Source organism: Bacillus sp. FJAT-27225 (assembly GCF_001685025.1).
Classification (GTDB): Bacteria; Bacillota; Bacilli; order Bacillales; family Cytobacillaceae; genus Bacillus_D.
The window spans coordinates 57,672-173,014 of sequence record NZ_MAYU01000001.1 but is presented as its reverse complement, the minus strand read 5'-3'; the positions used below and the strand labels follow the sequence as shown (position 1 = coordinate 173,014).

The window sequence follows — 115,343 nt, the reverse complement described above, 5'->3', positions numbered from 1 at the left end:
GTGCTAACCTGCCCCTTTAGCCCCATAAGGATATAACCAAAAGTAAAAGAAATGCTGTACTACAATGAATAACATCATTCTTCCTCTTTAATTAAAACGGCAATAGCATATGTGGCAAAAGTAAAATATCCTATAACAGTAAAAATAAAAGATATAAAACTATCTCCAAAAATAAGTTTCATTACTAAACAAATACATATAATGGTCCAGCATACTTTAATGACCGTTTTTTTCATTGTGGTCCCCCTTTTTTCTCAGTTCCTAGAACTGAGAAATATCACTATTTAAAAGTTTAACTGCATATTTTTATTTTCATTCTTAAGCTAACCTGCCCCGTTACTTCAATAAAAAAAATGCGTCTCCACTTATTGTAGAAACGCACCCGTTAACGGAACTAAAACGGCAGGCTTTGAAAAAGCGAAATGGTTATAACAAATGCCGATAAAGTTCCCGCAAAGATTAAGGTTATCATTTTTCGCCAATTTATCTCTTTTGAAGGTTTTACAGCTTCTCTGGAAACCGCAATCCATACTGCAAAAGAAACTATGGCGACTATGGCAATAACTTCTTTAGACATATTTAACACCCCTTGATTTATATTTTGTTTAAATCTTAAAAAGTATTATTCGTTAAATGCCCTTTAGCACAATCACTTTAACCAAATAATAACACAAGAACTAAAACTTTAATTTTAAATTTCTGATTTTAATAACAAAAGAAACAGAACATCAATTGATATTCTTATTCAACTCTTCTGCCCTTTTGCTGAATAACAAAAGTGCTGCCCTATATTGGCAGCACGTTGAGCTGGGTTTACCCCTAGTATTGGTAATTAATATTGAAACTTTGTTTTAAAAAATGAGTCCCGTATATAAACGGTATAAGCTAACACAATGATTGACCATATAAAGTTCCCTAAGTATGGTTGTTGTTGTTGGTTAGTAAAAAGTAAGGAACTCAATAATCCAAAAATCACTGAGTAGAGGTCCATTAGCCAAAAGCCCCATTTTTTCAATCTAAAATAGCCGTAAACCATTCCCAATGAGAATAAGGCAACAATTACTCTTACCAGTTGTTCTGGTAATGCAGAAAGCCCAAACCTTTCAGCTATACCAATAACGTTTGAATTAGGATTATAAAATATAGTGGTAACCAATAAAATAAATGCACCAAAGATATAAAAAAAACTAATCAATGAAACACCTAAAGGTCTTCTCATTTTTGCCTCCCAGGTTATTTATTCGGTTATACTATACCAAGAATTACAAATTTTAGGCAATTTTGCTTATTCAAATAACCTGCCACGTTTGCTTAATAAGGGATTCAACAAGGCACTAATCCTTCCTGGATCAACTCACACGTTAGTTGAAGTAGGGAGCTAAAAGTAGCATTATTACGGAGAAAAAAATCAAAGAAAGGCTAAATTTTTTCGAGAGTTTTACCTTACCTGCTCCATTGTAAAATCCAGAAAATTGAAGTTTATTTCTATACAAAACAAAAAGTAAAATCAGGGTTGATATTCCAACTAACCGAGCACCATTGGTATTATCTAAATTTATTCCAAAACTCGCATATATTAACTTTAAGAACGCTCCCATTAAAACACCCAAAATGAGAAGTATTACTATAACTCGAATAAGTTCCAAGATTACTCTCAATTGCGTTCATTCCCTTCCGAAATACAAAAATAATTTCTCGAAAGTCAAAATTGTACTTCCTCATTCCTAACTGTTCTTTAAATTCTTGTTGAACTAATGCTGCCCCGTTAGTTAAACAAGAAGGGTATTCAGCCCTACCCTTTAACTTCATTCTCTCAACTTCAAAATTCGTTATAAAGTAGCCATCAATCGAAAATGGTCGGTAGTACAATATCTCGTTGTTCGGCGCGCTTAAGGTAAAACCATAAAAACGAAAGATTACCAAAAAAGAATAGTATTTACCTGAGATTTTACCGGGTTTACCTATATTTATTAACAAAATAAAGCCGCCCGAGGGTGGCTATATGATATTAAAAACCCATTACTGTTTGACGCTATATGAAGAAATTGTCCCATCCGGTCGTAAGGTATATGATATATGCTTGCTATCGAAAACCCGGATTAATTCCTGGTTTTGTGAGACTTTATTGTTGTTCAGATCAAAAATCAGTTGATTTATTGTATCCGTATTTTTTATGCCGCTTTGTTTGTTCAATCTGTACTGGTGCAAAATCAGACTAATATCAAGAAGGGTATGAGTTGCTAACTGATGGTATTGTTCGAATCCTTTTGGTACCTTCATTTTCGATAAATCGTTGGAAAGACTTTGTTGAAAAGAAGCATCTTTCTGGTCTAAATCCTGCAGAAATGAATTAGTTTCTTGAAGGGTATAATTCCGCTGAACTTCGTTTAAGGATGTGTATGCCTGGTTTTGCAGAGTGAAAATTTTATTGAGATATCCAGTGACATCAGCGGCGGAAACATCATTCAACCCAAATTTTAAAACAAAAAAAATGATAGCAATGGCGACTATTATTCCGCTGCCTAATCCACTAGCTATTGTTTTTCCTTTTGATATTGGTTTAAGGGTTGATTGGCGCTGATAATGATTCGTTTTGGGAGAAGATATGTCTTTTAAATCCCAATCTCCCTGTCCATAATCAAAATTCATGCTTTCTAAACCAGTAAGTTTTCTTTTTTTCAATTTTTAGCCTCTCTTCCCAATCAAGAATGGTGAAGCCTCAAACTTAATCTATGCCGGTTGTCAAAGACTTTTCCTTCAGACTCTCCATTTTGTGCTTCACAGCTTCCGGATGGGTTGTAAAAAAGTATGTAGCCCCATTCCCAGCGTATGGTTCATCGAACTATATCCCATTGTTTATTGCTGACCAATTGAACCGTTTTGCGTTTGTTTCTTTTTTAAAGAACCTTGCCGCATCCTGGATGCTTTTGCATTCATCAATCAAATCCTCGCCCTTATAGATGTTAACCGGAATTTCCAATTTATTTTGTAATGTTGGTCTCTTTCTTTTCATACGATTCCCACTCCTTTTCTTTATTTTACCAAATGAGGGAATCACCTTGTTGAATTCGAAAATTATTTTTATGCTAGCGAGAGGTGGTTTCTTTAACTAAACTGCACCTTTAGCTCGATAAGGAATTCAACAAAAAGATGCCTTAATCCTTCTTGGATCAAAGCACCCGTTACTTTAAGTACAAATGTTCACAAAGTTGCATTCGTAATTTTATAATTTTTATGATTGACTATGGTTGTAATAGGTTCATCTTTTTCTTTGTTGTATCCGTACTCAACAATAACAGAATTTTCTCTTACAACCGTAACAGTTCCTTCATACCTTTCCCCATCACGCTTAAATAAAATATTGTCCCCGATTTTAGCAGTTGCCATTTTATCACCCCCGAACTTATTATTTTCAGCAAAGATAATAAAATACAGGAACAATTAAGATACAAGCTTTATTTATTGCTTAAAGGAAAGCACCCTTTAGCCATCCATGAATCGCAAAAACGGCGATTCACCACAGAGAATGTAACAACCTTCATTCATTTTTGTAGTAATCTTCTTAAGGCATTTTTTCTAAACTTCCATTTTCTCGCTTTACGATAATTACCTTACTATCTTCGTTAGAAGAGTATATCTCTCCGCCTACTTCTAAAAAGTTTACAGATAAATTCTCATTAGGCTTAACCTCCAAATTGAGATGCTGGATCAAAAGGTGGCGGCAAGAGTCAGTTCCCACCAAGAAGATATAGAGCGCCTGGATTCCATTCCTGGTTTAGCCACCGGAATGGCCGAGCAAATCTTATCCGAAATTGGGACCCATGTTAAGAATCGTTTCCTTCTGCAGCCCACATGTGTTCATGGGCTGGCCTTGTTCCTGGACAAAACGAAAGTGCAGGGAAAAGAAAATCGGCCAAAACAAAAAACAGGAAACAAGTATTTGAGATCAGCATTAACGGAGGCAGCTTATTCTGTAAGAGGATCCAAAAACTATCTAGGAGCACTGTATAGACGTACAGCTTCTCGAAAAGGCAAGAAACGTGCAGGAATTGTAGGTGCTCATGCCATGTTGCGCATCGCTTATTATCTCTTAACCCCGGAAAGAAATGTATGTAGACTTAGGTGAAGACTACTTTGATAAACAACGGCCACATTCGATTGTTCGGCATTCCCTTAGACGACTCGAAAGCTTAGGATACACTGTAACATTAGAAGAACCTAAAGCATCTTAATATAAATTTGTATGTTAAAATGATGGGGTACAACAGCCATTGTACTCTTAAAAATTGGGGTGCATTTTCGCAGACAAATTTTATTGAATTTTCTGCTTAAATCGCTTTATATCAATAAAAAATGAGTGACAAATTAGCATACAATTTGTCACTCATTTTACTATACATTTTCTTATGTTTGCGATAGGAAACGGAACCCGTTTCTAGTCGCTGACTTCTTCTTTAATTGGGAACAAGGTAAAGTCTTAACCCTCCTGCTGGGCTATTTGAATAAGGTTTCCACATGTATCGTCGAAAACAGCTATTGTGACTTCCCCCATTTTTGTCGGTTCCATGGTGAACTTTACTCCGGATTCTACCAATCGATTGTACTCTGTACGTATATCTGCAACGCCAAACATTGTTGCTGGGATGCCATCGCCAAATATCTTCTTTTGATATTCCTTTGCAGCAGGATGCACATTCGGTTCGAGCAAAAGCTCGGTACCGTCCTGAGCATCAGGAGAAACAAGCGTGATCCACCTGAATTCCCCCATAGGTACGTCATGCTTTTTTACAAAGCCTAGCTTTTCTGTATAGAATTCCAATGCTTTGTCTTGGTCTTCTACAAATAGGCTGGTAACAATGATTTTCATAGTATTTTGCCTCCATTGATGTCAGTGTTCTACAAAAGGTTGCTCCAAATAGAAAAATCTTTAATTCGGTAAGGATATGATATCACAACATTTTCTCTTTAGTGTAATCCCCACTCTTCTTTTAAATTCCTCTTCCTAAGAACCATACAGTTCTTTTAATAAAATCATTTATGCGCGCTGGAAAGTAAAAGATTCACTTAGCACAATAAAGAGGTTTCTTGATCACGCATGGCCAAAAGATAGCCGCCTCGTTTGTCCAATCAGAAATTTTGAAAATAATCTGATGAGCCTTTCCGAATCAACAAACCATTATGGCATTGAAGTAACAGCCCAGTATATTAACCCAGTTACTATAAGTAAAAACACCATAAAGGAAGTTGAATACAACATAAGTTTTCTTATATTGTTTTGATCACTTATTTGTTTATAAACGATAACCCCTAAGACTATGGAAATATACCATATAATTAAACCCCATATTGAAAATAAATAGGGTGAATTGCCTATCCAAAATACAGTAACAAGTAAATAAAAAGACAACAAAGTGCAAGCTATTCCTTTCATAACTCTCTCCCATTTCAATAAAGTAATTAATTTAATTTTTCCACATTGCATAGCTATGTTATGTATATAGAATTTCTATGTATAAATAAATGATAATAGTATAACTGTAAAAAATCAACTTTTACTTAGCCCGCCTCCATATGTTCCATAAGGATTTCTATAAAAAAGCATGTAATTACTCTGTAATGAAACCATCATTAGCCACTTATGCAGAGCAAAATCGTTGCTGAGAAATAGATAATGAATAAGCATGCAATTTACGAATAAGAATTCATTATGGAAAAACAGTATAATTTAATTTATCACCTCTCTACAGAACACCTGTTTTGGTGTAAAATAGAATTTGTTGTTTTTCTACGATAAATTTTTTGAGGAGAAATGAATATGAATGGCACATCGCACGCAGCAATAGGATCAGCAACAGGGTTTGTTGTTGCCAATTCATTTGCAGCCTCTCCATCCGCAACTCTGTTGCTTGTTGGATTAGGTTGTATTTCAGGGCTGCTTCCGGATCTAGATATTGATGGGAAGCTCCGAGGCAAAATCACATTATCGCATAAGGTGATCAGTTTATCTGCCCAAGCAATTGGAATGCTCATGATTTTGTACAGCTTTATTGAGAAAACAGAGAATGAAAGGTGGCTGGGACTCGGAATCGGTGCAATGATTATGGTGGTAGCATCGTTGATTAAGCAAAAACATATGCTTACGATTACCGGAGTTGCAGTTATTGCCGGAGGTTTGTCTTTGGACGAGCAATGGTTAATTCTTCTGGGAGTCTATATTATAATCGCGTCATTTTCAGCGCACCGCAGTTACACCCATTCGCTCCTGGGGGTTGTTTTTTTCGGGCTTATTGCTTTAAAGTTAGAGGCCTCCCTCGGAATCCAGGGTGTCTTCTATGCTTGTTTAGGGGGCTATATCAGTCATCTTATAGCGGATTTAAAAATCATGCCAATGAATAAACGGGGAATTAAGCTTTTCCTGCCAGTGTCATCGAAGGAACTATAATTCTTTATATATCCCTAGTCCGAAAAGAAAAATAAAAGTGTAAAGTAAATGCCTATCAATTTGCACCGTATTTTTGCGGTGCTTTTTGTTTATCGAAAATAAAATAGACCTAGCTCCGTTAGGAACTAAGCTTTTTCTTGAATTTAATTAAAGTGTTTAACCGGCCAATAGTTTAAGATGGTTGATTTTCTATAATCCTGATTATTTTTACTTTGGTTGACCAACCTTAAAAAAGGGTGAAACGAAAACGACATCCTGTCTGCCTTCACCATCTAATTCATTATAATCAATCACCTTATAGCCAAGACCTTTATATTCTTTTGTTCCTCCATCCTTATACATAGCAGTCGTAATAACAAAAAGTGGAGGTTTGTTTACTTTGGCAAGATTTAAATCTACGGCAAAAAATAATCCTGGTAGTAATAATAAAATAATATAAGATACTTTTCTTTTCATACCGATCCCCTTTCTTCCAAAAAAAGACAAAAAACTAGTTGAATATTAACAAGCCTTGTAAATTGTGGGGGTACAACAGCCATTGTACACCTACAAATTGTGGTGCATTTTCCTATACAAGTTGGAAATGGTTAAACCTGACTTCCCTGTCAGCACGTTTTGAGTTGATCCTCCATACACACCCCAACCTTTGATTGAAAGTAGTCCAATTAATTTAAATATGCCTTAATGATTAGGAATTGAGGTTTTTTCATAAGACTTTCATATTTATCCGGTGCTCGTTTTTTGAATGCCATTGTGGGTTTGGGCTCAATGATTTTTTCAATCGAAAAATAGGTAATTGTTTCATTTAAAATTTTGTGAAGGGGCCTGCGGTAAAATGGGACCTCAAAGTATTTACCTTCTTTATACCACTTGTCCAAAATCAATTCAGTAGAGAAATAGTTGGCATCTTTGAGTAGATGAATATCGGTAAAAGGATGGTGAATCGAAAACAAAAAGACACCATTTGGCTTTAATATTCGTTGGAATTCACTAAATGTATCGTTCCAGTCCCTTATATAATGAAGGGTTAATGAACTTATGATCAAATCAAATGAGTTCTCTTCGAAAGGCAGTTTTCCTTCTAAATCCAAACAAAGAACATCCGCCTTGTCTCCGACGCGCCTTCTGGTTGAGCTAACCATTTCAGGACTAATATCAGTTGCAACTACATTGGCTCCTCGGTTGACTAATTGGAGTGTATACCATCCAGCCGCACAGCCAGCATCAAGGACCTTCATAGTTTTTAAGTCTTGCGGTAACTGCTCTAACATTGAAGGCCTTTCGTATTCAGTATTATACAAACTCGTTGTATCGACTGTATTCTCGTAAATCCTAGCAAGTTGATTAAAGGTATCCTTAACTTTGTCCTTCATATTTCACCTCTTTCTAATCCATGTTTTTTACAAATCCAATACTTCTTTCCTCATAACCTCTATTTTTATAAAATGTATGTGCGCTTTTTCTTTCAGCCCGGTTTCCGCTATTTAAAGTGATTCCCGAAGCTCCAATTTTTCTTGCCCAGCTCTCTGCTTCTTCTATCAATTTGTTTCCAATACCTTTGTTGCGAAAATTCGGGTCTACAACGAGAGCCGCAATTCGTATATAGACTCCATCCCTCTCAAAATAATGCACTTTCATTAGTCCAATCATTCCAACTACTCTACCTTCATAAGAAGCTACTAAAGTTTTATAATCTGGATGGGTTTTAATTTTGCTAAATCGGATTTTCATATTTTCAACTGTGGTGGGATAACCAAGATGGACCATTAAGGAAGTTAATTCGTTAGCATCATTAAGATGAGCTTCTCTGATTTCCATTTTAGAATTCTCCTTATCTTTCCTTTGCTGACATTTCATTTATCTCTTTCGAGGTGGAAATGGCTTTATAGATCTTTTACTATAAAATATAGTATATTTATTATTTCTTCTGTTGTTTATTCTGCATTATCGAACCTGTGAATGCAGTAATTATAAAGTTAATAGCGTATTCATAACTATAAGGGCTTAATACATATTTCTATATCTCCTGTACAAAATAAATGGTATCCAAGTAATAGGAGGAGGATAATGATGAAGCAGAATCAACAGCAAAAAACCAACACCAACAAAACAGCCGGTACCAGTCCACAAAAAGTAAAACAGGATATTCAAAGAGATGTAAACGCAGGACAAGGAGCGATGACTTCCCGGGAAGCTGGCGCAATGAGGGATTAGAGCATTTTTAGACCTTTTGAAAAAAATAAATAATCACTTCAGACTAAGGATTAAATAGAAATACTATTTAGTCCTTTTAGTTTGAATCGGCCATACGCGATTTTATGTAAACTTTCTTTAAAAACGTGATTGAAAGCTATCTGACTGTCTATTTCTACTGTCAGCATGCTTTTATATGAAGTTAAGAAATATATCCATAATCCTCTTCATACATTTCCGGAAATCACTATCTCGAATACCATTACACCCTCCCCTTTCAAATCCTTAGTAATAATCCGATTCGTTAGTTTGTTAAGGAATTCGATAAGAATATGCAGCAATCCTCTTTTTAACGAACTTCGGTATAGACATTTATGCTGAAATAAAAACGGCAGCGTATGGTGCTGCCGATTCTAATCCGTTTAATTATGACAATTGTTTCTTGCAATACTGACCCGCTTGCCAATATGGCATCCATCAGAGTTCTCTTTTAATAGTAAAAATACGTACTTTCAGGCAGTCTGTGATGTTGTTGTTCCGCGGCCATCGCATCCGCTTTTGTTTGATGGACAGTTCCGAATGGATGCTGCGGAGGCGCATAAATGGAATATAGCTTTATCGGCACCCTTCCAGTATTGGTCACATTATGCCACGTTCCAGCCGGTATAAAGATTGCTGAATCATCTTCAACATTGCGGACAAAATTTAAATTATTTTGGCTTCTTCCCATCCGGACGACTCCCTGGCCTTGTTCAACACGTAGGAATTGATCAAGGTTCGGATGAATTTCCAAGCCGATATCTTCGCCAACCTTTATACTCATTAAGGTTACCTGTAAATGAGTTCCTGTCCAAAGCGCTGTACGGAATGTATTGTTTTGCCGTGCTGCTTCATTAATATTTATTACAAATGGAGATGGGCCATAGTCCTTTATTGTTTGACCGGTAGGCATCCTGTAACCTTGGCTATGGTTTGCCCAATAACCTGGCTGATTTGCATAATAGTAGTTGGGGCTAACTGAATAATACGGATTTTGATAAGGAAATCCGTTTGGAGAATTGTACATCTTTTATCCCCTCCACAGATGTTTGGGTTATCTTATGCAAAAATATGGAAGAAGGTACATCTGCCTAGATGCCTGGAGGGCAGAATTTAAATTGCTGGCTGACGAGGGGGATTTTAAAGAGCTCAGCTGTAGAGCTCTTGTGTTTAAGGCTTATTTATTTTTTCATAAAATTATCTCCTTTAAGTTTCTACAACCCGTGTCCCTAACCACTTATCAGTTAGAGTTTCTGATCCCCCACTTCTCTTTAACACCAATAAATCAACCATCGTATAAATCACATAAGGACCAAATATGAAAAAGAAAAACTCCCCAACAAAACTGGCAAATATCCACCACGTTGTTATTCCAATTGGAATATATCCATATCGTATAATCCACCGTATAGTCAATTGTGTCTTCGTTCCGATTGCTTTCAAGTTTTGTTTCTTTTGCCCGGTTGTTTGGTCAAATCTTGCAGGTATTCCCAGTGTCCCTTTAACGGACACTGTTACCATTAGTATGCCTAATATAAATCCCAGTAGTGCTCCCGCCGTATTTCCACTGTTGACTCCCCAACCAGATTGTACAAATAATATTATGAAACCAATGATCGCATACCCGCCAATTGCAAGTATTAGTGTGTTTCCTAACGTAAATCCTACATCTCGGATATAAGAATGAACTCGCTTTTTTATCATTTCTGGCACTCCATTTCCCCTTAAAACTGGGCTTTATATCCGGAAAGAACCTCCTAGGCTATAAAAAACTGCCCTTGAGGAAGATTAAGAAGTGGTTCCGTATGTACGTAACCACTATAAGTTCCTATATAAAAATTCTTTCGGAGAAAGCTCACCTGTTATCTAATCAGTAAGTATGTTAACTTACAGAAAAACAGCCTTATTCCAATATGTTCTGTGTAGTTGGCGGCTGATCTTAAAAAATCAGTTTCCCCTACTCCTCTCAATCCCCACAGGCAGCAATTGCTCATTTTTATGTATGTTATTTTTTATAAGCCACTTGTCAGGCTAACTAACGAGAATCTTGTAATATTGAATTCTCATTGAGAAATAAACTTATCTTTAAAACTTGGGCTTAATTCACTCCAAACGTCGAATTTGTTGCCGTCTGGGTCATGGAATACAAAGTTCCTTCCAGAGTGTCCTCTGTCCTCAATTTCGCCAACTTTCATTTTTTTGTTGACGAAATCATCATGTATCGATTCCAACGCAGGTAATCCATTCACTTCAAATGTCATCGAGAATCGTTCCTGGCCATAACAGTCATAAAAATTTGCCGTTTGTCCCTTATTCGATTTAACGAGAAAAAAGCTTTGGTTTGCCAGGTTAATAATGGCCTTATCTTCATCCTTATAACTTACCTCTGCATCTAAATTTAATACATACCATTCCGTCGAAACCTCAACATTGGTAACTGGGATATACGTTGTTCCTACCCTTACTAGTTTTTCTCTCACATTCTTTCCCCCTTAAAGTTAGCATAGTAAGGAATTCAACAAAAACGCGATGAATCCTTCCTGGATAACCGCGTATTTTTTAGAGCATCTTTATGTTAAATGTCAAAAAGCTGTTCATTCTGATGGTGGATGGAAGCAGTTTGCTTTTTATCCTTCATACTTACAAGCCTATATGCAAAACTGTAATTATAAATAATGCAAATTCCAATGAATATATAGATACAAGTAATTCCAAACTCAGGGATATGCTCCATCCCCCAAATAAATAAACTGGCTAACATGCCACCTAATGCGCCCATAAAACCCAATATGGATAAATGGGAGCCTCGAGATTCCTCAGGAATGGTTTTAGCGATAATCGATTGCAGCGTTGGCACGTAAATTAAGCTTCCAATCGATATAAACATCATCCCAAGGAATAAGAAAACGGGTTGGATAAAATAACTTAGAGAAACATATCCGGCGACAAACAGAATGAGTCCGGTCAGCAAAGCAGCTTTCTCAGAAAATTTGGATGTGGCTTTAATGATAATTCCCGCTACAAAAGCTGTTATCAATGTATCTTCCAGATTCAAATAACCAACCATATTATAGCCTGTAATAATTCCAATTGGATAATTTGAAACAATTCGGATTGTCAGGTAGTTAGGAAATTGTTCAGTCAATATAGTAAGTAAAAGCTTTCCGGTACATAGCAAAATGAGAATTTGCGAGGCACCTATACCTATCCATCCAACCTGTCTTTTGTTAATTTGGCCATGTATTTTTGGCCTTAATACATTTGTCTCTTCAATAAAAAAATGAGTACAAAAAGCAGAAGTTAGAGATAATGCACCTACTATAAAGAATAAAAGAACAGAATAGTTTTCAAAAAAGAACCCTCCCAACACGCTTCCCATCGCAAACGCGACCGTTGAGATCCACATAAAATATGTATAAACTGCCCTTCTATCATGTTCTTCACTAGCATCTATGATTAATGCAGAATAGGCTGGATTAGCAGCACTTTCACAAAAATAAATGATGCAAAATAAAACGATTATTGGAACAGCAGAGAAATGATTTAAAGAATTAAAATAACTAATAAATAAAAAGCCCAGTCCTGCAACGATTTCGCTAAACAGGATCACACTCTTCCTTCCGACGCTGTCAGTCACTCTTCCCCCAATCAGATAACCCAGCAAACTGAAAATACCCACTAATAGAATGGTTGCCGTAGTCATGGCAGTACCGATTTTATTTGAAAAATAAACAACAGTATAAGGCATGACCATAGCGGAACCTGTGTTGGAAACAAAGTTTAAAAGCATTCTCGTACGGATTGTCCTATTAAAAGTAAAAAGTAGTTTCATAGAAAGCCTCCTTTTGATTGATTAATCAATCAATTTGAATTGAAATAAAAGGACCGATTATTTCGGTCCAAATAAGCGCAAGGCAATTTCCACAAATTCTCGCCAATCTTCTGTTGTTGGATCATCAGCATAAGATAACCGCAGCCCAAACAGCAAACTAATATAGGCAATAGCAATGTTTTCAGCATCACCGGAAATTAATTGCTCCGCTGATTGCCCATTGCGAACGAATGATGCGATTTTTTTATTTAGTTTTTCAGTATATGTATTTGCTATTTCAAATGCTTTTGGAAACCTCTCGTGATGGCCATTTACCTGCACCAGCAAGCGCAAATAGTCTTTCTGGATGGAAAAAAGTTCAATATGTTTTTTAATCATTTGGGTTAGTTCTTCTTTGAATGAATAAGGGTGTGTATTAAACATAAGCATCTCTTCCAAAAGAGTTTCGGCAGGTTTGGATATACAGGCTATGAAAAGTTCTTCCTTGTTCCCATAATAGGTGGAAACACTACCGAAACTTACATTTGAAGCTTTGGCAATTTCTCCTATCGTCGTGGCATCATACCCCTTCTCCGAAAAAAGTTTAATGGCAGACTGTAATACTGTATCTTTTTTTAGTTCAATTGTTCTTTTTTGGTCATCACTGGACATGGATAATTCTCCCTTCACTTTTGATTGATTAATCAATCATTTTTTTACATTGTATACTAAATTTATGAAGAAGGGAATATCAAATTATCTCTTTTAAATTTAAGGGAACTGTTTTGGGGTCTGAAGACAAGTAAAAACCGGACATATTGCTATTTGACGGGATCTAATGGGGTGATCTCAATTGAAAAAGCATCTAGTCATAACCCTTCTTATTGCTCCCAGGGTCTTCAAGAAATCATATTGACGACCGCACTTCCGATTTTTAACGCACAAAGTCGTCAAGAAGCTCTATTGACGACCGTACTTCCGATTTTTAACTCCCAGAGTTGTCAAGAAGCTCTATAGACGACCGCACTTCCGATTTTTAACCCACAGAGTCGTCAAGAAGCTCTATAGACTACCGTGCTTCCCATTTTTAACGCACAAAGTCGTCAAGAACCTATTGATGACCTTGTACCACTCTTTTTGCAAACAGGGTCTTCGAGAAAGCATATTACGACTTTAGATCAATTATCTTATCGCTTTATTTCAGTGTATTGAATTTGCAATCTGAACCAATGTTTCAGGCGTTATCTTATTAGAAATCTTTTTGTTCACACCGAAAATATATTGCCATTTTCCCTTTTCTAAAACAAGAAAATTATGATGAACCGAATTAACATAAACCGCCTTCTCACCATTTTGAAGTGTATACTCCTTTTGGTTTTTGCTATTTTTGAAATCGATTTTGTTTTTCAAAGATCGTATATTAATTTTGTAAAAATTATCTCCGGACTTTTCATTCAAATACTCTACCTCAAGGGAGTCGTTGATATGATAAACTTTGTCTTCAGAAAATCTTCCAAACTGATGGGTGAATGGTATCGACGGTATCATGAGGGGAAGTTTTACATCTTCTTTATAATACGTTTCAAAATCGTGGACAGCTTCCTCCACTGTTTTATAGCCTATTTCCATATATAACTTCTCAATTGAAGCTGGTGAGTCTTTAGAGTATGCATTGACTGTATCTCTGCTAGTACCGCAAAAAATAAAAATAATTAAGATTCCTAAATAAATCAGCTGAAATTTCAATTTCTTCATCGCCCTAATGGTTTTAGGCATATTTTTCCCAGATAAAAGGGTACTATTCCTTTCAACTCTATCCAATGGCTGCCTCGTTTTACTCTTTTTCATCTACAAAAATAACTGTTGTTCCCAGTAGTTTATCGGCTACAAACGTGTCTACTTTCCATTTACCTGATATGATTGGCTTAATCTCAACATCAAATTTCAGGCATTGTTCCCTAAGAGGATACTGAGGGTCGTCTTGGTCCAGCTCTCTAATCATTCCAAATCCTATTTCTTTTCCTTTTGGAAACTTATCGTGTGTGCCGTAGACCTTTACCTGTTTCCCCAATAGTTGTGCTTTATTTGAAGACCAAATTACCCAAGTGTAGGTATCATTTTTTTCTACTTTAAACGGTTTGCTTAGGTCTTTTAATAGTGCATACTCACCAATTTTTCCTAATACGCTAAAATCGCCATTGGGAGTTGAAAATGCTTCTGATTTTGTCATAGACATATGGCTTATATTTGGCACAGTTATTCCTTCAGTTGTTGGTATTTCCTTTTCTGAACATCCGACAATAGCTAGAAACATAACTATGGCTAAGAATCCCTTCCTCAAAAAAAACCCCGTAAATCGGCTAGTATAATTCCATTTTATTACAATAACAAACGAGTAACAATCTATTAAGAATGCAATTTACTAATATTTTTTATATTCATTTCTGCAGGTAGAGTAGTCGGAATAATTTTCTCTTCGCTGAAGCTCCCGATACGATGAATAGCGGTTCATCACAGACAAGGATAGTTCTTTTATAACGACTCTATTAGAGTGTTTTCTAATGAATTTAGAATGTCCGACGCTCAGATGGCATTACCATTTTGAGAACTTTTTACAACTTTTGTTTCCCATACAAAACACCCGATAAAGAAAAACTCACTCCTGCTCAACGACTTGGAATTACTAAAAGGGTATTTAAGATAAATGATAGAATCTATTTATGATAGGAAAATTAAGGAGGTACGATATGACAAATATCAAGGGATACACTTGTAGTTGTTGCGGAGAGTACCGCGACGAGCTTCCAACCAGTTACGGAACTTTCGCACCTGCCTACTACGAATTCGCCCCAGCTGAAGAACGGAAAAGTAGGTTCGAACTTAGTGAAGACTTATGTGTGATGGACAATGAACATTTCTTTATTCGAGGATGTGTTGAAATTCCCATAATTGGTACTGAGGAAGAATTCATATGGGGAGCTTGGGTTTCACTCAGTGAAGCTAATTATAAGAGGGTAAAAGAACATTGGAATAATCCAGAACTATTAGAGCCAATGCTTGGTTGGTTTTCTACTGCATTGCCTTGTTATCCTGATACGATTAACTTGAAGGCAAAGGTTCACCACAGAGCAGATGGTATCAGACCTTATATTGAACTCGAACCAACAGACCATCCTTTGGCAGTGGAATTTAGAAACGGAATGACAATTGAACGGGTACAAGAAATAGCTGAAGAACTTTGTGTGAATAACGAGAACGCAGAAAAAGAGCATTGATTTTACATCAAAGCTCTTTTTTCTGTGATTTAATGTGTTAATTTTATGCTGATTGTCTTGATATTTAACTCGATTTTTTTGTCTTTCCCTCCGAAAAGAGAACCCTTTAGCCAATTTGGCAGCTTCTCCTTTTCCAATTAGTTCCCTAGCGGAATTTTTATATCCTGACCGACCTCTAGAACAACATTTGTACGATCCTTTACAGGGGCGAAGACCATAATATAATCGTCCCCCTCATACATCTCGCCTTTTACAAAGTTCGGATCGACGCGCTCTCCGCCCGATTTCAAAAATACTCCTTCGTTTACTTTTGATTCATTGACAAGGTAGCCCGATTTTTTGTCGATTTTTCTCGCATTGAGGAGCTGCAGTTCAAGCTTGCTCTTTGTGGTGTACACGTTGCCATCTTTGTCTACCTGTGGTTTCGTGTCTGCACCTGTGACAACTATCCTTGTCTCTATCCCGGTGTATTCAACCTGTTTAATGGTATAGGTGATCCCTTCAAACGTAAACTCCTTGTTCAAGGCAACAATTTCCCTTTCGGAAACAGCAGATTGATCCAGTTTAAAACCGAGTGGCCAAACTGTTGCAAATGCTTTCCCATAGTTTTTGTGCGTTGTGTCCTCGCCCCAGATAGTCAGGTTTTCAATCATCAAGCGGACTTCCTGCCCTTGATAATGCTTTAGCGACTCAATGGACAATGCCACTGCCCTTTTGTTCTCTTTTTTGTCGTAATAGCTGCTGCCCCAGCCCACATTCTTCAGCAGCTTCGCCTGATTGTTTTTACCAACCAAATAAATCTTACTTTTTCCTTCAAAAAGGTCAACATAAAGGTTCTCCAGATTCGTTTTTCCACTTTGATACGTCAATAGCAGCATCGTTTCTTTATCATCTGTCATGACTTTATCTAAATGTACAGTTATGTCGTTTGCTTCATCATAATAAGTTTGATCTGCATCTTGGCCGAGTCCCTGCTCAAGTGCTGCTTTGACCCCAATATCATCTACATTGGAAAACAGTTTGTCGTAAATATCCTGGATGGCTGCCATTGCCGGAGTAAAGGTAAAGGCTGAAACAGCAATCAGGCAAACTGCGGCCGCAATGGAAAGCCGTTTATACAAAGTTCGTTTTTGGGATTGAGGCTTGAAGTTACCCTCGATGAGAACTTTCTTCCCTTTCGAATCTTCTTCTTGTGATAGCTTTTTTTGAATTTGATTCCAGGCATCAGGGGTATGTTCTTCAATGGCATTGTTTAAATGGTTCAGTATCGTTTCTTTGTCCATCTGTAATCCTCCCTATGATAAGCTTTTTCGAAGTTTCTTAAGAGCCACATTGTATTTCCAAAGTACCGTTCCAAGCGGTAAATCAATGATCTTCGCTATTTCTCTATGCTTTAAACCTGAAATATCTTTCATAATTACAATTTGCCGTTCCTCACTATCAAGTATGGAAAGGTACTTTGATAAAACCAATTTGTCTACAGGGTCACCTGAAGGATCTGACATTCGTTCAAAATAATTATTGTCAAAACCGGTAAGCTCCCGCTTTTTCTTTCTGTACACATCGAGTGCATGGTTACGAGTAACACTAATTAGCCACGCCTTTACATTTGTAATGTCACTATGTTTCTGGTGCTGGAATAGCTTAATGAAAACCTCCTGCATCACATCTTCAGACAATTCAAAGTCCCTGAGTATTGATAAAGCAACTGCAAAACATGTTTCTTATGATCGCTAAATAATTGCTTGAAATCTGTCAATCCAGGTTGCGGATTCTCTATTTTTCTTAAACTTGATTGGCCCATTTTCCCCCTCCTTATACCTATTAGACGGAACAGGGATGTTTTTTATTGGAAAAAACGCAAAAAAATTTTAATAAAATGCTTACATACCACAGCATGATTATAAGGAGAAATTTTCTCATATAAATGAAAAAACTCGCACGATGGCGAGTTTAACAGTAAACCAGTTTATTGTTTATCAAAGATTAAAGGCCAGCTGAATGGGATCGGCTGGCCAGTATACCGAAATGGGGTTCCACAACGGTCATCTTTCTTACTATGCAGTTACCATAGGCTGGATGACATAATTCGAGTGTTTGACCACTGTTCTCGGTGTTTCATAATCTAATTTTGCTTTATCCTCATCTGACACTTTTACAATCACACTATTGTCCCTAACAATTACAACTTCCCCTTCAATTAATAGGTCTTTTCTTTGAAAGGAAATGAGGTCGCCAACTTTGGCGTTCTTTTTTGCCATGCATTTTCTCCCCCTAAATAAAAGTTGAATTTTGGTCCAAATAGGGCCAACCAAGAAGTTTCTTTCTCTTTTTGGTTTTTAACTTGCTACTATCCTATGTTACTACCCTTCAACTATAGACTCAAACATGGGAAAATGTGAAAAGGCTGCTCATGCAGCCTTTTCCCCTGATACTAAATGGCGAATGAATGGTTCCCGATTTGCTTTATTACCTGACGGGTGAAAATCCAGCTATCAGTCGCGAGCTTGGGGTTATAATAATAAATCGCACCGCCGCTCGGATCCCAACCTAGTAATGCATCTCTTGCTGCCTGGTATGCTGATGAATTAGGAATTAAATAGTACTGGCCATCGTGTATTGCAGTGAAGGCATTCCTTTGAAAAATAACCTCGGATATTGTTTGTGGAAATTCATTAGCTTGCAATCGGTTCAGGATGACAGCTGCTACTGCAACCTGCCCTTCGTAGCTTTCCCCGCGTGCTTCGCCATGGACGACATGTGCCATCAATTCGATTTCCTTCAGTTTCTGTGATGTTTGTGGCCCTATTATTCCAAGAGGGTCAATGTTGAAATCCCGTTGAAACCTTTTTACCGCATTTTCGGTGATTGGGCCATAATAGCCTGTAACATGTGTATTAAAATAACCCATTTCCTTTAAAATTGTCTGAGTATGTATAACCTGCTCTCCTGTAGATCCGAATGATAACTGTGATGCTTCCACTTTTTTGGACGATATGCCAAAACATAGAGCAAACACACCAAGACAAATCAAACTTTTAACAAACTTCATACAGTCCTCCATGATCTATGTAATTTTCCTGGTTTTACTATACGCTCCTCCTTTCCTCGGGTTAGATTCCCTATACTCACCGATTTAAACAAATAATTTAAAAAGCAGGTATAATATACCCCGTTTACTCCATTGTTTTACAATCAACCTCACCAAGCTCCCGCCTTTTGTTATAGTCTGAATGTACTTAGTACCTCGTTGTACTTTCTTCAACTCCTTATCATCGGACTCAAGGTATCTCTGCATTCTCATATAGAGGTTGGACTTTTTTGTTAAAGCATCAGTTTTAACTACCGGTCATTTGAATTTTTCCTTTAAACATAAAGTGAGTTGGATTGATTATTTTAAGAATGAGGGATGAGGGAAATGACAAACAAGACCAAGAATGGATATCAGTAGGGTTTATTTTTATAAAATCAAATATCATACCATCCTCTACTGGCGAAGGGGCTTTATTGTTTAAGCTTTGCAATAGATTGCAACATACATAATATAAATGATAACAAACTGTATAAATCAACAACGCACCAATGTGATAATCTTATAAATACCTGCTATTGGCCTTCATCTTTAGCACCAAAAATATAAAATAGTTTCTATTCAGTGGAGATTTTATGTGTAGATTCAATAATAATTCAGCAGAAATACCCCAAAATCCGTTAAATGACTTACAAAAGGAAATATCAGCGTTTACCGTATTGTTAAAAGACTATAATATTACTTTTAATGATTTAACTAACTCAAATCCAGCTAAACCAGAAATACGTCAGGAAGCAAAAAGAGTGGCGGAAATAATTAATAAGAATAATGATTTGAAAATTTCATTCCAAGAAAAAAAGAAACTCCCTATCAAGCAGCTCCAAAAGATGGATGCATCGTGCAAAACAACTTTAAACAAATACAATAAGTATATTACGGCTCTGACTTTGATGTATTCAGGGAAGTTTACTTTATTGCAAGAGTACATATCTAAGCGCTAAATTAAAAAAATTACTTGTTTTTACAAGGAACAGGTTTACAAAGCTATTATGGCTATCTCGCTTTAAAAAAGATGAAATGGATTTCTACAATAATACTTTTCTGCAATTCATTAATACATCCTGGAAGGTGTCAAAAAATCTATGTCTTTGGGACACACTCACATAATGTTGAAAACCTTGGAACAATGCCACGAAAGTGAAATAAAACTAACATTTAGTAACGACGAAGGGGTGCCTTTGTTTGTAGTAGGCTTTGTTAACAGACAATATCAAATCATCCATTTAAGCACTAATGCAAGCGATCACTACGATGATATAGACTCTACGCTAGCTGCAATTAAAAAAGTTCTTAAGAAATAGGCTTTGTTAATTAGTATTGTTGTTTTTCAGGCAAAAAATATGGGAACGTCTGATTTGGACGTTCCCGTTCTTATTCCGTTAAAGCACCCGTTAATGAGGCAATTTATTTATTATAATCTTACCAGTGTACTTGAAGTTTATTACCATTGGGGTCATAAAAGTGGAAAAAGGCATGACCATTATCTTCTCTTATTTCCTCGACCTTAACTTGATTATCAATTAAGTGTTGATGAAATTTAGATAATTCTGGACTTGTAAAGCCAATGCTAAATTCTTGTTCATTATCAATTGTAAAATGTGCAAATGTTTCATCTTCGGTAGGAACTAAGATAAGTAAGAAAGGCCCTTCATTTACTTTTAAAATTGCAAGTTCCTCAGTATTGTTCAGTAACTGGAGCCCTAATACATCTCTATACCATTGTGCAGACAGTTCTAAATCTTTTACAGGAATTCTAATATAATGTACTTGTTCAATAAATGATTTACTCATAGCCTTCTCTCCTTTATTTAATCCGCTATATCAAATAGGACCGATACGTCGCTATATGTACCTATTAATTATTCAAACTTAATCTTTTCACGTAGCAAAAACATTCGTGTGTTCGTTTAAACTTCGTCTTTATCTCATCCTGGTCCCCACCTACATAATGCCCAAAGGTAAAAACAGGATACAATTTTGGAATGTTACTTTTTATAACTTCAGTCATTTCTTCTCCATCTATATATACCTGCAGATATGACTCTTGCTCTACAAACCCATTAGACTGGTACCAACGGTTTACCCAATTATCGTCTCTTGTCCAAGCCTCGAGATAATTTAACCCAATTTCTTTCGATATTTCTTCAGCTTTTAAAAGGAGTTTTTTAGCGATTCCCATTCTACGAAAGTCGGGATGGACGGCAAGATGCCAAATCATACCGCAAATTCCCTTTCCTCTCGTACAAACGGTTCCCTCTTTACTTTCGCACTCAATATCCAGCAAACCGACAACCTTATTTTCAACAACTGCCACAAGCTCAATAGCAGGGTTCCTATACATTTCTTTTTCCTTTAAAACGTTATCATAATAAGCTGTATCCAAAAAAGAAAGTACTCTGCAACGAACCCAACCCAATTCATCCTCATTCCGATACTTTCTAATCTCCAAATATAATTCCCCTTTATAAATCTGATTTTACTGTAGCAAGTGTGTTTTTCTTACTCAATTATTGCTCCGTATCGATCATCCATTATAGTTAGCTAAATCAAAAAGCATGGAATTGATACCCCAAGCTCCCTAACGATCAGTTTTTATTTAGAATAATGGCTCTTGTTGTTATTCGTCTTCACGAAGTTAGGTACTTTATTGGAAAAATAAATGCTGCATCCTTTAAAGTCTCTAAGGCTAGTAGCTTGAAAATAATCTAAATTAATTTTTTATTATTTTAATTTCATTTATTGGATAGTAAACAATATTCGTTGTTCCAACTACTTCTTCTAACGGAATAGCTCCAATATGGCGGCTATCCGTACTTTTCCTCCTGTTGTCACCCAGGACGAAAAGATGACCTTTAGGCACGGTGTCACTGCCTACTGGTGTTTCCTTTAAAGTAAACGACTCCGTAAGTGTGCCTTGAATAATTTTTCCTTTATCATATTCTAAATAAGGCTCATCATATACTTTTCCATTTATATATAAGACATCATTTTTATACTCAATCTTGTCGCCTGGAAGTCCAATTACGCGCTTGATATAATCCCTGCCATCCGGAGCGTGAAACACAACAATGTCGAATCTTTTTGGTTCACCAATTTTTGTTACAATCATCCGTTCCTCGTCCTGGAGAGTAGGGTTCATTGAAGCACCATCAACCATAATCGGCGTAAAGAAAAAAGTTCGAATAATGACTACTAATACAAGCGCACCTACTATGGCTTTAATCCATTCATACGTTTCACTTTTCTTCTTTACCATTTCTCAGCCTCCATTACAAATCTTCACAATACTATTAACATAATTTTACCATATCCAAGCAAAATAATTTTAATAAGGACATACTCCAGTTAGTTCAGGACAAAATAATCGTTTAATATGTAAATGCAAATACAGTCTCTATACCTTAACCTGCCTCGATAGCGCTGCCGTTTCTTTAGGCATACTGCCTCACAATTCCTTTTTGTATTGAACAACATAAGGAGCGAACAATATAATAACCATGGCTATAAGAAGTGCTATACCAATGTTTATATTGTCGTTATTGTAGCTAGAAAAGAAATAAACAAATATGAGAATCGGGAAAGAAGAAAGGGCTACTACCAGACATCTACTAAATAAGGTAATCTTATGTTTAGTACCACAGTTGTCACAGGCAATTGGCTTATATAACCATCCAATTGATCTGCTGATTTTGCTCCAGGAAAATCGTGAATTGCAGTTTTCACAATTTGGCATAATCCCCCTCCTAAAATCTCCAATTTGTTCAAAAGTGCGATTAACAAATATTTAACTCAATTTATTAACAGATTAGTTGCGCTATCTATTTTTTGATAGACCGTCCAGTTTTGCCTCTATACGATTTAATTGCTCCTTGTTTCCTTTTATGAAGAAGTATATGTAAAATAACAAGGCTATAAAGATAATTGGAATTAGCAAGGTAAATAGTTGAAAGGCCACATCACCCAAATATAGATCCATTTATATTTCCTCCTTAAATAGCATCGTTCCATTTACTGTAATTGTAACCTAATAATTGTCAATACTAAAGGCTGTTTTCGAAAACTATAGCTAAAATGTAATGAAAAATCAGTAAATTCAGTTGGATGGAACAGAAAATGCTTACTTATAAAGAAGTGAATCACCGTAAGACGCTTTGTGTTGAGGAAGCCAAGTCTGCTTTGAGGAAGGGTTTTATAAATTTAAGAAAGGTCAATATCCCCAGCCATCGACACGCCAATCTCCAGTTTTACTATTTCTGATTAAAATCCACTGCCAGTCCGATTGAGTAGAGTTTGGCTCAAAACTGCCATCGCCACCCGATGAATCGACCTTAAAAGTAGACAGCAAAACTATAACGTTACCTGACTTCACACCATTTTCAGAACCGCGGCCATGATTTAAATAAGCTTCAATGGCTTGATTTGAACTTTCTTCGGAGTACCATAACTCGGTAAGTTCGCACCCTTTAAAAACCTTGAATTTTTTCTTTACTTTAGCAATAGCCTCGTATACTTCCTCTTCGGAGAATTTACTAGAGGCGTCCACACTCACCACAACATTATTGGTTTTACCCGCTGAAATAAAGGACATTAGGAAAAAAATGGATACAATAGAGCATAGAAAAAATACGATTCTTACTATTTTCATATTGGTCTCCTTTTATTAAGGTTTTTTCTTAAAGGGCTGGTTCGAGTTAGCCATTTCACTGCTTCAGAAAAATCTTCAGCAATAAAATCGGGTTTTACTTGACCCCAACGGCCATAAAATTCATTGTTCATGTATTTCCTTAAGGTCTCCATCCCGCTACCTGTTTTTACTAGTATTTTTCGACATCCAACTTCATCTGCAGCTAATAAATCCGTCCATCGATCTCCAATTACTGCACATCGATCCAACTCCAGATTATTCTCTTTAGCTGCCTTTTTTAACAAGAATGAAGATGGTTTTCTGCATTGGCAGTCTTGATTCAGTTGATGAGGGCAAAGATAAATTTTGTTAAATCCGAAATCGAGCAACTCCTTTTCAAAACTTTGAAGAGTACATTCCCCTCTTGAAATGCCAGGCTGATTCGTGAAGGCAAAAATGAATATACCTAGCTGCTTCAATTTTGCCAAAGACTCTTTAACATTGGGGAAAAGCTCGAATTCACCTGGGTAAATAACAGTATCGCCTCCCCCAATAGTTCCATCTCTATCTAAAAAAACAGCCTGAACGTACATAATTTGTTCCTCCACCATTTTTTACTTAGACGACTTGCACAAGTAAAGGTTACAAAAAAGGTGCTAATCCTTCGTGGGTCAACGCACCAGTAAAAATGTATAGCCGAATGTAATATAATCTGGCTGTTTATTTGTGAGTATTCATTCTTTTTCTCATCTGTTCCGCGATTTGTTCTGAGTTTGGATCTTGTTCATTTTTTAATTCTTCAATAATGCTGATATAATCCGTTTGATTTCGATTTTGGCTTAATTTATAGGCAGCTTGTATGTCTTCTACCCTAAGTTTAAAACCAACAATGCCTTTAAGTTGATTTTCTAATAGCCCATGTGAAAGGGTATCCCATAGTACTGAATTTTCACGGTGTTGTTCATACTTTTCTAATAGACTAGTTAAATCTTTTATTAGTTCATCTTTTTCAAGAATGCTTGCTTTTCCATACATATGGACAGCCTGGTAATTCCAAGTCGGAACATTTTTGTGCGAATACCAGGAAGAGGAGATATAAGCATGTGGCCCCTGAAAAATAACAAGAGAATTTTCACTTGTTTCAAATGTCCGCCATTGAGGATTTCCGTATGCCACATGCCCAGTTATAAAGTAACTGTCTCCTTGTTTACTGAACTGCAGTGGCAAATGAGTCGCGATTGGTTTACCTTGGTCGGATGTTATAAGCGTCCCAAAGGAGTTGTTTTGGACAAAATCCCATATATCATCCTCATTTGTAACCTTGAATAACTTTGGAATATACATCGTTCGCCACCTATTCAAGTGTTTTTGCCATTATGAAATCTGTCTGTTCTTCATCGCCCATATAAAATGAGTGGGCACCAGTTTGAACAAACCCCAGTTTTTTATAAAAAGCAATGGCTTTCTCATTTCTTTCCCATACACCAAGCCAAATTGTCTTCTTATTAAGTTCCGCAGCAATTTCCAAAGCTCGATTAAACAGATATTTTCCGAGGCCGTGTTTTTGAAATGCATTTTTTATGTAAATCCTTTCGATTTCAAGTGATTCACTGCCCATATCTTCAGATTGAGCTTCATCCGTATTAACTTTCAAATAGCCAGCAAGTTCGTTGTTAAAATAAATAAAAAAGAACTGCGAAAAATCGTTGGATAATTCTTTCTCTACTTGATTTAAGTTAAACGCTTTTTCCAAATAAGTGTTCATATTCTCGGGTGAATTCTGATACTTAAATGTCTCGTTGAAAGTTTCATAACCGATTTCCTGAAGTTTAGTTAAATCGTTTAAGGTACACTTTGTTATATGTATTGTAGTCATTTGAATAGGTTACTCCTTTATTTTGCTGCTTCTGTAAGTGATTATTTTACGAACCAGACCTTAAGTATTTCCTCTTCGTTAACCTCATATATCGCAATCGCTTCTACATTCTCTCCATTTGCTCTGCCGGTGACAAATTCGTGATCAATGACAATGTTTCCTTTTACTGTTCTGGATTTCAATTCAGCATGTTGATTAGGGTTACCTTCAAATAGCTTAGCATACCTTTCCTTGAAATCCTCGATACCGGAAAGGGAGATCTGGTTTGAAGGGAAATCTCTAACAACGACATCTTTGCTGTAAACAGCAACAAAGGCATCTAAATCCTGCTTATTATATGCATCCAATTGCTTTTGGGCTAACTCTTCGGGACGTGCCATATATATAACCTCATTTCTATTTAAAAAATTGTAAACAGACCTTCAGACAACACATATTCCAATACTCACAAACATTGAAAATGCGACAGGCGATTCTTCTAATAAATCCTTAAAATAAAATCGTCCTGATCAACTCTTCTATAAAATTGCTTTTAAAAGAAGGATTACCTTTCATCGGCCAAAACTTCTTCTAAATAACCTTGGAGAATGCTGCATAGTTCTTCTGGAACTAATCTTAATTCACTTTTTATAAAATCACCATATGGTTTCCAGAGCAGTTTAAATGTTGAGCCATTGTCTTCTTTTCCAAGAAAAGCAGTTTTTTCATAAAAGGACGTGTCAACGAATTCTGCATCATAGACAAAAACTACTTCATGTCCTAAATCTCCGTTAAAGGTAAATATGTTCTCTATTGTTCCGAGATAATTTAAGTTTTTAATTTCAGCTCCGATCTCTTCAAGCACTTCTCTTTTTATTGCGTCGGCACTTGTTTCACCATACTCAATCCCCCCGCCAATCGGCCGATAAAAATAGTCCTGTTTTACTTCATCGAACCCTTCACAAACAAGTATAGAATCGTTCTTGCTGAATAAACAAATAGAGATGGGTCGTATTTGTCCTTTTCTCATCTTAATCCTCCATTTCTAATACGTGTGAGAAATATCTATAATTCTTTTGATAACAGATTCTATTTCTTCATTGTTTTTAATCACAAAAAGATGGTCTGCCTCTTCTTCTACTGGATCGGAAATATCTTCATGTAACGACTCGGCTTGCTGCCGGATAAGGACTTCGTTAAAAGAGGAATAAGCCCCCCTGAATATAGTTGTACTGCGTTGTGTAATTGAAACCCGTTCTTGAAGGACTATATCAGGAATATCAAAATGAACGAGGATCCGAACGAATTGATCTTTATTAAATATTTCTTCAAGCAAATAATGCCGTCCTTTTCGACTCCGATTTGAGTTACTCACAATGATGTGAAAATGAGTGTTTTCAATCGCATAATCGACAATAAGCTTCGAGATGCTATGTTTCAATGTATTAGGTCCGTATTCTGGCTGTAACTTACTATAATATGAATTAATAAATTCAGCTTGATTGTCCTGGTCCATTACAAAAGAGTTGTTTAGTTTTTCTTCTAAAGCTCTTGCGAATGTACTTTTTCCGCTATGTGTTTTACCGACTGTAATTATCACTAATCTTTTCATGGTAAAACCCCATTTTTAGAAATTATCTTTTAAAAGAAGTTCTTCACAAAATGTCTTAATCCTTTAAAATTTATTAAAGGATTTGGGCTTGGTATCACCGAAGTTAATAGAAAGCCATTCATATATAGTAAGGTGGAGACGGATGAATAGACGTAAGGGAATCATTCTTGTTATATCGGGAGCCGTTTTTTGGGGCATTGGCGGCACAGCTGCCAAAAAGCTTTTTCAAGAGTATGGGATTGAAGTGGATTGGCTCGTTACAATGCGATTGCTTATAGCAGGTTTTTTGCTGTTATCCGTTCAGTATTTCGGACGAAATCGTGCCCAAATCCTTGGTGTATGGAAAAGCCGCTGGACAGCTATCCGAATGATTATTTATGGATTACTTGGTATGTTGGCAGTCCAATATACCTATATGGCTTCCATTGATCATGGCAATGCAGCGGTTGCAACGCTGCTGCAATATTTAGCACCTGCCATGATAATCGTATACTTAATTTTACGGAGGCAAACCACTTTAACACGAAGAGATATAGTTACTGTTTCTTTGGCATTAGCCGGCTGTTTTTTCTTATTAACAAACGGCTCAGTCTCCCAGCTTTCTGTGCCAAAAGCGGCGATCATTTGGGGTGTTTTATCAGGAGTCGCTTTAGCATTTTATACTTTATATGCCATTCCATTATTACAAAAATTTGATTCTCTGGTCATCGTTGGCTGGGCGATGATAATCGGCGGAATTGCATTAAGTTTTGTCCATCCGCCCTGGCAAATGAATTTTAAAGGTTTACCTTTGGAGGCTTATTTATATTTAATCTTCGTAATCCTTTTTGGTACAATGATTGCCTTTTGGTTTTATATTGAAAGCCTGCAAAGCCTGTCCGCTAAAGAAACAAGTCTGCTAAGCAGCATTGAACCATTGGCTGCCGTTTTAACAACGGTCCTTTGGTTAAAAGAGCCCTTTGGTTTTTTTCAATGGATTGGAACAGCTTGTATAATAGGAATGATTATAGTTTTGGCGCTGAGTAAACAGTCGTCCACTAACAGCAGCCGATCTCCTAAAAATGAAACACCTCTCAAAGTTGGTTGAGGGATTCTGATTTTGGCAGTTCTTTTTTCAATAACTTACCTAAAATAAAAAAGGCCGGTAGCAGGAACCGGCCTTCTATGTATTGTCTGCGGGTTAGGTTTAATGATAAAACTTGTTTATTTTATTTTATGATTGCAAATCCAGTTCCGCTGGAAACACTACCACCGCTGTACTGAAAGCTTTCAACTGATACACCTGCTACAGTTCCAGTAGCAAGGACGTTCCTGTATTCTTTATTGGTACCTTTATAAAGCTTCAAATATTCTTCATAGTCAATTTCAACGTTTCTTTCAGTAAAAGAATAGGTTGAATATGATTTAGAATTGAAACTCCAGGTTAGATTTACAGACTGCTTTCCGACATAAACTTCTGTATACGTCCAGGATTTTGTTTTCCTGTCGTATTTTTCAACAAATTTATAGACGTCAACTGCCTTATTTACTGCGACTGTTCCCTTGGTTGTATTGAATACAACCTCGGAGGCAGGAATCTCAGTACTGGCATATTGATATTCATTTGTATCGAAATTATATGTTTCATAATACAAAATATACGCGTCTTTGTTCTCGGAATAAATAGAAACATAGGTATCTGTATTTTCCGTTCCACCGTAAAAACTTGCATGACTATAAGATACCTTCTGAGTAGTAGCACCGCTTTTTGTTCCTTGTGCCATGGCCGGCAGAGCCATCGTCAGTAAAAATACGACCGTCAACATCAATACTCTGAATCTTTTCACTATCCCCCACCCCCAAATAATAGAACCTAACCGCATAATTCTATTTTACAGTATATGGTAGAATAATAGAGCGATAAAAAACCGACACTTTCCTTGTTATTTCGAGTTGCTTTTCCCTTTCAAAATAAAAAAATAAAATCCGGCCATAACATTACCATTTACCTCGTCTAATAGCAAAGGGGTGTTTAAAATGAAAAAAGTGAAAGTGCTTTTGGCGATCTTTTTAGTTGCCACTATTTCTTTTTATGTAAAACCTGCTTATGTATCAGCTTGTTCCTGTGCGGTTCCAGAATCAGTCGAAACAGAGTTAAAAAACAAAACTGCAATTTTTTCAGGGAAAGTAATAAGGTTTGAAGATCCAAGAGCAAATAGCTTTATACAATCTTCTGCTGACCCTATTTCTGTCGTTTTTGAGGTGAAGTCTTCGTGGAAAGGTGTCAAGGAAAGTCAGGTTATTGTTAACACTGCCAAAAGTTCAGCCAGCTGTGGATATGAATTTAGTGTAGGAAATGACTATTTGGTTTATGCCTATGGGGATAAAAATCAATTGGAGACAGGCATGTGCGAACGGACGGACCTATTGCAACAAGCGAGTGGAGATTTACAGATCCTCGGAGTTGGAAAGCCACCAACTATCAAGGTAGACTTGGCTTCCTCTGAGAGCCCACCTTTCATGATGATAGGAAGTGGGGTAGGAATAGGGCTATTCCTTGCAGCTATTATATTTATCAGGTGGTATCGATCTAAACAAAACTGAACTTCATCATGAAATATGGGGAGTATTTTACTAGGGGGGCTCTCTTTTCCCCCCTTAGACACACTTTCCCGAATAAACGTTGTCACTGCCTATTTGTATCACCTTTGTAAAAGATGAGATCGATTATGATAGCAGTAATGAAAGACAAGAAGGAAAGGATCAGCAAGAAGGTACTGACAACAGCCGTTAATAATCCCCCTGCTAACCTGAGCAAAATGAACGCCCATCCGGCCAAACCGATAAACCCGATAAATAATGATAAATAATACTTCAGCTTCCGTTTCTTAGGTAAAAATAAATTACCTGCATAATAAGCCAACGCCACTACAAACACCGCAACAATTAAAACGTACCATAAAAACATGTGGGTCCCTCTTCCGTTTATAAAATTCATTATATAACTATTTTTACCATGGCAGATAAGGGACGATGAGAATTTTTTAGAATCGAAGCAATTCATTTCAGGTGCTTCAAACCAAGCCTTAATCCCAAAAACCGATATAAAAGTGGGGCAACTTTTGCTCTTGTAGAACTGCCCTAAACCATAAAATATGTAAAAACCATTGACCTTCCCCCTTCCCCCTTCCCCCTTTCCCTCATTCACTTAATCCAGCTAAAAAAATAATTTTTCATTTCCTTCAAAACAGTATACTAGTTCCTACAGAAGCACAAAAATGGCATTCTAAATCGAAAAAAAGAGCCTTGAACCGTTTAAAGGCTCTTTTTTGACCTTTCTTTTATTCTAATAATAGGGTCTTGGTCGTGAAAAGCGATACACACAGCGATCGAACTTTCATCGGAGAGTAATGTATAAGCTCTTGCGAATGCTGTAACTGTCCTGGCCACTAAGTAGATAGTTGAGCCAATTGCAGCGTCATTTCCATCGAAACCATCTAATTCATAAATGCTGCCAAACTGCTCTAAACTTGGGCCATCAAAATCCTCTGTCCATTCACTGGCCCAGTCATCGTCTTCGTATTCTAGTTGATTATATTTCTCACAAATAAAAAATGCGCTTTCCCAGTCATTATCCAAATCATATTCAAAGTAAATTGCTCTAATTGTTTGTTCTCGTGCTATTTTTATAGATTTCTCAAGTCCTGCCTTTAGTTCATTTACATATTCATTTAAATCTACTTGTTTAATTGTATTGGCTTTCTCCGTTCCGGCTAATTCGGAACAAATAGTATAATATTTTTCTTCAATTTCATTTGAATTTTTTTCTCTTAAGTCAGCTTGCAATTCACCTAAATATTCAAATATGTCCATAGTTTTGTCTCCTATACGATTTATCTTGGATAGATTTAGAACCTTGTGAGTTCTATATAACGATTAATTAAAAGTAGTTTTATATTTCAAAAATTTAGGTGCGAACTTTTGCTATTCAAAATCGCCACTAAAATTACCTTATATCTAAGACAATCTCCTGGATATCTTAATTGCCTGTTTCCTGCAATTTTCATTTAAATTTTATACTAAACTCTATATTAAGATATAGTAGACAGACCTAAAGGTTTTCTCGCCCATTGGGAAACCCGTTAACCATTTATCAGTTTTTTATTTTTGAACCCTTTTTTGAATAAATAACGTCTATATGTCAGCAAGTTTTTAGGGGGATACAAACATGTACCAAATCCGGCCGGATGATTACAGCTCAGATGAAGAACTTCTTGAAGACTTGATTGAGCTTCATGCAGAAAGCTTAAAGAAATTGTTGTTTACGTATGTGAAAAATTGGACGATCGCGGAGGACTTAACACAGGAAGCCTTTATTTCCTGTTACAAAAAGCTAAAAGATTTCCGCGGCGAAAGTTCGTATAAGACCTGGCTTTACAAAATCGCCATCAATAAATGCAAGGATTATATGAGAAGCAAATGGTATAAATTTGCTGTTCCATTGGATTTTTTCTCATACAAAGCAACGGTTGGGACACAATCCATTGAGGATAATCTCATCGGAAAAGAAGAAGATTTTTTTCTATCACGGAACGTCTTATCTCTTCCACCATTGTACCGGGAAGTGATTATTCTTCATTATTATGAAGACTTAAAAATCTCGGAAATTGAAAAATTGACAGGAATAAAGCAGGAAACGATTAAAACAAGGCTCCGCCGTGCGAAGGACCAGCTTCGAAAAAAGATGGGAGGAGATCAATCGTGGAAACGAAATTAAAGTATCTTAGGAAAAGTATGAACCAAACCGTACTCAAGCCTGGAAACATGAATTCGGACCAAAAAAGCAAATTGTTTCATGCTGTACTAGATACTCAGGAGTACAAGAGATCGAATTATTTTGCCCCTGTATTATCAACTGTCCTTGTTGTGAGCTTTACCTTGTTTTTTGGAGCCTTCATTCTGCAAAACATGCTTGGGGAGACTAACCATACTGAAAAGGAAAACGCAGCAAATCTTCTAGCTTCTGAAGGAAGTAAGGACATTCCTTTACTAACAGAAGAACAAACTGAGGCAAAGGATGAAGGACAGCCCGATTTCCCTTACATTATCAAGGATGGCTACTATTTTAAAAAGATTGAAAAAGAGGCAATGCTTAAACATATAGGCCTCCAGGCGGGAACAATACAAGAAGGCGATTCTAACGTGGTTCCGCCAGGTCCCATCTATCATTTAAGGGGAACGACTGATAACCACATTGCTGCCAAAGGAATTTCCTATAAGAACGGAACGAAACAAGAAGCCTATCTTGTTTTTAAAAAATATAAAAAAGTAACTGAAGTTAACATGGAGCAGTAAAAAACCAACATCCAGGGGTTGAAAGGCTTCGGTTTTAAAGTAGAAATTAGTATGAAAGAGCTTTTCACTTATAAATTTGCAAGAAAAAAATTAGCACATGAAAGCTTGGGGACCTACTTTGCCCCAAGCTTTCATGATTTTCAGTTCTTGCTAAAATACCCTTAGTTAAAGTACATATGTTCACAACTTTTTCGTTCATAGGGTTACTTTAAAGGGTGATATTCTTATCTTTAATTCAATTAGAACGCTTTTCGCTGATAAATAACATGTGTAATCCCCCATGAAAGTACATAGGCTGCCATCACGCATAGTGCCGCTCCTGTATATAAAGCGGGGGCAGAGAGGCTAACAATAATATCCGTTAAGGCAGTTAAATGTTCAGCAAAAAAAGACAATATAGAAGGCCCTATACCAGCCAATACAAGAAAGCTAATGAGTACGACAGAAAAAATGTAACCTGGCTTAAATAGATAGAATAACGGAAAGGTGAACGCAGCGAATAATAAGAATAAGCTGCTGCTAACCGCAATGTCCCTTAAAGAAAAAGGTTTATCTAGAAAGAATAATGCGAGACTTGTCACCCCAATGGCAATAACCATATAAACAATTGCACCAATATACCTTGAAGCGATAATTTCTGTCCGGGTATAAGGCAATGAATTTAATAATATATTTGTCTCTGCTTTTTCATCGTATGCATAGGTGTTAAAGGGAATGAAGATACTAGCAACCAGAAAAGTCAAAACCGGATGAGAATTCGTTATGATAAAGAACAAAATAAAAGGAATAAAGAATAGCAGCTGCCATTTCTGAATAATCACATCACGTCGTATTAAATTAAACATGGTGGGTCTCCCCTTTCAAATAATACATAATATCTTCTAAAGAGGCAGGTTCAATGATCACGGTGTCTCCGAATGTTTTCCTTACTGCACGAACATTATCAGTCACAGCTTCAAATCCTGTTGATGCACGGTGAACATGAACAAAGTCCTTTACAGTATCTTTATCCAGAAGGTCCAAGCCACCTTTTACGAGTGCGTAGTTATCCGCTATGTCATGAATGGACTGATTAAATACTAATTCTCCTCTACGTATAAACGCTATGTAATCTGCTATGCGATCCAGGTCTGTAGTAATATGTGTTGAGAAAAAAATAGTCCGATTGCCATCTATCATTAATTCTTGCAAAAGATTCAGCAATTCCCGCCTAAAAATCGGATCCAGTCCAGCTGTGGGCTCATCCATAATAATCAGTTCTGCATGATGCGAAAGTGCGATGGCTAAAGAAGCCTTCATTTGCATTCCTTTTGAAAAGGTTTTTATCGCTTTATTAAGCGGTAAGTCGAATTGTTCAATATATTTATGAAATAATCTATCATCCCAGCGTTTATAGGCAGGTCCAACAATCCGTTTTATATCTTTTAAGTTCAGCCCCTCAAAAAATACATTGCCATCATAAACGAATCCAATTCGCTCCTTGATTTCTTTTTCATGCGTTTTATAGTCCAATCCGAAAACTCTAACATCCCCACTATCAGGCTTTAATAAATTCATGATTATTTTAATCATCGTGGATTTGCCAGCTCCATTTGCACCAATGAATCCAGTTACAAAGCCTTGATTAACCTCTAAATCTATATTGTTCAAAGAAAAACCTTTGAAATTCTTCGATACATTACTCAATTCAACAACATGTTCCATTCCTTTCACTCCTCATATAAAAGGTTCAAAAGTTGCTGCAGTTCCTCGAGTGACAGCCCAATTTCCCTGCTATTCGTTATAACCGCATTGAGCTGTTCCTCTATGACTTTTAACTTCTTTTCCCTAATTACCTCTAAATTTTGCTCTGCGACGAAAGAGCCTTTTCCAACAATGGAGTAAATAAACCCAGCCTTCTCCAATTCTTCATAAGCGCGTTTCGTCGTTATAACACTAATCTGTAAATCCTTTGCGAGCTGGCGGATTGAAGGTAATGCCGTTCCCTCCTGCAGGTCACCTGCTAAAATTGACGATTTAATTTGTTTTGTAATTTGTTCATATATCGGCTCCTTTGAACTATTGGAAATAATGATTTGCATGCGAATCCCTCTTCTTTTTGAAATAGTGTATATATACTTTATACACATTATATACACCAGTAATATATCTTGCAACCATTTATTTGAAAATGCATATAAAATATTCTTTCTTTAAAATGTCATAACCACCACAAACGAAAGAACTCATATATGGCGCGGACTATCATTGAATAAAAAAAAGAAGATGACCACTCCATGTTAGGAGGTTCATCTTCTTTTCCGCTTAAAGGGGCCATATGTCAACAGACCCTTGAGCTATTGGATTTGGTGTGTAACAACTTATATCTTTATATCAATCTTGGCATTCTTCTTTAAATCATCAACAAGCTGAGCGAGTTTTTCCTGCTGTTTTTGCTGTTGAAGAGATTGTTCAATTTGCGGTTTTATTTCTTCTAGCTTTGGAACTTCTTGTCCAGCACTCTTTCCTTGATCTGCAAATTGATCATACGCTTTTTTAATTTCATCATCGGATATTTTCGCAACCGGCAGTTCTTTCTCAACATACTGTCTGAATTTAATATCGTCAGCTATTTGAGTTTCGAGGGTTTTCATATCCATGCCGGATTTTTTTAGAGCGTCTTCGAATTCTTTTTCTGTTTTAAACTGCTTTTTTAATTCGTCCAGCTGCTTATTAACATCCGCCTCTGGAGCTTTGTAGCCTTTATCATTTACGTCTTGAAGAAGAAGAGTTTGTCTGACTAAGCTGTCAATGGCTTGGTCTTTCACTTGTTCCGCAGCTTCTTTAGAAGTCGGATCTTGTCCCATTTGCTGCATTTGTCCTTGTATATAGGCTAAAGCACTATTATAGTCGCTTCCTAAAATTTCTTTATCATTGACTACGGCAACAGTTTTCTTTTCATCTACTTGCTGTGCTTCTAATTTCTTTTGCATTTCTTCCATTTGCTTCTGTTGTTCTTTTTGCTCAGCGGTTTGCTCTGTTTTTGCTTTATCATCATTTTTAGCTTCTTTACTTTCTTCATTTCCTCCACATGCTGCTAAAACAACGGCCAATAGACCGGTTATTAATGTTAACTTCATTTTTTTCATTATCGATTTCCTTCCTATAAAACGAGAAGTATGATTTTCCTCTAAAAAAATCATCTAGTGGGCATTATAAAGCTAATCCTGTAAAAAAGAAACAGTATCCCCTCCTTTTTAATATTTATTACACGAATGAAACATTTTTAATGTTAATAGATTACACGTTGAAAAAGCAAATTTTTCCTATTAATCTTACATTTATTTTACTTCTACATCAAATATATAAGAAGCTGTTCCATCAGGCCATTTCCCTACCACTTCGTATATGTAATACCCACTCTTTGACGGAACAGTGACGATATTATCAGTTAAAGTAAGTTCTTTAGATACCCCGTCTTCAGTCCATTGGTAAACAGTTAAGTTCGGATTATCGTCAATGACGATTTCGATTTTCTTATTCTTGCCCACTTTCAAAGTATCAAAATCCTTGGCGGACTCTATTGGTGAGACAGGGTCAATTCTCTTTATCTTAGTTTTTCCGCCCTCCCACTCATATTCTCCTGCGATCATTTCATATTCAGATTGATCCACAACAATTTTCCCGCTTCCGGGTATTTGATTATACTTTGAAGCGTTAAGGAAACTACATCCAGAAAGAAGTACAACTAGGAATAATACGATTATTTTTTTCAAATCCATTTCCCCCTAAATCTCATACAAAGCCACAAAAGGCAGGACAATTCCCCAAATCGGCAATCATGTCTTATTCTTCTGGTTATTCATAATGCACTTTTAGAATACCAATATAATCTGGTGCAAGAGCTAGATTGATTCGCCGGCCATTCTTTTCATAAACAACATTATGACCGTCTAGTTCTACTTCTTTCCAGCCATTCTTCTTAATGACTAAACGATAACTGATTGGGACCCCTGTGCCTGATGATTTATCCCAAATATAATTTTTTCCCTTTTCACTTTCACTTTCTAAATTTGCATCATTTGGAACTGGGAAATCATAAAAGTCTTGGAGAGTTTGATAATTGTTATCTATATTTTCATAATAATACACACCAACTCCAACGAAAATCGCAATAACAATGAACAGTGTGACCAAACGTTTCAAAAAATCGCCCCCAACCAATTAATAATCCCCCCTTGCTCTCATCCTGCTGTTCGTTCAATAAGTTATTAAGTTAATCCTTCTTCAATCAACGCTTCGGTTAAAAAATGCGGCTAATGACAGGAGTATTCACAAAATTTCCTTTTGCCTAAAAGAAATTCAACAAAAAGTGCCTTAATCCTTCTTGGATCAAAGCACGAATTAGTTTATGGGAATGTTATTTAATTTGTTTGTGATATAAATGAATAGAGTAGTAATTTTTACTTAAAAGGCTATTTGTTATTTGTTTTATAACGTATGGATTGCGAAGTTCCTCACCGTTGAATTTTGCCAAATCACTCAGCTCGACCCAATTACTGTCTATAATTCCATCTTCTCCAAGGTATATTGAACCCCCGGTAACTTGACCTACAAAATGAAACATAATCACTTGGTCTTGAGAACTGCTAATGAAGTTGTAAATACCCGTTGTATATATGAGCTCCACATCTAATCCCGTTTCTTCTTTAACTTCCCTTTTTGCTGCAGAAGGAATGTCTTCCCCCTTTTCAATTCGGCCACTTGGGAAGTTCCATTTATTTGGTGCACTGGGTTTGGTTTCTTTAATCATTAAAACCTTTTCATCTTTAATTATAGAAACACTAACCACTAAAACAATCGGTTTTTCAGTCATTTGTTCTCCTATGTGAATATATTATGGTTCCCATTAGCATTTTGCTTCCGATAAACCATCCTTCCTTTTCATTCAGGCGAAACGATTTCAATATGCAATGCATCAGCCTGGGCTGGGTGTGACTCCCTGATTCCTCCTTCAATCCAAACAACAATTTCTTGGCCAACCTGATAGGCTTCCATTGAAATCTCATCCTTAACCGTTACCCATACTAGCCCTACCTTATTGGCTTTGTCATCCATTAGGATTTGATTGCCATTAATTTCAGTGATGACCCCTTTCAAATCAAAGGCACCTTTTTCATCTGATCCTGTTTGATCTCCATTTGTTTGACAACCCGTACTTATTAAAAGCACAACGAGAAGCATCCAAATTAATTTTCTCATCTTAGTCCGCCCCTTAAGATGCTGTTATGGTGTTGTATTTACCCTCTCGAAAAAAATAAAGCTCGTTGCCCTTATCAAGGTTTGGATTCCTTACAAATCCCAGTTTTTTTAAAAGATTAATTGATTTTTCATTATTAGCATCTACCGTAGCATCGATGATATCTACATCCATTTCACTAAAACCAAATGCTATCGCGGCCTTCATCGATTCCAGCATAAATCCTCTGCCCCAATACCTTTTGGCTAAATCGTATCCGACCTCAGCTTTAACAATTCCCTCATCGTTTCTAATATAGTGAAAGCCTATCGTTCCGATAAACGCATTTCCACTTTTTACAAAAATACCCCATCTGCATCCAGCGTCCTGCAAATGATAGTTAATGATCTCCTCGGCTTCCTTTACATCCTTGCAAGGTTCAATATCCATAAAACGAGTAATCTCTATATCTGAGAAATGATCATAAACCAACTGGGTTTCATCCAAGGTTAAAATCCTTAGATTCAGCCTCTCCGTTTCCAATCCCGGATACTGAATATCCTTCTTAAGAGCCATAATTCATCCCCCTGCTCCATTGTTAAGAGCCCTTTGCCTGGTTTACACAGATCCTAACCCAAATTTGTCCTTTGCAATTTCTTTGAACTGTTTTTCTTCTATTACTTTCTTCTCAAGCCTGCCATTTGTCCAAGTCGTAAATGTGTCTTCCGTTAACGTCATGCTTCCGGAGTTCGTTAATTTCGTAATCAGCCGTTTCTTGTTAAATGCTGATGCAGGGTTCTCGACAATCACTTTCTGTACTGAATTGAGATTTTTTACATCATCAAACTGTTCCCTGGTGTTAAACGCATAACCAATTTTCCAGTCAGGATCCTTGCTGAGTTTCATATGAAAGATATAGTCACCATAATCGGTTTCGGTGCGTGCCACCCGAAATTCTCCATTGAATGAAGACACGATTTCCCCATTTAACGGCACTGGCCGCAATGGCAGATTGCCTCCAAAGCCAGTATCCACTAAATAGCGCTCGCCATCCCGGTTCAGAATGATGGCCACATGCGTCATCCCAGTCTCACTCCATTGCTTTCTTGAATGGTCATAGACGACACCACGAACCATCTCAACATCAAAACCATTATCTTTTAGAATTAAAAACAAAAGGGGATTCAACTCATAACAAAGCCCGCCTTCATGCTGCACCAAAATCTTCTCTATGAGGTTTTCCTCTGATAATTCCTTTGCGGCACCTTCCATAATCCGCAAATTTTCAAACGGAATCGCCATTGCCGTCTTCTCTAGCAGGACATCTAAATCATTGAAACCAATCTTTCCTTTACCTGTGTATCCAATTCTTTTGTGAAAAAGACTGATTAAGTTAACCATGCAAAACACCTTTCTAACCTTCCAAATCAGTATCCATAACTGCTGTAAATGATTCTTTTATAGACTATCAACATAGGAAAGTATCTTTTACAAGTTGTTCGACTTCCGTTAATCCCTGCAAGACGGGATTCGTTTCCAAGAAACTTGAATTCAGTGTATCCGTTTCAATAGCATCCAAATAGACGTTGATCATTTCCAGGGCTTCAGAGTTTGAAGCTAAAAGCATGGCATGGAGATTTTTAAACTTCACCGGAGCGGGAAGCTTATTAAACGCTTCTATCTCGGACTTCATAGAGCGTAACTGTCCTTCAAAATCTGTTTTTGCCTGCTCATCAGATACAGCGTTAATGCCAAGCAGAGGAGCCGTTTCAGTGAAAGATTTAACTTTCTCAGCATACATATTAGCTTCTTTCACAAAGTTCAACGGTTTCGCATTGTCTGCTTCAGAAGCACAGGCTGAAACCGAACCAATCAACATAAGAAATATAATCACTGTACATATCTTCTTCATTCCAATCCCCCTCGCGTTTCTCCTTCTTCTTAAGACGACTCACAAACTCAGAAGGATTCAAAACGATTAGGGACGGTTCCTTTACACCTAATGACTTAATCGAATCGAAAAAAATCCTATTTTTGAACAACCATCAATCGATTCGGTAAAGAACCTTCGAAAAACGCTTCTAAAATCTCCGTTGTAAAATACCGAGCCTGAACCCTAGTTTCTGGAATGCCTGAACTATCCATCGTATAATCGTCTTCGTGGACCCGCCACAGTTCGAGCTCTTTCATTGTGCCTATATATTTACCAAGATAAAATGCGAGATGTAAGACTGCTATTTCCGCACCCTCTAGTTTATATATATACCTTTTTTCGGTTAAATAACGAGCATAATGATTATGGAAATCCTCCTCGATTCGCAACGGGCTGTCATGAAGTTCATCAGGAAGCCGAATCAAAAACACCTTTTTATCACGATCAATCTTAGTCAAATCAATCCCGCGAATCTGTATTTGATCATCAGTGAATCCCATCTTGAGCAATTCATTATAAGACTTTATCTCTTCATCTTCCAATGCGTCCTCAAATGACAGAAGCCTCTGGTCGCATGCCATAAATACGAATAGGGACGATTCTGTTTTGCCATTCTCAGCAGGCATAAATTATTATTTCACCTCTATTAGCGAATAGTTTAGTTTTTCCTTTTAACCCAAGTTCCCCTTTCGTTCAATAACAACACATTGATTTTGAACTAGCTGGTTTCCTCGCAAAGCTCGCTGAAGAACTCATGTTTAAGAATACTCATCCTTAAACGATCTACAAATTCACCGTTTCTTAATCTGTCTTGCCTTAATATGCCTTCTTCGATATATCCCATTTTCCTATATGATTTAATTGCTTTTTCATTATCAATTTATACTCTAAGCCAAATCTTGTTTAGCCCTAATTCTTTAAATCCCCAGAGAAGCATTTCGTTCATTGCAGATAACCCGTATCCTTTGCCCCAGTAGCTTTTGTCTCCAATGGCTATTCCTAATTCTGCATGCTTGTTTAACTTGTCGATATTTTTTAAATCAACCCATCCTATATGTTTACCTTCTTCTGTTATGATTGCTTTTTGTTCATACCCGTTTTTCTTTTGTATGCACAAGTTAATCCAATCCCGGGTCTCTTCTCTACTGAAGGGAGGGTATTTCTCCGGCAAATTTAAATACTTCGTTACTTCTTTGTCAAGACACCATTTGTAACGATCCTCTGTATCATTTAATGTTATTTCCCTCAAATAAACCCTTGGTAATAATTTCGTCTTCATTTTATCTCCCTGTAAGTATTTTTACTTCCCGTTTTTTGCTTGAATGTTTTCACAGGAGTCTACTTTCATTAATATTATTATGGGAAGAACAATATTTTCCGTTTTAGACTGGTAAAGAGAAATTGTTCGCCTTGGGAAGAGCAACAATTTCCTTTATGTATGAATTTCTTTCTGCCCAATATACAAAAGATGCTGGCTTGTACCTAGCAGAGATTCATCAGTGCTCAACTGATATCCTATTTCGAGCCACTTCCTGTATTCATTATCGTCCAACTTATTTATTTCATTTTCCTTACTGCCCAAGATATTCTCAACCCCTGCGAATACCATTTCCTCCGGCCCAAAGCTATTCATAAGTTCTCTTGCTTCTTTAGGAGTGGAGAAATAGGCGGTTGTAAAGCCAGTTCCAGCGTTATTTTCTCCGTTTTGCAAATAACCAAGTAACCGTTGTACAGATTCAATCGGATACAAGTGCGATAATGAATCCTGAATTGGAGCATAGACGGAAATAAACGAGGCAATAATCATCCCATTGGGCTTCAATAGTTTTAATGCCCCTTCAACCGCTTTTCTCCTATCGGCTTCCTCTATCAAATGATACAGCGGTCCCATTAAAAGAATAACGTCGAATTGTTGCTGCACTCCTCCCAATTCCAATGCATTTCCATGTATGTAATCCTTTAGGTGGATACCCTTTTCAAAAGATTTTCTTTTTGCAAGTTCTATATTTTCTGGATAAATCCAAAAGCGTGACATTATGGCCTTTTTCAGCTAAATACAAGGCATATCTGCCTGGACCGCCGCCTATATCAAAAATCTCCAACGCTTCCCCGGTAATAAAATCATCAAGGAAACGTTTCGTTATATCAAATTCGATTTTATGATGCTCCAACCGCTGCCATTCGTCGTATGCAGTATTGTACCAAGCCTCTATTTCATTCATTTTTTTGCCCCCGTTGTAAAAGTTCTAATGCGCCACAATCTCCTTGATCGGCAAATAGATTTCTACCTCTTCCCCGCCTTCTCCAATAGGATGATAAGTCTCCACGATATATGCGTCCAGGTCTCGTTGATAACCTTGTTCTTCTGCCCAAATCAATAAGTTCGAATGAAGGCTTCCCACATTGGATATATTTCCTCTGGTTGTTATGTAATTTTTATTCGTTTCTATATAATCCATTCCGGCTGGTACTTCATTTACTTCATCATTGACAATGAACCCAACAAAATATTGGCCAATTCTGTGCTGCTCATCCTTTTTCGGCTCAAATAATGCAATTTCAGTCCCGGTCGAATTGGGTACTTCGTTCGCTCGATTTAAAAATTGCTTTGCAAGGAAGGGAACTTCTTTCCCGAAATTGCCATATTCCCCATTGCCTTTTAATCCAACCAGCTTAAATTGTTTTTTTACGATTTTATATGGCATATAATCTCTCCTAACGTAAATAATTAAGTAAATTTTCGACAAAAAATCCCTACTTCCTGCATGAAGTAAGGATTTCATCATGTTACGCCATATTGGCTTGAATTTTAAGATACAGATAGTTTGGCGCTGTTAATCTGAGTTTCTGCCAACTGCAATGCTTCCTGGAGTGATTTAATTTCCTTTTGTAATTTAGAGAAGCCTTCTATCTCAGGGACTTCCATTTTCGTTATCATTTCGTGTTCTTCAGCTGATTTTGCCATTGATTCAAAAACAAGAAGGAAATTTGCGAGAATTTCATCAGAGAGAATGGGCCGTTTTGATTCATTTGAGCTCGATTCAAGCAAATATCCCAGCTGTTCCATTGAAAATATTGCCGGTGACAAGTACTCCAAAATCATTCTATTTCTCGGTATTTCACCTAATGCGGTATTGTATAACGTCCTCAAATTGATTAGATTCGTACGCATCTTACTGCGTTTTCTGCTCTCATTTAATGAAGAGCCACTTGGTTCTCCCGAAAACAATTTGAAAAAAAGCTGAGCCTGGCTGCGAATTGTTTTTGCGATTAAGTGAGGAAGCCGGCTTGACGCAGATCGTCTGCCTATCAACATGACACCGATTAGGCCAAGCGCGGCTCCAATAAGAATATCGATAATTCTCACTGTAGCAAAATAAGACAGATTATGAATCTGAGTGGTACTTTCAGCAATCAACAAAGAGTTAGGTGTAATAAATAGGACCGCCAAAGCATAATTCCGTACCATAAGAAGCTCTATCAAACCACCGAGAACCATAATAGTGAGAGCGACCATTACCCCTGTTGGATGGGTCGAGAGGATAATAGTGGCGATTATTATCCCCAGCGTTGTCCCAATCGCCCTTTGAATCGCCCGATGAAAAGTACTGATTACAGTAGAGCCCAGCATCACAGCACCACAAGACACCGGAATCCAAAAGGAACGTTGAAAATCGAATGAGAAAGCAATCATCCCTGCCGCCATAAGGACTAGTCCATACTTTAAGGAAGAGAGAAACACAATTGAATTTTTATCAAATGCATCCAATAAGATGCTCGTCATAGGCGGTTTCGATAATTTCAAATCCTGATTAACCCTTGAAACCGGCTCATTCATGATTGCTTCGGCATCATAGATTTTAGAAAACAACCGATCCAAAGCTTGGTCGGTTTCATCCGGCTGTGGAATTTTATTTGGTTCACTCCGCATATGATCGATAGACTGGGCCAGAACCTTTATCGATTCCCCTACAGCTGCTGGCAGACTTGTCCTGCCCTTTGCAGTCATTTCAAGGATATCCAAAAATATAGAATTCGCCTGGTCTTTTAATAAATAAAGGCGTTTGAAAAGCGTTGAACTTTTCCATGAAACATAACCAGCCAATAAAGCTGACTCTGCATTGGTCAACGCTGAAACTGTCCTTTCTCTAGCAGCGGTAAACTTGTCTGTTCCAACCGAATCAACGAGTGACGCCAATTCCGAATACACCCTTTTTACTGACTTTGTTTCAGGGCGATGTGGATAAAAGAACCAGCCCACCATTGCTACTAGCCATGCAAACATACCTCCGAGAAAAACAAGGCCGGCACGCAATGGTGCCATTGCTGGATCAACAGCTGATGCTGAAGTCATAGCAAATACGATAACAAAAAAGATGGATGCAGGCCCCGGGATACGTAACGCGCCAAAAATAAACGTCCCGACTGCTCCAATCAAACCTAGTATGACGGCAAAAACGAACGGTGATGGAGCAGTAAGGATGCCCAAGCCATGCGAAACAGCAAGCCCAAGTGCCACTAAAAAGATTTTCTTGGCACGCTGTGGATACGGTTCATTCCAGACATACAGGTAAGAAAATCCTCCTATCCCTGCAAAAAGCCCATATTGAAAATTTCCAAGAAGTATTCCAATCAGAACCGGCACTCCGGAACAGATTCCCGCAGAAATTCCCCGCTCCCATGGAAACGGAGTCTTCTTAATGGTTAAAGCACCTTTTATAATATTTTTCATTGAATCTCTCCTAAACAGGGACCATTTCTCCTTTTTTAAAAAAACCTGCCCTGTACGTAAAACGCGGTAAGTTACGAACAACCCGGTTCTATTATTATGTACTAAAAAGCACTCATCCTTACTAAAGATGAGTGCAAGATTGTTCTATTATGATAATAAAAACGTAACCAATCTTCTTTACAAATTGGTTCAACCACCAAAACTCCTCTTATTTTCATAAGGAATATGGTGCGGCAAGTTCCAATTATAACGGACGGATATAATCCTTAAGGATACAATAAGAATCAACAGGAGCGCTGTCATGTAAGGCCCGCGAATCAACCCTAAACCAATCGCGAAACCGGCAAGTGCTGCCCATAAAGCATAAATTTCAGAGTGAAAAATCATCGGTTTTCGGCCGGCGAAAAGATCGCGAATCATTCCGCCGCCTGATCCTGTTATCGTCGCTGCGATGATGACGGCAATAAGGGGCGCACCAATTGAAGCAGCATAATTTGCTCCCTGGATGGCAAATGCAGCCAAACCAATCGCATCGAAAATCACAATCCACTTTTTAATTTGGTCAAGCCACTTATTCGGCAACAGAAAAACAAGAGTAATCGCAACCAAGGCTACTTTAAATAAGTTCCCTTGCATCCAGGTGTCTTCAATTGGGACTCCAATTAACAGGTTTCGCACGAGGCCTCCACCAAAGGCGGTCGTAAATCCAAGAACGTAAATACCAAGGATATCATAATCCTCTTCTCTGGCTATTAGAGCACCACTAATTGCGAAAGCAAGAGTACCAATGATATTAAGAATGTCCCATGTCATAGGGCACCCCTCCTTTCACTATTCGTAAAAAATCAGTGGAGGAAAAACCCCTCCACTGATTCTATCTTTCATCGACAATTCATTATAACTCAAGGAGCATCAGGCTATCCAGACCCATTTCACAACCTATTTTGCTATTTTTTTCTAATCCAGCCCATAAAACCCACATACTACATGTCCAACTGCTTTGGCTGCAACAAGCAGCGCATCTTCATCGATATCAAATTTAGGATTATGGTTAAAATAAGGCTTCTCCACCCCTTTAGGAGTACAAGCAATGAAAAAGAAGCAGGAAGGGAATTTTTCGGCATAGTATGCAAAGTCTTCTGACGGCGGCATTGCTGGAAATTCTTTGACTTCCTTAATATGTTTATCATTGGCATTGTTGAGATACTCCGCAACCTTGGCTGTTAGCTCAGGGTCATTGTATAAAGGCGGGTAATCATTCTCATACGTCAAATCACAAGTCACACCAAATTCTGCTTCAAGCCCTTTAGAAAGACGCTTAATCTCTTTTTCAATCGTTTCTCTTGTTTTAACCTCCATGTAACGGATATCGCCTTCAAGCTCGACGCTGTCTTTAATGACATTGAATGTTCCCTTTCCATCAAAAGAACCAATCGTAATGACTCCAATTTCAAATGGATTGAGACGGCGGCTGATAATCGTTTGGACAGCTGTGACAAAATGGGCGCCTGCTACAATTGCATCATTCGCAAGATGCGGGGATGAACCATGGCCGCCTTTACCTTGAATCTTTAATTTCATATACGCCCTGCCGTTAAACGAATATCCAGCGTGATAGCCAACTAGGCCGGCTGGACCCATTGGCAGCAAATGAATGCCGAAAACATGGTCCAAATCATCAAGTACCCCGGACTCTACAATGCTCTTTGCCCCGCCTGGAGGAACTTCCTCGGCATGCTGATGGATGATTTTAATCGTACCAGGAATTTCATCCTTCAACTGAATCAGGCAATCAGCGAGAACGAGCAAGTACGCTGTATGGCCATCATGGCCGCACGCATGCATGACACCTTCGTTCTTCGACTTAAAAGGTACATCTGCCTCTTCAACAATCGGCAGCGCATCAAAATCCGCGCGGAGGCCAATGTTTTTTCCAGGCTTGCCACCCTTAATGGTCACAACAATTCCATAGCCATTTCCAACATTCGATTGAACTTCTACGTCCTTGCCTTTATAAAAATCAAGGATATATTGAGCTGTTTTTTCTTCCTCAAAGGAAAGTTCAGGATTTTCATGTAAATGCCTGCGAATTTTAATGATTTCATCCTCGCGGGATTCCAGCATTTGCATTAATTTTTCTTTCATGATGTTTCCTTCCCTTCTATATTCTGTATATTTTTAAAAACGCCACTTAATGTGGCGTTTTATTTCTTTACCTCTAGCTCCAGCGCCTATCGCCTAGCAAACTTCAGTCCTCCTCCCTACGATAAGTCATCATCGAATCGCTAGCGCTCTTCGTGATTCCTTTATCTCAGTCGAAGCCCCTCCATTTTGTACGGCGATGACCAAGGCGCTTCCGCCTTTGTGTTCACTCAGTAACCGGCTTCCTGCTGCCAGACTGTGTTTTACTCGAATCAGCAGACGTTTTACCAGCATCTGCAGGAACCAGGAAGATGATTGATAATAGTGACAGGATACCGAATAGGACATTTACGATAATCCCTGTTGTTGCAGCTGTTTCAAGGCTTCCATTCGCCGAGATTGCAGCATAGACTGCCGCTGAAATCGCGACACCAAATGCACTTCCAAGTGAGCTGGCCATTTTATACACCCCGGCTGCTTCACCGACTTTGTCAGCAGGTGCGTTTGATACAGACGTATCCGTTGACGGAGTGGCGTAAATGCCAAGCCCAAGGCCAAATAGTGCGAAACCAATGAAGACGATAATTGTGTATGGAAGGTCAGGCAGGAACGTCAAGCCCATCATTGCCACACCGATCGTCGTAATAATCGTTCCCCAAACCATAGGGGATTTCGCGCCAACTTTTTGTAAAATTTTCTCCCCGACCCGGATCATTGAAAGTACGGCAACCAAATAGCCAAGGGAAAGCATACCTGACTGGAATGAATTAAATCCACGCCCCATTTGTACATACGTATTCGCTACAACGAGTGTACCCGCAATCGCATTCAGCAAAAAGTTGGAAATAGTTGCACCGGTATATGGCATGTTTTTAAAAACGGCAAAATCGATTAAAACGACCTCTTTACTCTTTTCCACTCTAATAAAGACAATTAAACCTACAACCGTAATCGCTAATAAGGCGAGGGTAAGCGGGCTTGTCCAGCCAAGGTCAGAACCGTAGTTAATAAATACATTCAACGCAAGCATGGTAATGATGAAAATAACTAAACCAGTGTAATCAAATCTGAATTTGCCTGCAGATTCTTGTTTGCTCTCTGGTGTATCTTTCAATAAAAACATCCCAATAATGGCGAAAATGATGGAAAAAATAAAAATCCATCTCCACCCCAAATAGGTCGCAATAGCACCACCCGCAAAAGAAGCAACCCCTGAGCCGCCCCATGAACCGATTGACCAATAACTTAGGGCACGCTGCCGGTCTTTCCCTTCAAAATATGCTTTCATTAATGCAATTGTCGAAGGCATGATAAATGCAGCTGAAAGCCCCTGGATGATACGGCCGATAACCAACAATGCAGCACCTTGTGCAAATACGAGACAAAGTGAACCGATAATACTTAAAATAAAACCAATATTAGCTATTTTTTTACGGCCAATTTTATCGGCAAGTCCACCAGCCGCAACGATAAACATACCCGAGAACAAAGCGGTCACGCTAATTGCAATGTTCACCGTTTCTATTGGTATTCCTAAATCTTTTTGTACAGCCGGTACCACATTCACCATTGCCTGGGCGAACAGCCAGAATGTAATGACCCCAAACACAATACCGATAATCATTTTATCTGTACCTTTGTAACTTGTTTCCACGATAAAACCTCCTAATTCTGTCGAAAAAACTAAGATGTAAGATTGTTGATAGTATTTCCGTTTTTTGCTGAATCATTTATCCCATAACCAATGGCCCGAATAATTATGGCGTACCTTCCTTCGTCACTCTTCCCTTTTCTATTGTAAAATAACATTCGAATTTAAATTAGGTCGTAAATTGCCCCTCTCTCGGCAATAAAAGTTAATTATTTTACTCGCAGCCACTCATCATAAAAAGAAGGCCGTTATTATACCTCTTTCGAAAAAAGGTTTATATAGCGGCGGCATGGGAATAGAAAATGGTTTATTAGTAAAAATTTTATCCCTTTATAAAATCGCAAAAAAGCCATTGCTGGCTTTGCGCAACAAGGGCTTTATCAACGTATCGCTTTTTGAATATCAAAAAAATGAATTACCTTAATGCTCGATGGCCTTTTGCCTGAAAAAGCTGGTTCCGATTGAGGACGAGCAATTCCTGTTCCTTCAATATATAAAACTGGATATCAATCTCAATCGTTATTTCCCGCTAACGACAAAGACGAATTGAAATCCTTGATTAATTCACGGGGAAAGAAATTGAATAGTCTTCAATGAAATTTGAAACTGTTCGTCCATTTGCGCACACGCACTTTTGCTGAAAAAAATACTCGTCCTTATGATGTAGTCATATTAACAGCAGGGCTATCCATTTGCAATTGGACTGTATTGCTCAACCTATTTGGCGTGAATATCTTTTTCAAGACACATAAAAGAATTAATATCCACTTGCTGCACAAACTAAGATTGGAAATTCATCTTCGGCCAGGGAGTGACCATGATGCCAGAAAACAACAACCGCGAGCTAGAAAAAAGGGTTAATGAAAAATTCAATCGAATCCGGGAGGAAGTGGCGAAGGAGCTTGGCGTTTTTCCGGAAGCAAAGGCTACATCCGGCTACAATTTTGCCAGGGAAGAAAAAGAATAAGGCCGTTATAAGACTTTCCCTTTTGAATCATAAAGGGTAAAAAAAGCATGATCACAATCGTTCATGCTTTTCTTCATTTATCGAAATTGAAAAATTAATAAACCTAACTAACGAAGCATCATTGGTTTTAGTATTTTGAGAGTTGCCGATACACTAAATTTTCTAACGCTTTATTAACTGATTCAATTGCATGTATTTTAGTTGTATCGAATAGAGGAACTTCTACATCCTCTTGTTTTACTAATAATCCAATTTCCGTACAGCCTAAAATGATTCCTTCAGCACCGTTTGAAACTAAGTTTTGGATAACTTCCTTATAACAATCCTTTGATGATTGTTTAATGTTACCTAAACATAACTCTTCATATATAACCTTGTTAATTAGTTCTCTTTCATAATCATTTGGAATTAAAACTTTTATTCCTTCTGATTCTATTCTGGATTTATAGAAATTTTGTTCCATAGTATACTTTGTACCTAATAATCCAACCGTTGTAATCGTTTGTTTTTTTATTTGATTGGCAGTTGCATCAGCTATGTGTAAAACAGGAATGGTTATCTTTGCTTCTATATAATCAATTACTTTATGCATTGTATTTGTGCAAATTACTATAAATTCTGCACCTGCTTTTTCTAAAGATGATGCAGCTTCTCCTAATTTTTCACCTGCACTGTACCAATTACCTTCCGCTTGATAGCGTTCAATCTCGGCAAAATCAACACTATATAAAAGACATTTTGCTGAATGTAATCCACCTAACCTGTTTTTTACCTCTTCATTTATGATTCGATAATATTCGACCGAAGACTCCCAGCTCATTCCACCAATTAGTCCTATCGTTTTCATAAACGCTCCCCCAAATCCATATAGTCATATATACAAAAGGTCAGTCCATTTTAAGAAAACATTAACCCAGAATTTCTTTGGCAATCAATTTGTATGAATTGATCCGGTCCTCTGGAGAATGTGTGATAGTCACAATCACCAGTTCATCTGCCAGGTAGCTAGCCTGCAGCTGTTTAAGGGATTCACTAACCTGCTTCGGATTCCCGATTATCATATTTTGTTTAGCCTTGACCAGATAGTCTTGGTCTTTTTCGTTCAATTGAAAGGCTTTCGCATCCTCGATTGAAGGAACACCCTTCGCTTCACCTGTACCCCGGAGCAGCCCCCATATAATGTTGCTCAACGCAATCTCTTCTGCCAGTTCAGTTGTCTCCGCACAAACCACGGAAACCGTCAGAATCACTTTGGGAACATCGCCCTTGTTCCTTGGCTGAAAAGCGCTCCGATAGTGATCGATAATCTCTTTCCCATCGTTTTCACTCATAAACTGGCCAAAAGCATAGGACAACCCATATTGAGCAGCGAGAATTGCGCTTTTCTTCCCTGTCCCCAACAACCACGGTATGGGAGGAACATCTGGGAGCGGTGAGGCCGTTACCTTTGCAAGCTCGTGTCCATCAGGAAAATCATTGTAGAGAAAATGTAGCAGTTCCTCTACTTTCTCCGGCATCTTATACACCTGCTGCAGAAAGTTATCTGACAGTGCATTGGCAGCTTCCGCCGACCCGCCGGGTGCCCTGCCGATTCCAATATCAATCCGGCCTGGGAAAAGAGTCGCCAACATATTATAGACCTCCGCCACTTTATACGGTTTATAATGCGGCAGGAGCACAGCACCTGAGCCGACGCGGATCCGTTTCGTATTGGAAGCAATAAACGGTATCATCACTTCCGGTGCCGGACATGCGAGGCCTGGCATATCATGATGTTCCGCAATCCAGTATCGCGTATACCCCAAATCATCCCCTGCTTGAGCAAGCCGCAGAGAATGATTCAGGGCTTCTTTCGCAGATTGCCCGGAAGAAACCGGTGACTGATCTAAAATACTTAATTTCATAATTAACTACCCTTCCTGGGCCTTAATTCTTTGAGTACTAAATGATATTGCCCCACTTGCCCTCTCTCATACAAATTTGTAATCGAAGTGGAATATTCCTGAATCGTTCCCCTAAATGCCAGGCCTCTTTCAGGGACCTTCACATCGAAAGTAGCCTCGTACAAAAGTGTTGCAATATCATGATACTGTTCATTCGTAACGTTGAAATCAATAATTATATTATGTAAACCGTTCTTAATTTCTTCTTTATATTTGTCTACCTGAATAACCGTTTCATTTAAAACTATTTCCTTTATCAAAACATCACCTGCTTTATTAAACTTTAAAGGGATTTTACCATCTGTGAAAGATATGAGCAATTTCGATAACACCAAAAATATACCCCCCTGCCATGTTTTTTACCAGCAGTTGCTTATGGAATATTTAGCTTGCCTCCAATGGTTACAAGTATAAAGCCTCATCCCTCCATATATTTTACGAGGAATGAGGGAAAAGACTCTTTAAACTAATTGTTGGTATTGCTTCTTATATAATTTTTTTCAGCCATTGAATAAGTAGCGTCTTTCAGATTTCCCCATAAGTAACCAAGAAAAGCACCAAGGATTGCAGGTATAATCCATCCAAGCCCCTCACTATACAAAGGAATGTAACTAAAAACGTTTGTAATAAAGTCCAACTGGAAATTAGCTTGCTTCAGACTATCAACAATGCTAATTAACGCTGTCCCACTCAAAGCACTTATATATACAGAAGAATATCCTTTAAAGTTTTTATGGAAAAACGATAAAATGATTAAAACGATTGTCAGTGGATAAATGGCTGTTAAAATTGGAACGGAAATTAAGATAATTTGGTTCAATCCTAAATTAGAGATTCCCAGACTAACTAAGCATAAAAGAGCAATCCAACTCTTATAAGAATATTGCGGTATTAATTTTGAGAAATATTGGCCGCAAGATGTAATAAGGCCTACAGATGTAGTTAAACAGGCAAGTGTAAAGATAACCCCAAGCAGCAGTGCTCCAGAGTTTCCAAATAAATGTGCAGTGACAACGGTTAATACGGCTCCCCCATTTTCCGGTGATTCAAGTAACGCGACGCTGGCTGCTCCCAAATGGCCTAACATAATATAAATAAACGCTAGACAAAATCCTGCAATGATCCCAGCTTTTACAGTAATTGCCGTCATCTTTTTTGAACCACGAATGCCGTTTTTTTCGATTGATTTAATGACAACACTCCCAAATAAAAGTGCGGCCATTGCGTCCATTGTGGAATAGCCATCAATTATACCTTTAAATGCTGCTCCATTCTGATAGGCTTCGGCAGGTGTTCCATAGTTTCCTGTTGGGTGAAAAAGACTTTGAACAAATATTATTGAAATAAGAATGATCATAATTGGTGTCAAGATCTTGCCTATTCTTCCAAAAAGTTTTGAAGGGTTTAGACATAACCAATAGTTAATAGAAAAAAATACAATAGAATAGAGAAAAAGAGTCAGCCAATGGTCGTTTAGTCCTTCTGGAAGAAACGGAGCGGCCCCCATTTCAAAAGCAACATTACTCGCACGAGGAATTACCAGGAAAGGACCAAGACATAAGTAAGTCATTAAGGTGAAAAGAACAGAAAAGATCGGATGTACACGGTTCGTTAATGTTTGTAAATCTCCGGTTTTAGCTATTGCTGTTACACCTAATACAGGCAGACCAACTGATGTAATTAGGAATCCTGCCATTGCTCCCCAAAAATTAACCCCTGCTTCATGACCAAGAGATGGCGGGAAAATTAGGTTTCCGGCCCCGAAAAACAAAGCAAATAACATTAATCCCGTATATAAAGTGTCTTTCATTGAATGGTTTTTCATTATTTATTCCTCCTAATGTAAGTAACGGTTCAAACCTTTTACTTTTATTCAATACTCTCTTCGATTTCTAGCACCCCATTAATCTTACAAAGTTGCTTTTCCAAATGTTTAAATGTCAATTCATTTGAAAATATAGAGACGGTAATTAATAACCCTCCACCTTCATCCGCTGTACTAGAGGAAAAATTATTAATTGAACTACATTTTTTAAAAGCGAGTCGGTTATTTGAATTAAAATATTCGATTGGGTATCAGCTAAAATAATGATAGACTTCTTCATTTTTCCTCCTATGAAAAATGCGATTTTTCCAATAAAAAAACTCCCACCTCACAATCAATTAAACAGTACATGTTTGTTTGATTGCCGAGGCGAGAGTATCGCGGTACCACCCAGCTTTCCCATCTTCCTCACGGAAAACAGGCTCAATAAGTCTAACCTTTAGACTTCGGTCTGTTAACGGGACCAACCGTCACTCACTACTCTGGTAATGGCTTAACCATTTGGCAAGCAAAGCTCCAAGGCGACTTTTAAAAAGAATTAACGACCGTTCTCTCAGCCAATGAAACGGATCTCTGACGTCAGGGTTCTCTTTTACTACTCCTCTTCAACACTTTGGTATTCATTTATTTAAAAATAAAAACGCCCCAGCAATGATCCGGTTTTGCTTTACGCAAAAACGGACAATTGCTGAGGCGAAAAATCACGTTACCACTCAACTTTCCTATCTTCCTCACGGAAAACAGGCTCAATAAGTCTAACCTTTAGACTTCAGTCTATTAACGGGACCAACCGTCACTCACTACTCTGGTAATGGCTTAACCATTTGGCAAGCAAAGCTCCAAGGCGACTTTCAAAAAGAATTAACGACCGTTCTCTCAGCTAATGAAACGGATCTCTGACGTCAGGGTTCTCTTTTACTACTCCTTTTCAACGCTATATAAAAAATTTATAAAATGTTCTTTCAACTTCTATAGTTAACGATTATATTAGTATATTAATTTTATGTCAACACTAAAAATTAGGATTTTTGTAACGAGACTTCTTCTTTTAGGAAAGGGGGAGGTTTCCCCATAAACAAGCATGGGTCTATTTTACTCAAAACCAGCCTTCATTGGAATCGAAGGCAGAAGCAGATTAGTTTGAGCACGCTCTTACAAATAGAATAATGCCTATAACGATTATGATTGAAAGTAAGTTAACTAAACAACCACTACTTGGTGCTCCTGTAATTGCTTGGGCTAATGCATTATTGAGAGTGCCGCCTGGGTTTTTTTTGTTGTTCCTTTGCCTTCAATCTTTCTCTTTCCTTTTCAGACATATCCACCCCGCCTTTTAAAAATAACTCCCCTATTATTTTTTTCTAACCAAGTCGTTTCACTTTCCTTTACACACCCCTTAGAAACAAAGCTCTGTTATAATTGAACGTTGATTATCCTTTGTTTGAAAAATAAAAGGAGAAATTCCTGCTAAATTGGGAAATACGGATATTTCCATAAAAATAAGGGGAGTTTTTCCTGTTATACATCCAAATCAATGGGTTTCGACCTATGTAGAGTAGCTTAAGGGGAATATCTCCCCTTATATGTGCATCTTAAGCTATCTCTATATTCAATAGAGGGAAATTCTCCCCCTATGTAAAATTCAAACCTACACGCAAATCAATAATCAAATTAAGCTTACTACTATATCGCTGATTTGCCATTTTCATATCAGGTTCAGAGACGAAGCCGTTATCTAAACGCTAAGAGTTGCTCGCCAGTTAAGCAAGAAAAAAGGATACATCCCAAGATATTTCCTTTTGTACTTTTAATTGCTCAACAAGTTTACTTCATTGCCTTTTTCGAGCCTCTGAATCTGTTTTTCGCCTGTTTCAGCATGTTCTTTGAATTGGTTATTGGTTTCACGCATTTTCGGGAGTGCTTGCTGTTTGTACGTACGGATCGAGTCCATCGCCTCTATCACGTCAGCAAATGCTACTTTTAGCGTCTCAACAGAAACACTTGATTCCATCGCCTGCTTTTGAATTTCGACGCTTGCCCCTTCAGCATTTTGCTTGTTCCTGCAATTATGACATCGAATACAGCCTTTCAAAAAAAGACACTGGGAAGGCCCAGTGTATAATTTAGCTATTGGATTTTGTCGGTTTATGATTGACTGTCCGTGTTGGCCTGGGGTTGTTTCTGGCTTTTAAATTGGATGCCCAGCCGATTTTCGATTCATATTTCTGTGTGTATTCCTTTTGGACAAGCTCATGGAGCCGGTCCCTATTTTTGATCAACATATCTTCCATCACTTGAAGCCGACGTGTTGGGAAGCTTAGTCCGGCAAGAATGGTGGTGATGGACGGGTCTGTTTCGGAGATATAGGTTCCTTCGTACAGTTCGAGGGGTTCCCCGACCCTCTCGAAAATTGATGGGATGTTAATCAGTTTTGAAACATTCTCAGGTCCTTCATAAATCAATCCGGCACGGATGACACCAGGCGATTCAACCGGGCAGAAAACCGAGTTTGCCCATGATTGCTGGATTTTGAGGGATACATCAGAAGTCGTTTTGGCATCTGTCACTGTACTGGTTGAGATGACTGTTACGCCTCGTGTGCAAAGGATATTCATGAGGTCTGTTTCATCAAAATTCCCGTAAAGAGAGCTTTTCTGAGTTATTTGTAGGACATGGTTGATTGCTCCCATCACCTTCTGGTTAGAAGCCAGATAAATTTGCTGTTTGCTTGATTGGGGATTGATCCGGCGCAACTGGTCGTTATCGACCAGGAAGGTGGATGAAATCCCGTCAATTTTGGACAATTCCTCAAGGCATTCCGCTGCATTGATACGGTTTCCTGCCAGGACATTCCGTTCAGGCACGACAGCAATGGCTCCTACCTTCAGCCCTGGCAGCTGGTTCAGCAGGATTTCAATCAGGAGCGGGCTCATCCCCGAGCCGGTCCCACCGTCAGTGGAGAATGCCACTAATAGAAACTTTACTTTTTTGAATGACTTCTTAACGAATTCCACTATCTCCCTATAATTATCGTTTACTGCTCGGGCACCGATCGACCGATCCTGTCCGGCCCCGTTATACCCCGGAACAAAAAACTTGTTTTCAACCCTCGTATTGACGAGCCCGTCACGCTGGTTCGTGTTGATAAGGGCGGTTGGAAAGCCCAAGGCCGATGCTGCCTCCGCAATATTGCCACCTGCCTGACCTACGCCCAAGATTCCAATTGGTTTCACCAAATCCCCCTCCTTATCCTAATAAGATATTACTCAATAGTTCAAAATTTAGACTAATCTTCTGGAAAGGAGCACCGTTTTTTCTATACAGATAGGCCTTTATTGTTGCTACTTTTACTCCAGAAATGTTTTTAGGGAGCCTAAATAAAATTTCCATACAAACAAACCAGATGATCACATTTCATCTGGTTTGTTTTAAATGATTCAAAATATATCCTTAATTATTTCTAATTGGTTAAGAGGTTTACTTCATTGCCTTTTTCGAGACGCAGAATCTCTTTTTCTCCTGTTTCAGCCAATTCTTTGAATTGGTTGATTGTTTCACGCATTTTTGGCAGTGCTTGCTGTTTGTACGTGCTAATCGAGTCCATCGCCTCTATAACATCAGCAAAAGCTGTTTTCAGTGTCTCAACAGAAACACTTGATTCCATCGCCTGCTTTTGAATTTCCACACCTTGTTCTTTTAGCATTTTGCTTGTTCCTGCAATCAAATCGTTCGTTGTTGCGTTAAGGGCTTCGATCTTTTTTAAGACGATCTTCTGGTTATACAATGCACTTGCTACTGTAACAGCAATTTTCAATGCGGAAATGGTAACGGTTTTTGCCCGTTCAACACCACGGATCAACTCCCTGTTGTTACGGATGACCACTTCATATGCAATAATGCCTTGCTGGTTAACGGTGAGCATTTGCTGCAAATCCATCACTCGCTGACGCAGGGGATACAACACTTCTTCGGTGATGAATCGAATTTTATCCGGGTGTTCACCTTTTGCTTTAGCCTGTTCGATTTGAACTTCAATCGCGTCATCCATTAAAGTTCCAAGCTCAATCTCTTTTCTAAGGATTTTCGTCAAATCCCGAAGACCCTGTTGTTCAATTTCAAGCGTTGTATTGTCATTTTTTAAGGTCATTTTCCCTTTTTCAAGGCTTGTAACGATATCGGAAATGACACTGTCTGCTTTTTCGTATTTTTGAAAGTATGCCCGAAGCGGGTTGAACAACTTCCCAAGAAACCCTGTTTTTGCAAAATCAATGATACTTGGATCGAGATCCTTCAAATGGGTTTGAAGTTCAGAAAGGCCTTTTGCGACACGGCTTCCTTCATCACCCTGTTTTGCTAAGTTCCCCACCGACACTTGAAGAAGTGAGTTCTTGTTTGAGGAAGCCCTCATTGTGCTTAATCCGAAACTCTCGATACTTTTTAGAATTTCCTTTCGCTTTTCAAGAGATTCGACATCCAATCCCATTATGGTTGAAACATTTTGATCGGCTGCTTCTTTCAGCTCTGAAATTTCTTCTGGAACAGGTTCAACCTGGACTTCGACAAGTGCTTTCACTTCTTCCGGACTTGCAACATTCATTGAAAATGACATACATTTTTACCTCCGTTTTTAGAGTGTTCTAGAGTTTTAGCTTCTGCCAAGGATCAGAGCATGGTCATTACAATTGTACGTTAAATAGGTTTTTAATCTTATAGACTACGTCATCTGAATCAGCATTGATACTAGCTGCTTCGTTTATAGATGAAATGGTCTGAAGAGCCTTCAGGTTGGCGTTATATCCAATCGTATAGACTGGAACCTTGTAAGCCTGAATTAACCCGCGGATCTCATCCAATGAGTGCCCTTGATTGGTATCGCCGTCGCTCAAGACAAAAATGAGAGGTCTCACATCAGGATTCTTCTTCATTTCATCCTTGAGCATCTTCATCGCAACGACAATACCATCATACGTTGCTGTTCCCCCATTTGCCTGCAAGCCTTCGACAGCTCCGACAAACATGGATTGCTGGTTGGTATCGAATGTAGCAATTGGCAGATTGATTGTTACATCATCAGAATAAGTAACCAATCCTATGCTGTTATCTTTTCCAAGATATTTCTGGCCTTTTAACAAACTTTCTTTCATTCGGTTCAATGGTTCTCCATCCATACTTCCAGAGACATCTGCAACAAAAACAGCCATAATCGGTTTATTGCCGTTTTTCTTTTCTTTCCATAGCTTTTGAGCAGCAGAAAGAGTAGCACCGTCAATCGCTTTCAGTTCGGAAGTATAATTGTCTAGACCGTTAAATCCATTTTTCTTTGCCAGCTCCTGATACTTTTTCCCTTGAGCGAAGTCAGCAAATGTTTTAATGATTTGCTTTTTCTCATCTGTGATATCGCCAATTGCATACAATGGACTATCATGGCGAACGCCGAACGGAGTGAATACATAAGAATCTTTCAAATCAGGTGAGTTAATGAATGTTTGATACTCAAGTACGAACCCATCCAATGCACCCGATTTTGCAGCTTCTCGCATCTGCAATGTCGTAGAAGCAGTGAATGGCACATTCGATTGGAATTCTTCAAAACCCTGTACGGCTTTTTCTCCCAAAAGGTTGGATTTGTCAAATGTGTTTAGAGCGGTTAGAAGGAAGTTAAGTCCTGTCGAACTTGCGAACGGATCGGTATATCCCATTGCAAATTCATTTTTCGCCATTGCATCCGTTAGAGTTTTCACGTTTACAGATCCGTATTTTTCTACTAACTGGTCATGTTTCTTTTTCGTGATGACGATGCCAGGTACGTTGCCGACCATTCTTTTTGAAATAAGTTCGGTTGTTACCCCGCTTTCTTTCACCATCTCTCCCCAAAATTCATTAGATGGAGTAAATGCCTCTGGAACGTATTTTCCTGATTTGATATAGTCTGTTGCTGTACCCGACGCAATGCTTCGTATCTTGACACTGACGGCCTTTCCATTCACTTCGAACTTTGAATCGTTGTAGTCTTTTGCTACTTCGTTAATCCAGGAATCATTCCCTTTTCCCGACTTTTCAGGTGAAGAGAAGATTTCTACAAATAAATCGGTAGAGTTTTCAACAGTAACGGGAAACTTATTGATATCAGGCAATTCTTCTGCCAGATCTGCGGGATTCAGATCGATTTGTCCTTTCACAGGCTTTCCCTTTGTCACATCAATGTCTGCATACATATCAGCCAGCTGTTCGTCCGCATTTTCCGCGGTAATCTGTTTTTTTGACTTTCCCAGATTCGAAGTAAGTGAGATTCCCAGATAGACGATTCCAAAGAATAAAACAGTGGCAATTAGTGATACGATTATGAATTTACCTTTATTCATTAGCCGATGCCCCTTTAGTTTTTATAGTGTTTTGTTTGTTTGATTAAAGCATCCAGTTCCTGTATAGCTGCCATATTGTCAATATCATCGATATCGATGGTGTTTAGCCGGGATATTTCCAAAATTAGTTTATCGATATCCAAGAGGATCTCCTCATTTATATTCACCGCGTTTTTAACAAAAGAGAGATAATCATTATAAAGCTCCTGTTTTTCTCGAAGAATTTCTTTAGAGAAGCGGCTCTTATTGTTTCCAATGACACTCTCGTACTCTTTTTCGTCAAACGTACTGACTTTGTTCAGGATGTTTCGAATATTCAGATAAAAAAGCTTTTCAACTTCCGAAACAACAGAGGCGAACTTTTGATAACTTAGTTCGGTTTTGTCGAATCGTTCATTCAGAAGGGTCAGCAAGCCTTCCTTTTTCTTTTTCAACCGAATTTCCTGACCTATAGTGAACACTATATCTTCCCTCAGGACTTTAATATCCTGATAAGCTTCAAGGGCTTTTACATAATCATCATTAGTTTTTAGGTCTTTTAAATGTACTGCAGGGATCTTTTTGACTAGGACCCCATAAAGGCCGTAAAGAATAACGATGAGGCTGACAAAAAGGACCGTCAACCCAAAGGATGTCTCAAGAGCACTTCCGCCGACAATCTTCACACCAAGTAAACCAGGAGAAAGCAGAACCACATTAGCAAGGGTAACCCCGAATATAAGCCCAATCAATTTCAATTTTTTCGACATTGTTCACTTCCCCCATCACTATTTTTAATATATACAATACCATAATAGTGGTAATTTTTCCTTTTGTGTAAAAAAATAGAAACTTTTGTCGAGAAAAAATCTCAAATCATTAATCTGAGATTTTAGGTTATCTTGGATAGTTACAGCCTAATACCTGGGGGATTATGTTAACCTTCCATATTCTTCACAGATTTGCAGATACATTCCACTATATGCTGGTGCGTCTATCCTGACCCTTAGGAGACTAAGCTTAGGAACCCTTTGAGGAACTAAAAATGAAAACAAAAACCTATTCGTATTGATCTGCATAGTTGTCTGTGATTTTCACGTTATTTGCTTTGAGTTTTTGAAGAATCCTGGCTTCGTTATTCTTAAAATCTCCTTCATAAGGAATAATGAGTTCAAAATCATCTTTGGTTATGAATTTATATTCCATAAGATACGTAGTATTTTGTTTGCCATAAATCACGTTAACTTCTTTCATACTTGCCCAATCATAATCAGAAATTTTATTGAATGATTCCAAATGGTTATAATGCAGCCCTTTATCATCAAAATAATAGTAATGTGCCGTAGCATACATAAAAACAGGGATACATAAGGCGGCGAGGAATAGGGACGTAACCTTTAAATATTTGAACTCATATTTATAGTTTAGGATTAAATAAACAATCATTACTGTTGGAATCCAAGCCATCCCTATCATAAAGGTAATATAAGCAGCCGGAGGAGTTACATAAAACCAGGGCGACTTAAAATGAATCAGTGTATCCTGTATCAAGTAAACAATTACAAAAGGCATAAAGAAGCTGCAAATAAAAAGGATGATTGACCCCACTAGAATGATGGGTCCTTTTTCTGTTTTAGTTGCCAATGTACTCATTGTTACACCCCTTTTCTCTAAAAGAATCCTTTTTTAGCGGAAGTGAATTTGGACATTTATTTATACGGTTATATTTTCAATTGGTTTCTGTTTTTTGTAAAATCCTTGTAATATTTACAAAATATATAATATTTCGATTGTTTATTAAGGAATTAAATGAAAATCTCAACCGATACCCTAAACGATTAAACGGCCTTAGCCCCTTGGAAGACAGGGTCAAGGCCGCTTAAAAAGATTTCATTATATCCACGGTCTCCTTTACCGGAAGCCAAATCCAAACATTTTAACCATAAACAATAACGTTTGGAGTCTTTATTACAATCTATTTCCTTAAACTTTGTTTAAAGGAAATGAGAGCATTTCTACCTTCTGTTGATTCTGGGTACCTTTTTAATATATTTACTATAAGGTGAATTTTATTGGTATCTGTTAGGGTGTCTTCATTCTTAATAAAGCTCAAGTAACCTTCTAACGGTTTACCCTTGGTAACACTTTCTTTTAATCTATTCAGGTTAATCGCATATTCCTGATAGAAATTTACAGATTCCTGGTCTGCCAATTTCACCGAAAGTTTTGATGCTCCAATTGCCTGATCCAAGTCTCTGAATAAAAGTGCATTAGCTAATTGGTGATAATAAGCACTAGTCGGAAAGAGTTTTACAAGACTTTTATAATGATCGATAGCTTTCTCGTAATTTCCCATTTCCAAATATGTAATTGAAAGCATCGTCATGACTTGATTAACATTGGGTATTGTTTCATTAATATTCAATACAAGTTCTAAAGCGGATTCTGGATCTTTTTCTTGATATAAATGCCTGCTTACATTGTTTAATTTTAGTGGCAAATCCTTTAGTATGGATAATGTTTCAGTTTCATAGGAGGTTACCGCTTTTCCCATGGTTTGCTCAAAAACAAGATTAAACTGGTTGGTTTGACTTCCTTGAAGGATACTTTGGATGATCGAATTGCCTTCTTTTTTAATAATAGTTCCAACAAGCATCTGGCTTTGAATATAGGGATTATACGGAGAACGTAAATGTTTGTTCCATTGCTTATGAGTTTCAAGTTCTTCGAAGCTGACGGTTTTAAGGCTTTCTATCTCATCCATATTAATACCAAGGTCCTTCCTCTCAATATAGGCCGCCAATCCCTCGTGGAACCATACAGGTATTTCACTAATTTTAATTCCTAAGTCATCCAGAGTGCTAGTTAGCAGATGATGAGTATATTCGTGTACAATCGTTCGTTTGTATTCGCTTATGTCTTTTTCATCCTTTGGTACAGCTGTATAGATGGATTTTCTTTTATAAAGATAAATCCCGTCTATATAACCATCTTCAGCCTTACCGAATAACTTCTGTAAATCAGAGGGATTCTCAACTAGCACAATGGATATCGGGGCTTCCAATGCTGCTTCTCCGAAAAGGTTATTGAAGAGGCTTTCATTTTGGTTTAAGGCATTCAGAGCTTCATCGATTGCTTTTATACTTTCTTGGTTTTCACTATATTTGAAGGTAATAGCACCTATTTCTTTTCTATGGCCATTCTCCTCTTTAACAACTGATTTTGAGCTAAAAAAAGCGATATCTTCTTTGACTTTCTTGAAATCTATAAAATTCAACAAAAATAGTAATCCGATGGATATTGCAGTAGCAAAAATACAAATTTTTATTTTTTTTGTCATCTTATGACTCCTGGTATAGTATAAAACGCATTGGCATCATCCAATCTTTATTTTAACAGAAAAGTCTAAATATGCCATAAAAACCCACCTCTTTTAAAAAGTGGTGTAGCCCAGTAAACTCAATTTTTCCTTATATAAAAAAGCATCGGCTTTTAGACCGAAGCTTTAATCTTGATTTTATTGAAGCTGCTTTGACAATCACTGTAGACCCAATAATCTCACAAACTCATTCCGGTCCATTGCCAATAAGAAAAGTAAAACAACATCATGGTTAGTATATAAATCGGCATTAGGATCATGCTGATTTTTACCAAATCGCTTGCCTTATACGAAATCTCTCCCTCTTCATAAAAGAGAAGCAAGGCTTTGGAGCTTACAGGAACGGTTACGCAATAATTCATTCCTATCAGACTTAAAAATACTACTGTCGCGGGATTCAACCCTATCGCTTCACTGAATACCAATAAACCTGGAATCAAGACGATGGCACGAGTAGTATGCGACGTAATATACAAGTGGCTAGTGACGGTTACAAGCAGAATCATCAAGACAAGAACCCATTCCGGTGCGCCTTTGAATAAATTCAGTACATGCAATGTTTCCGTTTGAATCCATTTGACGATACCGGTATCAACCAAAACCTTTCCAAGTGCCGCTGCTGCTGCAACAAAGAGAATCAAATTCCATGACACCGAATTGATTCCTTGTTTCCAGCTTATCACTCCATAATTAGGCAGCATGATGAAGAGTGCTCCTACCATTGTAATAAACGCTATATCCAAGCCATGGATGTGTTCTGTCACCCAGCCAATAATCAAACACAAAATGAAGACTAGTGTCTTTTCTTCTTTTTTATTCATCTTTTTACCGAGTACGTGTTTCTCTTCTGTTAAAACCCCTTCAAAAATCTTCTCCCCATCTTTTGGCCATAAAAACAATTTAATTACAATCATAGAACAAAGTGTAACAACCCCCGCAAATGGCACTCCCCATATCAACCATTTCAGGTAGGATATCGATTGACCTGCCGAGCTTTCCAATAAACCGATTCCAATTAAATGAGACCCAGCCCCGATTATAGTAGCTGACGTGCTCATTAATATAACAACAGGAGCGATGATGGCTAAAACTTTTTGCTCTTTATGAGTAAATCCTCGGGCAAGCTGTTTAATAATTGGCATGGATAAAGCAACTCGTCCTGATGTTGATGGAATAAAGAAAGCTGACGAAAAGAGAACCGAACTTAATGCAAGTAGCACACTGCTTTTTTCTTTGGATTTGCTTACTATGAAAAGAGTTAACCGTTCCGCCAATCCAGATTGTTTAACTGCCTCACCGATTATAAATGAACCAATCATCAGCCAAACGACTTCCTCGGAAAGTGATTGGTACAACAACTCCGGTTCTGCTGCATTGAGCAGTACGATGAAGACAATGAGCGATATTGCTATGAACCCAGCTGGAATCTTCGTCGCCATCCAGAACGTCAAAGCTGATAAAAACGCTAATAAGGATACTCTTGCACTATAGTCGAGGCCATCTATTAAGAAAATAACGAGTAAAAATAGAATGTGCATCCCAATAATCGCGTTTGATTTCGTGGACAATTGAGGGTTCCAGGTTACCGTCCGATTATATTTATGACTATGTCTCTCAATTCGTGTCATCATTTTTGAAGGACACTCTCTTTTAGCAGCTTCCTTTCAGCAATTCCCAATCCAATTGCAATTTGCCGCAATACAGATTCTGTCGTCTTTTCAATCCATTGTGGTGCTTTTTTAATGGCCTTTTCCAGGGATGTTGGTTTTGGGATGATGCTGCTATAGGCATCAATTCCAGCATGATAATTCAGCTCAGCCCCTTTTCCAATCGTTCCTGTAATCGCAACAACCGGGATGCTATGTTCTTTTGCAATTCTTGCTACTTCCGCCGGAATTTTACCATTCGGTGTTTGAAAATCAAGGCTCCCTTCTGCTGTAAAAACAACATCTGCACTCGAGATCCTTTCTTCTATGTTAATGTACTGCTTAATAATATCGAATCGTGGATGCAATGTCGCACCTGCGAAGGCAATCAATCCGGCACCCAGTCCGCCAGATGCCCCGCTGCCTGGCAAGCATCGAACATCCAATCCAACTGCTTCCTCTATTAAAACGGCATAGTGTTCCAGTGCTGAAGATAGTTTTTCAACTTGTTCGGGTGTGGCACCTTTTTGCGGCCCAAAAACACGAGCCACTCCTTTCTCCCCGCATAAAATGTTTTTCCAGTTGCATGCAACATCAATTGATACTTCCTGCAGTCTATTGTCTAAATTAGTAGTATCGATTGACTGTACATGTAACAGGTCTTCCCCGCCATTGATGGAAACAAGCCGTCCCGCTTTGTCCAAAAACCGGGCTCCCAGGGCACTTGCCATTCCTGCTCCGCCATCTGATGTACCTGAATCACCACATCCTATTAAAATATTATCAACCCCACAATCAAGTGCGGCTACAATTAACTCCCCTACACCAAAGGTCGTTGTTTTCAATGGGTTTCGTTGATCACGAGGCACCAGCTTCAAACCAGCCACAGCCGCCATTTCAATGACAGCGGTCCGCTTGCCATTCTCTGCAAAAATTCCAAAATAACTTTCTATCTTCTCACCAACGGGTCCTGTCACCTTCATAAATATAAGTTCCCCGCCTTTTAAGTTAACGATAGTTTTTGCAAATCCCTCACCGCCATCAATCATCGGGATCACTTCCATCTCTACCGATTCATCAAACCTCCTTACGCCACGCTCCATCGCCAAAGCAACTTCCTCAGCATCCAAACATTCCTTAAATCCAGACGGAACAATTACAATTTTCATCTCTACTTCCTCCAATACTCATTTAATTACTTTTAAATCTACCTTCCATAAATGAGAAAATTAGGAGAAGTTCATTAGGATTTAAGGAAAATTAGATTAAAATTCTTGGAGAATGATGTCGAAGCCCCAACCAAAACAGAAAAAAGGATGAAATCAAAACTGATTTCACCCTCATGTCTTCTTATCTATTTGCCTGTTGAATTATATTTTTCTACGAACAGTACCGTTATGCAAGATTTGCAGTCGGAATAAGTGTGTTCTCTTTCTCTAATTCACGATGCAGTACTTTTCCTATACGCTTTATTCCCTCATTGATTTTGTCTAGTGGCATATTCGAATAATTTAAACGTAATGCATTTTTCTTTGTTCCATTCGCATAGAATGCACCACCGGGAACAAACGCAACATTATTTTCCAAGCATTCGGCAAATAATTTCCCAGCATCTACAGACTCTGGAAGCTCAACCCAAATAAACAGCCCGCCTTCTGGTTTACTGTAAGCCAAATTCTTCGGGAAAAACTCTTCAATAGAAGCTAACATAGCGGTACATCTTTCTCTATAAACAGCTTTGATTTGCTGAATGTGTTCTTCAATATCATAGAGCTCCAAATATTTAGCTGTGATCCTTTGAGCAAAACTATCAGTATGCAAGTCTGCTGTTTGCTTAAAGGCAATATACTGTTCAATGAACGTTGCATCTGCACAAATCCAGCCAAGCCGAAGACCCGGAGCAAAAATTTTCGAGAAAGTACTCAAATAAATGACTCTTCCCTCTGTGTCAAAGTGTTTCACTGGCGGGAGAGCTTCTCCAGCGAATCGAATAGCCCCATAGGGATTATCCTCGACAATGAGTACATCATACTGATTGGCCAGCTCAACCATTTTCTTTCGCCTTTCGAGCTTTAATGTGCGGCCTGTAGGATTATGGAAATCTGGAATCGTGTAGATAAATTTAGCGTTAGGATGCTGCTGCAGCGTTTTCTCCAGCTCCTCCATAATCATGCCTTCATCATCCATAGCAACTTCCACAAATTCGGGGTTGTATGACTTGAATGCATTAATTGCAGCGAGATAAGTTGGGCTTTCACAAATAATAGTATCTCCCTCATTGATGAACAATCTTCCGGTAAGGTCAATTGCTTGCTGGGACCCTGATGTGATGATTATATTTTCAAGAGGAGTGTTGACCCCAATACGTTTCATTCTTTGGCCGATCGCTTCTCTTAATGGGATGTAACCTTCAGTCGTACTATATTGAAGTGAAGCTGCACCTTCCTCAATCAAAACAGCATTGCATACATCTCTTATCGCTTCTACAGGAAACAACTCGGGAGCTGGCAGGCCTCCTGCGAAAGAAATAACTTCTGGCCTAGCCGTTACTTTTAGGATTTCTCGTGTTTCAGTAGGTTTAACTAGATGAGTTCTGTCAGCAAATTTGTTCTCCATTTAAAAACATCTCTTTTCTTGTTTGTAATCTTGTTGTTAAAATAGTCCGTCTATTTACAATTGTTATATTACCATACTATTATAACTTTTTCATTAAAATGGATTATTTTTTATTAAAACCTTGCTTTGTTTATAAATAACTAGCGCTTCGCTTCAATAGTGAAACCCCGACACATCCTGCCCGCACTTTAACACCACCAAGCGAATGAAAACCACGTTTATAAAAATATATCTTCTATCCAGGGATCTAGTGGAGCACTCTTTTACCTTCGAAAATTTTATCGCCCTGAATAAACTTTTTTTATCCCTCAATCAAAATTATTTCACCCTCAACGAACCATATATCGCCCCTATTCACAATTCCGACACATCTGCCCGCCCGTTAACACCACCAAGCCAATGAAAACCACGTTTATAAAAATCTATCTTCTATCCAGGGATCTAGTGGAGTACTCTTTTACCTTCGAAAAATTTATCGCCCGTTTCTACAACTTTATCGCCCCGAATGAACTTTTTTTATCCCTCAATCAAAATTATTTCACCCTCAACTAACCATTTATCGCCCCTATTGATGGTTTTCACCTATATAAACGAAAAACAATCTTTTTGGAAAAAAACCTTTAAAACTAGCAAAAAAATAGGATTGCCCCGTTTTCTGGGCAACCCTATTTTAGTGGCATGTACGTTTATTTTCCGCCTTTACTTGCATAAATGACTTTCACTTGTTTCCATGTTTCATTTCCAAATGTATCTTTTGACCAAATCTGAATGATATTTTCACCGGATGCTAACGTTACATTTGTACTGAATACACCGTTTTTAACACCGATTTCTTTTCCATTTACCCTGACAAAGGCAAGGTTTGCATCAACAGCCTGGCCTTGGACTGTTACTGATTTCTTGTGGGTCGTTTCTCCTTCAATTGGTGATTGAATGATAATATCCGGAGCAATTGAATCCACTTTTACCATTACCTTCGCTGTTGTTTCATTACCAGCCAAATCTTTTGCCAGAACGGAAATCGTATTTTCACCCTGCTCCAGCGTAAGTCCAGCTTCAAATACTCCATCAGTAACTGTTGCATCAACTCCATTTACTGCAACAGAATCAAGGTATTTATCCTGCACCTTACCTTTTACAGTAACGGTTGTTGTATTGAATTGAGCTCCTTCAGCTGGTGAATCGATTGAAACAACCGGTTTAGTCTTATCAACGATCACTGTTACCGGATTTGAAGCCCTGGTCAGACCTGAACCCTGGACTGCTTTAGCTGTTAAAACATTTTCGCTATCTACCAAGGTAATATCTGCAGCAAAACGTCCATCCTCTGTTGAAGTTACAACCGCTGCTTCCACTCCATTGTTGAAGAGATGAACTGTCGCATTTGGCTGAGCTTCACCTTCTACCTTTACGGCACCATTTGCCGTAAATGAGCGGTCTGCCGGAGAAGTAATTTCCGGTACGGCTTCATCGTACGATACCTCTGCGCGAATCATGTAGTTCCCATCTGATTTAACGGTCGGTTTCCAGACTCCATCAATATACGAATAGCTCCTGCCTGACCATGCCCCATTCGTATCTCTATTAATAGCAGGAATGAACGGAAATGGATTCTTCTGAACATACGCTAGGTAAAAATCTCGTGGAACGACAACTTCCTCGCCGCTTAAGTCCACGTGTGTCCACTCCGTATGTGAGCGAATAGCCTTTGCTTCAAATGGACCGGCCAGCTTTTTGCCTGGCGTCCCATTTGGACCAGACGCATCATATACTTCGACAAGGAATTCCGTGCCGCCTGGGTCAGGTCGGCTGCCACCGTCAAATTTGTATAAACCGCCTGTTAAGACACCCCTCGTTTCACCTTCAGCGAGCGACATTTTGACAGCCCAGCCATTGCCTTTTGTGTGCATATAGTTCAGTGATTCCGCTGTTCCATCATCATATGCAATCGTTTCGGAATAGCCCACTATCGGATCCATCGAAAGATTTTGAGCAGTTTCGCCATTTGGCGCTAATGTAATTGCTGCATTGTTCGGATAATGCATTGGATGAGATACCTTCAGGGTGTAGCTGCCTTCAAGGGCTGTGAATTGGTAGGATCCATCCGCAGCTGATACAGCTGGCTCGATATTCGCATCCTCTACCAAATAAATTTTTGCTCCTTGAATTGGCTCGCCTGTGAGCTTATTTGTAACCATACCGGATATAACGCCTGTCTGTTTTTCTTCAAGCGTGAAATCAGCGATGGTATCCTGGTCACCCGCAACTTGAACTTTCTGTGAGTTTGGATGATATCCATATGATTCCGCGACAACTGTGAATTCCCCTGCAGGATGGCTTAAGGTATAGCCTCCATTTTGCGGATTGGACGCAGCAGACCTTCCCGTTTCTGCAACACTGACATAAGCCTGCAGCGGCAATAAGGTTGGAGGATTTTCTGCTTCTTCCTCTGTATCTGCACTCATTGATACCGTTTGTTCCAAAGCCAAATTGGAAGCGCTGCTAATGCCTGTTCCAATGGAATCGGCTGATAAAGCAACATCATCAATATACCAGCCAGGTCTTGTCGTACTGGAGTCGGAATATGCATAAAAGGCAATATAAACTCCTTGTCCTGCATATGCCGATAAATCAACTTGGGCATCCACCCATTTAGTCGAATCTCCTTTGACCATTAAAAGCGGCTTCCAATCCTGACCATTTTGTGAGGCCATGACATATCCATAGTCATAGGCAGTGCCAGTAGAGGCGGAAACTTCAAAGCTATGCCATTGCTTGAACTGCAAATACGTTTTCCCTTCCGGAACAGCGATGGACGGCATGACAATCATTTCACGCATTCCATTCGTATAGTTGCCGGCCAATTTAGTGGCATAAACTTTCTGTCCGGATGCTGCACTGTTAGGGCCGGATGTAGGAATTCCCCATTCCCAGTTCGTTGTTGAACTTGAAGCGACAAGCTCCCAGCCGACAGGCTCTGTCTCGAAGTCTTCAAAGTAGCCGATTGTCAGACCTTCCGACACAGATACGCTATACTCTTCGGTTGTAACAGCATTTCCAACGAAGTCAGTAATCACCCATTGATACGTCAAGGTCCCCGCCTCTGTCACACCTGCAGGAATACTTGCAAAATAATCACCTGATAAATGATTTCCTGAAATCCGTTCAGCTTGAATTGTCTTCCATTCGCCATTGTTCACCTTATACTTTAAGGCTACGGACTCAACGCTGACATTGTCACGTGCGAGAATGGACAAATCGATCTGCATTCCTTCATCCGCCGCAGTAACTGGCGTATGTTCGAATACCGGATTCTCCGAGTCTTCACCTTCAATCGTTACATTCCCTTTGATAGTTCCCATTCCGACAGTAACGGAAAGTACCGCATCATATACGTTCAGAAGCCCGTGGCCATATCCGTTATTTGGAGATTTCGGATAAACAGCATCTGTTAAAGGAGTCGCTGTCTCCGTCAAAATTTTCTCTATTTCGTCCACTGTCAAGCTCGCATTTCCCTGCCTGAGCAAGGCTGCAGCTGCAGACACATGAGGGGAAGCCATCGAGGTGCCATTCCATCCGCCTTCATAACCGCTGCCTGGAACTGCAGAGCGGATTTTTACTCCAGGGGCTGTAACGTCAGGTTTAATTTCACCATATGGCGATGGGCCCTGGAATGAAAAATCCCCCATTTTGTTTTCTTTATCGGTTGCACCGACTGCAAATGACTCGGGATAATTAGCAGGGGTTGCAATCGTTCCTGGTCCATTCGGTCTCAGGAATGATGCATTTCCCGCAGCAAAAACAGGGAAAATATCATAAGCTCTCCATGTGCGCACAATTTCGATAAACCATTCATCAATGCCAGGACCGCCGCTCCATGAATTGTTGACAACATCCGGAGCCATATCGACCCGGCCGCCAGGAGCCAAAATCCATTGGGCAGCCGCCAATATAGTGGAATCTGGTCCTTGTCCTTGTGCATTAAACGCTTTGGCCGCAATCCATTTTGCTCCCGGTGCTACGCCAATTTGGTTCTTTCCATTCGGCTCGCTGCCGACCATCGTTCCAGTTACATGAGTGCCGTGGCCATTGTCATCATAGCCGGCTGTTTGTCCACTTACAGCATCAAAGAAACTATATTGATGATCGACAGTTCCGTCAGCTGAATTATAACCCCGATATTTTTCCTTTAAGGCTGGATGATCCCATTGAACACCGGAATCGATGCTCGCGACCACAGTCCCGGTTCCATCAATTCCTAACTTCCAGGCATCAGGAGCACCAACCTGGCTCACATTCCACTCAATATTAGCGTCAGCTTCGGCTTGAGTAGCCTCTACTTCAGGCCCCAATTGCCTGACTTCATCCACATATATCTTCTCTACTTCATTCATAGAAGCAATTTTCTCGACAACTTCCTTTGTGCCTGTAAAGGAAACCGCGTTAATAATATAATAGGATTTGAACTTTTTAACCTTGCCCTTCTGTTTTTCCTGCCCTAGAACATCCAGCAGCTTACTTTGCTTTTGATGGGCATTCGCTTTGAGCTCTGTTAGCACCTCAGACCGGACAATATGCTTTTTTTGCTGAGCAGCAGCACTTTTTCCCTTTGCCTTTTTGTTGGCTTCCTTTGCTACAGTTGCGGTATCAACCTGGTCTCGCAGTGTGACGATAAACGATACCTCGTCCGTTTTTTCAAGCTGTTCATACACCTTGCTATCAATTTTGTTTACTGGAGAAACTGGTAGTACTTGGCCCAAACTTCCTTCTCCACTTGCTGCCAAAGCAGCAGGAGGTAAAAATGTACTGATTACCATGACAATTGCCGACAACAAGAATCCTAACCGTTTAACCCTACTTTTCAACACATGGCCCCCTCATTCAATTTTCATAAAACTATGTAACTATGTAAAACTTACCAATTAGTACTAGAGTAAATGAATTGCAGCAAATTAGCATGCCTTAATAGTCCTAATTTTCTGAGTATTTTGTCCTGTTTTTACTAAAAAATAATATTTAAGGTGTTTTTGCTAGACAAAACTATTAATAGCCTCAAGGTCTTTTTATGAACGAGGAGGTGGAGGAAAATATATTATACAGTGTTGCCAACATCCGAAATTTGTCGGATAATGCAACTAATACGGGTGAAGGGAGTTTCGATTGTGAGAGAGTACGAGTTGGATATTATGGTAGAAATGCTGATGGATACATTTGTTTTCAACACGTGGGAGACCGATTTTTTTAAGATGAATACAATGAAAAATCTGGTTGAATTTGGCCTGGTTGAAAACATACCCGAATTGGCCAAAGAACTCAAGCATCAAGGGGCAGAAGTCCTTGTGGAACCATTGAAAGCCGTTCATCCAGAAGCCGGAAAGCAAGTGGAACTTTGGCTCCAGTTTATTTAATTTAATACATAGAGAAAACCTGGAGTACTATTAAGGACTTCAGGTTTTTTAATTTTGTTGGTTCCTTTCTCTTTAGGTTTATTAAGATATGGAAGTTGTATAATGTAAACAACTATTGTTTAATTGATTTCCTACAACTGGTTTTCACTTTTTAATTTGATTAATAATAAAAGGGGCAAGAAAACTAATTTGTTAGCCTCCCACCCCTTTTCTCACATGCTATCTAGTTGTAAAGAATATATAACGTCCTGCTTATCAATATCTCCCCTAACCGCTGTTGTAAGGGTTGAGGAGCCGTGTTTTTTAACACCTCTTACAGCCATGCACATATGCTCGGCTTGGACCATAACCAAAACTCCGCGTGCATCCAATTCTTTCATTAGAAAATCCGCAATCTGCCCGGTAAGCCTTTCTTGTACCTGCGGGCGGGCAGAAAAGTAATCCACAACTCTTGCAGCTTTGGATAGCCCCATGATTTTATCATTTGGCAGGTAAGCTACTGTTGCCGTACCTATAAATGGCTGGAAATGGTGTTCACACAATGAATTGAATGGGATGTTTCGAATAATGACCAAATCCCTGGTTGTACTTTCGTCCAGAGGAAAAGTGGTGATTTTAGGCGGTTCCGAGAACAGTTATGGAGGAATTGGGACTGAATTTGTCTGATCCTTCCCTTGAGGAAACCCCTGGAAGGGTAGCGAAGATGTTGGTGGAAGAAACGTGCCAAGCTTTTCGAAATGGTAGGCAATTGAGGCCTTCTTACGTTCGAACACGTCTGCATTCAATTTTGTTTTTTCGGTTTCATATGATAATGTCACTGCTAAACCCCCCGCTTGTTCGACCAAACTAAGGCATGAAGTTGTGGCAAAGGACGGACGTTGTTCATGTTGGAGTCCTCCAGTACCTTTCCCCATAGCCAGTCCAGCGAATGAAGTAATCGGCTTGAGATATCACCATCTTCCCCAGGATTACTATTACCTACCGAAAGGAAGAAGGGAATGTGATAGTTGATATACCGGTTATTCAGCATTTTTGCAAATTCAAAATCCCTGTCATCAAAGACAACAATCTTTAATGAAAAATTTGAATTGGAGTTAATTAACTTGAGTACAATACCATCTAAAAGCTCTAGGTCCGGTTTCATACCGCTGCTTGGTGGTTTCGGAGAAAGGGTCAGGTCGTCGACAAGATAAAACCAATCCTGCCACTTGCTTCCCTGCGTCTCTAACCCCACTTCAATAGTGGATTGATGAAGAAGCTCAATAAATTCGTTCATCCCCTCTCCAATCAAAGCAGGGTTCCCGCCTGTAACCGTCACATGGTTGAAGTTCTCTCCGCCAAGTTCCTTAAGCTCTTGAAAGACCTCTTTAGGAGCCATCATTCGGATGTTTTCTTTTTCGGACCCATCCCATGTAAAAGCTGAGTCGCACCAGGAGCATCTGTAATCACAACCTGCAGTACGTACGAACATACTTTTTCGTCCCATGACCATCCCTTCTCCTTGTATGGTCGGTCCGAATATCTCCATAACTGGAATCTTACTCACTCTCCATCCACTCCCTTCTTGCTTCCGCAAAACTTGTAGGAGTTTCATATAGGCGGACGAATTCAACGCGAGCTCCCTTGTATTGTTCGGGACGGTTTTTAAGCGATTCGGCCATCTTTTCATAAATCCAGACAACCATATTTTCTGCGGTTGTATTCATAGGCGGCAGTGTTTCATTCAAGTACCGATGATCAAGGAAAACCTCAATTTCTGATTTCCAAATTTCTTTGATATCACCAAAGTCAATCATCAGCCCACGCTCATCCACATACCCGCTAATTCCAAAAATCACTTTGTACGTATGGCCATGGAGGTTTTTGCATTTTCCTTCATAGTCATGTAAATGATGTGCTGCATCAAACGTAAATTCCTTGCTGACAAGCACCCTTTTTGAATGGTACTTCAATTGGTCCCTTTTTATATCTTCATCAATCTTTTGCAGTTTATCTACAATCCTGAATCCGTACATGATTACAACCCATTCCGTTCCGCCAGATATTCATCCAGCCCTTTTTTCCTTAGCTTGCACGCCGGGCATTCACCACACCCGTCTGCAATGATTCCGTTATAGCACGTCAGTGTCTTTTCCCTTACAAAATCAAAAGCACCCAGCTCATCTGCCAGTTTCCATGTTTCAGCTTTATTAAGCCACATCAATGGAGTATGAATGACAAAATTCTGGTCCATTGATAGATTAAGAGTCACATTGAGCGATTTTACAAATACGTCCCGGCAGTCCGGATAACCGCTGAAATCCGTTTCGCATACTCCGGTTATGATGTGCTTCGCCCCGATTTGGCTAGCCAGCACACCTGCGAAAGACATAAATAGTAAATTCCTTCCCGGTACAAACGTGGAAGGCAGCCCGCCGTCTTCCCCATCTTTCACTTCGATATCTTCGCGGGTCAATGCATTAGGAGCAAGCTGGTTAAGCAGGCTCATATCGAGAATATGATGCTTAATTCCAAGCTCTTTCGTAATATTTTTGGCACTTTCAATTTCTGTGATGTGCCTTTGATTGTAATCAAACGTAACAGCGGTCACCTCTGCAAATTGTTCCTTTGCCCAAAATAGACAGGTGGTACTGTCCTGGCCTCCACTAAACACAACGACTGCTTTTTCATCTTTCAGCATAAAAACGTTCCTTTCCAACAAAAAAACAGCACAACTAAGATAGCAGTGCTGTTTTTTTCTTAGTTTTTTAAAGAGGGTAGCTAGAACCTCTGTATAAAATTATATGGTGATAATAACACAATTTCAGATTAAATTATACAATAATCCCAAAAACCGTAGCGCAGATTTTAAATATCTCATTCAATACGGCCTTAAAATCATGAGGAAAAGGCTTTAATCCTTATAATTTCTATATTTTAAAAATGGATAAGATTTTTATCTTAAAGATATATCGGCCCGTCTGGTCCAACTGGAATCCCTAACAAGTACCAGACAATAACAAGAATGATCCAGAAAATGCCGAAGAAAATGGTATAAGGGAATAATGCGGAAATTAATGTACCCAAGCCAATATTTTTATCATATTTCTTCGCAAAAGATAACAGCAGAACAAGATAAGGAAGCATGGGAGTAATAGGATTTGTAATCGAATCTCCTACCCGATAAAGCGCCTGTGTAAAGGCGGGGTGATAATCCAACAGCATAAACATTGGAATAAAAATAGGTGCTAATATTGCCCATTTTGCTGAGGCGCTTCCTATTAATAAGTTAAGAAGTGCTGTAAAAATAATAAACCCTATGAACAATGGAATTCCGGTAAATCCGACTTCATTTAAAAAGTCGGCACCCTTAATTGCTATAATAGGCCCAATGTTACTATTTGCAAAAAAAGCGAGCATTTGAGAAGCAGCGAACACAAGCACAATGTAAGGTCCCATCGTACTCATCGCCTTGCCTAGCATTTCACCAAAATCTTTGGAGTTTTGTACTGATTTCGCTCCAATTCCGTAAAATAAACCAGGGATAAAGAAAAGGATCGTTAAAATCGGTACAATGGCCGTCATAAACGGTGAATCTTCAATGATTGAGCCTGTCTCAGGATTACGGAGGATTCCGTTTTCAGGTATGACCATTGCCAATAGAACAATGATAAAGATTAATGCAGAAATTCCGGCCCAATTCAGGCCCCGTTTTTCTAAAGACGTGATTTTTTCCATTTGCTGAAGTTCACCAGAGTAAGTTCCAAAGCGCGGAATCGTAAATTTATGGGTTACCCAAAGTGCGACTAATAATAAAAAGATTGTTGAGACTGCCAGGAAATAGTAGTTCATGGCAGGGTTGGCCGTAAATTCCGGATCAAGGGACTGCGCTCCAATTTCCGTGAAACCGGCTGTAAGCGTATCTGTTAATCCTAGAATCAAGTTAGCGGAAAATGCCCCCAGTGTTGAGGCATAAGCAACCACGAGGCCTACAAGAGGATGATAACCAAAAGACATCAGGACGGTCGCTGCTAAAGGCGGCAAAACGATTGGCCCGGCGTCCCCAGCAGCATTTGCAAGAATAGCGATAAAAATAACACTTGGAATGATAATTTTTTTAGGTGTGGCAACTACGGCACGTTTCAGCAAAGCTGAAAAGAATCCGCTTTGCTCGGCAATCCCCACCCCTATCATCATGACTAAAACCATTCCAAGCGGCGGGAAACCACTGAAATTTGTAACCATATTCGTCAGGAAATTAACAATTCCCTCACCATCCAGGAGATTATTGGCCACAATCGTTTCGCCTGTTCCAGGATGGACAGCTGATACCTTAAACAACCCCATTATAAAAGAGGCGATTAAAACAATGCCTGATAGCGCAAAAAATAGAACAATTGGATCGGGCAGTTTATTTCCTGCTTTCTCAATACCATCAAGCATTCGATTGAAAAATGACTTCTTTTTCTTTGCTGTGTTTTGTTGAACCATAAGAATCATACTCCTTCAGGCAGTTTAAATCTAAGAGGATACTAAAAAAAATGCAATAAAAAGAGTATATATATTTAATCTTCGGATATCAACAAAAAAAGTCAATCTTCAGGTTGGTAATTCTCACATAGTAACATCAAACCCTTAAGTCTACTATGTTTTTCGTGTATCTCATAGAAACAATTACCTTAGAATTACCTCCGATTTATTGTCGATTTTAGAATTAAAATACATAGAGTTGAATATATAAACAGGCACCATGACCATACTAAATTCAAAAGGTCGCTGCCCCATAGGATATTTCTCCCTCTTCATTTAAATAGAATCGACGCTTTGGAGCTTACAGGAACAGTTACACAGCAATTCATCCATAAAAGACTTAAAAAATACCCCTATTAAAGGATTCACCCCATTTGCCTCATCTGGGCTCAGGACTATAACGCGAGTAGTTTCTTGTTAACAGCTGTTTCGGCTTAGAAAAATTAAATTGACGATAAACCCGGTTAAACAGTGCTAATCATAAAAAGAGGATAATCCAATATACATGGATCATCCTCTTCCGATAATACTATTCAATTCTCCTGCTTTACAAAACCAGAGGTGGCTTGTAGGCAAGCCGCCCAATACATTTTGCAGGTTCGCTTAACGGTTTAGCAAAGTCCCTGAATACATTGCATTTGTTCTTACCCCGGGTTTTATTTCTCCATTTATCGAAAAAATTTGCTTATCCATTAACACTAAGCCTTGTCCACATGGGGCATCAAATGGAACCTTTCCGATTGATCTCCACGTGTCCTTTTTGGCATTATAGATTAGAATATCTTTATTCCAATTAAACTCATAAGGATCCGCAGTGAAGTACTTTGTTCTAAATGCTTCTAACTCTTCTCCCTGTAATGTATTTAAATTTTTCACTGCATGATCGTATACTTCTTTATTAAATCCTCCGATTACCAGCATTTCATCTTTGTTTAGTTTGACAGAGTTTGCTCCCAGCAGGGATATTTCTTGATCATCGACTTTTACTGAAGAAACGTTTGACCAGGTGTTCTTCTCGATATCATATTTATAGCCATCTGTATACGCAATCGATCCTCCACCACTAAATACATATAGATTTCCATTTAACAGCTGTGCGACACTTTGGTTTCTGACACTTTCTCCTGGTATAGGTGCCAATTCTCTAGTCTTGCCAGTTTTTAAATCATATTCATATAATTTATTGCTGTCCTTCCCATTTTGCTGGCCAAGTCCAATATACAATTTTCCATCCTTCTCAACTGCTATACCATTGCTTATGGTAAATGGCAGATCTCCTACTTTTTCAACGTTCAGTTTTTGGTTTTTATCAATCGTCAGGAGCAGGATGTCGTCTGCATGTTCAGTATCTGGGCTTCCTCCGATATAATAGACACCTTTATCTGTCGTGATGGATGAACCATATCCGATCTTATGATCAAGATTTGTGTGTTCTACCAACGTTAAACCACTTTTCTCTTTTTTATAAACATAAATATCTGAGTAAGTTTCCCTGGCCCCTCCGTTCAAGACCGATTCATAAGGAAAATTCGCTCCACCGCCAACGATCAAATAATCTTTATAAGATCCTGATAGCACTCCCGCGGCACCGATGTTCTTATCAAAACCCTTTGGTGCCTCAAGCTGTCCTGCATGTTCCCAAGTGATTCTTTCTACCGCTCTCACCTGTTTAGAAGCGTTTGCTTTGGCTTCTGCATTTGCGTTTCCGGAAGCGTCAGCATTCGTCCCGATATAACTCCCAATAACAAGCATTGATGCAATCGCCGCTATCCAAACCTTTTTCAAGACATTCCCTCCCCCGTTTGTCAGTACCTCATAATGTAGATAATTCTAGTAAAGCTTGCTTGATAGATTCTTGGATGTTTTCATGCTAATCTCTTTTGCATTTTCTACATTTTTCATCGCAATTCCCGTACATAGAAGGTCAATCAGATACAACTGAGAGATTTTAGATACTAAGGATCCACTTTCTAATGGATTCTCCTTCGAGGATGATAATAATACTAAATCAGCAAACCGTGTTAACGGAGATTTAACATAACTCGTTAAAGCAATCACCTTAGCATTATTTCCCTTAGCTATTTCCACAGCATCTACAATGTCTTTTGTACTTCCAGTAAGGCTAATCGCAATGACGACAGTTTTCTCAGTCATACATGATGCTCTCATAATTTGAAAATGCGAGTCCGTAACAACATCTGCATGTTTTCCAATTCTCATTAAGCGATTCTGCATATCTAACCCGGCTATGCCTGAAGCGCCAATCCCAAAAATGACAACATCATTGGAATGATTAACCATGTCGATTCCAGTTTGCAATTCTTCCAATTTGATCACTTCAGATGATTCGTTTATAGCCTGGATCATCGTGTTCCGGACCTTTTTAATGATCGTTTCATGGTCGTCTTGTTGTGCAGACAATGAGACTTCCTGTGCCAACAAAAATTTGAAATCCTGAAATCCTTTGAACCCCAATTTCCTGAAAAACCGTAAGACGGTTGCTTCGGCTGCTCCACTAGCCTCGGATAACTCGGTTAAAGAATGGTAGAGTACCCATTGGGTATGAGCCCGAATGTATTCGTATATTTTAACTTCTGATTTCGTAAATGTATGCTTATTTTGCTCCATTACAATGGACGGTTTAATACCTTTCATTTTTTCCATAGAGTTCGCTGTCATTTCATCCACCTCCAAAATTGAAAAGCCACCAATGCTTCTATTATAAACAAAGAAGCAGATGTGAGGAGTATAGGGTGGATAAAAATGTAGTGTACAAAATTATATGGAATTTGGAAGGAACTGCTGCGAAAAGTCCGTAATGATGGCTTCGCAACAGCTCCCATTCCTTAGTTATTCAGCTCTTATGATCACCTTGTCGGTGAAAGTGGCCGCTTCTGGATTCGGCTCAAATAATTCGCCGTAAACATTATAAATAGATAGATTCGGGTCCAATTTAAACTCTGCGTCATAAGCTCTTGGTTTTAAATCCGGAACAATTCCTTCAAAAATGTATCTGGTATTGTTTATTTTCTCAACCAAGTCGAATTGGATTTCTTGTCCGTCAATTGTGCCGTGAATCTGTTTATTGCCCATCAACACAACAAAGTCATCGAATGCAATCTCTACTTTAATCTTCTCACCCGGGCGATAAGGCCTTGGAGTTTCGGTTAGCACATTGAATGATTCGATTACTGGCTTTGGTGCCGGATTATACTTCTGCCAATCCAATTTTAGATAATCGACGTCCAGCTTGATATAGTCCATGACAGTATTGGCCGTTCCTTCATAAAACAGGCCAATTTCACCGTTCGGCAAGTTTGTAAGGCTCGAATATCCATAGTGGCCTTCTTTCACCAGTTTGCTATATTTCCAGTTAAACGAATATTTGGTCCGGCCATTCTCATAGGTTCCATCTTCCTCAATTAACCCGGCCTTCACCGTTCCATTAATTCTGCTTCTAGAATCACTTGCACTTGAAAAAATAACAGCTTCCATCCCATCGATCTGGCCATCATAACGAATCGCTGACATTTGACTGTATGGTGCGGTCAAAGCCTTTTCCGTAACGACTTCAGGTTCCCATGTTTCCCCTCCGTCAAAGCTTGTCGCGATTTGTGCATATCCCGAGTAATTCCTCATGAATAGCTTCAGCTGGCCATCCGGCATTTCGACAACCTGTGATTCAGTAATTTCATGACTGGAATTCGTGAAATACCGTTCATTGATCGTCTGTCCGTCGACAATTCTGCCTTCGTTCGGGGACTCCCCGCGGTGCCATGTTTCACCATTGTCATCACTATAAATAACCGCACTGGCCTGGCGATTATATTCATTCAAGAAATACACAGGGAATACGAGTCTTCCTTCGTTCGGGCCTTCAGTAAGCTGGATGCCGTTTCCTGGACCCGTTCCCAAGAAGATCATCCATTCTTCTTTTACTTCATCATTTAAATCAATTGGCCCTGTCCATGTTTCTCCTTCATCATCGCTATAATACAACTCAAGATACGATGTTTTAAACGGTTTTAGTGGTGAAGTCTCGCTAAAATAGTTATCTATCTTTTCGCCATTCAAATATAAATTACGATCTTCATCCACCGAATAGTCAGTAGCTGTTCCACTTTCGTCATAGACGATTCCATTTTCTCTAATCGTGTATTCGTTGTTATGTTCATCCGTTAAATACAGATATTGTTTACCATCTACAGTTTTAAAACCAGTTCCTTTATACGCATTGTTGCCAAAGCCTCCCATAAGTCCCGCTCCATGAGGAAACCCGTCAACAAGCGCAAAAATCCGTTCATTGGATTGATCCTGTACGAAAGACAGGTCAATATTGGATGCCTGGTCCGGATAATCATTGATGACAATTCCATCTTCTTCCCATGTTTGTCCCTGGTCAAAGCTCCGTCGGATAACAGCGTCGATATTGTTTGGAGAATCCCCTCCATGAACAACACGGCGGTCAATTCCCGCAATTAGTGTCCCTTTTTCAGTATGGAGCAATGCTGGAATCCGATAATTATTCGAATCCATGAAGCCTGGATAAAAAACGCTTACTGGTTTTGGTGCCGATTCTGGCAGAGGATTTTCCAATGATGCAGCTTTTGTTTCGCCGGTAATCGATGCTAGGACATCATCAGCAAGCGGCTCATCAAAGACTTTCGCAAAATCAATATTGCCCTTGAACGGATACTGGTTACCACCTGCTGCCCTTTCCGTCCTTCCTAGTTGTGCGCTGTTTGGCTCATAAATGTTGCTTAGGAATTTCCTCGGAGACTGTGAATCTTCCTTGATTAATTCACCATCCAAAAAGTACTTATAACCTTTATCCTTGTCTACAACCATAGCCAACGTATATACTTCATTTTCTTTCAAATTCACATCAGTGCGAATATGTATATTCGTCTTTGCTTCTTCTGGTTTCTCTAACCGATTTTCACTTCCGATTGCGGAAGGTGAAATATAAAGATTAAAATGGCCATCCCGCACTCTATTATTACTTAAAGAAAAAAGTGACATGATAGACGAGCCAGTATATTGGAATCGAACAATAATGGTTCCTTCATCCAATTCCTTCAGTTGATCAACGTGATCATTTAAGTTAGTGAAATATCCGTCTTTAATGATTTGGTTTTCCACCTGTAAAACCGGCTCTGGTTTATCAGCAGTTGATGCTGCGGAAACAAATGTACCCTGTCCAAAGACTAAAGTGGTTATTAGCAACAACACTATAAACCTTGAAATTTTCTTCACCAGCAAAATCTCCCCTTCCGTAAATCATTGTGCTTCCCATCTTCCCAACACATGGCAAAATCAACATTTCCAATGACAACGCTTCCAAAAAACTTCACAAAAACAGTAAACTACTCACCTCGCCTCCATTACTTTTTAACTTGTTGTTAGGTTTCTATGATGTTATCGAAATGGTAACATAACGAAAGTTTATTGTCTAATAATTATAAAAAATGACAATTGATTGTCATTTAAGTAGGTCCAGGACTAGTAAGGTTAAGGCTCGTTACAAGAGTCCTAGCATGCTAACGATTATGAAAAACTCGTTTTTTATTCTGTCTTCATCCCCTTTTCTCTGCCGTGTATTCTATGAAAATATGGCCTATTCAAATGCAGTACTACATTAAATAGGACTGCCCATTATGGACAGCCCTCTTCAAGATACAATTAAAAGCTATTTAATATTTTGCTTCAATGTTTTTTGTGCTTTTCTTTCATCAAACAAAGTATCCATATACTGAGTGAATTCAGATTGACCAGAATAGGACAAGCACAGATACTCTTTCGCCCTCGTCATTCCAATATACAGCAAAGACACTTCTCTTTCCTTATCCTCTTCTAGAGGGAATGGCATAGAATCCGTATTAACAATGAAGACGGCCCTGAAATCCAAGCCTTTGCTGCTGTCGATGGTACTTATCTTAATTTTGCCATCTTCTTTTTCAAAGGAGCGCTTTGAATTCTCATTCTCGGTTATCCAATAATACGGCAGGCCGGCTTCTTTAAGGGTTCGCTGAATGATGTCAATGACGGGAAATTGGATTGTCCGCTTCACCCGATACAGAATAAGCATCTCTTCATATGAGACTTTCCGTTCGTCATGGAGTTTCTTCATTTGCCGGGCAACTAGCCGGATTTCCTCGTAAAAATTGCTGGCACGGATGATTCCGGGCTCTGGCCCTTTCCGTTTTGTACTTTGAGGAGCAATAATTTCTCCCTCTAGCTCTCTATTTACAACCTTGTTCTTTAGCATTGAATGTTTACGGTAAAAATCCCAGGCAAACTTCACGATTTGCGCAGTATTTCTGTAATTAATCGAAAGGATTTTCGATCTTCCCTGGAAGCTCAAACCAGTGTCCTGCACATACGATCGTTTCCGCTTGTATATATCTTGTGCCCTATCCTCAACCAGTAATAGCGATTGTGTCTCTTCGTTAAGAAGCGAGCTTACCAGTGCCAGCCATTCAGCTTCAAAGTCCTGGCCCTCATCAATTAGGATCGCATCGTAAACTGGTAAGATGGTTTCTTTTCTTTTTATCTTTTCTACAATCACTGGAATTTGCTGCTCTTTAATCCGTAAATCCTTCTTAAGCCAGGCATGGAAATTCCGAACTGTAATGTTGTGATGGTTTACGGGATTTTCTACTCCACCCTTGGAAAAATTAAAGTCAAACAAATCTTCTGGTTCGTTGAGCATATGGCGAATCATCTGCTCTATGGAATTGGCCAGTGAGATATTGTAGCAAAGAATCAATATCTTCCAATCAGGGTTCTGTTTTGACAACATCTTTGCCCTGCTAGCCAGGATGATTGTCTTGCCGCTCCCCGCAACACCACGGATAAGTCTGTTTTTATCACCTAACTGCTTGGCCAGATTCTCTTGATGCAAATCCATCGTTTTAATATCATGCAGCGACAACAACAGTTGATCCCGATATGGAACCGGCGGCTTGAACTCCGCACTTATTCTCACCTCTGGGAAAAGGTGATAGCGAATCGCGTTAATATCTTCAAAAGACAATGGCTCTCTTAACCGATACGGAACCACAAACATATTCAGGATTTTTTCCATTAATACCTCTTCGGAAAAATCCTCCTTATCGGGGTCGATTTCATCTCGGTTCAAACATAGCTGCGGATCTATGATACTATACAGCCCTTCCTGAATGAAATCCTTCGCATAAAGCCTTGTAAAAACGACTCCATAGCCATACGGAAACTTCAAATTGAATTGATGCTTCCCTTCCGTTTGTATCAGGTTCTTATCCTTCTTCAGAACGTCAACTACTTTAAATACATTGTCCCTCGCCTGCTTTAAAGGGCTCTTTATGATAGCCTGATCTCCAGAAGACGTGAGGATATGCCATTCATCAGGATTGAGCTGATAAAGAGTGTTTTTTGTGTAATCTTTCACTTCCAGCACAAGCAAACCCAAGTCGGGCCCGATTATCACAAAATCCGGCCTTCTACCATGTATCTCTGGTTCATAATAAACAATATAATCGTCAGGCAAGAATGTTTTCAACGTCCGGAAAACAAGCCGCTCCCCAGCGGTCGCACTGCTCCGAATCGTTTCAGGAACCGTAATCGCCATCATACCAGCTCCAAATATGTATTTTTCTACATTATACTACAATTATGATACAATCCACCTAAATATTTACAGAATTAAACCTATTTAACAACTTTTCTCACTATTTTCTGAAAATCCATTGTAATTTCTTGGGGGAAATTTAAAATAGAGGTAAGGATTATAAATCAGGATGTGAAACCATGCTCAAAACATTAATTAATAAATTATTATCAAATACAGCTCCGCCTCAAGAGAAGCAGAAACCAATCAGTACAAACGAAATCGAGGCAATAGTCGAAGCGAAAATTAAGGAACATGCAGAAACTAACGCGACTGGACAGCAAAACCCGGTAAACTCAGAGGATTATTCGTTGACAGACAAACAGATTCAATACTTTATCTCGCTAACTACCAAATTTAACTGCGAACTCACAACTGACCCGGCAAACCTGACATTGAAAGATTTAAACAAGATGATAGCTTACAACAGGTTCAAAAATAAGGGGATATTAATAAACCTTGAGAAAAAGGGAGTAATTAAAACCAAGAAGTAAAATATAAGTGCCTGCCCACAGAAAGAAGTTTTATATAAAACAATGGCCTCCTTAAAACTGTAAAAGATCTTCCATCAATTGAAAAAGCCCTTCGCCCACCCTCGAAGGGTCTTTCCCTAGCTTAATATCAATATCACACCAACAACCAACTTTATCTTGATTAAATGTAGTATTTGTTGGACATTTTTCTATTGCATAGTAAGAGTCTGGTAGAAATGCATGGAAACATTTATTCACAACACGTGGGAGTCCGATTATATCTGAATGAATACAATGCAAAACCTGATAGAATTCGGTCTGATCGAGAACCTGCCCGAATTAGCGAAAGAACTCAAGCATTAGAGGGCAAGATTCCTGGTAGAGCCGTAAGCCGTCCATCCCGAAGCCGGCAAGCAAGTGGAACTTTGGCTCCAGTTGTTTAGTACAATACATAATGAAACCTGGAGACATGTTAGGGTCTTCAAGTTTTTTGATTTTGTACAGTTTTTTTCTCTATTGGTATATTAAGATATGGAAGTTGTTATAGATGGTTAACTTGAAGGATAATATGAGAAAGAGTAGTCACTTTTCTGACTACTCTTCTATATTATTATTTCAATATTCTAATGTAACGGTTCGAATAATATACACGCGTTAACTTACAAATATTATTATATTAAAAATTTTTGGTTCACTAAATCGTAAATCAAATCTGCTATTTTAGAAGATCGATCTAATATAGCCTTCTTACTGAAATGTCCTTTATTGTTAACGGAGTATTTACTTTCTCGCTCATTTATCATAGCAGCTAATTTTGCGTTTTTTCCTCCTTTTGTTGTTGAAACAAGATTTTTTGCAATTCTTTGAGTAATTATAAAATCTTGTTCAGAATAAAGGTTAAGCTTATCTTTAAATCTTTTATTTCCCACACTTGAATTTTCATTGTTATAAAGAAGAGTTAAGTTTCCTATGAGATTAATATGATCTTTAAGATCTCCTTCAGACGTAAAACCAGCATCTGAGCTATCCTTATCAAAAGAAACTTCTTTTGACAGAATATGCTCTACAGTGATTTTTTGTTTTTTAGAAGGAACTATTACAGAGCTATTCCCATGAAAATATAATTCAATAAACTTTAAAATTACCGCTGCCTTATTAGACAAACTTCCATTAGTATTTACTAATTTTCTCACGGGAAGCATTTGTTTAATATCAGTAGATTTTATTAAAATAATTTTATTTGCTTCCTCATTCATTTTTTTAAATGCTTCATCAGATTTCCTGCCATTATTAATTTCTTCATAATATTTTTCAATGATGGATGGTAGGTTGCTCTCGATAAAATTCATTTGAGTAAAGGAAAATAATACGGATGCTCCAAGTCTTACTCCAACATCCAGTACATCTTGTTTTAATTGTTGATTTTCTTTGTAAAAAGGAATCAATAAAGAATGCAATTGTTTAATATTAAATAGCTTAAATATAATAAACATATTATTATCATTTACAAATGCATTATAATTTCCTTTTTCAATCTCGGCATAGATTTTGCTAACGTCTTTAAGATCTTTAACTAATTGAAAAATCTCATTTGTTTTATACTTTTTCTCCTCAAAGTATTCATATACTTGCTCTTTTTTGATGTTTTCAGCGTATTGCCCAATTATATAGTGTTTTAAAAAAGTAGATGATGAGATCTTTTTCTTTGGGTTAATCTGGAGATTTGAAATAAATTCATTCCAGTCGTTATTAAAATCATCAATCTCGTCTTGAGATTTACTATCTTTTGTAATTATCTTAAGAAATAAATTCTTAACTAAATCAAGTGGTTCTAAACTTCTTCCCCTATCATTAAGAACCTCAAATAATTGAAAGGCTTTATTATAGCTTGTAGAAACAGTTACTATAAAATAAACTCGACTCTTAAAATAGGAAATAAAGTTTTTTAATTGATCATCATTAAGTGCTTCTAAAAATTCTTTAGCTGTTTTATAAACTTCCTCTATTCTTGAATCAGATTCCAGTTTTATTTCATAGTCCTTGTTGTAGAGAATATTTTTATACACCTTCCCGAAATTCAATGCAGGATCATGTATCAACTTACAATCCTTTATATCATCATTATTGTCTAAAATTGCATATGATTGAACAATATCATTTAATTTCATTTGCCACTTTTTTATCTCTTTTAAATCTTGGGAAGCAGTTATTTTAGCTTCTACTATTTCTTCCAATGACTTGCAAATTAAAGTAGTAGTTGTGAGTCGTTGTTGCCCATCAACTACGAGATATCTTTCACTTTCCTTAGGTTTAATTAAAACAATATTCCCCAAAAGATACCCTTCTAAGTCATCTTCTTTCATAGTGAAATTATTAGAATCCTCCGACAGGTCATTCATTAACTGTAGAACATCTTCTTCCCCCCATACAAAATCTCTTTGAAAATCGGGAATCAGAAATTTATAAGAGTCATCTGTTAAGAAAGATTTAATATTTAGTAATTCAGAACTTATTCCATTTTTAATCATTATTGGATGGTCCTCTCTGTTGCACTTTTATTTCCAATTTATCAAACTAATGATTCAACCTGAGATATATCATAATAGTAACTCAAGAATTTAATAAAATACTCTTTTAAATCCTCTTTTTTCATCATAGGTGCCATAACTACAGGATAGCTCTTATTAAATTCAAAAATTACTCTCCGTCCAACACGTTCATCTTTGCCTAGATGATCAAAGCCCACCAATTTTGCTTTCATTATCTTAGAAAGGTTTAGTTCATCTATTAGATCTAAAATATTTAATAAAAAATGATCATTACGGAAGATTTCATATTTAATAATGTAGTTGTACATATCTAAATTGTCGATCAACAATTCATAATAGCGTATCCGTTCCTCATAGCCACTAACCCTATCATTAATATATTGGGCACCAATAATACATTTATAAATGTAGTTTTCCCAGTCGAACTTCTTAATAACTATATTGTTGAAATGAGAAATATTTTCAGCTATTTGAGGATAATTATCCAGCAAGTAATCCCGCTTATGAACAGTTAATAAAGAATGCCAAAATAACTCTTCAAAATGTATATCTCTATCAGTATTAAGATAGGAACCTGAAATGACATTAAAAGCTTCCTTAAACATTTCTTTTCTCTCCGTTTCTGTTCCCTTTGCCATATAAATTGGGAAATCCGGAGCCTCATTAATAAAAACTATCTTATCAGAAAAGTATTCTTCCTTAAATCTAATTTGATCATCAAGAAAGTCTTTATAAAACTGCTCGTTGTTTTTATAATCTTTATTTAATAGCCTAATTTCCATTTGAACTTAGCCCCTTTATTGCAGCAGCAAATCTTTCAATAATCTTGTCAGAGATAGTGTAAATTACTTTATCAATTGTTTCGATGGTCAATTCCTCGATCATTTTTTTAGTCATAAGATTATATAGTTTGAGATCCAACTGATCAGTTGGCATTTCCATTTCATTTAAATCAACTTGTTCTCCATCTTCACCGTATCTACTTAAAAAACGTTGAAGTGCTTTTTGAAGACCCATATAGATATATAAGTTGTTTAAAGAATTGCTCATTGGCATATTGCTAAATTGCAATTGCTCATTCTTGTAATGAATAATAATCGTTTCTGTACCAAGTTCTATTCTAACCTCACTAGACAAACCTGGATCAACTTTTTTCTCAAAAAGTTCAAGAGGTTTATTTATGCTGCCGTCGAAAATTACGACATTTGAAAAACCAAGTAAGGAATTCATAGGAACAACGATGTCCTCTTTAAACGACTTGTAAAATTCGCTTAAGTCTTCATTATCATAAAAGTTAATTTCTTCTTTTGAAATAAGGTGAAGTTGGATTGAAGTTCTCCCCTTACTTACCGAAATCCGTTTTTTTGGAATTTCAACAGATCTTTGATTTTTTCTCAAGAAATAAAATTTATTATCTTTTGATTGTATTACGAGAATAAGTTGTGCTTTTCCACTAGCCAGCAATTTAGAAATAAATTCTGAATCAATTGTATAGTCCAAATCAAAACGATAGTTTTCCACATTTTCGTTTAGGTTCACATCAAAAGTAAATTCGCTGCTTTCATAACTTGTCGAAGTGTTAGTAAGTATTGGGTATGGGAAATTTGCATCCTTTTTATATATCATGTTAAACCTCTACGTAATAAACAAATTTTAATGCTTTATTAAAGGTGCTTTTTAAATCTAATCGGAGTCTAGCCTCTCCATTTCTTATTGCAACATTTTTAATGATATTGTTTTCAACTTTACATTCCTTTCCTGTAGAGAATTCAATTACTCGGTTGTAGTTTTCTAGAAGGTTAAATTCATCCTTATATTCAACACCCATACCATCAATAATTGATAGAGAAATATTACATGCTGATTCTTTAGATAGCTCTTTACTATCTTTAAAGTTAAACTTAACCATCTCATAGCTGCCAAGAATAATTCTTTCTACAATATCTGGATTTGCAATATATTTGTCTCGAACTTGATCCTGCTCTGAGCCATCACCAGGCGGTTTTTCCTGTTTAACTTTCTTAACAGGATTAGATGGCTTCGGCTTCGGATCACCAGGCTTTGAATCTGTCTTAGATTTTTTCTTCTTCTTTGGAACATTTGTAGACATTTTAACTAGTGATTTGCCCTTATTAATTTTAACTGTGGATGTTATATCTGATAATTCCCTCTTAAACTCATTCTCTACTACGTATAATATATCCTTGGTATTCATAGTACCGTCGGTAGGATTGTTTTGCCTTATTGCTTCTTCAATAATTTTGGAGATTTCTTTAGAGAGATTATTTATAAACTTTTTTGCTCTCTTTTGCAGAAGAGGATCCTTTATATGTTCATAAGAAAGTTCCGTATGAGATTCATTTTCCAAAGACTTCAAATAGGCATCCTCTGGTGCTCCACCAATTAACACAGCATTATATGGCTTATTTACATTTCCTTTTATTTTTTTATCCTCTATTTTCATTCCGATTGTTCTGACAATAGCAACCCTGCCTTTAGGAATTGCTTCGTCATATCGGAAATATAGATTGAACTCATAATTATTAAAACCGTCCCCTACGTTTAGTTTTCTGGGTTCAATGTTTAAATAAGTATCAACATAGAGTGGAGTAAATTCTTCCTTGATCTCTGCAATTTCTTGAGTATAATAATCTGGATTTGTAACATATTCTCTTAATGTTTCTTTTGTAATTTTTTTGTCGTTTACAATAACCTCAAGCTTTTTCTCAAGAAGTGATACAAAAAAACTATCAAGAACACTTTTTATTATTCCTTTTTCATCATTATACTCTTCACGTAAGAACGGAATAATAATCTTTAATCCACGTGTTTTCTTTTCAAACACTTCATGAAAATTATTTTCAAAAGGATAAAATTTTGTCTTATTTCCACTTAAAGTATCAAGTTTGGCAAAATATCCGGAAGAACGGTAGCATTGGTCCTCATACATATGTTCAATTAATTGAACGGTACCTCCTAGGTGCTGGTTACCCTCTGCATCGCAATTAGCAAAATACATCAAATTCAAGTCAGAGGCAGCATTTGATGCAATCTTACCGACTCCATGTGAGCCCCCTCGGGAAATTTCTACAGCTTCATCCTCTTCTTCGGAATGAACACCTTTGTTATATGCATAAATCGCCCACGTATCTTCTTTGGAATTAGTTTGGCCGTTTTTTGCACCTTTCAATCCCCTTGTATTACTATCCTCAAATGAAATATAAGCGACTTTACTCTGATTTAATTTATTTTGCATATGATCAATTGCTTCTTTTGTATAGCTGTTACGTCCTTTTAAACAATTAATACGGTCTATTACTTCCTGAATTCCAGGCACTTCTTCTCTATTAATCATTCCTGTCTTGATTGTTAGAAGGACGGGATCTTTACTACCAAGCAAACGTGCATCCAGGGCATTTTGGGTATTTTCTCTCGTTAACCCGGGAATTCTCATGTTAAAAAATCTTTCTAAAATTTTATTGAAGTTTGATTCTTCTATATTTGGTATAGGTGAAAATTGCCAAAACTGATTGTTTACTGTTGTCATAGCTGCTCCTTTTCTTATATTGGTATGTATGTATTTTCTGTTTTTTGGATAAAATAAACTTTTTCGTCAAAATTCTACTTTATATTACTATTATTCCTGTATTTATTCTATTTTTCAATATTTTCAAGTAAAGATTTGGATCAAGAGTGTTCTATTTTCTGGAATAAGAGTACTTACCCCTTTATTCTAAGCTGATATGCAGGTTTACAAACAAACCATGAGCTGTTATAAACGCCTAGCGCTAATATGATAGTAGTAAACCTTCAATAATGAGTAGTTTTTTGGGAGCTTGAGTGCCCTTTAGGAGAAAAAAGATACGCTGTAGCAGGTATAGTATGAAATAAGTTGAACCTTACTGGCTATGGTTTAAAATTCTGTCCTTCAGTTTTCTATTGAAGGAATAAAATACTAGGAATACTTTGATAGGCTCCATAAGGCAGATAGATCATATAAAAATAAAAATCTGTTTATTTGAAAGGGATTATTATTTGTCTTAAAAATTTTTGAGGAGATCGAAAGGAGGTAAAATAAAGACGAATCTGATATGAAGATAGGAATGTTACAATTCTAGAACTCTTTAGAGAACCTGGCAATCTCCCATTTGTAAATATCTGGTATTTCACGAACTGCTTACTATAAGTGGGGCAAACAGAACCGTCTTCCAAGGATCATTTAATGAAAAATTTAAATGAGATGAAAGCCCTGTATATAAAAGTTGACAGTTTCTTTAGTTATTGTCAAAAGAGTCACTAAATGAACCGAAAGTTCAATGTGACTCTTAATCATAAAGGGATGAATCGGTTAAAAGTGGCTCATTAACGCTCTGTTATTTAGATTAGGAAGAAACAATATATACATTTCTATCCCCCAACATGTTTAAATTGGAACATAGCTATTAAACCTAGCGTTGGCTCTACCATTAAAAGCTTTATAAAGTAAAGTTCCGATAACCATAAGCTTGTGTTTAATAAAACTTTACCAAGTAATAAAGTTCCTATATGATGAACATCCTCTCATACATCCTGATCGTGGCTTTAATACATCACTTGGATTTAAATGGAGGATTGATAAAGCAAAATTGATTAAAAGTATTTTATGAATAGGACAATGTATTGATAATGGATCGATGGAATTCTTTTGGGGAAAATATAAATCTGACAAATAGTTGTTTACATAAAAATGCTAACTTGGAAATACTTTTTTTATAAAAACTATAGATCATTATATTATTTATATAATCATGTATGTTACAAAAAGTTAAACGGCCTAGCCTCTTGGAATGCAGGGCTAAAGCCGCTTGAAAAGTTTATATCATTACCACTGTCCACTTGACGAGTGCATGTTTAGAACCTTAATGAGAAAAAAAGCCCTAAACCTCATAGATAAATATCGGTATTCAAGATCCTAAAGCAATTATTTATATGATTAATTTCTTCGTTCAAAATGATAATGCAACCTATAATTGCACACTTCTCTAGTCCAGTTGAACACTAAATGCCGATTTTCAGGAACTATTTCAAAGTTAATCTTAAAAACTCCATTTTCAAAAGATGTCAACCCTTCAGGCCCTCTATCCCACATCGTCATTGGCATTCTTGCTATAAGACTACTAATGGCTCTTTCATCATATTCCCATAGTTTTCGGGATGATTTATCACTGAAGTCTATCCTTTTCCTATATTCAGTTTCAGTCAGGTATCTGTGAAAAAACGGCGCTACTTCCATAGGAGTGATTGGTTCATACCAATCCGAAGGTCCCCTTTCTAACATTGCAAGAAGAAGAACCATTTTATAGCTTTTTGACATAGACGTTTTTTCTACTTCCTCAAGCCAGTCCCTGTGTCGCTGGTAAACTTCAATTTCATGATCCGACAACTCACCTGCCCAGTTTAGGAAACCAACATAGGATCCGAACTCCTGTCTGTATTGTTTAGATTCCGATGCTCCGGAAAGATGAAGCTCTACATAGGATGGCCGTCTTCCCAATGATTGCTTCAAAACCAGGTAATCATTAAGCAGTTTTTCTTTCCTCGGCTCCCGTTTCCTTTTCATTTCCTTCAACAGATCGATTACCCTGACATCCAGGTTAATTTCACAAAATTCTGGTACAACGGGTAGTGCCTTGTTTTCTTTTGTAGTTTCGGGCTTCGTGTCAAAAATGCTTAGTTTGATATCGGCATTGCGGTAATTACCGATTAAATCAATAATTACACAATGTTCCTTGCCTTCACGCAACCTCAGGCCACGGCCAATTTGCTGGGTGAATACGGTAAGAGATTCTGTTGGCCTTACAAATAGCAGAGTATCAACAGATGGGATGTCGAGCCCTTCGTTAAACAGATCCACGGTAAAAATGACATCGATCTCCCCTGCTGTCAGCAACTGAATAGCAGTTCCTCTGTCAATTTGGCCCTGCTGTGAGTGGAGGCTTACAGTTCTGTATCCATTCTTGTTGAAAAAACCTGAAAGAAAGTCAGCTTGTTTAATGGAAGAACAAAACCCTATTGTCCTGGTCTGCTTTTTCTCCTCCCAAGCTTTCAAAATATTATTTGCAAGATTGTCCCTCATCTGTACTCGCAAAAGTTCCTCTTCATCGTATCTTGTACCAAGCCAGGTGATTTGATTATAATCTGTATCGTCATAGACACCATAATACTTGAAAGGTGATAACCACTTCCGGTTTATCGCCTCCAGGAAGTCGAGGCGAAACGCAACGTTTCCATCGCAGAGCGCATATACATCTTTATTGTCATGCCGGTCCGGGGTGGCTGTAATTCCAAGTAAGAATTTAGGTTTAAAATACTCGAGTACCTTTTTATAGGAATCAGCTGCTGCGTGGTGAAATTCATCAACAATAATTAAATCAAATTCCTCCTGGCCAAATTTCTCCAAATGTGCCTTTATGCTCAAGGTATAGATAGATGCAAAAATAGCATCGGCATTTGGCTCTTTAATTTTTCCATTATAAATGCCATAAGTTTTATTAGGATTAATGGTATGGAACGAGTTTCTTGCTTGATGGAGAATTTCCTCCCTATGGGCGATAAAAAGGACCTTTTGAAATTTTTGAGCAAAAAAACCTGCCAGATAGGTTTTTCCAAGACCTGTTGCCATGACAACAAGCGCTTTGTCATATTCCTCTTCCAATGTCTTTTCTAATTCCTCAAGTGCTTCAGGTTGTGCAAACCTGGGCTGGATTTTACCGTATGGAGCCGTTTCTTCTATAATCATTTCCGGCTGTACAGTCGACTCTTCCATAACGGGAAGCATCAGTTCTTTTTCTTCTGCTTCAGACCAAGTCTTTCCTAAGTGACTGTTCTTTCTATGAAACTCATCATAATCCTTTTTGTAAACTTTCAATGTTTCTGGATTTAAAGGGAAAGTCTTACCCGCATAAAAAATCATAAGAAAGTGAGATAAAGCATCTTCATATATCTCCTTGTCTTGTGTAACCTCAACATTCCATTCTACACCATTTTCGAGAGCCGACTTTGAAAGATTAGAAGACCCGATAAACATGCATTCGTTATTATCGGACTGAAACAGGTATGCCTTTGGGTGAAACGATTTCCCGTTACTTGGCCAGAGCCTGATTTGAATGGTATCGTTTATTGCCAGTAAATCTTCCAGTGCCTCCGGCTGAGTAATGAAAAGATAGTCACCTGTACAGATCTTAATATCTGCACCTCTGGCGGCAGCTTTGCCAAGAGCATCCCTGAGGTAACTTACGCCAGACTTCATAATGAATGATGCCAGAATGCAGATTGTAGATGCCCTTTCGATTTCCTCTAGTAAATGGTCACCTAGATGTCCCGTAATCAGCTTTACGTTACTCATCTTCAACCTCTATTAAGTAAATCCGTTCTTTAAAGCCGCCCCTCTTCTCTGCTTTACTTTTCCTAACAGCCTCGATTTGATCAAAAGATACATTGTGATAATCACCAAGGGCATGAATGATTTCCAGAAGATCAGCAAGCTCCTCTACTGCGTCGGCATCATTAGTAGTACTCATGTACTCTTCCAGTTCTTCGAATGCTTTTTTTCTTAACTCAACTATGTATTCTTCCTTCTCCAAGATTCTTGTAGTGAATGTTTTTCCTGTTTTTTCGATTACTTCAGGTATACGGTCTCGAACCAATTTGTTATGTATCGGCATGGGATTACCACCTTTACTATTTATAGTTTTGAATACACATGAATAGGCTTTCTTACTATTCAGCACACTCTGTGCTAACTTAAACATGTCATAAAAACTTGTAGTATAATAATACATGATTCATACAACTACCACTCACCTTTCCTCCTTAGGTTCCCATTGAAATAAATATTAAATTACAATGAAACATCAACATAAGAAACAAGATGATTCGAGCGGAGCCAAGACAATTAACACGATTTTTTATAGTTCTAAATTCATTTTTTTCTTCGTAATCTCGATTGAATTCCCCTCTTTATTCACTGTAGTATAGAAATGGATAGCTTTAGTGTTATTTGAGCCAGTTGACACAATGGTGATCTCGATATTATTAATACCAGATACTATATAGTCACCTAAGTCTACACTATAAACCTGAGAATATTCTGATTTTGGAATATTCATCCTATCATTTTCTTCACTTAGATTTTTAACAAAGTGTTCAATATCATTAGATTTCAGCTCTTCACTTTTTTCTAAAACCTCAACGTAACTTTCCGAAATTGTTAATTCAGAATCACTAATAAAAAATTCTTCTTCAGAATTTTTTATTTTTAGAAAGACCTTTGAATTTAAGTTATTTTTTAATTCTATCTCAACCGGAACATTATTAGAATCTTCGATTAATATTCTTGCTGTTTGATTTGAGTTTAATGAAAGTATAGTAATAGTTAATCCTGAGATGAAAATTATAAATGCAACATATACAAATGGAAGATAAATACCTATTTTCGATTCAATTCTTGCTGTGAACTTAACGGCCTTCTTTAGTTTTTCTTTGTTTATAAAGAATAGACCTAAAATAGATATACCAATTATTAAGATACCTATTAAGATGTATTTCCAAGAATAATTATTTTCAAATACCTTAGGAAGAGTTGTAACTGCCAAAAATGCAAAAACCACATTAAAACAATTTTTAATTGTCTTAAATATATTTAGATAAGCATTATCCGAAGCTTCATATGCCAATTGTTGCTCACTAATATTTTCATAGTAGATAAAAGTCTTTAATTCAAAGAAGAGATATCTACCAATAGAAAAGGCACATAGAATAGTAACGGTAAGAAATAAAACCGAAAACATGTAATCAAAATTAAGGAAGTTTTGGATATATGCAGTTGTTGAAAATGTTTTAAACCATGCACTAAATGCCCCTTTAACTATAATGGCTGTACCACTGGCAATAGTTAAAGTAACAATTAACCTAGTAGCTCTATCAATAGAATTTTTCCTGCGTTTTTGGCTCAAAATAATACCCCATTCTATTAAACCAAGTTTTTATCGATATATTAATCATATTTATATGTACATATTCTTTCTTTTTCTTTCCTTAAACAATACGAAACATATTTAATTACTCAAAAATATCGACCTTTTTCCGGTTTAAATAATTATTTCCAATATTAATAATAACATCCAAATATATAAATAAACTTACTAATTATACTACAAAAGAAAAGTGTGGTATTAAATATTCCATACACCTTGGTTATCTAATGGCACAGGTTAAACAGGGGGCAAAAAGCTAAAACGGTTCATGGTAGATACTGTTTCCGTTCGGCGTTAATAGGATTGGGTTCCTCAAGTGATAAATTTCTTTGTAAAAGGTGTTTTAATTGCTGAGGAAAGTATAGATCTCTCCTTCCTATGCAGTTAAAAATATTCCAACTTCTTCATCCGTCAAACACATTAATTTATTGGGCTGCACCAAACGTTTAGCGGTTTCTTCCAGCAAAGCAAGCAAATAAACGTAATCAAACACAACTGAGTAAGCGTCCCAGTCTTCCAGTTCTATCGTTTCAAATACTAATTGTTTATTTTTTCCGATGAATTTAACCATTGATTCAGTTGGCGTCACTCGGGATAGGTGTATACTATATGGAACTGCAGGCTCATCAAAAAAGCTATTGTTTATATGACCGATAGGAAGCGAACGTAGAGCTTTTGTAAATCCTCAAATGTAAAGCTTGGGCCGCCAACTCTTAATGGAAAAATATATTTCGAAAAAAAACTTGATTGTAATGTGTCTAGAAGAAAATAAACAGAAGCCTCTGCTTCAGATTGGAAGGTTTTGAGAGTTGTTTCCTTTCCGGTCCCTCTTTCGTTTTGGATAAATAAATAGTTCCACTGATCTCCCCTCTTCTCCATCTTGTATATGTTTTCGTCTTGGAAAGAGGGAATCACATGAATAAAATCATCTGTTGCCTTCGTTTTAATTCCAACCTGCCCCAATAAATCAGCTGCCTGCTTAATATTCATAGTCTCCTAATCTCCTATGCTTTTATGGTTTTATTCATAATAGAATTGAGGACTTTGCAGCATTTAAGATACCAAAGTTTATAATTCATGCGGATTTATTGAGATCTTTTCTTCTATTACTTTTACCTCGCTTTTGGGGACCCACCCAAGCCTAGTATCGCGGTCAACTCTCGGTAAGTTTATTTTATCCCCAATTAACATAGAACCTGTACCTACTTGGTATTCATTGTTATTAGCTTGTAAAATTCGTAGTTTCTCTCCCTGAATGATTCCAAAAGGCGTTATATTTACGCAGTCCACTAATTCACTGGAATTAACTATTTTTGTGTAAACTCCACTATTATATTTATCCTCAAAAGTTTGATCTATTTTTCTTTTATCTTCAGTCATTATCATGATGTTATTTTCCATGTCAACTGTTATTTCATATTCTATTCCATGATATTTACCATAAATACCTGATTTCAGCATTGAGCTCACCTCAGTATCTATTTAAGCTGACTAAACCTTTTCAATCTTTAATAGCTAGCCGTTTAGGCTCAGTACTCCTGTCTTCTTTGACAGTGAGGACCTGAGCATCCGCTTCATATTCCTCTCCTATTTTGTTCCTGAAATCAATTGGTGTCCTGGCTGTTACATTTCAACCTCCATTAAGTAAATCCTTTCTTTAAAGCCGCCCCTCTTCTCTGCCTTACAGCCTCGATTTGATCAAAGGATACATTGTGGTAATCAGCAAGGGAATGAATGATTTCCAAGAGGTCAGCAAGCTCCTCCACTGCATCGGCATCGTTATTTGCGCTCATATACTCTTCCAGTTCTTCAAAAGCTTTATTTCGTAATTCAATTATGTATTCATCCTTTTCCATTACTCTTGTGGTGAACGTCTTCCCCGTTTTTTCAATCACTTCAGGAATACGGTCTCGGACGAGTTTATTGTGTATAGGCATAATTTAAACCACCTTTGTGTGTTATAGATTAGTAGGTTTGTAATGATATTGCTCCAGCCTATATTTTGCTTCATTAATTTCCGCCTCAGTGAAAAGTGGCTGAAACTTCTCATTTAGTACCAGAGCTTCTACAGTTAAATCGAGTCGGTTGTGTTCGAGCAAATTCATGAAACCGTCACTAACTTTATTGGTCTCACTTAGGAGTTTCTTGGCGGTTTTCAATCCACCTTCGTTTGATACCATCTGTAGGAACCTGGTGGCTTTGTAATTACACTGCTTTAACGCTTCCGTATAAACTCCAATCATCGCTTGATGGAATCGCCTTTCTAACGACATTCCTTTCACCTCATTCTAATAAAGTTCTCTCTACATATTCATAGCACAATTCCTATTTATTTTACAGAATTTTCATTTTAATACCAAAAGCCCTTTTGATTTTCAAAAGAAGTATCAAAAGGGCTTATCTTGTTCCATTGAAGATAATAGAACAAGTTCATATTTCTACTTTTTGTTCGTTTGCAGCGTGTTTAATATTATTTCTGCCGCCCTTAGCCTAACCCATGGATCTTCATGGTTTATTTCGGTTTGGAGGACAAGCTTTGCTTTTTCGATCAGTTGGGTATCCTCGGATTGATTTGACGGTGGCTGAGGTTTCACTTCCGGTTCTTCAACTTCATAATCCCAATAGTCGTCATCCATATACTCATCATCCATATAGTAGTCATCGAGATTATCGTCGTCTGTTAATTTCATCATTAGTTCAAAGGCTTTTTTCCTCTCCTTGAACTCTTTTTCAAGAAGGCCTTCGATGATATCAACGTGCTGCGTCAGTTCCGCAGCGGTCCGGACAACACGCAGCGATTTTTGAAGCGGCTCTGGGAGTTCCGTCCTTTCGAGGATTGTTTTAAACCACTCAACTTCCCGGGCATGCGGGTAGCCTGTTTCCTGAGTGTCACGGTTCGGGAAATACAGATACTCACTTTTGATACGGCCAAAATAGACCGTTTTCTCATACGGGACGACAACATAGTCCCCTTCTTTCATTCGATACACAACCATTTTTAGAGTAGCCAGTGCTGAATTGTTTTCCCCGTACTTTGCCTGGAGTCTTTCCCTTATATCGTGTTCACGCAGGTCTCGCAGGCTTCCGAGACCCGGCCATCCAACTGCAATGAAATCCTCTTCCATAAATTCATTAATCCGTACCTGGTCGTTCGGTTTCGGGCGAATCAACCATGCTTGTTTTCCCATCCTCTCACTCCATCCCTTTTTTGATAGTTTTATCGTATGAAACCATAGATATTAAGTCAAATATTAGCTAATATATTAACGAATATTAAACCTCAAAACTGATGGTTACGTTAGGACCATGTTTTTTATCACTTTTTCAGTAATGGAATAAGTTTTTATAAAAGTGGATGTTAAAAAGGTGACCAAAAAAGGAATATAAGGAATAAACAGATCAATCTCTAGTAACCCTCAGGGAATCGGTCAGCATTTTTTTATTTTTTTACTATGTATGATAAGATTGAATCTAATTTACATTAATAGTAGAAGTATCCAACTCATATCAGGTCAGTACCCTGACCTAAAAGAAACACCTTACTAATGTGTGATACAACCAAATTTACAATATCAATCCTGATTGTAATTGGTGTATGATAATCAGCATGTGGATGAAGGAGGAGACATTATGTTTACTGAAGAATATGAACACCTGTTAAAGAGGTCTGTTGAGGTTGCACCAGACTGGTTAAGAGAAGATGTTGAGAATATTGTAAGCAAGGAACCAACTGCTGGAATAAGCTATTTGATTGCGGAATTGCATCACACGTATACTTTCAGCATCAGACATATCCTATCAGCAAGGCATCTATCCAGCGAATGGGCACAGATTTCAAGAGAACGTTTGAATGTAATTGATAATAACATTGATATTATTGTTGCTCTATACGAGGAAGTAAAGGCAAAATTAAAAAACGCATAAGTTCCGAAAACGCAAGGTATTAACAGGCCTTGCGTTTTCTTATGTTTTTTTTTCTGCTATTTCCGCTTTTTAGAATGCAAAACCAACTGGAGTCGATACCATGTTGTATTAACATACTTTATTTCATTATGCTGCGGATGGATTTTCCTTTTAACTTCCTCCACATCGGTATTACTAAAGGCAGCGGTTCCCTTTCCGCCGGTGCTCGCGAGCATCTCCTTTACCTCGTTATACGATAAACCAGACTGGGCATTCAATCTTTTTGCTTCTTCAATATCAGTTCCTGCTGAAGTTAACGTTTTTTTAGTATGGTCCATACTGCCACCTCCGCTTATTTGGCATTATGTTTCTTCATGTCCTCTTTTTTTATCCAAAAAAACAGAAAATTTGTAAAAATGTTGTATCAAAACCGGATGATATACGTCTAATGATTTAACAATACATAATTGGTTTGGGAGGTACATGAATGAAAACTTTTTTTCGTTTTGCTCTTCTATTTCTTTTTGTTCTGCTAATTACTGCTTGCTCCGAAAAAGAGGGACAACTAACAATGGTCGATGTTAAAAAGCTGAATGATAAAGGCGTATATGAAGATGTTGCGCTGATTTTTGAGGAAGAAAAACTTGAAACGGTACTAAATTCTTTTGCTGAGGTAAAATGGAGTCCAAATACAAAAGCCCAAATGGCGTCAGAAGCAGAGTATTTAGTAACTTTGTTTTATACAGAGGATAAGAATATGCCTGAAAGACTCTATGATTACAAGGTATGGTTAAATAAAAACGGCTCAGTAACATTGATTAGCAGCGAGGAATCAGAAGGTTACGGCTCATTAGATCAAGAACATGCTGAAAGTCTCAAACCATTTTTGCAATAAGTGTTCCTTTATGAAGCTTTATTTTCGAAAAAATAAAAGCCAGGAGCCCCACAGTGGGATTCCTGGCTTCTTTGATTATTATTTAATTGCCTGCTCGTGGTAAAGGTGTTGCATTTTCTTTTCTTTGCCTTGCTTAGCTTTTGGCCCCTGATTGTCCGGCCTTACGATGTCATACACCGCGGTGCCAATAATTTCTGCTACATCTTGAAGTTTTTCTTTGCTAATTTTATCAATTGTATCTTCCGGAGTGTGGTACCATGGCTCAAGCGGACGGTGGATGAATGATGCTGATGCAATACCCACCTCAGAGAAAGAAACATGGTCACTGCTTCCTCCCAGCTCCAATGGGGTTGGTGCCCCATTCAGGCGTGCACTTGATGCCTGGGCATGGTCCGACACTATGTTCGGTACGCCATCAGCTACGTTGATGACGAGGTGACCAGCATCACGGCTTCCAACCATATCCATGTTGAAGTAGCCAGTAAAGCGTGCTTTTTCATCAGCTGACAGCTGGCTTGCATAATAGCGGGAACCAATCAGGCCAAGTTCTTCCGCACCAAATGTAATGAAACGCATTTCCCTGTCGGTTGGCAGGTCCTTCATTACACGGGCCAGTTCAAGTACCATTGAAGTTCCAGATGCATCGTCATTGGCACCAGGTGCTCCCGCGACTGAATCATGATGTGCGCCAAGTGCAATTATTTCGTTCACGGCTTTATTTTTATTCGTAGGCGCCTTCGTGGCTATTACGTTATGGGAAGTGCGCATTCCACCCTCGGCCCCTACAATGTTAATGGTTGCGTTAGGTTTCGACCCGCTATTAACGGCAGCCAGTAAAGCTTGTCCATCTGCTTGTGTGAGTGCTACTGCAGGAACATAGTTGTCATTTGGAGCACCAAAAGTTCCATTCAATGTCCCAGGTGCATTGTTAAAGATAATAACACCGGCTGCACCTTTGGCTGCTGCATTCAAAACTTTATCAGCAAACGAAATGCTGCCTCGCTGAATCAAGGCAATTTTTCCAGTCAGATCAAGATTGGCAAGCTCCGAGACTTGTCCTAATCCTGCATAAACTATTTCACCGGTGGCCTTGCCGTCCATACCGTATGTAAAGGACAACGGTTTCAGGTCCGAGAAGCCATCAACTTGCAACTGCACAGTATGAGGAGCTGTGTATCCATAGAAGTTAAATTCCTGAAGTTCTGTCTTGTAGCCATAAGACTCGAATTGCTGTTTTACGTACTGGATCGCTTTTTGTTCTGCCTCAGTACCGGCAACGCGTGGTGTTCTGGATAAATACTCGATATTGTTGTAAATATTATCGACATTGATGTTGTTCAGAACCTTGTTGTCGAGATGGAATGACTGAACTTGCTGCGAATCTGCAGGTTTGGCATCGACCGGGATGACCGCAAAAGTACTGAATGCAAGACCTGCTGCTAAAGCAAAGGGAATCAAAGGCTTTTTCTTCATAGAATTCCTCCTAGACTAGTAAATTGGTCCAACACTAAAATTATAAATTATTCAAAATTTATAGAATAGTGAAAAAACTACTATATGCTCATAGGACTAATTCCTTATTTTTTGCCGCTCAACAAAATATTATATTGTTGCTCTATTAGACTGTAGGAAGGTACAGTCTTCTTATCCTATAAAAAAAACCTTTCTTTAATCATCATGGCTGTTTCTTCGGCACTTAAGTTCGAATTGTCAATTCTCATATAGTTTGGAAATGTTATTTCGCCTTCAAATGAATTTAATCGGTGTTTTTCCATTGTCCTTCTTAGGTCGTTTTCAGACCATTCAAGGTCTCTTTTCTTCGGTTTATGTTCAAGTCGATTTGGAGTTTTATTCCGTTCAAGCCTCTCGTGGAGGTCGGCTTCCAACTCCACATAGTAAACAGTTCCTCCTCTGGACTCGAAAAGCTCGGAAACTCGCTTGATATACTTCCAATCATATTCAAGATCAAACATCCACACGAAAGTAAAAATCATTCCATATAAGTCGCTTTTTGAAACTTCTTCAAAGATTTCTTCCCGGAATAAATTAACGAGCCTCTTCCCTTCTTTTGTACTGTAATCAAAAAAGTGGCTGACCAAATCAATCGTCATATGGTTATGAAAAAGCTTCAAATCGGTTATTTTCACGAGTTCCTGCCCCACTGTCATTTTCCCAACCGCTTGAGGCCCAAATAGTAGTACGAGTTTCATAGACTTCCCCCTGATTTCTCTAGTTTTTTAAAGTTGTAGTATGGTAAATTGTTCCTATCTTAGCATAAATAAAAGGAAGTCTACAATAGTAAATCCAGAAATAGTTAGGATTTACAAACAGCAAAAAGGACCAAATAGGCTGCTATTTAGTCCTTTAAAATATGATTTTGAATTTTTTATTTAAAGGAGGCACTTTTCGAGGAGACAACCTCCTCTGCCATCTTCCTCAATTTATACTTTTGAATTTTCCCGGACGCGGTTGTTGGGAACGAATCACAGAATTCAATGTACCTCGGGACTTTGAACCTGGCGATTTTTCCAAGGCAGAAGTTTCGTATATCTTCAGCTGTTGCTGTTTGCCCCTCCTTCAACTGAATCCAGGCCATTACTTCCTCGCCGAACTTCTCATCTGGTATTCCGACAATTTGAACATCAAGCACGGCTGGATGCTGGTAGAGGAATTCTTCGATTTCACGCGGGTAAATGTTTTCGCCGCCCCGAATTATCATATCTTTTAGCCGGCCGGTGATCCGGCAGTAGCCGTTTTCGTCCATGATGGCGAGATCGCCAGTATGAAGCCACCCGTCCTTGTCGATTGCGTCCCTGGTCGCATCCGGGTTTTTATAATATCCTTTCATTACTTGGTAGCCGCGTGTACACAGTTCACCCTGCTGTCCATATGGCAGCTCTTCATTTGTAACAGGATCGATGATTTTGACTTCGACATTCGGCAAGGCTTTTCCGACAGTGGCAACCCGCAGCTCGATTGGATCGTCAGTCCGGGTTTGGGTTATGACCGGGGAGGCTTCCGTCTGGCCGTAGCAAATCGTAATCTCCTTCGCTCCCATCTTCTCAATGACGGCTTTCATGACTTCAATCGGACAATTGGATCCTGCCATGACGCCTGTTCTTAATGAAGACAAATCATATTTTTCAAAATCGGGGTGATTCAACTCTGCGATGAACATCGTTGGCACACCATGAAGTGCTGTGCATCTTTCCTTCTCAACCGCTTCCAACACCTTTTTCGGGTCGAATTCCTGGACGGGCACCATGGTCGCCCCGACGGATACGCAGGCAAGCGTGCCAATTACACAGCCGAAGCAATGGAAGAATGGGACTGGAATACAAAGCCGGTCTTGATCCGTGAGCTTCATGCATTCCGCTATGTTTAAGGCATTGTTGACGAGATTGTTATGGGTAAGCATGACGCCCTTCGGAAAACCGGTCGTTCCTGAGGTGTATTGCATATTAATTGGGTCTACAGGGTCAAGCGAAGCCATCCTCTTGTCGAGTTCCTCATCAGAAACCCCGTCTTTCAAAGCAAGCACGTCATCCCAATGCATCATGCCAGGATAACGGTTTTCCCCGAGAACAATGACATTTTTCAAATATGGGAGTTTCTTCGACTTCAGCTTGCCTGGTTCGGCTGTCTTTAGTTCCGGTACGATTTCATAGAGCATGTCAATATAGGAGGTATCTTTGAATTGTTCCATCAAAATCAATGTGGTTGAATCGGATTGCTTCAGCAGGTACTCGAGTTCGGCAGTCCTGTAGCTCGTATTGACGGTTACCAAAACCGCTCCCATCTTGCCTGTCGCGAATTGGGCCGTTACCCATTCAGGACGGTTCGTTGACCAAATCGCAATATGCTCGCCTGCTTCAATGCCAAGCTTCATCAATCCTTTTGCCGTATCTCGGCAAAGAGCCTCGAATTGGCTGTACGTATAGCGCAAACCTCGGTCCGGATAGACAACTGCATCCTTTTCAGGCAGCCTTGCCGCTGTTTCCTGAAGCAGCTTTCCTACTGTACTGTTCATTAATTCTGCCATTCACAAAAACCTCCTTCTGCTTTTGTAAAAACGAGAAGCTCTGTTATATGTAATCGCTGTCATTAATTATAGTATGAATTTTCAAACTTTTCTATCGATAACTAGATTACGGTTGTAGTTTTTTGAAAGCTATATAAACTATTGACTTCCATTGGCAGGATCCAAACTCCATAAATATAGGCTCTATTGAATAATAATCTTGATTTTAGTAATTTTTTAAGGACCCATTTAGAGGTCCTTTTGTTGTTAAGGTTAAGCATTAACAAATTATTAAAAGGTCCATTTACCCTCGTTTCTTTTTAGAATCTTATCGGTAAGAAGATATTCTCCATTTTCCCAAACATTAGATATTACATTTTTTAATTTTTGAATACCTTTATTCGAATTTAGATTGCAAAAAGCAAGAACATCTCTTGAAGGAATAGCTACCGCAAAGCCGTCAGGTGCGTATTGATTTAATGTATTATCCCACAAATCATCTAATAGAACTAGAGTTGCTTCAAAGTTCCCATCAAGTAATAATGCAGAACAATCATCGTCCAATTCTTGTATTCTCAATCCATTTTCTTCAGCTAAACTATAAAGGTTATTTATCCCAATATCTAATAGCGTTTTACTATTTATCTGCTCTAATTGCAAATCTCTAAATTGGACATATTTGAATAACTCGGTATCGGAATCGTTTACGAGAAATGTAATAGTCAAATCTTCATTAAAGTTTATATCAACCAACCTATCCTCATTCGATAGGATAGGTTGTTCGTATTCAATATTTTCTCTTATTATCTGCTTTAAGTATGGTATAGCTTCATTACATAATCGTTGTTGCATTATAATCCCCCCTAGCTTCAAAAAATGATAGTCGGAGCCTTTCATAAGACACATCTGTTGAGAGTGAGTCTCCAATGAAGGGTAACAAAATAAACTCCAATCATTTGTAATGCCTTGCGTAACGAATATCCTTTAAACATACACTGAATCAAATCTAACCACTTATGTGAGGCATGTGTGTCCGATGTTATGGTGTGTTGGTGCAACCCGCCTCTAAAAGGTATTGTTTTGTTATTCGTTTCGATCTTGATTCACTAGTCCAGCTTCTATTTTTATCATTTCCAAATCCAGCTTTTTTTCTTCCAACTCGATTTGTTTCAGTTTAATATCATATTTCTTTTTGTTTTCGTACCCATAATACAGGAGACTAAGCCCAACAATAATAGTTATGTAAAACCACAAATCCATTCATTCCACCTCATTTCTAGTCAATTAACTAAAGGCTATGCCATTCCAAAGTTATGAGGCGCCAGCGGGAAGGATGACCCCAGAAATAAGCAGTATAAATAGTATAAGACCAACTAGCAGGAATAGAGCTGAACCTATAAAAATGGGGCCTTTTTTAAAGACAAATGGTTCTTTTTTCTGAATAAGGCCTGTCTGTCCGCTTATTTGGGAAGAATGAAGTTCAGAAATTTTCCCCCCACTACTGGAAAAATAAAAAGTCACCACTGAAAATAGTAACCCCGCGAAAAACATTAGTTCAATAAAACGAACTGAAAATTTTGTTGCAGCGAAGTATGTGATGGCAGTCTCAACCGCTAATGTTAAGAGAACAATTATGGGATTTTTTATATTAAACGACCTCCTCATCGACAATAGTAAGTTGTTCTGCGTCGATCCTATTTAATTTTTCCAAACAAATGACATCCAAAATTTAGTAGAACTCTAGTTTATAATTCGACATAATGCTTCAGAATCCTTCCAAAAGGGCTAGGGCATTATCCCAAAAAAAGACTTCAAAAAGCAGCCAGATCTAATAAACTCACTTATTTAATATTTTTCATAATGAGTTCTTCCGTTTCTACAATAATCATATGAAGATTATTTATTGCTCTTGTTAATTGGCCTTGTTCTGTTGTGATTAGGTTAAAAACCTCATGGATTCTTCCCTTATAGTTTTCAGGTACAATACTAAAGGAACTAATCAGGTCAACAGCACCCTTTTCATTTGTACAATAGTGTTCATTTAGTGAGAATAGCACTTGATTTAAGCAAGAGACACTGCGAAAACAGCATCCAGCAGCATAAGATACATCTTCCCTAGTGAGAACCTTTTTTGCTCCATCCAGAGAAAAGGATGCCTCCCAAAGAAATTTTTGTATTATGGCTTTTTTAAATGTTTCAGAAAAGGGTTTTGTTCTTGATTTTAAATGAGCAACCCTTCTCTCCGGGTCCCAAAGGATCTTACAGACAGCTGTTTCTGCTAAATATATGCTGTTAAGGAACCCGTGAGGATGTCCTGGATAATAGTCGATTGTTATTTTTCCTGCTAAACAGTCATCTATCGTTTCCGAGACCAAGTTTAAATCACGGTAAATGAAATCAACAGAATAATTTTGAACTTTTAGCCAACCTCCGCCATTTACCCACCTTCCCCACTCATTAACCGGTGTTATTATATTTTCCCGATGGGCATCGTCAAGATCTGCAGCCAATCGTTGAAGAGACTGGATGTCTAGATTTTCAGGAGAATCATAATAAATGCCAATATCAATATCCGATTCTGGGGTATGGGTTCCTTTAGCCCTGGAGCCCCCAAGCACAATGGCCGAAATACCTTGAATATCTTTTAAGCGATCTGTTATAGCAATGATTATATCTTGGACTTCCATAAACTGACCTCTATTCTTTAATAATGACTCAACCTACCATTAGAGTAACAACCTTCAGTCAAAAGTCCAAGTTAAACCAAATAAAACATTTGTTCCCTATACTTCTCAGAAAATCCTCAAAACAGCTATCCAAACCTGCAACAAAAGAGAAAGCCTACTTCACGTCTTCAAAATCAGGCGGTAAAGTAGGCTTTTTAATAGTAGAAAACATTGTAGGTAATGGGGTTCTGACAGGTGTACTATTAAATAACTGATACTTTTGTTGTATCTTGAATAACCTCTTTGTCATTACTAATAAATTGATTACTAAACATGTTCCAATTTGAAACCTGGGGAAAGCCGTACTCATTTAATTGTGCTGAGAATTGTGATATTATTGGCGGCTTTAATTTTAACGAATGCAGTTTTTGATAGTTTCTAAAAAAGACTTCATTTGGGCTTCCGTCCAGAACAATTCTGCCTGCATCTAAGACTACGACTCTGCTGGCATATTGGGCCACGACTTCCATATCATGAGTAATCATTACAATTGTTGCTTCTTTTTCCTTAATTAGATCTTCCATTAAGGTTAAAAGTGCTTTTAAGCTTTGCTCATCCTGGCCTGTGGTTGGTTCATCCAATAGTATAATCTTCGGATTTGAAACTAACATCGTAGCCACGGCTAATCTTTGCCGTTCTCCTCTGCTCAAAGAAAAAGGATGGTCCTTTCTTTTTTTCTGTAATCCCACAGTATTGAGGGCTAATTCAACACGTTCGTTGATTATCTCTTTGCTGTAGCCTCTATTTATTAAACCAAATTGCACTTCCTCTTCAACAGAATTACAGAAGAGTTGATTATCCGGATTTTGAAAGACATACCCAATGTCTAATATTATGTCTTGGACCTTGTAATCCTTGGTATTTTTGTTATTGATTTCGACCGAGCCTTGAGAAGGCTTTAATAATCCAATGAGATTTTTCATTAATGTGGATTTACCGCAGCCATTATGTCCGACTATTGCCAAAAGCTCTCCTTGATAAATATCCAAATTTATATCAAACAAAATTTGCTTGCCTTTTTGATAACTAAAGTTTACATCCTTTAGTTTAGCAACCCTTTCCTGTTTCTTACTGGTTAATTGAGATTCAGCCATGGGGAGCTTTAACTTTTGAGAAGTTAGCAGGTGTTTTGCCCATTCTGAAACTTCCTTTTTTGATATCGGAAAGGACCCGTATTTAAAACCTTTATCAAAAAGATATTTCCCTAGCCTTATATGGTCTGGGATTCGAATTCCCAAATCATCCAACTCTCTAAAATGCTTATAAAATATTTCACTTGGACTTCCGTTATAAAGAATTTCCCCTTCATGCATGATAATCACTCTATCAATGAACTCGATCAAATCATTCAAATCATGCTCGATAATAAGGAAGGTTGTATCTATTTCTTCTTTTAATTCTGAAAGTATATCCATTACTTCTTGTTTGCTAATTGGGTCCAGATCCGTTGTTGGATCATCAAGTATCAGAATCGAGGGCAACATTGCTAAGTTACTTGCAATTGACACCTTTTGCTTTTGCCCTCCTGATAAAGAAAATGTAATGTGCTTTTTAATGTCTTCCAATCTTAATTTTTGAAGGCCATACTGAACACGTTTTTGTATTTCTTCTTTCGTGTACCCTTGGCATTCCACTCCGAAAGCGACTTCATCTTCTACCCGTATAGAAAAAATCTGATCTTCAGGATTTTGGAACACCATTCCGATTTCGGAGGAAAGTTCATGCATTGGAACTCCTTGGGTATCCAATCCATTAATAAATATGTCTCCAGTCAGGTCCCCTTCGGAGAGGTGGGGAATGATCCCATTAAGGCATTTTGCAAGAGTTGTCTTTCCACTTCCACTGGTGCCGGAAATGAGGACAAATTCCCCCTTCTTGATTTCTAAGTTAATGTTATTCAAAGCTTTTGCTTCTACACCCGGGTATGAAAAACTAAACTCTCTTACCTCAATAATATTGTTATGATCCATAAGCTCCCTCCTTTTTTTGAAGAGTCTCAATCTATACTATAGATTAAGCGACTATTGAATTGTTTCCGCCTAGTCCCAGTACATATCTTACATAGAATGCAGCAACAAAGAATAGAATCGCTAATACGATAATAGTAATATCCACTTTTGTGAGTTTCATATCTTGATAGTATTCACGCCAAGCCATTTTACTAAATCCTTTGCTTTCAACAGCAAGACCCATTGTCCTGCTCCTTCTTAACGAGTTTACTAAAAGCGGAAAAGCAGCCAATCTAAAACTGTTCCAACTGCCCTTTATTCCCTTCTTATTTACACCTCGAATCGTTTGAGCATTGGAAATATTCGTGAGCTCTTCGAATACTAAAGGGAAAAAACGCAATGTTCCTAAAAACATGAAGGCAATACTCATAGGAACTTTCATTTTCATTAACCCTTTTGCCAGTAAGGCAGGGTCTGTAGTTGAAATGATGACTATTGTCATAAAACATGGAATCGCAATCCTGTAACCAAGTACTAACCCGGATAATAGCCCAATATCAGTAGCTTGAAGAGATCCGATAGAAAAAAGAACTACTGCATCGGCATGGTTGTAATTATAGAATGTTGAAAAAATCACTGCAGATAGAGCGAGTATAACGATTGTCCCCAGCAAGGGCGCTATAGACTTAATTTTAATCTTGGCAGAAAACCACACCAGCAGACCCAACAGTAAGACCGCTGATAAGTAAAGAGGATCCATAAACAGAAGAGGAATAATAACGAATGCTAATATTAAAATTAGTTTTGTTCTTGGATCTAGCCTATGAACCCAAGTATCTGTATCAAGATTAGAAACAAAATCTATCGCTGCCATATTTCCTGCACACCTCCAAGTAAATCATCAGGTTTCTAACCTATGAGAGCTTTTAATTTTAGTCCAAGCGGTTTCGCAATGACAGCACCGATAATCATTCCAATAATAGAAATTCCAAAAACAATTGCAATTAAGTTAAAAGGAACAGGAATCTGATAAGGATAAAGAATACTCCACCAAACAAAAGCCTCGTAAACAACGTTGTAAATCACTGCAGCTACAACTAAATCTTTTGTGCTGGAATATACATCATCAGGCTTGCTAAAGGATTTACTTCTATTCTTTAAATAGAGTTCAGGTATAATTGGAGCAGCTACGACAAGAATCCAATAAATTGGGAGTTCTCCTTGAAGAAAAAAGTTTATCGCACACCAGGCTGCAGTAAAATACACTGAAGCATAAGGCCTTCTTACAACAACCCAGCATAAAACCAAACAAAATGCACAAAAAAGATAGACAAAAGTATGGTTGAAAGGGAAAACAACTCCTGCAAATTTGAAGAAATACCAAAGAACACGATACAAAACGGCAAAAATAACAATCGTAATTAAATCAACCGCAGTTACCTTTTTATTTAAGACATTAATTCTATTTCCTATCTGTAGTTCGGCCATTTCCTTACCTCCTATTTTTTAAATAACTTGTGTAAGCCCTCTTAAACTAACTATATCTTCTTTCGTTAGGCCTTCAAAATTGACTCCTTCTTTCCTGAAATCTTTATTCATAAGTAATGAGGCTGTATGAATGATTGAATCTGTATAAGGGGTTTCTATCCCCATTTTTCTTCCTAGTTCAGATATAGGAACAAGGCCAAAAGGAATATCTTCAGTCATATACCTGTGATCTAAAGTAGCTGGTGCGCTTGCTTCTGGAAATAATCCCGGTAAAGCTTCATAAAGGGTGGAATAGTCTGTTTCATAAAACTCATTTAACAAGGATAAAACATCTTTTGTTTCTACTAAAAGCAAGTCTGCTAGTCTTCTCCTTTCCTCATCAAGTTTTTCAACATAGGATACTGTTAAAGGAGAAACACCATTTGTATAAAATTTAAACTCCTCCGAAGCATCAATCCTGCTGGCATTAAATAACGTAATTGGGGTATGTATAACAACGTTTGTATTGTTCAATGAAGTTTCAAAAATATTATTGGCTGGTATTAATTGTGGAAATGCTTCTAACAATGATGTCGATATGGAACGATTCTTTGACGTAGGGATAGAGCTGACTTGAACATTATTCTTAATTTTATTGATATAAACTGATCCCTCATTATCAGCTTTACTAACAAATGGCATTGCACTCGTTTCTGCAATCGTAATACTTCTTTCTTCCATGACAGAACCAAGAACTTCTTTACATTCCGCTGCCCCCCAATAACCTGGGAAGATGACAATTGTCTGATTATTTTTTAAGAATGGTTTGAGTTGTCTAAAGATTGGTTTGTGCCCCGAAGAAGTAGTTGTGACAATAATAAATTCTGCATCCTCGATAACCTCATCAATATTGGCAGAAGCTTCAATAGAAACCTTAGCAGAGTACATCCCCTTAAGATTAAGGCCTTGCTGTGTTAGCTTTTCCGCTTTTAAAGGACTTCGACTGTATAGTTTTACCTTCTTTCCATTTAGAGAGAGGTAGCTTGTGATTGCTTGTCCTGTGTTACCAGCTCCAATTACTGCATAAGACATATAATCCCCCCTAGCCTACACATTTTTAATAGCATCTTCATACACTTTTACAATTTTTAAGGCTTGCTCCTTCGAATCCAAAACATGTCTTTTTATTATTAATTCAGCTTTTTCTTTATCTTTTTTAATGATGTAATCAAGAATAATTTCATGCTCATCTGATGTTTTTTTGGTATCAATAAAATGGGCTAATCTTTTATATCTAGTGATACGATCATGGAGCTGGTACAAAATTTTAACAACGGTTTTGTTGTCGCAAAGGTTATATAGAAAAGTGTGGAATTGACTGCCGAAAGGGTTAACATCTTCATGGTTTCCTTCTCTCGATGTTTTCTTTAGCATTGTGACTAAATAGGAAAGATGCATTATTTCTTGCTCTGTAATCTTCTCAATTGCGTTTACAATCACAACTCTTTCTAACATACTACGAACTAAAAATAATTCTTTTACTTCTTGTATTGATACTGGTGCGATTTTCAATCGTCCATTAGATTGCCGGACAACAAATTCCTCTAACTCCAACCTCTGCAGCGCCTCTCTTAGAGGAGTTCGGCTAATCTCCAATTGACTTGCTAATTCATCCTCTATAATAGGTTGACCTGGTTTAAACGAACAATTTATGATTCTTTTTTTTAACTCGGTATAAGCAATATCTTTTGCAGAGATTCTAGCTATCTTTTTTTCCGTAAGCACCCTTTTTCCCTCCTTCCTGTATAATTGAATAATTGTATACAATACTAATTCAGAATATTTACAATGTAAAGAATTTTTTGTCAAATAATTAATCATTTTATTAAAACTTTTGTTTAGTTTTGTAAAACGTTGCATATCCTTAGGGCTCTTAAAAGTAAGGAGAATTACTGAGTATATCTCTAAAACCTTTAAAATTAAATGTTTTCCCTTACTGTTTTAGAAGAATTGTACCTGTTTGTTCCATAAGAAAAAGGAGTGCCTAATGCAACTCCTCTAATTCACTCTAATTCCAGTCTATTCAAATGCTTCCCCGGTTAATAGCTTCTTCTATAGTCTCTAGGTATTCTTCTTCTATTATCTGAATAGTTTTAAATGCTTCTTTTGCTTTTACTTTATCAGTGTTTTTTTGAGCATCATACGTTATCAACGCCTTCCATAGAGCCCATCCTCGTGCCCTATTCCAGGTTCCCTCGTCTAAATTTAGTTCATTCTTAAACACTTTTCTACTCTCATCATCAAAGAAAGTCCAAGCCATTGCTGCATCGCAAGAAGGGTCGCCTACTCCCAGAATGCCAAAATCAATAACAGCAAAGAGCTTTCCATCTTTAACTAGCAAATTCCCAGGTGCTATATCACCGTGTATCCAGACAGGCTTTTGTTGCCATTCAGAATCTAAAGCTAACTGCCATATTTTAATCAACAAATCCTTATTAAAATCCCCCTTGTTGTTCTCAATAGCATTATGGGATTCTTCATTGTAAACAAATAATGAACCACCTCTATAAAAATTATGCTCACCAGCTAAGGGTCCCTCGCTGGAATCGATGGATTGTAATTCTTTTAAAAATACTGCCAAGTCTTTTGCAACATCATTAAGGTTGTCGATAATGTTATAAGAAAGGGGTTCGCCCTCAAGCCACTTATAAATGGACCAGGACCAGGGATATTCTTCGTTCGGATTGCCTTTCGCTATTGGAATCGGAATTGGTAATGAAAGTTTTTCAGCTAAAATCGGAAGCCATTTTTGTTCTTTTTCAACTTGTGGTGCATAACCTGCTGCACTTGGTAACCTAACACTCATATATTCGCCAAGATGAAAAGTTCTATTATCATTTCCACCATTTTTGACGGGCGTAATATTTAAATCAGACCATTCTGGATACTGTTCGTTTATTAATTTTGATACTAAATCTGTATTAATAATCATTAAATAACTCACCCATCCTTTTTCTTATCCTCCGTAAGCTCTGGCACGTCAAATACTTGACGCAATTCTATTTGACCTTCCCCATGTCCTTGCGGGTCCGGCATTCGCATGGCCCACTCGATGGCATCTTCCCTCGACTTCACATCAATTAGAATGAACCCGGCAATCAATTCATCCGATTCCGTAAATGGGCCATGGGTAACCACGGGCTTTTCCTCTGGTTTCGGAAACGAAATGCGAATCCCATTTGAACTTGGATGAAGCCCTTTTGCCATAACCCGCACGCAGCCTCAACTAATTCCTCATTGTACCTCGTCATGGCTTCAATAAGCTCAGAGCTTGGGAGATTTCCAGCTTCTGAATTTTCCGAGGCTTTGACAATCAGCATAAACAGCATATATATTCCTCCTTCTTTATTAGAGGTGCATTAATAACCATATGATGAAATCCCAATTGTTGCACAAACTCTTTCCCGTTCTCTTATTGTTCAATTAGGATTTCAACAAAAAAGTGCTGAATCCTTCTTGGACCCAGCACCATTACGTTACCTGCATTTCTTCACAATTTAAAATGCTATTTTTTAGTTATATCTTAGCATATGGCTGTTTTCTTAAGTATTGTTGTTTTTTGTAGTAGTTGATTTCCGCTCCAGGATTCTCGCTTTCCGCGGGGCAGGCGGTGAGCCTCCTCGTCGCTAAAGCGACTGCGGGGTCTCACTGGCCCGCTTGTCCCGCAGGACGTTGAATAATCTTCTCTGAAAAAGCACCGCAGGAGAAAATGCGTTTTTTGCATTTTCGAACGAGCTCGCACCTTCTGCTCCAATCAACTGAATACTAAACCTTTATCTCTTCTATTAGCAACAAAGTTTGCGAAAACAGACTAGTATATAACCAAGGAATTCCATAAAAGATGATAATTCCTGAAAGAAACGATAGGAATGTGAATTGGCTTATGACATTCGTCAAGAAAAGTACCACTAACGCCACAATGACAAATATCCTCCAATAGAGAATGAATTTTTTCAAAAAACTCTCCCCCTTTTAGTGGAATCGTCCAAGCAGTTCGGTTTATACACTCAAAGGATTTGAATGTTAAACCTCTATTTTACCTAGAATGGTTT

118 protein-coding genes, 5 pseudogenes, 1 riboswitch and 1 other annotated feature (1 of these 125 only partly in view) are annotated in these 115,343 nt (G+C 38.0%); of the genes and pseudogenes, 14 read left to right on the top strand and 109 right to left on the bottom strand.

What is annotated here, in order from left to right; genetic code table 11:
• Nucleotides 1–74 precede the first annotated feature (74 nt).
• The 6 genes from A8F94_RS25535 to A8F94_RS00895 all read right to left on the bottom strand — a co-directional run bounded on the left by A8F94_RS25535 (nucleotide 75) and on the right by A8F94_RS00895 (nucleotide 3,387).
• The gene (locus tag A8F94_RS25535; protein WP_175384326.1) at nucleotides 75–236 is read right to left on the bottom strand and encodes a hypothetical protein; all 162 of its coding nucleotides are present in this window, start codon (nucleotides 234–236) and stop codon (nucleotides 75–77) included.
• Between the two features lie 158 nt (nucleotides 237–394).
• The gene (locus tag A8F94_RS00915; RefSeq protein WP_066194149.1) at nucleotides 395–577 is read right to left on the bottom strand and encodes a hypothetical protein; all 183 of its coding nucleotides are present in this window, start codon (nucleotides 575–577) and stop codon (nucleotides 395–397) included.
• A 255-nt stretch (nucleotides 578–832) separates the two neighbouring features.
• The gene (locus A8F94_RS00910; protein WP_066194146.1) at nucleotides 833–1,219 is read right to left on the bottom strand and encodes a hypothetical protein; all 387 of its coding nucleotides are present in this window, start codon (nucleotides 1,217–1,219) and stop codon (nucleotides 833–835) included.
• An 800-nt stretch (nucleotides 1,220–2,019) separates the two neighbouring features.
• Nucleotides 2,020–2,682: a hypothetical protein gene (locus A8F94_RS00900; RefSeq protein ID WP_066194140.1), complete on the bottom strand. Its 663-nt coding sequence runs from the start codon at nucleotides 2,680–2,682 to the stop codon at nucleotides 2,020–2,022.
• A gap of 160 nt (nucleotides 2,683–2,842) precedes the next feature.
• Nucleotides 2,843–3,013, bottom strand: coding sequence for a hypothetical protein (locus tag A8F94_RS25530; RefSeq protein ID WP_175384325.1), 171 nt, complete (start codon nucleotides 3,011–3,013; stop codon nucleotides 2,843–2,845).
• Nucleotides 3,014–3,201: 188 nt separating this feature from the next.
• Complete coding sequence (locus A8F94_RS00895) at nucleotides 3,202–3,387, bottom strand: DUF2187 family protein (protein ID WP_077247506.1); 186 nt, start codon at nucleotides 3,385–3,387, stop codon at nucleotides 3,202–3,204.
• A 328-nt stretch (nucleotides 3,388–3,715) separates the two neighbouring features.
• Between A8F94_RS00895 and A8F94_RS26625 the strand changes: the two genes are divergently transcribed.
• Nucleotides 3,716–4,126, top strand: coding sequence for a transposase (locus tag A8F94_RS26625; protein ID WP_302621281.1), 411 nt, complete (start codon nucleotides 3,716–3,718; stop codon nucleotides 4,124–4,126).
• Between the two features lie 351 nt (nucleotides 4,127–4,477).
• On the opposite strand, the gene A8F94_RS00885 is transcribed toward A8F94_RS26625, so the two are convergent.
• Nucleotides 4,478–4,867: a VOC family protein gene (locus A8F94_RS00885; RefSeq protein WP_066194136.1), complete on the bottom strand. Its 390-nt coding sequence runs from the start codon at nucleotides 4,865–4,867 to the stop codon at nucleotides 4,478–4,480.
• Between the two features lie 948 nt (nucleotides 4,868–5,815).
• Between A8F94_RS00885 and A8F94_RS00880 the strand changes: the two genes are divergently transcribed.
• Nucleotides 5,816–6,442, top strand: coding sequence for a metal-dependent hydrolase (locus tag A8F94_RS00880; RefSeq protein WP_066194133.1), 627 nt, complete (start codon nucleotides 5,816–5,818; stop codon nucleotides 6,440–6,442).
• A gap of 207 nt (nucleotides 6,443–6,649) precedes the next feature.
• Here A8F94_RS00880 and A8F94_RS00875 read toward each other — a convergent pair whose 3' ends face one another.
• The 3 genes from A8F94_RS00875 to A8F94_RS00865 form a co-directional block, all read right to left on the bottom strand.
• A complete protein-coding gene (locus tag A8F94_RS00875; RefSeq protein WP_066194130.1) occupies nucleotides 6,650–6,898 on the bottom strand; it encodes a hypothetical protein in 249 nt (82 codons plus the stop codon).
• Between the two features lie 209 nt (nucleotides 6,899–7,107).
• On the bottom strand, nucleotides 7,108–7,815 hold the full coding sequence (locus tag A8F94_RS00870) for a class I SAM-dependent methyltransferase (RefSeq protein ID WP_066194127.1): 708 nt from the start codon (nucleotides 7,813–7,815) through the stop codon (nucleotides 7,108–7,110).
• Nucleotides 7,816–7,828: 13 nt separating this feature from the next.
• Nucleotides 7,829–8,260 (bottom strand): GNAT family N-acetyltransferase, encoded by a 432-nt coding sequence (locus tag A8F94_RS00865; protein ID WP_066194123.1) that lies wholly within the window; start codon nucleotides 8,258–8,260, stop codon nucleotides 7,829–7,831.
• Between the two features lie 252 nt (nucleotides 8,261–8,512).
• Here A8F94_RS00865 and A8F94_RS25525 point away from each other — a divergent pair, with 252 nt between their 5' ends.
• A complete protein-coding gene (locus A8F94_RS25525) occupies nucleotides 8,513–8,656 on the top strand; it encodes a hypothetical protein (protein ID WP_175384324.1) in 144 nt (47 codons plus the stop codon).
• 469 nt (nucleotides 8,657–9,125) lie between these two features.
• Here the strand turns inward: A8F94_RS25525 and A8F94_RS00860 are convergent, their stop codons facing one another.
• From A8F94_RS00860 to A8F94_RS00830, 7 genes are all read right to left on the bottom strand, one after another.
• Nucleotides 9,126–9,701, bottom strand: coding sequence for a cupin domain-containing protein (locus tag A8F94_RS00860; RefSeq protein ID WP_066194121.1), 576 nt, complete (start codon nucleotides 9,699–9,701; stop codon nucleotides 9,126–9,128).
• Nucleotides 9,702–9,880: 179 nt separating this feature from the next.
• Nucleotides 9,881–10,378 carry a hypothetical protein gene (locus A8F94_RS00855; RefSeq protein ID WP_139069995.1) on the bottom strand — a complete coding sequence of 166 codons (498 nt, stop codon included), beginning with the start codon at nucleotides 10,376–10,378 and terminating at the stop codon, nucleotides 9,881–9,883.
• 359 nt (nucleotides 10,379–10,737) lie between these two features.
• Nucleotides 10,738–11,154 (bottom strand): VOC family protein, encoded by a 417-nt coding sequence (locus A8F94_RS00850; RefSeq protein ID WP_066194116.1) that lies wholly within the window; start codon nucleotides 11,152–11,154, stop codon nucleotides 10,738–10,740.
• Between the two features lie 95 nt (nucleotides 11,155–11,249).
• Entirely contained in the window at nucleotides 11,250–12,506 is a 1,257-nt protein-coding gene (locus A8F94_RS00845) for an MFS transporter (RefSeq protein WP_066194109.1), read from the bottom strand.
• Nucleotides 12,507–12,563: 57 nt separating this feature from the next.
• The gene (locus A8F94_RS00840; protein WP_066194106.1) at nucleotides 12,564–13,157 is read right to left on the bottom strand and encodes a TetR/AcrR family transcriptional regulator; all 594 of its coding nucleotides are present in this window, start codon (nucleotides 13,155–13,157) and stop codon (nucleotides 12,564–12,566) included.
• 528 nt (nucleotides 13,158–13,685) lie between these two features.
• Nucleotides 13,686–14,306, bottom strand: a complete 621-nt coding sequence (locus A8F94_RS00835; protein WP_077247505.1) for a hypothetical protein — start codon at nucleotides 14,304–14,306, stop codon at nucleotides 13,686–13,688.
• 13 nt (nucleotides 14,307–14,319) lie between these two features.
• Nucleotides 14,320–14,826, bottom strand: a complete 507-nt coding sequence (locus A8F94_RS00830) for a hypothetical protein (RefSeq protein WP_066194104.1) — start codon at nucleotides 14,824–14,826, stop codon at nucleotides 14,320–14,322.
• Between the two features lie 406 nt (nucleotides 14,827–15,232).
• Here A8F94_RS00830 and A8F94_RS00825 point away from each other — a divergent pair, with 406 nt between their 5' ends.
• Entirely contained in the window at nucleotides 15,233–15,760 is a 528-nt protein-coding gene (locus A8F94_RS00825) for a DUF2199 domain-containing protein (RefSeq protein WP_066194102.1), read from the top strand.
• Nucleotides 15,761–15,897: 137 nt separating this feature from the next.
• Here A8F94_RS00825 and A8F94_RS00820 read toward each other — a convergent pair whose 3' ends face one another.
• The 4 genes and pseudogenes from A8F94_RS00820 to A8F94_RS00805 all read right to left on the bottom strand — a co-directional run bounded on the left by A8F94_RS00820 (nucleotide 15,898) and on the right by A8F94_RS00805 (nucleotide 18,812).
• On the bottom strand, nucleotides 15,898–17,043 hold the full coding sequence (locus A8F94_RS00820; protein WP_066194099.1) for a DUF4179 domain-containing protein: 1,146 nt from the start codon (nucleotides 17,041–17,043) through the stop codon (nucleotides 15,898–15,900).
• Between the two features lie 12 nt (nucleotides 17,044–17,055).
• Nucleotides 17,056–17,466: pseudogene (locus A8F94_RS00815) on the bottom strand (RNA polymerase sigma factor); the annotation flags it as partial.
• Nucleotides 17,467–17,817: 351 nt separating this feature from the next.
• On the bottom strand, nucleotides 17,818–18,021 hold the full coding sequence (locus A8F94_RS00810) for a DUF2187 family protein (RefSeq protein ID WP_066194089.1): 204 nt from the start codon (nucleotides 18,019–18,021) through the stop codon (nucleotides 17,818–17,820).
• 173 nt (nucleotides 18,022–18,194) lie between these two features.
• Nucleotides 18,195–18,812: a cell wall hydrolase gene (locus tag A8F94_RS00805; RefSeq protein WP_066194084.1), complete on the bottom strand. Its 618-nt coding sequence runs from the start codon at nucleotides 18,810–18,812 to the stop codon at nucleotides 18,195–18,197.
• A gap of 614 nt (nucleotides 18,813–19,426) precedes the next feature.
• Here A8F94_RS00805 and A8F94_RS00800 point away from each other — a divergent pair.
• Nucleotides 19,427–19,792: a hypothetical protein gene (locus tag A8F94_RS00800; RefSeq protein WP_066194081.1), complete on the top strand. Its 366-nt coding sequence runs from the start codon at nucleotides 19,427–19,429 to the stop codon at nucleotides 19,790–19,792.
• A 478-nt stretch (nucleotides 19,793–20,270) separates the two neighbouring features.
• Here the strand turns inward: A8F94_RS00800 and A8F94_RS00790 are convergent, their stop codons facing one another.
• The 11 genes from A8F94_RS00790 to A8F94_RS00740 form a co-directional block, all read right to left on the bottom strand.
• The gene (locus tag A8F94_RS00790) at nucleotides 20,271–20,642 is read right to left on the bottom strand and encodes a VOC family protein (protein WP_066194070.1); all 372 of its coding nucleotides are present in this window, start codon (nucleotides 20,640–20,642) and stop codon (nucleotides 20,271–20,273) included.
• 64 nt (nucleotides 20,643–20,706) lie between these two features.
• On the bottom strand, nucleotides 20,707–21,300 hold the full coding sequence (locus tag A8F94_RS00785; RefSeq protein ID WP_077247503.1) for a GNAT family N-acetyltransferase: 594 nt from the start codon (nucleotides 21,298–21,300) through the stop codon (nucleotides 20,707–20,709).
• A gap of 261 nt (nucleotides 21,301–21,561) precedes the next feature.
• The gene (gene lepB / locus A8F94_RS00780) at nucleotides 21,562–22,107 is read right to left on the bottom strand and encodes a signal peptidase I (RefSeq protein WP_066194067.1); all 546 of its coding nucleotides are present in this window, start codon (nucleotides 22,105–22,107) and stop codon (nucleotides 21,562–21,564) included.
• A 189-nt stretch (nucleotides 22,108–22,296) separates the two neighbouring features.
• Nucleotides 22,297–22,584, bottom strand: a complete 288-nt coding sequence (locus A8F94_RS26440; RefSeq protein WP_066194064.1) for a TIGR04104 family putative zinc finger protein — start codon at nucleotides 22,582–22,584, stop codon at nucleotides 22,297–22,299.
• 474 nt (nucleotides 22,585–23,058) lie between these two features.
• On the bottom strand, nucleotides 23,059–23,496 hold the full coding sequence (locus tag A8F94_RS00770; RefSeq protein ID WP_217490902.1) for a DUF4829 domain-containing protein: 438 nt from the start codon (nucleotides 23,494–23,496) through the stop codon (nucleotides 23,059–23,061).
• Nucleotides 23,493–24,068 carry an HAD-IIIA family hydrolase gene (locus tag A8F94_RS00765; RefSeq protein WP_066194062.1) on the bottom strand — a complete coding sequence of 192 codons (576 nt, stop codon included), beginning with the start codon at nucleotides 24,066–24,068 and terminating at the stop codon, nucleotides 23,493–23,495. Before A8F94_RS00765 ends, A8F94_RS00770 begins: the two co-directional genes overlap by 4 nt.
• A 127-nt stretch (nucleotides 24,069–24,195) precedes the next feature.
• Nucleotides 24,196–24,819 (bottom strand): FMN-binding negative transcriptional regulator, encoded by a 624-nt coding sequence (locus A8F94_RS00760; RefSeq protein WP_066194059.1) that lies wholly within the window; start codon nucleotides 24,817–24,819, stop codon nucleotides 24,196–24,198.
• A gap of 10 nt (nucleotides 24,820–24,829) precedes the next feature.
• Nucleotides 24,830–25,351: a GNAT family N-acetyltransferase gene (locus A8F94_RS00755; RefSeq protein WP_066194056.1), complete on the bottom strand. Its 522-nt coding sequence runs from the start codon at nucleotides 25,349–25,351 to the stop codon at nucleotides 24,830–24,832.
• Between the two features lie 41 nt (nucleotides 25,352–25,392).
• A complete protein-coding gene (locus A8F94_RS00750) occupies nucleotides 25,393–25,731 on the bottom strand; it encodes a nuclear transport factor 2 family protein (protein ID WP_066194053.1) in 339 nt (112 codons plus the stop codon).
• Between the two features lie 164 nt (nucleotides 25,732–25,895).
• On the bottom strand, nucleotides 25,896–26,360 hold the full coding sequence (locus A8F94_RS00745) for an NUDIX hydrolase (RefSeq protein ID WP_066194050.1): 465 nt from the start codon (nucleotides 26,358–26,360) through the stop codon (nucleotides 25,896–25,898).
• Nucleotides 26,361–26,375: 15 nt separating this feature from the next.
• The gene (locus tag A8F94_RS00740) at nucleotides 26,376–26,942 is read right to left on the bottom strand and encodes an AAA family ATPase (protein WP_066194047.1); all 567 of its coding nucleotides are present in this window, start codon (nucleotides 26,940–26,942) and stop codon (nucleotides 26,376–26,378) included.
• A 142-nt stretch (nucleotides 26,943–27,084) separates the two neighbouring features.
• Between A8F94_RS00740 and A8F94_RS00735 the strand changes: the two genes are divergently transcribed.
• Nucleotides 27,085–28,029 carry an EamA family transporter gene (locus A8F94_RS00735; RefSeq protein WP_066194044.1) on the top strand — a complete coding sequence of 315 codons (945 nt, stop codon included), beginning with the start codon at nucleotides 27,085–27,087 and terminating at the stop codon, nucleotides 28,027–28,029.
• Nucleotides 28,030–28,150: 121 nt separating this feature from the next.
• On the opposite strand, the gene A8F94_RS00730 is transcribed toward A8F94_RS00735, so the two are convergent.
• Complete coding sequence (locus tag A8F94_RS00730; protein WP_066194041.1) at nucleotides 28,151–28,768, bottom strand: hypothetical protein; 618 nt, start codon at nucleotides 28,766–28,768, stop codon at nucleotides 28,151–28,153.
• Between the two features lie 190 nt (nucleotides 28,769–28,958).
• Here A8F94_RS00730 and A8F94_RS00725 point away from each other — a divergent pair, with 190 nt between their 5' ends.
• Nucleotides 28,959–29,525 (top strand): hypothetical protein, encoded by a 567-nt coding sequence (locus A8F94_RS00725; protein WP_066194038.1) that lies wholly within the window; start codon nucleotides 28,959–28,961, stop codon nucleotides 29,523–29,525.
• 82 nt (nucleotides 29,526–29,607) lie between these two features.
• Here A8F94_RS00725 and A8F94_RS25520 read toward each other — a convergent pair whose 3' ends face one another.
• Nucleotides 29,608–29,889, bottom strand: a complete 282-nt coding sequence (locus A8F94_RS25520; protein WP_175384323.1) for a hypothetical protein — start codon at nucleotides 29,887–29,889, stop codon at nucleotides 29,608–29,610.
• A gap of 347 nt (nucleotides 29,890–30,236) precedes the next feature.
• Nucleotides 30,237–30,794: a hypothetical protein gene (locus A8F94_RS00715; RefSeq protein WP_066194033.1), complete on the bottom strand. Its 558-nt coding sequence runs from the start codon at nucleotides 30,792–30,794 to the stop codon at nucleotides 30,237–30,239.
• A 355-nt stretch (nucleotides 30,795–31,149) separates the two neighbouring features.
• Here A8F94_RS00715 and A8F94_RS00710 point away from each other — a divergent pair, with 355 nt between their 5' ends.
• Together A8F94_RS00710 and A8F94_RS00705 are read left to right on the top strand one after the other, a co-directional pair.
• Nucleotides 31,150–31,698 carry a sigma-70 family RNA polymerase sigma factor gene (locus A8F94_RS00710; protein WP_066194030.1) on the top strand — a complete coding sequence of 183 codons (549 nt, stop codon included), beginning with the start codon at nucleotides 31,150–31,152 and terminating at the stop codon, nucleotides 31,696–31,698.
• Entirely contained in the window at nucleotides 31,683–32,276 is a 594-nt protein-coding gene (locus tag A8F94_RS00705) for a hypothetical protein (RefSeq protein WP_066194025.1), read from the top strand. Before A8F94_RS00710 ends, A8F94_RS00705 begins: the two co-directional genes overlap by 16 nt.
• A 239-nt stretch (nucleotides 32,277–32,515) precedes the next feature.
• Here A8F94_RS00705 and A8F94_RS00700 read toward each other — a convergent pair whose 3' ends face one another.
• The 20 genes and pseudogenes from A8F94_RS00700 to A8F94_RS00610 form a co-directional block, all read right to left on the bottom strand.
• Nucleotides 32,516–33,121, bottom strand: coding sequence for an ABC-2 transporter permease (locus tag A8F94_RS00700; protein ID WP_066194022.1), 606 nt, complete (start codon nucleotides 33,119–33,121; stop codon nucleotides 32,516–32,518).
• The gene (locus A8F94_RS00695; protein ID WP_066194019.1) at nucleotides 33,114–33,980 is read right to left on the bottom strand and encodes an ABC transporter ATP-binding protein; all 867 of its coding nucleotides are present in this window, start codon (nucleotides 33,978–33,980) and stop codon (nucleotides 33,114–33,116) included. Before A8F94_RS00695 ends, A8F94_RS00700 begins: the two co-directional genes overlap by 8 nt.
• 5 nt (nucleotides 33,981–33,985) lie before the next feature.
• On the bottom strand, nucleotides 33,986–34,357 hold the full coding sequence (locus tag A8F94_RS00690; protein WP_066194016.1) for a GntR family transcriptional regulator: 372 nt from the start codon (nucleotides 34,355–34,357) through the stop codon (nucleotides 33,986–33,988).
• A gap of 279 nt (nucleotides 34,358–34,636) precedes the next feature.
• Complete coding sequence (locus tag A8F94_RS00685; RefSeq protein WP_066194013.1) at nucleotides 34,637–35,404, bottom strand: SurA N-terminal domain-containing protein; 768 nt, start codon at nucleotides 35,402–35,404, stop codon at nucleotides 34,637–34,639.
• A 192-nt stretch (nucleotides 35,405–35,596) separates the two neighbouring features.
• Nucleotides 35,597–36,037, bottom strand: coding sequence for a hypothetical protein (locus A8F94_RS00680; protein WP_139069994.1), 441 nt, complete (start codon nucleotides 36,035–36,037; stop codon nucleotides 35,597–35,599).
• A 76-nt stretch (nucleotides 36,038–36,113) separates the two neighbouring features.
• The gene (locus A8F94_RS00675) at nucleotides 36,114–36,461 is read right to left on the bottom strand and encodes a hypothetical protein (RefSeq protein ID WP_139069993.1); all 348 of its coding nucleotides are present in this window, start codon (nucleotides 36,459–36,461) and stop codon (nucleotides 36,114–36,116) included.
• 214 nt (nucleotides 36,462–36,675) lie between these two features.
• Nucleotides 36,676–37,131 carry an NUDIX hydrolase gene (locus tag A8F94_RS00670; RefSeq protein WP_066194005.1) on the bottom strand — a complete coding sequence of 152 codons (456 nt, stop codon included), beginning with the start codon at nucleotides 37,129–37,131 and terminating at the stop codon, nucleotides 36,676–36,678.
• 68 nt (nucleotides 37,132–37,199) lie between these two features.
• A complete protein-coding gene (locus A8F94_RS00665) occupies nucleotides 37,200–37,517 on the bottom strand; it encodes a DUF3221 domain-containing protein (protein WP_066194002.1) in 318 nt (105 codons plus the stop codon).
• Nucleotides 37,518–37,530: 13 nt separating this feature from the next.
• Nucleotides 37,531–38,070, bottom strand: a complete 540-nt coding sequence (locus A8F94_RS00660; RefSeq protein ID WP_066193999.1) for a GNAT family N-acetyltransferase — start codon at nucleotides 38,068–38,070, stop codon at nucleotides 37,531–37,533.
• A gap of 42 nt (nucleotides 38,071–38,112) precedes the next feature.
• Entirely contained in the window at nucleotides 38,113–38,895 is a 783-nt protein-coding gene (locus A8F94_RS00655; RefSeq protein WP_066193997.1) for an arylamine N-acetyltransferase family protein, read from the bottom strand.
• Between the two features lie 67 nt (nucleotides 38,896–38,962).
• On the bottom strand, nucleotides 38,963–39,406 hold the full coding sequence (locus tag A8F94_RS00650) for a DUF6376 family protein (protein WP_066193994.1): 444 nt from the start codon (nucleotides 39,404–39,406) through the stop codon (nucleotides 38,963–38,965).
• A 116-nt stretch (nucleotides 39,407–39,522) separates the two neighbouring features.
• On the bottom strand, nucleotides 39,523–40,053 hold the full coding sequence (locus A8F94_RS00645) for a hypothetical protein (protein WP_066193990.1): 531 nt from the start codon (nucleotides 40,051–40,053) through the stop codon (nucleotides 39,523–39,525).
• 92 nt (nucleotides 40,054–40,145) lie between these two features.
• Nucleotides 40,146–40,706 (bottom strand): annotated as a pseudogene (locus A8F94_RS00640) (GNAT family N-acetyltransferase).
• 153 nt (nucleotides 40,707–40,859) lie between these two features.
• Nucleotides 40,860–41,462: a class I SAM-dependent methyltransferase gene (locus tag A8F94_RS00635; protein ID WP_217490901.1), complete on the bottom strand. Its 603-nt coding sequence runs from the start codon at nucleotides 41,460–41,462 to the stop codon at nucleotides 40,860–40,862.
• The gene (locus A8F94_RS26020) at nucleotides 41,404–41,649 is read right to left on the bottom strand and encodes a hypothetical protein (RefSeq protein WP_217490900.1); all 246 of its coding nucleotides are present in this window, start codon (nucleotides 41,647–41,649) and stop codon (nucleotides 41,404–41,406) included. The genes A8F94_RS00635 and A8F94_RS26020 overlap by 59 nt, the downstream gene beginning before the upstream one ends.
• Nucleotides 41,650–41,673: 24 nt before the next feature.
• Nucleotides 41,674–42,132, bottom strand: a complete 459-nt coding sequence (locus A8F94_RS00630) for a GyrI-like domain-containing protein (protein ID WP_066193987.1) — start codon at nucleotides 42,130–42,132, stop codon at nucleotides 41,674–41,676.
• A 104-nt stretch (nucleotides 42,133–42,236) separates the two neighbouring features.
• Complete coding sequence (locus A8F94_RS00625; protein ID WP_066193984.1) at nucleotides 42,237–44,159, bottom strand: FUSC family protein; 1,923 nt, start codon at nucleotides 44,157–44,159, stop codon at nucleotides 42,237–42,239.
• A gap of 189 nt (nucleotides 44,160–44,348) precedes the next feature.
• Nucleotides 44,349–44,972, bottom strand: a complete 624-nt coding sequence (locus tag A8F94_RS00620) for a trimeric intracellular cation channel family protein (RefSeq protein WP_066193981.1) — start codon at nucleotides 44,970–44,972, stop codon at nucleotides 44,349–44,351.
• 144 nt (nucleotides 44,973–45,116) lie between these two features.
• Nucleotides 45,117–46,304: an amidohydrolase gene (locus A8F94_RS00615; RefSeq protein ID WP_066193978.1), complete on the bottom strand. Its 1,188-nt coding sequence runs from the start codon at nucleotides 46,302–46,304 to the stop codon at nucleotides 45,117–45,119.
• Nucleotides 46,305–46,527: 223 nt separating this feature from the next.
• The gene (locus A8F94_RS00610; protein ID WP_302621298.1) at nucleotides 46,528–47,958 is read right to left on the bottom strand and encodes an MFS transporter; all 1,431 of its coding nucleotides are present in this window, start codon (nucleotides 47,956–47,958) and stop codon (nucleotides 46,528–46,530) included.
• Nucleotides 47,959–48,772: 814 nt separating this feature from the next.
• On the opposite strand from A8F94_RS00610, the gene A8F94_RS25515 reads away from it, so the two are divergent.
• Nucleotides 48,773–48,919: a hypothetical protein gene (locus A8F94_RS25515; protein WP_175384322.1), complete on the top strand. Its 147-nt coding sequence runs from the start codon at nucleotides 48,773–48,775 to the stop codon at nucleotides 48,917–48,919.
• Nucleotides 48,920–49,046: 127 nt separating this feature from the next.
• Here A8F94_RS25515 and A8F94_RS00605 read toward each other — a convergent pair whose 3' ends face one another.
• The 15 genes from A8F94_RS00605 to A8F94_RS00535 form a co-directional block, all read right to left on the bottom strand.
• Nucleotides 49,047–49,766, bottom strand: a complete 720-nt coding sequence (locus A8F94_RS00605) for an aspartate/glutamate racemase family protein (RefSeq protein ID WP_066193976.1) — start codon at nucleotides 49,764–49,766, stop codon at nucleotides 49,047–49,049.
• A gap of 61 nt (nucleotides 49,767–49,827) precedes the next feature.
• A complete protein-coding gene (locus tag A8F94_RS00600; protein ID WP_066193973.1) occupies nucleotides 49,828–50,823 on the bottom strand; it encodes an LLM class flavin-dependent oxidoreductase in 996 nt (331 codons plus the stop codon).
• A gap of 2 nt (nucleotides 50,824–50,825) precedes the next feature.
• Nucleotides 50,826–51,122, bottom strand: a complete 297-nt coding sequence (locus A8F94_RS00595) for a DUF3219 family protein (protein ID WP_066197118.1) — start codon at nucleotides 51,120–51,122, stop codon at nucleotides 50,826–50,828.
• Between the two features lie 206 nt (nucleotides 51,123–51,328).
• Nucleotides 51,329–52,687, bottom strand: coding sequence for a branched-chain amino acid transport system II carrier protein (gene brnQ, locus A8F94_RS00590; protein ID WP_066193970.1), 1,359 nt, complete (start codon nucleotides 52,685–52,687; stop codon nucleotides 51,329–51,331).
• 686 nt (nucleotides 52,688–53,373) lie between these two features.
• Nucleotides 53,374–53,628, bottom strand: a binding site (T-box leader).
• 866 nt (nucleotides 53,629–54,494) lie between these two features.
• Nucleotides 54,495–54,698, bottom strand: a complete 204-nt coding sequence (locus A8F94_RS24755; protein WP_066193967.1) for a toxic anion resistance protein — start codon at nucleotides 54,696–54,698, stop codon at nucleotides 54,495–54,497.
• A gap of 112 nt (nucleotides 54,699–54,810) precedes the next feature.
• Nucleotides 54,811–55,920: a tubulin-like doman-containing protein gene (locus A8F94_RS00580; RefSeq protein WP_066193964.1), complete on the bottom strand. Its 1,110-nt coding sequence runs from the start codon at nucleotides 55,918–55,920 to the stop codon at nucleotides 54,811–54,813.
• Between the two features lie 227 nt (nucleotides 55,921–56,147).
• The gene (locus A8F94_RS00575) at nucleotides 56,148–57,296 is read right to left on the bottom strand and encodes a toxic anion resistance protein (protein ID WP_066193961.1); all 1,149 of its coding nucleotides are present in this window, start codon (nucleotides 57,294–57,296) and stop codon (nucleotides 56,148–56,150) included.
• 67 nt (nucleotides 57,297–57,363) lie between these two features.
• Nucleotides 57,364–59,049 (bottom strand): vWA domain-containing protein, encoded by a 1,686-nt coding sequence (locus tag A8F94_RS00570; protein ID WP_066193958.1) that lies wholly within the window; start codon nucleotides 59,047–59,049, stop codon nucleotides 57,364–57,366.
• Between the two features lie 14 nt (nucleotides 59,050–59,063).
• Entirely contained in the window at nucleotides 59,064–59,798 is a 735-nt protein-coding gene (locus A8F94_RS00565) for a hypothetical protein (RefSeq protein WP_066193955.1), read from the bottom strand.
• A gap of 289 nt (nucleotides 59,799–60,087) precedes the next feature.
• Nucleotides 60,088–60,681, bottom strand: a complete 594-nt coding sequence (locus A8F94_RS00560) for a hypothetical protein (RefSeq protein ID WP_066193952.1) — start codon at nucleotides 60,679–60,681, stop codon at nucleotides 60,088–60,090.
• Nucleotides 60,682–61,003: 322 nt separating this feature from the next.
• On the bottom strand, nucleotides 61,004–62,368 hold the full coding sequence (locus A8F94_RS00555; RefSeq protein ID WP_066193950.1) for a tetratricopeptide repeat protein: 1,365 nt from the start codon (nucleotides 62,366–62,368) through the stop codon (nucleotides 61,004–61,006).
• A gap of 218 nt (nucleotides 62,369–62,586) precedes the next feature.
• Nucleotides 62,587–63,975, bottom strand: coding sequence for an SLC13 family permease (locus tag A8F94_RS00550; RefSeq protein WP_254660756.1), 1,389 nt, complete (start codon nucleotides 63,973–63,975; stop codon nucleotides 62,587–62,589).
• Between the two features lie 59 nt (nucleotides 63,976–64,034).
• On the bottom strand, nucleotides 64,035–65,222 hold the full coding sequence (locus tag A8F94_RS00545; RefSeq protein WP_066193947.1) for a glycerate kinase family protein: 1,188 nt from the start codon (nucleotides 65,220–65,222) through the stop codon (nucleotides 64,035–64,037).
• Between the two features lie 226 nt (nucleotides 65,223–65,448).
• Nucleotides 65,449–66,669 carry an aminotransferase-like domain-containing protein gene (locus A8F94_RS00540; protein WP_066193944.1) on the bottom strand — a complete coding sequence of 407 codons (1,221 nt, stop codon included), beginning with the start codon at nucleotides 66,667–66,669 and terminating at the stop codon, nucleotides 65,449–65,451.
• A gap of 686 nt (nucleotides 66,670–67,355) precedes the next feature.
• The gene (locus A8F94_RS00535) at nucleotides 67,356–71,534 is read right to left on the bottom strand and encodes a S8 family serine peptidase (protein ID WP_066193941.1); all 4,179 of its coding nucleotides are present in this window, start codon (nucleotides 71,532–71,534) and stop codon (nucleotides 67,356–67,358) included.
• A gap of 297 nt (nucleotides 71,535–71,831) precedes the next feature.
• On the opposite strand from A8F94_RS00535, the gene A8F94_RS00530 reads away from it, so the two are divergent.
• The gene (locus tag A8F94_RS00530) at nucleotides 71,832–72,077 is read left to right on the top strand and encodes a hypothetical protein (RefSeq protein ID WP_066193938.1); all 246 of its coding nucleotides are present in this window, start codon (nucleotides 71,832–71,834) and stop codon (nucleotides 72,075–72,077) included.
• A 212-nt stretch (nucleotides 72,078–72,289) separates the two neighbouring features.
• Here the strand turns inward: A8F94_RS00530 and folE are convergent, their stop codons facing one another.
• The 10 genes from folE to A8F94_RS00480 all read right to left on the bottom strand — a co-directional run bounded on the left by folE (nucleotide 72,290) and on the right by A8F94_RS00480 (nucleotide 84,195).
• Entirely contained in the window at nucleotides 72,290–72,676 is a 387-nt protein-coding gene (gene folE / locus A8F94_RS00525; protein WP_302621297.1) for a GTP cyclohydrolase I, read from the bottom strand.
• A 36-nt stretch (nucleotides 72,677–72,712) separates the two neighbouring features.
• Nucleotides 72,713–72,895, bottom strand: coding sequence for a hypothetical protein (locus A8F94_RS25510; protein WP_066193926.1), 183 nt, complete (start codon nucleotides 72,893–72,895; stop codon nucleotides 72,713–72,715).
• A 2-nt stretch (nucleotides 72,896–72,897) separates the two neighbouring features.
• A complete protein-coding gene (gene queE, locus A8F94_RS00515; RefSeq protein WP_066193921.1) occupies nucleotides 72,898–73,623 on the bottom strand; it encodes a 7-carboxy-7-deazaguanine synthase QueE in 726 nt (241 codons plus the stop codon).
• Nucleotides 73,616–74,092 (bottom strand): 6-carboxytetrahydropterin synthase QueD, encoded by a 477-nt coding sequence (queD, locus tag A8F94_RS00510; RefSeq protein WP_066193919.1) that lies wholly within the window; start codon nucleotides 74,090–74,092, stop codon nucleotides 73,616–73,618. The genes queE and queD overlap by 8 nt, the downstream gene beginning before the upstream one ends.
• Before the next feature lie 2 nt (nucleotides 74,093–74,094).
• Nucleotides 74,095–74,775: a 7-cyano-7-deazaguanine synthase QueC gene (gene queC, locus A8F94_RS00505; protein ID WP_302621280.1), complete on the bottom strand. Its 681-nt coding sequence runs from the start codon at nucleotides 74,773–74,775 to the stop codon at nucleotides 74,095–74,097.
• A gap of 35 nt (nucleotides 74,776–74,810) precedes the next feature.
• A riboswitch (PreQ1 riboswitch) is annotated at nucleotides 74,811–74,853 on the bottom strand.
• 164 nt (nucleotides 74,854–75,017) lie between these two features.
• Nucleotides 75,018–76,547 (bottom strand): AbgT family transporter, encoded by a 1,530-nt coding sequence (locus tag A8F94_RS00500; RefSeq protein ID WP_066193916.1) that lies wholly within the window; start codon nucleotides 76,545–76,547, stop codon nucleotides 75,018–75,020.
• A 642-nt stretch (nucleotides 76,548–77,189) separates the two neighbouring features.
• Nucleotides 77,190–78,371, bottom strand: coding sequence for a cyclically-permuted mutarotase family protein (locus A8F94_RS00495; protein WP_217490899.1), 1,182 nt, complete (start codon nucleotides 78,369–78,371; stop codon nucleotides 77,190–77,192).
• Nucleotides 78,372–78,416: 45 nt separating this feature from the next.
• Nucleotides 78,417–79,265, bottom strand: a complete 849-nt coding sequence (locus tag A8F94_RS00490) for a MurR/RpiR family transcriptional regulator (protein WP_254660754.1) — start codon at nucleotides 79,263–79,265, stop codon at nucleotides 78,417–78,419.
• Nucleotides 79,266–79,436: 171 nt separating this feature from the next.
• Entirely contained in the window at nucleotides 79,437–81,842 is a 2,406-nt protein-coding gene (locus A8F94_RS00485) for a sialidase family protein (RefSeq protein ID WP_066193914.1), read from the bottom strand.
• 433 nt (nucleotides 81,843–82,275) lie between these two features.
• On the bottom strand, nucleotides 82,276–84,195 hold the full coding sequence (locus A8F94_RS00480; protein ID WP_066193908.1) for a 3'-5' exonuclease: 1,920 nt from the start codon (nucleotides 84,193–84,195) through the stop codon (nucleotides 82,276–82,278).
• Between the two features lie 179 nt (nucleotides 84,196–84,374).
• On the opposite strand from A8F94_RS00480, the gene A8F94_RS00475 reads away from it, so the two are divergent.
• Complete coding sequence (locus A8F94_RS00475) at nucleotides 84,375–84,728, top strand: hypothetical protein (RefSeq protein ID WP_066193905.1); 354 nt, start codon at nucleotides 84,375–84,377, stop codon at nucleotides 84,726–84,728.
• Between the two features lie 650 nt (nucleotides 84,729–85,378).
• Here the strand turns inward: A8F94_RS00475 and A8F94_RS00470 are convergent.
• The 13 genes and pseudogenes from A8F94_RS00470 to A8F94_RS00410 all read right to left on the bottom strand — a co-directional run bounded on the left by A8F94_RS00470 (nucleotide 85,379) and on the right by A8F94_RS00410 (nucleotide 99,458).
• The gene (locus A8F94_RS00470) at nucleotides 85,379–87,235 is read right to left on the bottom strand and encodes a DUF262 domain-containing protein (protein ID WP_066193902.1); all 1,857 of its coding nucleotides are present in this window, start codon (nucleotides 87,233–87,235) and stop codon (nucleotides 85,379–85,381) included.
• A gap of 41 nt (nucleotides 87,236–87,276) precedes the next feature.
• A complete protein-coding gene (locus tag A8F94_RS00465) occupies nucleotides 87,277–88,038 on the bottom strand; it encodes a hypothetical protein (protein WP_066193899.1) in 762 nt (253 codons plus the stop codon).
• A complete protein-coding gene (locus tag A8F94_RS00460; RefSeq protein ID WP_066193897.1) occupies nucleotides 88,028–88,882 on the bottom strand; it encodes a hypothetical protein in 855 nt (284 codons plus the stop codon). Before A8F94_RS00460 ends, A8F94_RS00465 begins: the two co-directional genes overlap by 11 nt.
• A 1-nt stretch (nucleotide 88,883) precedes the next feature.
• Complete coding sequence (locus A8F94_RS00455; protein WP_066193895.1) at nucleotides 88,884–90,803, bottom strand: hypothetical protein; 1,920 nt, start codon at nucleotides 90,801–90,803, stop codon at nucleotides 88,884–88,886.
• A gap of 1,425 nt (nucleotides 90,804–92,228) precedes the next feature.
• On the bottom strand, nucleotides 92,229–94,640 hold the full coding sequence (locus A8F94_RS00450; RefSeq protein WP_066193894.1) for a DEAD/DEAH box helicase family protein: 2,412 nt from the start codon (nucleotides 94,638–94,640) through the stop codon (nucleotides 92,229–92,231).
• On the bottom strand, nucleotides 94,633–94,959 hold the full coding sequence (locus A8F94_RS00445) for a nucleoside triphosphate pyrophosphohydrolase (protein WP_066197112.1): 327 nt from the start codon (nucleotides 94,957–94,959) through the stop codon (nucleotides 94,633–94,635). The genes A8F94_RS00450 and A8F94_RS00445 overlap by 8 nt, the downstream gene beginning before the upstream one ends.
• Before the next feature lie 243 nt (nucleotides 94,960–95,202).
• Nucleotides 95,203–96,249: a hypothetical protein gene (locus A8F94_RS00440; protein ID WP_066193889.1), complete on the bottom strand. Its 1,047-nt coding sequence runs from the start codon at nucleotides 96,247–96,249 to the stop codon at nucleotides 95,203–95,205.
• 397 nt (nucleotides 96,250–96,646) lie between these two features.
• Complete coding sequence (locus A8F94_RS00435; protein ID WP_066193887.1) at nucleotides 96,647–96,841, bottom strand: hypothetical protein; 195 nt, start codon at nucleotides 96,839–96,841, stop codon at nucleotides 96,647–96,649.
• 71 nt (nucleotides 96,842–96,912) lie between these two features.
• Nucleotides 96,913–97,260 (bottom strand): hypothetical protein, encoded by a 348-nt coding sequence (locus A8F94_RS00430; RefSeq protein ID WP_066193882.1) that lies wholly within the window; start codon nucleotides 97,258–97,260, stop codon nucleotides 96,913–96,915.
• Nucleotides 97,261–97,338: 78 nt separating this feature from the next.
• The gene (locus tag A8F94_RS00425) at nucleotides 97,339–97,731 is read right to left on the bottom strand and encodes a hypothetical protein (protein ID WP_066193879.1); all 393 of its coding nucleotides are present in this window, start codon (nucleotides 97,729–97,731) and stop codon (nucleotides 97,339–97,341) included.
• A gap of 162 nt (nucleotides 97,732–97,893) precedes the next feature.
• Nucleotides 97,894–98,207, bottom strand: a pseudogene (locus A8F94_RS00420) (nucleoside triphosphate pyrophosphohydrolase).
• A gap of 21 nt (nucleotides 98,208–98,228) precedes the next feature.
• Complete coding sequence (locus A8F94_RS00415) at nucleotides 98,229–98,543, bottom strand: hypothetical protein (RefSeq protein ID WP_066193876.1); 315 nt, start codon at nucleotides 98,541–98,543, stop codon at nucleotides 98,229–98,231.
• A 165-nt stretch (nucleotides 98,544–98,708) separates the two neighbouring features.
• Nucleotides 98,709–99,458 carry a restriction endonuclease gene (locus tag A8F94_RS00410; protein WP_066193871.1) on the bottom strand — a complete coding sequence of 250 codons (750 nt, stop codon included), beginning with the start codon at nucleotides 99,456–99,458 and terminating at the stop codon, nucleotides 98,709–98,711.
• A 442-nt stretch (nucleotides 99,459–99,900) separates the two neighbouring features.
• On the opposite strand from A8F94_RS00410, the gene A8F94_RS00405 reads away from it, so the two are divergent.
• Complete coding sequence (locus A8F94_RS00405; protein WP_066193869.1) at nucleotides 99,901–100,194, top strand: hypothetical protein; 294 nt, start codon at nucleotides 99,901–99,903, stop codon at nucleotides 100,192–100,194.
• 56 nt (nucleotides 100,195–100,250) lie between these two features.
• Here the strand turns inward: A8F94_RS00405 and A8F94_RS00400 are convergent, their stop codons facing one another.
• Complete coding sequence (locus A8F94_RS00400) at nucleotides 100,251–100,511, bottom strand: hypothetical protein (RefSeq protein ID WP_066193866.1); 261 nt, start codon at nucleotides 100,509–100,511, stop codon at nucleotides 100,251–100,253.
• A gap of 149 nt (nucleotides 100,512–100,660) precedes the next feature.
• Between A8F94_RS00400 and A8F94_RS00395 the strand changes: the two genes are divergently transcribed.
• Complete coding sequence (locus A8F94_RS00395; RefSeq protein ID WP_066193863.1) at nucleotides 100,661–101,068, top strand: hypothetical protein; 408 nt, start codon at nucleotides 100,661–100,663, stop codon at nucleotides 101,066–101,068.
• 78 nt (nucleotides 101,069–101,146) lie between these two features.
• Here A8F94_RS00395 and A8F94_RS00390 read toward each other — a convergent pair whose 3' ends face one another.
• The 15 genes and pseudogenes from A8F94_RS00390 to A8F94_RS00320 all read right to left on the bottom strand — a co-directional run.
• On the bottom strand, nucleotides 101,147–102,541 hold the full coding sequence (locus A8F94_RS00390; protein WP_066193859.1) for a M28 family peptidase: 1,395 nt from the start codon (nucleotides 102,539–102,541) through the stop codon (nucleotides 101,147–101,149).
• A gap of 176 nt (nucleotides 102,542–102,717) precedes the next feature.
• The gene (locus tag A8F94_RS00385; protein ID WP_066193856.1) at nucleotides 102,718–103,278 is read right to left on the bottom strand and encodes an AAA family ATPase; all 561 of its coding nucleotides are present in this window, start codon (nucleotides 103,276–103,278) and stop codon (nucleotides 102,718–102,720) included.
• Nucleotides 103,279–103,454: 176 nt separating this feature from the next.
• Nucleotides 103,455–105,110, bottom strand: a complete 1,656-nt coding sequence (locus tag A8F94_RS00380; RefSeq protein ID WP_066193851.1) for an AMP-binding protein — start codon at nucleotides 105,108–105,110, stop codon at nucleotides 103,455–103,457.
• A gap of 270 nt (nucleotides 105,111–105,380) precedes the next feature.
• On the bottom strand, nucleotides 105,381–105,941 hold the full coding sequence (locus tag A8F94_RS00375; RefSeq protein WP_066193847.1) for a hypothetical protein: 561 nt from the start codon (nucleotides 105,939–105,941) through the stop codon (nucleotides 105,381–105,383).
• 68 nt (nucleotides 105,942–106,009) lie between these two features.
• Nucleotides 106,010–106,128, bottom strand: a pseudogene (locus A8F94_RS26060) (IS1595 family transposase); the annotation flags it as partial.
• Nucleotides 106,129–106,172: 44 nt separating this feature from the next.
• Nucleotides 106,173–106,349 (bottom strand): hypothetical protein, encoded by a 177-nt coding sequence (locus A8F94_RS25505; protein WP_175384321.1) that lies wholly within the window; start codon nucleotides 106,347–106,349, stop codon nucleotides 106,173–106,175.
• 581 nt (nucleotides 106,350–106,930) lie between these two features.
• Nucleotides 106,931–107,776: a nucleotidyltransferase domain-containing protein gene (locus A8F94_RS00365; RefSeq protein WP_066193839.1), complete on the bottom strand. Its 846-nt coding sequence runs from the start codon at nucleotides 107,774–107,776 to the stop codon at nucleotides 106,931–106,933.
• A gap of 242 nt (nucleotides 107,777–108,018) precedes the next feature.
• Complete coding sequence (locus tag A8F94_RS00360; protein WP_066193837.1) at nucleotides 108,019–109,785, bottom strand: ABC transporter ATP-binding protein; 1,767 nt, start codon at nucleotides 109,783–109,785, stop codon at nucleotides 108,019–108,021.
• 43 nt (nucleotides 109,786–109,828) lie between these two features.
• A complete protein-coding gene (locus A8F94_RS00355) occupies nucleotides 109,829–110,638 on the bottom strand; it encodes an energy-coupling factor transporter transmembrane component T family protein (protein WP_066193832.1) in 810 nt (269 codons plus the stop codon).
• Nucleotides 110,639–110,673: 35 nt separating this feature from the next.
• Nucleotides 110,674–111,252, bottom strand: coding sequence for a hypothetical protein (locus A8F94_RS00350; protein WP_066193829.1), 579 nt, complete (start codon nucleotides 111,250–111,252; stop codon nucleotides 110,674–110,676).
• Between the two features lie 18 nt (nucleotides 111,253–111,270).
• Complete coding sequence (locus A8F94_RS00345) at nucleotides 111,271–112,323, bottom strand: NAD/NADP-dependent octopine/nopaline dehydrogenase family protein (RefSeq protein WP_066193826.1); 1,053 nt, start codon at nucleotides 112,321–112,323, stop codon at nucleotides 111,271–111,273.
• A 15-nt stretch (nucleotides 112,324–112,338) separates the two neighbouring features.
• A complete protein-coding gene (locus tag A8F94_RS00340) occupies nucleotides 112,339–113,016 on the bottom strand; it encodes a GntR family transcriptional regulator (RefSeq protein ID WP_066193822.1) in 678 nt (225 codons plus the stop codon).
• Between the two features lie 298 nt (nucleotides 113,017–113,314).
• The gene (locus A8F94_RS00335) at nucleotides 113,315–114,223 is read right to left on the bottom strand and encodes an aminoglycoside phosphotransferase family protein (protein ID WP_066193819.1); all 909 of its coding nucleotides are present in this window, start codon (nucleotides 114,221–114,223) and stop codon (nucleotides 113,315–113,317) included.
• Nucleotides 114,224–114,231: 8 nt separating this feature from the next.
• Nucleotides 114,232–114,620, bottom strand: a pseudogene (locus tag A8F94_RS00330) (YciI family protein).
• A gap of 694 nt (nucleotides 114,621–115,314) precedes the next feature.
• Nucleotides 115,315–115,343, bottom strand: partial view of a VOC family protein gene (locus A8F94_RS00320; RefSeq protein WP_066193814.1) — the final stretch only. It continues 370 nt past the right edge of the window; only the last 29 of its 399 coding nucleotides appear in the window; the start codon falls outside the window, past its right edge; the stop codon is at nucleotides 115,315–115,317.

Coding starts and splice junctions, on each gene's coding strand:
- A8F94_RS00350 (WP_066193829.1), bottom strand. CDS start 111,252: ATGGCCGAACTACAGATAGGAAATAGAATTAATGTCTTAAATAAAAAG.
- A8F94_RS00665 (WP_066194002.1), bottom strand. CDS start 37,517: ATGAGAAAATTAATTTGGATGCTTCTCGTTGTGCTTTTAATAAGTACG.
- A8F94_RS00450 (WP_066193894.1), bottom strand. CDS start 94,640: ATGAGTAACGTAAAGCTGATTACGGGACATCTAGGTGACCATTTACTA.
- A8F94_RS00410 (WP_066193871.1), bottom strand. CDS start 99,458: ATGGGAAAACAAGCATGGTTGATTCGCCCGAAACCGAACGACCAGGTA.
- A8F94_RS00605 (WP_066193976.1), bottom strand. CDS start 49,766: ATGAAAACGATAGGACTAATTGGTGGAATGAGCTGGGAGTCTTCGGTC.
- A8F94_RS00490 (WP_254660754.1), bottom strand. CDS start 79,265: ATGACAGCGAACTCTATGGAAAAAATGAAAGGTATTAAACCGTCCATT.
- A8F94_RS25515 (WP_175384322.1), top strand. CDS start 48,773: ATGCCAGAAAACAACAACCGCGAGCTAGAAAAAAGGGTTAATGAAAAA.
- A8F94_RS00355 (WP_066193832.1), bottom strand. CDS start 110,638: ATGGCAGCGATAGATTTTGTTTCTAATCTTGATACAGATACTTGGGTT.
- A8F94_RS00805 (WP_066194084.1), bottom strand. CDS start 18,812: ATGAAGTTTGTTAAAAGTTTGATTTGTCTTGGTGTGTTTGCTCTATGT.
- A8F94_RS00690 (WP_066194016.1), bottom strand. CDS start 34,357: ATGCAAATCATTATTTCCAATAGTTCAAAGGAGCCGATATATGAACAA.
- A8F94_RS00345 (WP_066193826.1), bottom strand. CDS start 112,323: ATGTCTTATGCAGTAATTGGAGCTGGTAACACAGGACAAGCAATCACA.
- A8F94_RS00625 (WP_066193984.1), bottom strand. CDS start 44,159: ATGAAAAATATTATAAAAGGTGCTTTAACCATTAAGAAGACTCCGTTT.
- A8F94_RS00430 (WP_066193882.1), bottom strand. CDS start 97,260: ATGAATATTAAGCAGGCAGCTGATTTATTGGGGCAGGTTGGAATTAAA.
- A8F94_RS00475 (WP_066193905.1), top strand. CDS start 84,375: ATGCTCAAAACATTAATTAATAAATTATTATCAAATACAGCTCCGCCT.
- A8F94_RS25535 (WP_175384326.1), bottom strand. CDS start 236: ATGAAAAAAACGGTCATTAAAGTATGCTGGACCATTATATGTATTTGT.
- A8F94_RS25525 (WP_175384324.1), top strand. CDS start 8,513: ATGAAGCAGAATCAACAGCAAAAAACCAACACCAACAAAACAGCCGGT.
- A8F94_RS00740 (WP_066194047.1), bottom strand. CDS start 26,942: ATGAAAAGATTAGTGATAATTACAGTCGGTAAAACACATAGCGGAAAA.
- A8F94_RS00755 (WP_066194056.1), bottom strand. CDS start 25,351: ATGACTACAATACATATAACAAAGTGTACCTTAAACGATTTAACTAAA.
- A8F94_RS00415 (WP_066193876.1), bottom strand. CDS start 98,543: ATGTCGTTAGAAAGGCGATTCCATCAAGCGATGATTGGAGTTTATACG.
- A8F94_RS00335 (WP_066193819.1), bottom strand. CDS start 114,223: ATGATTATTAATACAGATTTAGTATCAAAATTAATAAACGAACAGTAT.
- A8F94_RS00575 (WP_066193961.1), bottom strand. CDS start 57,296: ATGTCATTTTCAATGAATGTTGCAAGTCCGGAAGAAGTGAAAGCACTT.
- A8F94_RS00365 (WP_066193839.1), bottom strand. CDS start 107,776: ATGGAAGTCCAAGATATAATCATTGCTATAACAGATCGCTTAAAAGAT.
- A8F94_RS00910 (WP_066194146.1), bottom strand. CDS start 1,219: ATGAGAAGACCTTTAGGTGTTTCATTGATTAGTTTTTTTTATATCTTT.
- A8F94_RS00765 (WP_066194062.1), bottom strand. CDS start 24,068: ATGTACGTTCAGGCTGTTTTTTTAGATAGAGATGGAACTATTGGGGGA.
- A8F94_RS00445 (WP_066197112.1), bottom strand. CDS start 94,959: ATGCCGATACATAACAAATTGGTTCGAGACCGTATACCTGAAGTAATC.
- A8F94_RS25520 (WP_175384323.1), bottom strand. CDS start 29,889: ATGTTTTTATGGTACGTTTTAATTGTTGCGGTGTTTGTAGTGGCGTTG.
- A8F94_RS00700 (WP_066194022.1), bottom strand. CDS start 33,121: ATGTTTAATTTAATACGACGTGATGTGATTATTCAGAAATGGCAGCTG.
- A8F94_RS00895 (WP_077247506.1), bottom strand. CDS start 3,387: ATGGCAACTGCTAAAATCGGGGACAATATTTTATTTAAGCGTGATGGG.
- A8F94_RS00560 (WP_066193952.1), bottom strand. CDS start 60,681: ATGAGTACATTGGCAACTAAAACAGAAAAAGGACCCATCATTCTAGTG.
- A8F94_RS00745 (WP_066194050.1), bottom strand. CDS start 26,360: ATGAGAAAAGGACAAATACGACCCATCTCTATTTGTTTATTCAGCAAG.
- A8F94_RS25505 (WP_175384321.1), bottom strand. CDS start 106,349: ATGGATTTGTGGTTTTACATAACTATTATTGTTGGGCTTAGTCTCCTG.
- A8F94_RS00680 (WP_139069994.1), bottom strand. CDS start 36,037: ATGGATTTGAAAAAAATAATCGTATTATTCCTAGTTGTACTTCTTTCT.
- A8F94_RS00750 (WP_066194053.1), bottom strand. CDS start 25,731: ATGGCACGTCCCGAAGAGTTAGCCCAAAAGCAATTGGATGCATATAAT.
- brnQ (WP_066193970.1), bottom strand. CDS start 52,687: ATGAAAAACCATTCAATGAAAGACACTTTATATACGGGATTAATGTTA.
- A8F94_RS00395 (WP_066193863.1), top strand. CDS start 100,661: ATGAAAACTTTTTTTCGTTTTGCTCTTCTATTTCTTTTTGTTCTGCTA.
- A8F94_RS00670 (WP_066194005.1), bottom strand. CDS start 37,131: ATGACTGAAAAACCGATTGTTTTAGTGGTTAGTGTTTCTATAATTAAA.
- A8F94_RS00455 (WP_066193895.1), bottom strand. CDS start 90,803: ATGACAACAGTAAACAATCAGTTTTGGCAATTTTCACCTATACCAAAT.
- lepB (WP_066194067.1), bottom strand. CDS start 22,107: ATGGTAAAGAAGAAAAGTGAAACGTATGAATGGATTAAAGCCATAGTA.
- A8F94_RS00645 (WP_066193990.1), bottom strand. CDS start 40,053: ATGCCTGCTGAGAATGGCAAAACAGAATCGTCCCTATTCGTATTTATG.
- A8F94_RS00635 (WP_217490901.1), bottom strand. CDS start 41,462: ATGTCACGCTTTTGGATTTATCCAGAAAATATAGAACTTGCAAAAAGA.
- A8F94_RS00470 (WP_066193902.1), bottom strand. CDS start 87,235: ATGATTAAAAATGGAATAAGTTCTGAATTACTAAATATTAAATCTTTC.
- A8F94_RS26440 (WP_066194064.1), bottom strand. CDS start 22,584: ATGCCAAATTGTGAAAACTGCAATTCACGATTTTCCTGGAGCAAAATC.
- A8F94_RS00460 (WP_066193897.1), bottom strand. CDS start 88,882: ATGATATATAAAAAGGATGCAAATTTCCCATACCCAATACTTACTAAC.
- A8F94_RS00600 (WP_066193973.1), bottom strand. CDS start 50,823: ATGAAATTAAGTATTTTAGATCAGTCACCGGTTTCTTCCGGGCAATCT.
- A8F94_RS00555 (WP_066193950.1), bottom strand. CDS start 62,368: ATGACAAAAAAAATAAAAATTTGTATTTTTGCTACTGCAATATCCATC.
- A8F94_RS00735 (WP_066194044.1), top strand. CDS start 27,085: ATGAATAGACGTAAGGGAATCATTCTTGTTATATCGGGAGCCGTTTTT.
- A8F94_RS00875 (WP_066194130.1), bottom strand. CDS start 6,898: ATGAAAAGAAAAGTATCTTATATTATTTTATTATTACTACCAGGATTA.
- A8F94_RS00760 (WP_066194059.1), bottom strand. CDS start 24,819: ATGTATATTCCAAAGTTATTCAAGGTTACAAATGAGGATGATATATGG.
- A8F94_RS00715 (WP_066194033.1), bottom strand. CDS start 30,794: ATGGACATATTTGAATATTTAGGTGAATTGCAAGCTGACTTAAGAGAA.
- A8F94_RS00855 (WP_139069995.1), bottom strand. CDS start 10,378: ATGATAAAAAAGCGAGTTCATTCTTATATCCGAGATGTAGGATTTACG.
- A8F94_RS00860 (WP_066194121.1), bottom strand. CDS start 9,701: ATGTACAATTCTCCAAACGGATTTCCTTATCAAAATCCGTATTATTCA.
- queD (WP_066193919.1), bottom strand. CDS start 74,092: ATGTACGGATTCAGGATTGTAGATAAACTGCAAAAGATTGATGAAGAT.
- A8F94_RS00375 (WP_066193847.1), bottom strand. CDS start 105,941: ATGCAACAACGATTATGTAATGAAGCTATACCATACTTAAAGCAGATA.
- A8F94_RS00685 (WP_066194013.1), bottom strand. CDS start 35,404: ATGAAAAAAATGAAGTTAACATTAATAACCGGTCTATTGGCCGTTGTT.
- A8F94_RS00820 (WP_066194099.1), bottom strand. CDS start 17,043: ATGGACAAAGAAACGATACTGAACCATTTAAACAATGCCATTGAAGAA.
- A8F94_RS00390 (WP_066193859.1), bottom strand. CDS start 102,541: ATGAAGAAAAAGCCTTTGATTCCCTTTGCTTTAGCAGCAGGTCTTGCA.
- A8F94_RS25530 (WP_175384325.1), bottom strand. CDS start 3,013: ATGAAAAGAAAGAGACCAACATTACAAAATAAATTGGAAATTCCGGTT.
- A8F94_RS00385 (WP_066193856.1), bottom strand. CDS start 103,278: ATGAAACTCGTACTACTATTTGGGCCTCAAGCGGTTGGGAAAATGACA.
- A8F94_RS00870 (WP_066194127.1), bottom strand. CDS start 7,815: ATGAAGGACAAAGTTAAGGATACCTTTAATCAACTTGCTAGGATTTAC.
- A8F94_RS00615 (WP_066193978.1), bottom strand. CDS start 46,304: ATGAAAGAAAAATTAATGCAAATGCTGGAATCCCGCGAGGATGAAATC.
- A8F94_RS00435 (WP_066193887.1), bottom strand. CDS start 96,841: ATGGTTAAATTCATCGGAAAAAATAAACAATTAGTATTTGAAACGATA.
- A8F94_RS26020 (WP_217490900.1), bottom strand. CDS start 41,649: ATGAATGAAATAGAGGCTTGGTACAATACTGCATACGACGAATGGCAG.
- A8F94_RS00660 (WP_066193999.1), bottom strand. CDS start 38,070: ATGGCTCTTAAGAAGGATATTCAGTATCCGGGATTGGAAACGGAGAGG.
- A8F94_RS00790 (WP_066194070.1), bottom strand. CDS start 20,642: ATGAGTAAATCATTTATTGAACAAGTACATTATATTAGAATTCCTGTA.
- A8F94_RS24755 (WP_066193967.1), bottom strand. CDS start 54,698: ATGGAATCAAGTGTTTCTGTTGAGACGCTAAAAGTAGCATTTGCTGAC.
- A8F94_RS00630 (WP_066193987.1), bottom strand. CDS start 42,132: ATGCCATATAAAATCGTAAAAAAACAATTTAAGCTGGTTGGATTAAAA.
- A8F94_RS00710 (WP_066194030.1), top strand. CDS start 31,150: ATGTACCAAATCCGGCCGGATGATTACAGCTCAGATGAAGAACTTCTT.
- A8F94_RS00545 (WP_066193947.1), bottom strand. CDS start 65,222: ATGAAAATTGTAATTGTTCCGTCTGGATTTAAGGAATGTTTGGATGCT.
- A8F94_RS00540 (WP_066193944.1), bottom strand. CDS start 66,669: ATGGAGAACAAATTTGCTGACAGAACTCATCTAGTTAAACCTACTGAA.
- A8F94_RS00400 (WP_066193866.1), bottom strand. CDS start 100,511: ATGGACCATACTAAAAAAACGTTAACTTCAGCAGGAACTGATATTGAA.
- A8F94_RS00880 (WP_066194133.1), top strand. CDS start 5,816: ATGAATGGCACATCGCACGCAGCAATAGGATCAGCAACAGGGTTTGTT.
- A8F94_RS00405 (WP_066193869.1), top strand. CDS start 99,901: ATGTTTACTGAAGAATATGAACACCTGTTAAAGAGGTCTGTTGAGGTT.
- A8F94_RS00465 (WP_066193899.1), bottom strand. CDS start 88,038: ATGGAAATTAGGCTATTAAATAAAGATTATAAAAACAACGAGCAGTTT.
- A8F94_RS00650 (WP_066193994.1), bottom strand. CDS start 39,406: ATGAAGAAGATATGTACAGTGATTATATTTCTTATGTTGATTGGTTCG.
- A8F94_RS00620 (WP_066193981.1), bottom strand. CDS start 44,972: ATGACATGGGACATTCTTAATATCATTGGTACTCTTGCTTTCGCAATT.
- A8F94_RS00425 (WP_066193879.1), bottom strand. CDS start 97,731: ATGCTGAAATCAGGTATTTATGGTAAATATCATGGAATAGAATATGAA.
- A8F94_RS00360 (WP_066193837.1), bottom strand. CDS start 109,785: ATGGATCATAACAATATTATTGAGGTAAGAGAGTTTAGTTTTTCATAC.
- A8F94_RS00770 (WP_217490902.1), bottom strand. CDS start 23,496: ATGAAAATAGTAAGAATCGTATTTTTTCTATGCTCTATTGTATCCATT.
- A8F94_RS00810 (WP_066194089.1), bottom strand. CDS start 18,021: ATGGCAAAAAAGAACGCCAAAGTTGGCGACCTCATTTCCTTTCAAAGA.
- A8F94_RS00500 (WP_066193916.1), bottom strand. CDS start 76,547: ATGGTTCAACAAAACACAGCAAAGAAAAAGAAGTCATTTTTCAATCGA.
- A8F94_RS00570 (WP_066193958.1), bottom strand. CDS start 59,049: ATGAATAAAGGTAAATTCATAATCGTATCACTAATTGCCACTGTTTTA.
- A8F94_RS00800 (WP_066194081.1), top strand. CDS start 19,427: ATGTGTAGATTCAATAATAATTCAGCAGAAATACCCCAAAATCCGTTA.
- A8F94_RS00380 (WP_066193851.1), bottom strand. CDS start 105,110: ATGGCAGAATTAATGAACAGTACAGTAGGAAAGCTGCTTCAGGAAACA.
- A8F94_RS00655 (WP_066193997.1), bottom strand. CDS start 38,895: ATGGTTAACTTAATCAGTCTTTTTCACAAAAGAATTGGATACACAGGT.
- A8F94_RS00865 (WP_066194123.1), bottom strand. CDS start 8,260: ATGGAAATCAGAGAAGCTCATCTTAATGATGCTAACGAATTAACTTCC.
- A8F94_RS00695 (WP_066194019.1), bottom strand. CDS start 33,980: ATGGAACATGTTGTTGAATTGAGTAATGTATCGAAGAATTTCAAAGGT.
- A8F94_RS00725 (WP_066194038.1), top strand. CDS start 28,959: ATGAAAAAAGTGAAAGTGCTTTTGGCGATCTTTTTAGTTGCCACTATT.
- A8F94_RS00840 (WP_066194106.1), bottom strand. CDS start 13,157: ATGTCCAGTGATGACCAAAAAAGAACAATTGAACTAAAAAAAGATACA.
- A8F94_RS00480 (WP_066193908.1), bottom strand. CDS start 84,195: ATGGCGATTACGGTTCCTGAAACGATTCGGAGCAGTGCGACCGCTGGG.
- A8F94_RS00915 (WP_066194149.1), bottom strand. CDS start 577: ATGTCTAAAGAAGTTATTGCCATAGTCGCCATAGTTTCTTTTGCAGTA.
- A8F94_RS00885 (WP_066194136.1), bottom strand. CDS start 4,867: ATGAAAATCATTGTTACCAGCCTATTTGTAGAAGACCAAGACAAAGCA.
- A8F94_RS00825 (WP_066194102.1), top strand. CDS start 15,233: ATGACAAATATCAAGGGATACACTTGTAGTTGTTGCGGAGAGTACCGC.
- A8F94_RS00845 (WP_066194109.1), bottom strand. CDS start 12,506: ATGAAACTACTTTTTACTTTTAATAGGACAATCCGTACGAGAATGCTT.
- A8F94_RS00565 (WP_066193955.1), bottom strand. CDS start 59,798: ATGTCGAAAAAATTGAAATTGATTGGGCTTATATTCGGGGTTACCCTT.